The 115343-nt window shown below is 42.6% G+C and carries 102 protein-coding genes (2 of these 102 cut by a window edge); 53 read left to right on the top strand and 49 right to left on the bottom strand.

Going from position 1 to position 115343, the window contains the following annotated elements; genetic code table 11:
• From DIU38_RS17365 to DIU38_RS17335, 7 genes are all read left to right on the top strand, one after another.
• Positions 1-1427, top strand: partial view of a VCBS repeat-containing protein gene (locus DIU38_RS17365; RefSeq protein WP_112652219.1) — the 3' end only. 2188 nt of this gene lie to the left of the window's left edge; 1427 of the gene's 3615 nt are visible here — the last part of the coding sequence; the start codon falls outside the window, past its left edge; its stop codon occupies positions 1425-1427.
• Between the two features lie 10 nt (positions 1428-1437).
• Positions 1438-2760, top strand: a complete 1323-nt coding sequence (locus DIU38_RS17360) for a vanadium-dependent haloperoxidase (protein ID WP_112652220.1) — start codon at positions 1438-1440, stop codon at positions 2758-2760.
• A gap of 15 nt (positions 2761-2775) precedes the next feature.
• Positions 2776-4341, top strand: a complete 1566-nt coding sequence (locus tag DIU38_RS17355; RefSeq protein WP_112652221.1) for an FG-GAP repeat domain-containing protein — start codon at positions 2776-2778, stop codon at positions 4339-4341.
• A gap of 16 nt (positions 4342-4357) precedes the next feature.
• A complete protein-coding gene (locus DIU38_RS17350; protein ID WP_112652222.1) occupies positions 4358-5911 on the top strand; it encodes an FG-GAP repeat domain-containing protein in 1554 nt (517 codons plus the stop codon).
• Positions 5912-6080: 169 nt separating this feature from the next.
• Complete coding sequence (locus DIU38_RS17345; protein ID WP_149354119.1) at positions 6081-7664, top strand: glycoside hydrolase family 2 protein; 1584 nt, start codon at positions 6081-6083, stop codon at positions 7662-7664.
• Between the two features lie 139 nt (positions 7665-7803).
• The gene (locus DIU38_RS17340) at positions 7804-8868 is read left to right on the top strand and encodes a hypothetical protein (protein ID WP_149354118.1); all 1065 of its coding nucleotides are present in this window, start codon (positions 7804-7806) and stop codon (positions 8866-8868) included.
• A 219-nt stretch (positions 8869-9087) separates the two neighbouring features.
• Positions 9088-10398, top strand: a complete 1311-nt coding sequence (locus DIU38_RS17335; RefSeq protein WP_112652224.1) for a flavin monoamine oxidase family protein — start codon at positions 9088-9090, stop codon at positions 10396-10398.
• 28 nt (positions 10399-10426) lie between these two features.
• Here DIU38_RS17335 and DIU38_RS17330 read toward each other — a convergent pair whose 3' ends face one another.
• Complete coding sequence (locus tag DIU38_RS17330) at positions 10427-11677, bottom strand: glycosyl hydrolase family 8 (RefSeq protein WP_112652225.1); 1251 nt, start codon at positions 11675-11677, stop codon at positions 10427-10429.
• Positions 11631-12581 carry a LysR family transcriptional regulator gene (locus tag DIU38_RS17325; RefSeq protein WP_167516216.1) on the bottom strand — a complete coding sequence of 317 codons (951 nt, stop codon included), beginning with the start codon at positions 12579-12581 and terminating at the stop codon, positions 11631-11633. Before DIU38_RS17325 ends, DIU38_RS17330 begins: the two co-directional genes overlap by 47 nt.
• An 89-nt stretch (positions 12582-12670) precedes the next feature.
• On the opposite strand from DIU38_RS17325, the gene DIU38_RS17320 reads away from it, so the two are divergent.
• The 3 genes from DIU38_RS17320 to DIU38_RS17310 are packed head-to-tail and all read left to right on the top strand — an operon-like array spanning position 12671 to position 18458.
• Positions 12671-14074 (top strand): TolC family protein, encoded by a 1404-nt coding sequence (locus DIU38_RS17320; RefSeq protein WP_112652272.1) that lies wholly within the window; start codon positions 12671-12673, stop codon positions 14072-14074.
• Positions 14075-14092: 18 nt separating this feature from the next.
• Complete coding sequence (locus DIU38_RS17315) at positions 14093-17338, top strand: efflux RND transporter permease subunit (RefSeq protein ID WP_112652227.1); 3246 nt, start codon at positions 14093-14095, stop codon at positions 17336-17338.
• A complete protein-coding gene (locus DIU38_RS17310) occupies positions 17331-18458 on the top strand; it encodes an efflux RND transporter periplasmic adaptor subunit (RefSeq protein ID WP_112652228.1) in 1128 nt (375 codons plus the stop codon). The genes DIU38_RS17315 and DIU38_RS17310 overlap by 8 nt, the downstream gene beginning before the upstream one ends.
• Before the next feature lie 224 nt (positions 18459-18682).
• Here DIU38_RS17310 and DIU38_RS17305 read toward each other — a convergent pair whose 3' ends face one another.
• The 8 genes from DIU38_RS17305 to DIU38_RS17270 form a co-directional block, all read right to left on the bottom strand.
• A complete protein-coding gene (locus DIU38_RS17305) occupies positions 18683-20113 on the bottom strand; it encodes a serine hydrolase domain-containing protein (protein WP_112652229.1) in 1431 nt (476 codons plus the stop codon).
• Positions 20114-20197: 84 nt separating this feature from the next.
• Complete coding sequence (locus tag DIU38_RS17300) at positions 20198-20737, bottom strand: hypothetical protein (protein ID WP_112652230.1); 540 nt, start codon at positions 20735-20737, stop codon at positions 20198-20200.
• Positions 20738-20753: 16 nt separating this feature from the next.
• Entirely contained in the window at positions 20754-21686 is a 933-nt protein-coding gene (locus DIU38_RS17295) for an aspartate carbamoyltransferase catalytic subunit (protein ID WP_091163068.1), read from the bottom strand.
• A gap of 147 nt (positions 21687-21833) precedes the next feature.
• A complete protein-coding gene (gene pyrR, locus DIU38_RS17290; RefSeq protein WP_090531558.1) occupies positions 21834-22382 on the bottom strand; it encodes a bifunctional pyr operon transcriptional regulator/uracil phosphoribosyltransferase PyrR in 549 nt (182 codons plus the stop codon).
• A gap of 89 nt (positions 22383-22471) precedes the next feature.
• Complete coding sequence (locus tag DIU38_RS17285) at positions 22472-22867, bottom strand: ACT domain-containing protein (RefSeq protein ID WP_112652231.1); 396 nt, start codon at positions 22865-22867, stop codon at positions 22472-22474.
• Positions 22868-22877: 10 nt separating this feature from the next.
• On the bottom strand, positions 22878-23210 hold the full coding sequence (locus DIU38_RS17280) for a hypothetical protein (protein ID WP_112652232.1): 333 nt from the start codon (positions 23208-23210) through the stop codon (positions 22878-22880).
• A gap of 75 nt (positions 23211-23285) precedes the next feature.
• Entirely contained in the window at positions 23286-25253 is a 1968-nt protein-coding gene (rpsA, locus tag DIU38_RS17275; RefSeq protein WP_091163071.1) for a 30S ribosomal protein S1, read from the bottom strand.
• Between the two features lie 243 nt (positions 25254-25496).
• On the bottom strand, positions 25497-26171 hold the full coding sequence (locus tag DIU38_RS17270; RefSeq protein ID WP_112652233.1) for a hypothetical protein: 675 nt from the start codon (positions 26169-26171) through the stop codon (positions 25497-25499).
• A 245-nt stretch (positions 26172-26416) separates the two neighbouring features.
• On the opposite strand from DIU38_RS17270, the gene tyrS reads away from it, so the two are divergent.
• From tyrS to DIU38_RS17255, 4 genes are all read left to right on the top strand, one after another.
• On the top strand, positions 26417-27700 hold the full coding sequence (gene tyrS, locus DIU38_RS17265; protein ID WP_091163073.1) for a tyrosine--tRNA ligase: 1284 nt from the start codon (positions 26417-26419) through the stop codon (positions 27698-27700).
• A gap of 353 nt (positions 27701-28053) precedes the next feature.
• Positions 28054-28299: a hypothetical protein gene (locus DIU38_RS34105; protein ID WP_243770727.1), complete on the top strand. Its 246-nt coding sequence runs from the start codon at positions 28054-28056 to the stop codon at positions 28297-28299.
• A 2-nt stretch (positions 28300-28301) separates the two neighbouring features.
• Complete coding sequence (parS, locus tag DIU38_RS35070; protein WP_456152473.1) at positions 28302-28586, top strand: type II RES/Xre toxin-antitoxin system antitoxin; 285 nt, start codon at positions 28302-28304, stop codon at positions 28584-28586.
• Complete coding sequence (locus DIU38_RS17255; RefSeq protein ID WP_112652234.1) at positions 28586-28999, top strand: RES family NAD+ phosphorylase; 414 nt, start codon at positions 28586-28588, stop codon at positions 28997-28999. The genes parS and DIU38_RS17255 overlap by 1 nt, the downstream gene beginning before the upstream one ends.
• Before the next feature lie 168 nt (positions 29000-29167).
• On the opposite strand, the gene DIU38_RS17250 is transcribed toward DIU38_RS17255, so the two are convergent.
• Complete coding sequence (locus DIU38_RS17250) at positions 29168-30028, bottom strand: sigma-70 family RNA polymerase sigma factor (protein ID WP_090466905.1); 861 nt, start codon at positions 30026-30028, stop codon at positions 29168-29170.
• A 228-nt stretch (positions 30029-30256) separates the two neighbouring features.
• Here DIU38_RS17250 and DIU38_RS17245 point away from each other — a divergent pair, with 228 nt between their 5' ends.
• A complete protein-coding gene (locus DIU38_RS17245; RefSeq protein WP_112652235.1) occupies positions 30257-30904 on the top strand; it encodes a DUF2975 domain-containing protein in 648 nt (215 codons plus the stop codon).
• Positions 30905-30907: 3 nt separating this feature from the next.
• Entirely contained in the window at positions 30908-31108 is a 201-nt protein-coding gene (locus tag DIU38_RS17240) for a helix-turn-helix domain-containing protein (RefSeq protein WP_091163076.1), read from the top strand.
• 219 nt (positions 31109-31327) lie between these two features.
• On the opposite strand, the gene DIU38_RS17235 is transcribed toward DIU38_RS17240, so the two are convergent.
• On the bottom strand, positions 31328-33571 hold the full coding sequence (locus tag DIU38_RS17235; RefSeq protein ID WP_112652273.1) for a sodium-translocating pyrophosphatase: 2244 nt from the start codon (positions 33569-33571) through the stop codon (positions 31328-31330).
• 154 nt (positions 33572-33725) lie between these two features.
• Between DIU38_RS17235 and DIU38_RS17230 the strand changes: the two genes are divergently transcribed.
• The 4 genes from DIU38_RS17230 to DIU38_RS17215 all read left to right on the top strand — a co-directional run bounded on the left by DIU38_RS17230 (position 33726) and on the right by DIU38_RS17215 (position 37524).
• The gene (locus DIU38_RS17230) at positions 33726-35192 is read left to right on the top strand and encodes an APC family permease (RefSeq protein ID WP_112652236.1); all 1467 of its coding nucleotides are present in this window, start codon (positions 33726-33728) and stop codon (positions 35190-35192) included.
• Complete coding sequence (gene dacB, locus DIU38_RS17225; protein ID WP_112652237.1) at positions 35170-36576, top strand: D-alanyl-D-alanine carboxypeptidase/D-alanyl-D-alanine endopeptidase; 1407 nt, start codon at positions 35170-35172, stop codon at positions 36574-36576. The genes DIU38_RS17230 and dacB overlap by 23 nt, the downstream gene beginning before the upstream one ends.
• Positions 36577-36644: 68 nt before the next feature.
• On the top strand, positions 36645-37100 hold the full coding sequence (locus DIU38_RS17220) for a hypothetical protein (RefSeq protein WP_112652238.1): 456 nt from the start codon (positions 36645-36647) through the stop codon (positions 37098-37100).
• Between the two features lie 25 nt (positions 37101-37125).
• Entirely contained in the window at positions 37126-37524 is a 399-nt protein-coding gene (locus DIU38_RS17215) for a hypothetical protein (protein WP_112652239.1), read from the top strand.
• Between the two features lie 80 nt (positions 37525-37604).
• On the opposite strand, the gene DIU38_RS17210 is transcribed toward DIU38_RS17215, so the two are convergent.
• On the bottom strand, positions 37605-38648 hold the full coding sequence (locus DIU38_RS17210) for a response regulator (protein ID WP_112652240.1): 1044 nt from the start codon (positions 38646-38648) through the stop codon (positions 37605-37607).
• Complete coding sequence (locus DIU38_RS17205) at positions 38645-39832, bottom strand: PAS domain-containing sensor histidine kinase (RefSeq protein WP_112652241.1); 1188 nt, start codon at positions 39830-39832, stop codon at positions 38645-38647. Before DIU38_RS17205 ends, DIU38_RS17210 begins: the two co-directional genes overlap by 4 nt.
• 186 nt (positions 39833-40018) lie before the next feature.
• Between DIU38_RS17205 and DIU38_RS17200 the strand changes: the two genes are divergently transcribed.
• The 5 genes from DIU38_RS17200 to DIU38_RS17180 all read left to right on the top strand — a co-directional run bounded on the left by DIU38_RS17200 (position 40019) and on the right by DIU38_RS17180 (position 48605).
• Positions 40019-41260, top strand: a complete 1242-nt coding sequence (locus tag DIU38_RS17200; RefSeq protein ID WP_112652242.1) for a YdcF family protein — start codon at positions 40019-40021, stop codon at positions 41258-41260.
• A gap of 71 nt (positions 41261-41331) precedes the next feature.
• Complete coding sequence (locus DIU38_RS17195; RefSeq protein WP_112652243.1) at positions 41332-42210, top strand: hypothetical protein; 879 nt, start codon at positions 41332-41334, stop codon at positions 42208-42210.
• Between the two features lie 378 nt (positions 42211-42588).
• Positions 42589-45861 carry a SusC/RagA family TonB-linked outer membrane protein gene (locus DIU38_RS17190; RefSeq protein ID WP_112652244.1) on the top strand — a complete coding sequence of 1091 codons (3273 nt, stop codon included), beginning with the start codon at positions 42589-42591 and terminating at the stop codon, positions 45859-45861.
• A 24-nt stretch (positions 45862-45885) separates the two neighbouring features.
• Complete coding sequence (locus DIU38_RS17185) at positions 45886-47415, top strand: RagB/SusD family nutrient uptake outer membrane protein (protein ID WP_112652245.1); 1530 nt, start codon at positions 45886-45888, stop codon at positions 47413-47415.
• Between the two features lie 248 nt (positions 47416-47663).
• Positions 47664-48605, top strand: a complete 942-nt coding sequence (locus tag DIU38_RS17180; RefSeq protein ID WP_112652246.1) for a helix-turn-helix domain-containing protein — start codon at positions 47664-47666, stop codon at positions 48603-48605.
• A 287-nt stretch (positions 48606-48892) separates the two neighbouring features.
• On the opposite strand, the gene DIU38_RS17175 is transcribed toward DIU38_RS17180, so the two are convergent.
• From DIU38_RS17175 to DIU38_RS17155, 5 genes are all read right to left on the bottom strand, one after another.
• Positions 48893-49588, bottom strand: a complete 696-nt coding sequence (locus DIU38_RS17175) for a Crp/Fnr family transcriptional regulator (RefSeq protein WP_091163089.1) — start codon at positions 49586-49588, stop codon at positions 48893-48895.
• 270 nt (positions 49589-49858) lie between these two features.
• Entirely contained in the window at positions 49859-50506 is a 648-nt protein-coding gene (locus DIU38_RS17170; RefSeq protein ID WP_112652247.1) for a response regulator transcription factor, read from the bottom strand.
• Positions 50507-50531: 25 nt separating this feature from the next.
• Positions 50532-51338: a sensor histidine kinase gene (locus DIU38_RS17165; protein WP_112652248.1), complete on the bottom strand. Its 807-nt coding sequence runs from the start codon at positions 51336-51338 to the stop codon at positions 50532-50534.
• Positions 51322-51987, bottom strand: coding sequence for a hypothetical protein (locus tag DIU38_RS17160; RefSeq protein ID WP_146750329.1), 666 nt, complete (start codon positions 51985-51987; stop codon positions 51322-51324). The genes DIU38_RS17165 and DIU38_RS17160 overlap by 17 nt, the downstream gene beginning before the upstream one ends.
• A gap of 23 nt (positions 51988-52010) precedes the next feature.
• Entirely contained in the window at positions 52011-52559 is a 549-nt protein-coding gene (locus tag DIU38_RS17155) for a hypothetical protein (protein WP_112683086.1), read from the bottom strand.
• 411 nt (positions 52560-52970) lie between these two features.
• On the opposite strand from DIU38_RS17155, the gene DIU38_RS17150 reads away from it, so the two are divergent.
• Positions 52971-53519, top strand: coding sequence for an inclusion body family protein (locus tag DIU38_RS17150; protein WP_091163093.1), 549 nt, complete (start codon positions 52971-52973; stop codon positions 53517-53519).
• Between the two features lie 101 nt (positions 53520-53620).
• On the opposite strand, the gene DIU38_RS17145 is transcribed toward DIU38_RS17150, so the two are convergent.
• A complete protein-coding gene (locus tag DIU38_RS17145) occupies positions 53621-54781 on the bottom strand; it encodes a hypothetical protein (RefSeq protein ID WP_112652251.1) in 1161 nt (386 codons plus the stop codon).
• Between the two features lie 313 nt (positions 54782-55094).
• Between DIU38_RS17145 and DIU38_RS17140 the strand changes: the two genes are divergently transcribed.
• The 3 genes from DIU38_RS17140 (at position 55095) to DIU38_RS17130 (ending at position 59748) form a co-directional block, all read left to right on the top strand.
• Complete coding sequence (locus tag DIU38_RS17140) at positions 55095-57593, top strand: glycoside hydrolase family 9 protein (RefSeq protein WP_112652252.1); 2499 nt, start codon at positions 55095-55097, stop codon at positions 57591-57593.
• A gap of 4 nt (positions 57594-57597) precedes the next feature.
• Positions 57598-59184: an AGE family epimerase/isomerase gene (locus tag DIU38_RS17135; RefSeq protein ID WP_112652253.1), complete on the top strand. Its 1587-nt coding sequence runs from the start codon at positions 57598-57600 to the stop codon at positions 59182-59184.
• A 198-nt stretch (positions 59185-59382) separates the two neighbouring features.
• Entirely contained in the window at positions 59383-59748 is a 366-nt protein-coding gene (locus DIU38_RS17130; protein WP_112652254.1) for a hypothetical protein, read from the top strand.
• 151 nt (positions 59749-59899) lie between these two features.
• Here the strand turns inward: DIU38_RS17130 and DIU38_RS17125 are convergent, their stop codons facing one another.
• Both DIU38_RS17125 and DIU38_RS17120 read right to left on the bottom strand, forming a co-directional pair.
• Entirely contained in the window at positions 59900-60319 is a 420-nt protein-coding gene (locus DIU38_RS17125; RefSeq protein ID WP_090523343.1) for an OsmC family peroxiredoxin, read from the bottom strand.
• A 114-nt stretch (positions 60320-60433) separates the two neighbouring features.
• Complete coding sequence (locus DIU38_RS17120; RefSeq protein ID WP_112652255.1) at positions 60434-61504, bottom strand: NADH:flavin oxidoreductase/NADH oxidase; 1071 nt, start codon at positions 61502-61504, stop codon at positions 60434-60436.
• 204 nt (positions 61505-61708) lie between these two features.
• Between DIU38_RS17120 and DIU38_RS17115 the strand changes: the two genes are divergently transcribed.
• Positions 61709-62245: a GNAT family N-acetyltransferase gene (locus DIU38_RS17115; protein ID WP_112652256.1), complete on the top strand. Its 537-nt coding sequence runs from the start codon at positions 61709-61711 to the stop codon at positions 62243-62245.
• 61 nt (positions 62246-62306) lie between these two features.
• Entirely contained in the window at positions 62307-62876 is a 570-nt protein-coding gene (locus DIU38_RS17110) for a tetratricopeptide repeat protein (RefSeq protein WP_112652257.1), read from the top strand.
• Between the two features lie 575 nt (positions 62877-63451).
• Here DIU38_RS17110 and DIU38_RS17105 read toward each other — a convergent pair.
• The 4 genes from DIU38_RS17105 to DIU38_RS17090 form a co-directional block, all read right to left on the bottom strand.
• Positions 63452-64339 (bottom strand): alpha/beta hydrolase, encoded by an 888-nt coding sequence (locus DIU38_RS17105; protein ID WP_112652258.1) that lies wholly within the window; start codon positions 64337-64339, stop codon positions 63452-63454.
• Positions 64340-64401: 62 nt separating this feature from the next.
• On the bottom strand, positions 64402-65286 hold the full coding sequence (locus DIU38_RS17100) for an alpha/beta hydrolase (RefSeq protein WP_112652259.1): 885 nt from the start codon (positions 65284-65286) through the stop codon (positions 64402-64404).
• A gap of 18 nt (positions 65287-65304) precedes the next feature.
• Positions 65305-66267: an MBL fold metallo-hydrolase gene (locus tag DIU38_RS17095; RefSeq protein WP_112652260.1), complete on the bottom strand. Its 963-nt coding sequence runs from the start codon at positions 66265-66267 to the stop codon at positions 65305-65307.
• 347 nt (positions 66268-66614) lie between these two features.
• Entirely contained in the window at positions 66615-67709 is a 1095-nt protein-coding gene (locus tag DIU38_RS17090) for an AI-2E family transporter (RefSeq protein WP_090523376.1), read from the bottom strand.
• A 327-nt stretch (positions 67710-68036) separates the two neighbouring features.
• Here DIU38_RS17090 and DIU38_RS33135 point away from each other — a divergent pair, with 327 nt between their 5' ends.
• Positions 68037-68213, top strand: a complete 177-nt coding sequence (locus tag DIU38_RS33135; RefSeq protein ID WP_167516215.1) for a DUF6496 domain-containing protein — start codon at positions 68037-68039, stop codon at positions 68211-68213.
• Positions 68214-68303: 90 nt separating this feature from the next.
• On the opposite strand, the gene DIU38_RS17085 is transcribed toward DIU38_RS33135, so the two are convergent.
• From DIU38_RS17085 to DIU38_RS17075, 3 genes are all read right to left on the bottom strand, one after another.
• Entirely contained in the window at positions 68304-69275 is a 972-nt protein-coding gene (locus tag DIU38_RS17085) for a Gfo/Idh/MocA family protein (protein ID WP_112652261.1), read from the bottom strand.
• A gap of 92 nt (positions 69276-69367) precedes the next feature.
• On the bottom strand, positions 69368-70360 hold the full coding sequence (gene mgrA, locus DIU38_RS17080; protein ID WP_112652262.1) for an L-glyceraldehyde 3-phosphate reductase: 993 nt from the start codon (positions 70358-70360) through the stop codon (positions 69368-69370).
• An 80-nt stretch (positions 70361-70440) separates the two neighbouring features.
• Positions 70441-70788 (bottom strand): winged helix-turn-helix transcriptional regulator, encoded by a 348-nt coding sequence (locus DIU38_RS17075; protein ID WP_112652263.1) that lies wholly within the window; start codon positions 70786-70788, stop codon positions 70441-70443.
• A 106-nt stretch (positions 70789-70894) separates the two neighbouring features.
• Between DIU38_RS17075 and DIU38_RS17070 the strand changes: the two genes are divergently transcribed.
• On the top strand, positions 70895-71413 hold the full coding sequence (locus tag DIU38_RS17070) for a lipocalin-like domain-containing protein (protein WP_112652264.1): 519 nt from the start codon (positions 70895-70897) through the stop codon (positions 71411-71413).
• A gap of 98 nt (positions 71414-71511) precedes the next feature.
• On the opposite strand, the gene DIU38_RS17065 is transcribed toward DIU38_RS17070, so the two are convergent.
• The 7 genes from DIU38_RS17065 to DIU38_RS17035 form a co-directional block, all read right to left on the bottom strand.
• Entirely contained in the window at positions 71512-72822 is a 1311-nt protein-coding gene (locus tag DIU38_RS17065) for a bifunctional folylpolyglutamate synthase/dihydrofolate synthase (protein ID WP_112652265.1), read from the bottom strand.
• 145 nt (positions 72823-72967) lie between these two features.
• Positions 72968-73786: an energy transducer TonB gene (locus DIU38_RS17060; RefSeq protein ID WP_090523406.1), complete on the bottom strand. Its 819-nt coding sequence runs from the start codon at positions 73784-73786 to the stop codon at positions 72968-72970.
• 236 nt (positions 73787-74022) lie between these two features.
• The gene (locus DIU38_RS17055) at positions 74023-74424 is read right to left on the bottom strand and encodes an ExbD/TolR family protein (protein ID WP_090523411.1); all 402 of its coding nucleotides are present in this window, start codon (positions 74422-74424) and stop codon (positions 74023-74025) included.
• On the bottom strand, positions 74421-75134 hold the full coding sequence (locus DIU38_RS17050; RefSeq protein ID WP_091163111.1) for a MotA/TolQ/ExbB proton channel family protein: 714 nt from the start codon (positions 75132-75134) through the stop codon (positions 74421-74423). Before DIU38_RS17050 ends, DIU38_RS17055 begins: the two co-directional genes overlap by 4 nt.
• Complete coding sequence (locus DIU38_RS17045; RefSeq protein WP_112652266.1) at positions 75131-76198, bottom strand: HU domain-containing protein; 1068 nt, start codon at positions 76196-76198, stop codon at positions 75131-75133. Before DIU38_RS17045 ends, DIU38_RS17050 begins: the two co-directional genes overlap by 4 nt.
• Before the next feature lie 40 nt (positions 76199-76238).
• Complete coding sequence (locus DIU38_RS17040) at positions 76239-78110, bottom strand: porin family protein (RefSeq protein WP_112652267.1); 1872 nt, start codon at positions 78108-78110, stop codon at positions 76239-76241.
• Between the two features lie 18 nt (positions 78111-78128).
• Entirely contained in the window at positions 78129-81230 is a 3102-nt protein-coding gene (locus DIU38_RS17035) for a tetratricopeptide repeat protein (protein WP_112652274.1), read from the bottom strand.
• 271 nt (positions 81231-81501) lie between these two features.
• Between DIU38_RS17035 and DIU38_RS17030 the strand changes: the two genes are divergently transcribed.
• The 3 genes from DIU38_RS17030 (at position 81502) to DIU38_RS17020 (ending at position 84979) form a co-directional block, all read left to right on the top strand.
• Complete coding sequence (locus tag DIU38_RS17030) at positions 81502-82599, top strand: DUF922 domain-containing protein (protein ID WP_146750328.1); 1098 nt, start codon at positions 81502-81504, stop codon at positions 82597-82599.
• 187 nt (positions 82600-82786) lie between these two features.
• A complete protein-coding gene (locus DIU38_RS17025) occupies positions 82787-83821 on the top strand; it encodes a LacI family DNA-binding transcriptional regulator (protein WP_112652269.1) in 1035 nt (344 codons plus the stop codon).
• A gap of 108 nt (positions 83822-83929) precedes the next feature.
• On the top strand, positions 83930-84979 hold the full coding sequence (locus DIU38_RS17020; protein WP_112652270.1) for a glycoside hydrolase family 43 protein: 1050 nt from the start codon (positions 83930-83932) through the stop codon (positions 84977-84979).
• 135 nt (positions 84980-85114) lie between these two features.
• Here DIU38_RS17020 and DIU38_RS34095 read toward each other — a convergent pair whose 3' ends face one another.
• Genes DIU38_RS34095 through DIU38_RS34085 form a run of 3 tightly spaced genes read right to left on the bottom strand, consistent with a single transcriptional unit; the run spans position 85115 to position 86252 of the window.
• Positions 85115-85498, bottom strand: coding sequence for a hypothetical protein (locus DIU38_RS34095; protein ID WP_244311216.1), 384 nt, complete (start codon positions 85496-85498; stop codon positions 85115-85117).
• The gene (locus tag DIU38_RS34090; RefSeq protein ID WP_244311215.1) at positions 85441-85716 is read right to left on the bottom strand and encodes an IS110 family transposase; all 276 of its coding nucleotides are present in this window, start codon (positions 85714-85716) and stop codon (positions 85441-85443) included. Before DIU38_RS34090 ends, DIU38_RS34095 begins: the two co-directional genes overlap by 58 nt.
• A 26-nt stretch (positions 85717-85742) precedes the next feature.
• Positions 85743-86252 carry an IS110 family transposase gene (locus DIU38_RS34085; protein ID WP_244311214.1) on the bottom strand — a complete coding sequence of 170 codons (510 nt, stop codon included), beginning with the start codon at positions 86250-86252 and terminating at the stop codon, positions 85743-85745.
• 608 nt (positions 86253-86860) lie between these two features.
• On the opposite strand from DIU38_RS34085, the gene DIU38_RS17010 reads away from it, so the two are divergent.
• Both DIU38_RS17010 and DIU38_RS17005 read left to right on the top strand, forming a co-directional pair.
• Positions 86861-87718, top strand: a complete 858-nt coding sequence (locus tag DIU38_RS17010; RefSeq protein WP_091163117.1) for an SDR family oxidoreductase — start codon at positions 86861-86863, stop codon at positions 87716-87718.
• 67 nt (positions 87719-87785) lie between these two features.
• Positions 87786-88367, top strand: a complete 582-nt coding sequence (locus DIU38_RS17005; RefSeq protein ID WP_112658437.1) for a Crp/Fnr family transcriptional regulator — start codon at positions 87786-87788, stop codon at positions 88365-88367.
• On the opposite strand, the gene DIU38_RS17000 is transcribed toward DIU38_RS17005, so the two are convergent.
• The gene (locus DIU38_RS17000; protein WP_112658435.1) at positions 88364-88954 is read right to left on the bottom strand and encodes an HD domain-containing protein; all 591 of its coding nucleotides are present in this window, start codon (positions 88952-88954) and stop codon (positions 88364-88366) included. The two genes, DIU38_RS17005 and DIU38_RS17000, sit on opposite strands and share 4 nt — an antisense overlap.
• A gap of 167 nt (positions 88955-89121) precedes the next feature.
• Between DIU38_RS17000 and DIU38_RS16995 the strand changes: the two genes are divergently transcribed.
• Positions 89122-89562, top strand: a complete 441-nt coding sequence (locus DIU38_RS16995; protein WP_112658433.1) for a DoxX family protein — start codon at positions 89122-89124, stop codon at positions 89560-89562.
• A 23-nt stretch (positions 89563-89585) separates the two neighbouring features.
• Here DIU38_RS16995 and DIU38_RS16990 read toward each other — a convergent pair whose 3' ends face one another.
• From DIU38_RS16990 to DIU38_RS16980, 3 genes are read right to left on the bottom strand one after another with little or no spacing between them, the layout of a single operon-like run.
• Positions 89586-91133, bottom strand: coding sequence for an FAD-dependent monooxygenase (locus tag DIU38_RS16990; protein WP_112658431.1), 1548 nt, complete (start codon positions 91131-91133; stop codon positions 89586-89588).
• Positions 91134-91191: 58 nt separating this feature from the next.
• Entirely contained in the window at positions 91192-91431 is a 240-nt protein-coding gene (locus DIU38_RS16985) for a hexameric tyrosine-coordinated heme protein (protein WP_112658422.1), read from the bottom strand.
• Between the two features lie 52 nt (positions 91432-91483).
• A complete protein-coding gene (locus DIU38_RS16980) occupies positions 91484-92353 on the bottom strand; it encodes an AraC family transcriptional regulator (protein WP_112658420.1) in 870 nt (289 codons plus the stop codon).
• Between the two features lie 908 nt (positions 92354-93261).
• Between DIU38_RS16980 and DIU38_RS16975 the strand changes: the two genes are divergently transcribed.
• The 13 genes from DIU38_RS16975 (at position 93262) to hmpA (ending at position 103097) form a co-directional block, all read left to right on the top strand.
• A complete protein-coding gene (locus tag DIU38_RS16975) occupies positions 93262-93864 on the top strand; it encodes a sensor histidine kinase (protein WP_208809190.1) in 603 nt (200 codons plus the stop codon).
• Between the two features lie 178 nt (positions 93865-94042).
• Positions 94043-94450, top strand: a complete 408-nt coding sequence (locus tag DIU38_RS16970) for a hypothetical protein (protein ID WP_112658416.1) — start codon at positions 94043-94045, stop codon at positions 94448-94450.
• Entirely contained in the window at positions 94450-94794 is a 345-nt protein-coding gene (locus tag DIU38_RS16965) for a hypothetical protein (RefSeq protein WP_112658414.1), read from the top strand. Before DIU38_RS16970 ends, DIU38_RS16965 begins: the two co-directional genes overlap by 1 nt.
• Positions 94795-94816: 22 nt before the next feature.
• Entirely contained in the window at positions 94817-95935 is a 1119-nt protein-coding gene (locus tag DIU38_RS16960) for a PAS domain-containing sensor histidine kinase (RefSeq protein ID WP_112658412.1), read from the top strand.
• 86 nt (positions 95936-96021) lie between these two features.
• Positions 96022-96459, top strand: coding sequence for an RrF2 family transcriptional regulator (locus tag DIU38_RS16955; RefSeq protein WP_091163129.1), 438 nt, complete (start codon positions 96022-96024; stop codon positions 96457-96459).
• Positions 96460-96576: 117 nt separating this feature from the next.
• Positions 96577-98724 (top strand): cbb3-type cytochrome c oxidase subunit I, encoded by a 2148-nt coding sequence (locus tag DIU38_RS16950; protein ID WP_243770730.1) that lies wholly within the window; start codon positions 96577-96579, stop codon positions 98722-98724.
• Between the two features lie 5 nt (positions 98725-98729).
• Positions 98730-99773: a cbb3-type cytochrome c oxidase subunit II gene (locus DIU38_RS16945; protein WP_112658410.1), complete on the top strand. Its 1044-nt coding sequence runs from the start codon at positions 98730-98732 to the stop codon at positions 99771-99773.
• Positions 99774-99790: 17 nt separating this feature from the next.
• Positions 99791-100063 carry a hypothetical protein gene (locus tag DIU38_RS16940; RefSeq protein ID WP_112658408.1) on the top strand — a complete coding sequence of 91 codons (273 nt, stop codon included), beginning with the start codon at positions 99791-99793 and terminating at the stop codon, positions 100061-100063.
• Positions 100060-100467, top strand: a complete 408-nt coding sequence (locus DIU38_RS16935) for a cytochrome C (RefSeq protein WP_112658406.1) — start codon at positions 100060-100062, stop codon at positions 100465-100467. Before DIU38_RS16940 ends, DIU38_RS16935 begins: the two co-directional genes overlap by 4 nt.
• Before the next feature lie 368 nt (positions 100468-100835).
• Positions 100836-101222, top strand: a complete 387-nt coding sequence (locus tag DIU38_RS16930) for a group III truncated hemoglobin (RefSeq protein WP_112658404.1) — start codon at positions 100836-100838, stop codon at positions 101220-101222.
• Between the two features lie 31 nt (positions 101223-101253).
• Positions 101254-101547 carry a cupin domain-containing protein gene (locus DIU38_RS16925; RefSeq protein WP_112658402.1) on the top strand — a complete coding sequence of 98 codons (294 nt, stop codon included), beginning with the start codon at positions 101254-101256 and terminating at the stop codon, positions 101545-101547.
• Position 101548: 1 nt separating this feature from the next.
• Positions 101549-101833 (top strand): cupin domain-containing protein, encoded by a 285-nt coding sequence (locus tag DIU38_RS16920; protein WP_112658400.1) that lies wholly within the window; start codon positions 101549-101551, stop codon positions 101831-101833.
• Between the two features lie 49 nt (positions 101834-101882).
• Positions 101883-103097, top strand: coding sequence for an NO-inducible flavohemoprotein (gene hmpA / locus DIU38_RS16915; RefSeq protein WP_243770731.1), 1215 nt, complete (start codon positions 101883-101885; stop codon positions 103095-103097).
• Between the two features lie 241 nt (positions 103098-103338).
• On the opposite strand, the gene DIU38_RS16910 is transcribed toward hmpA, so the two are convergent.
• A complete protein-coding gene (locus tag DIU38_RS16910; RefSeq protein ID WP_112658398.1) occupies positions 103339-104670 on the bottom strand; it encodes a polysaccharide deacetylase family protein in 1332 nt (443 codons plus the stop codon).
• A gap of 215 nt (positions 104671-104885) precedes the next feature.
• Between DIU38_RS16910 and DIU38_RS16905 the strand changes: the two genes are divergently transcribed.
• The gene (locus tag DIU38_RS16905) at positions 104886-111368 is read left to right on the top strand and encodes an alpha-2-macroglobulin family protein (protein ID WP_167516214.1); all 6483 of its coding nucleotides are present in this window, start codon (positions 104886-104888) and stop codon (positions 111366-111368) included.
• A 485-nt stretch (positions 111369-111853) separates the two neighbouring features.
• On the opposite strand, the gene DIU38_RS16900 is transcribed toward DIU38_RS16905, so the two are convergent.
• The 5 genes from DIU38_RS16900 to DIU38_RS16885 all read right to left on the bottom strand — a co-directional run.
• The gene (locus tag DIU38_RS16900) at positions 111854-112408 is read right to left on the bottom strand and encodes a carboxymuconolactone decarboxylase family protein (protein WP_112658394.1); all 555 of its coding nucleotides are present in this window, start codon (positions 112406-112408) and stop codon (positions 111854-111856) included.
• Between the two features lie 15 nt (positions 112409-112423).
• Positions 112424-112969, bottom strand: coding sequence for a carboxymuconolactone decarboxylase family protein (locus DIU38_RS16895; RefSeq protein WP_112658392.1), 546 nt, complete (start codon positions 112967-112969; stop codon positions 112424-112426).
• A gap of 69 nt (positions 112970-113038) precedes the next feature.
• Positions 113039-114325, bottom strand: coding sequence for an MFS transporter (locus DIU38_RS16890; RefSeq protein ID WP_112658390.1), 1287 nt, complete (start codon positions 114323-114325; stop codon positions 113039-113041).
• A 5-nt stretch (positions 114326-114330) separates the two neighbouring features.
• Complete coding sequence (locus DIU38_RS33570; protein ID WP_208809189.1) at positions 114331-115182, bottom strand: outer membrane beta-barrel protein; 852 nt, start codon at positions 115180-115182, stop codon at positions 114331-114333.
• 14 nt (positions 115183-115196) lie between these two features.
• Positions 115197-115343: the 3' end of a TonB-dependent receptor gene (locus DIU38_RS16885; protein WP_208809188.1), read on the bottom strand. 1755 nt of this gene lie beyond the right edge of the window; only the last 147 of its 1902 coding nucleotides appear in the window; its start codon lies off the right edge, out of view; its stop codon occupies positions 115197-115199.

The following is a 115343-nucleotide window of genomic DNA, read 5'->3' as shown; positions in this document are numbered from 1 at the left end:
TGCTTTTTGATGCCGACGGCGATGGCGACCTTGACCTGTACGTTGCCAGCGGCGGTTATGAAAGCGAGCCCGGTTCATCAAATTACCAGGACAGGCTTTATGTTAACGATGGTAAAGGCAACTTCAAACTGCAACCCGATGCCTTGCCTAAAAACTTTACCAGCAAACTGTGTGTAAAAGCAGCTGATGTAAACCGCGATGGCAAAATGGACTTGTTTATATCCGGTCGTGTGGATCCCTGGAACTATCCTAAGCCGGTTTCAAGTTTTATTTTGCGTAACGATAGCAAGAACGGCGTTATCAAATTTACCGACGTATCCGCATCATCGGCAAAAGAGCTGAATAACATAGGCCTGGTTTGCGACGCCACCTTTACCGATTTTAATAATGACGGATGGCCCGACCTGATTCTTACCGGCGAATGGATGCCGATCACATTCCTTAAAAACGATCATGGCATATACAAAAATGTAACGCAAAGCACCGGTGTTGAAAATAAGCTTGGTTGGTGGAATACAATTGCCTCCGGCGATTTTGACCACGACGGCGATACAGATTACATTGTAGGCAATACCGGTCTCAATACTTTTTATAAAGCAACCGATCAATACCCGATTTATATTACTGCCAAAGATTTTGATAAGAATGGCAGCTACGATGCTTTCCCTTCTGTTTTTCTGAAAGATCAGCAGGGCCAATTGCAGGAATTTCCGGCTTTCGGGCGCGACGATATTGTGAAGCAAATGATCAGCATGCGTATCAGATTCCAGAATTATAGGTCATTTGCAACGGCGACAATGGATTCGGTTATAACCCCAAAAATGCGTGAGGGGGCATTGCGTTTAAAAGTGAACTACCTGCAATCGGTATACTTACGCAATGACGGGGGAGGGAAGTTTACGGCTATTCCACTGCCGGTTGAAGCGCAAATGTCTGAACTATGCGGCATTACTATTGATGATTTTGATGGAGATGGCAACCTTGATGTTGCACTTAACGGCAATGATTACGGCACTGAGGTTGCAACCGGCCGTTACGATGCTTTTAATGGTTTATTACTAAAGGGAGATGGCAAGGGAGGCTTTAAACCGCTCAGCATTATGCAAAGCGGTATTTATATTCCGGGCGATGGCAAGGCTTTGGTGAAGCTTAAAGGAGCCCGTGGTAACTACCTGTTGGCAGCTACTCAAAATCGTGACAGTATGAAATTGTTTGAGCTGAAACGGCCAGTTAAAACCTATAATCTGCAGCCGCTTGATGCATTTGCAACCATAAAATACAAAAATGGTAAAACTGCTAAACAGGAGTTTTATAATGGTAATTCTTTCTTGTCGCAATCGGGCAGATTCATTAATATTGATGATAACATGGCATCGATAACTGTAACCGATAGTTATGGCCATCAACGTAATGTACCAATTAACTAAACTATTATAAATGAGATGCTTTAAAATATTTATAGCCGTTGCGGGTTGTGCCCTTGTTTTAGGTTGCGGTAGTAAGCCTAAAAAGATACCAATGATGAAAGATGCTGATGTTATACATAACAACATTGATCAGCTTACGCAGGTTATTATTTATGATGTTTTTAGCCCTCCCGTAGCAAGCCGTATTTATGGATATACCTCATTGGCTGCTTATGAGGCAATACGTTATTCTAATCCCGGATACAATTCAATTACAGCTCAGCTGCGGGGCTTTGGTAAACCTCCCGAACCAAAGGCAGGGGTAAAGTATAATTATACGCTTGCGGCTACATCAGCGTTTTTTGCAGTAGCTCATAAGGTTACCTTCTCTATCGATTCGCTCAAAAAATATGAGGCCAAGGTTTACGCCATGTATAAAGACAACATGGATGATTCAACCTACGCCCGCTCAATGGCATTTGGCGAAAAAATTGGCAATTACATCTTAAAAAGAGCAGCAGTTGATAATTATCCCCAAACCCGTGGCAAGCCAAGGTTTTTAGGCAACGATAATCCGGGTAACTGGCATCCTACTCCTCCCGATTACCTGGATGGTGTTGAGTTTTGCTGGGGTACTATGCATACTTTCGCCGTTGATACCTCAACCATGTTCCCTTTGCCTCCGCCACCTGCTTTTAGTGAGGATAAAAACAGCGAGTATCTTAGACAAACAATGGAGGTGTATAACCAAAGCAAAAACATTACGCCCGAGCAAAAAACTATTGCCAAGTTTTGGGACGATAATCCTTTTGTTATTGAGCATAATGGCCACATGATGTTTGCCAACAAAAAAATCACCCCGGGGGGGCACTGGATCGGCATAACCGCAATTGCCTGTAAGCAAACCCATGCCGATGTTGTAAAAACTGCGCAGGCTTATGCGCTTACCTCAATAGCTTTGTTTGATGCTTTTATTTGCGGCTGGCAGGTTAAGTATGAAACTAATTATATAAGACCGGTAACCATTATCAATGATAAAATTGACCACGACTGGTTGCCAATGCTGCAAACACCACCATTTCCTGAGTATCCGAGCGGCCACAGCGATATCAGCGGAGCATCGGCGGTTGTGCTAACGCATTTATTTGGCGATAACTTTGCCTATCAGGATACCAGCGATCTGCGTTACATAGGCATGCAGCGCCATTTCGACTCATTTTTGAAAGCTGCCGACGAAACTTCAATAAGCAGGTTTTACGGCGGTATCCACTTCCTCAACAGCGTTAATCAGGGCGCTGTACAAGGAAAACAGGTAGGCGAATACATTTGGAAAAAATTAAAACTTAAAAATTAAGGGCTGAGCTATTTTATGAATTTTAAAAAAAGCTTATTAACCATATCATACCTTTTTTCATTTTCTGCAATATTAGCCGGTTTAACGCTCATTAATAGCTGCAAGCGTAAACCGGCATATCAACCTTATAAATTTACCGGCGATGTGATAGTTGATGGTAAAAACCTGGTACAATTAGAGTGTACCCGCTGCCACTCGTTAGTGCCTGTTGATGCATTACCTAAAGATGTATGGCTTAACCACACGCTGGTTAATATGGCTCCGCTGCTGCATATTTCAACTTATGGCGGTTCGTCATACTATAAGGATAATCCGCTTGATACTGCCGGCGCCACTATTGCCGAATGGACAGCCATTTTGGAATATTATAAAAAAGCTGCACCCGATACATTGCTGCCGGCTAAAAAAACAATCCCATTAATAAATGATTGGGCTGGTTTTACACTTAGAAAGCCTGCACGGGTAGGTTATACCGCTTTTACAACTATGCTTGCTGCCAATGTAGCTACAGGGCGTATGTACAGTGCCGACGCTGTGGATGAAAAATTGTATGCCTGGGACAGTAATTTAAAAATGGACTCCCTCGCCAAATTTCCATCAGCCGCAGTTGGGGTTAGTTTTGATAAGGATAGTGCCGGGAATAATATAGGCTTTTTCGCCTGTATTGGGCGTATGGCACCGGTTGATTTTCCGAATGGTAAAGTAGTTAAAGTGAACCTTGATGCGCAGCACGTTAACAACGAACAAACTTATATTGCATCTGATTTGCCCCGGCCTGTTGGCACAATAACAGGCGATTTTAATAAGGACGGTTTGCAGGATGTTGTAGTTTGCGGTCAAGGCAAGTTTAAAGGAGGTGTTTACGTGCTTAAGCAAAATAAGGATCATACGTATGAACAACAAACCATTTATGACAAGCCGGGCGCTGCACAAGCTTTAGCCGGCGATTTTAACAACGATGGCTGGACAGATGTAATGCTGTTAACCGGGAGCGGCGATGAAGGCCTTTGGTTGTTGTTGAATGATCAAAAAGGAGGATTTACGACCCGGAACCTGCTACATTTTCCGCCGGTTTATGGTTCAAGCAGTTTTCAATTGGTTGATATGGATCATGACGGCAAACTTGACCTGGTACTAACCTGCGGCTACAACTACCGTGATTCGAGGATTCTGAAACCTTACCACGGCTTATACATTTTTACCAATACGGGCGACTGGAACTTTAAACAACGCTGGTTTTACCCTATAAACGGTTGTACAAAAGCCATTGCCGCTGATTTTGATGGTGATGGCGATATCGATATTGCTACGATAGCTTTCTTTGCCGATATGAAAAATACGCCTGCCGAAGAGTTTGTTTACTTTGAACAGGCTAAACCTTTAGATTTTAAACCTCATGCTTTGCCGATTAGCAACCTTGGCCATTGGATGTGTATGGAAATGACCGACCTGAACAAGGACGGCAAACCAGACATTGTATTAGGTAATTATGCAGATGGTTTTATGTTCCAGGATGGTTTTAAACCTAATTGGGATCAGCACCTGCCACTGATAATGCTTGAAAATCACACCAAAAAGTAAAGCGATACCGAACTGTATGAGGAAAGCAGGAGGGGTGAGCATAATAAAACGAAACGTATTGTTGCTGACTATAATATTCACAGCTGTTGTTATTGCCGCATTGAATAGTTGCGGCGATAATGAACCGAGCGACGAAGAGCTTTTGGCCGACGCTAAAAAAACGGCGTTCAAACATTGCGGCAGCTGCCATGAACCGCCCGATGCTTCTTTACTGGATAGTGCCACCTGGGACAAGCACATATTACCAGCTATGGGAGCAAAACTTGGCATGCGCCCTTTTATGGACCAGTATATAGCCGGTCCAGGGGCCGCGCTCTCTCTTGCCGATTGGACAAAGATTGTTGTTTACTATAGGTACGCCTCGCCCAAAAAACTAAAAATTCCCAAACCGGATGCCCTGCTCGATTCGGCTATATTTTCGGTAAAAAGACCTGCTAATGCTGACACAAAATCAGGGGAGGCCATGACCACCATGGTTAAGTTTAATGACGTTGATAAGCACTTTTATACAGGAGATGCCGGCAATAAGCTTTACCGCTGGAGTAGTGACCTTACAGCTACCCTGGTCAAAAAATTCCATTCGCCAATAACCGATGCTACCTTTTATCAATCGGCAACCGAACCTAACAGTGCCGTAGTTACCTGCATCGGGATCCTTCCGCCTAATGATCAACTCAAAGGAACCTTAACACATATTAATCTCGACAAGAAATCAGAAGATACCACCCAAATGGCCGATAGCCTGCCACGCCCCGTTAAAAGTGCTGCGGCTGATTTTAATAAAGATGGATTGATGGATTATGTAAGTTGCGGTTTTGGCCGCGACCGGGGTGGTTTGTTCCTATTACAGCAACAAACTAATCATACATTCAAAAGAAAGATCATCCGTGCAGTTCCTGGTCCTGAAATAGTTTATACCGGCGATTTTAACGGCGATGGCTGGCCTGATATTGCTTGCCTGTTTGCCCAGGCCGATGAAGGGATCTGGCTGTTTCTGAACGACAAAAAGGCAGGATTTACAACCCAAAATGTCATGCGTTTTCCATCTGTATATGGGTCAAGCAGCTTCCAGTTGGTAGATGTTAACAATGACGGCAAACTCGATATTGTATATACCTGCGGTGATAACAATGATTACTCGCCTATATTTAAGCCCTATCATGGAGTTTATATATTTACGAACCAAGGCAATTGGAAATTTACACAAACCTACTTTTACCATATCAACGGTTGCTCCAAAGCTATTGCCGCCGATTTTGATAAGGATGGTGATCTTGATCTGGCAGTGATCGCCTTCTTTCCCGATTATAAATATCATCCTACCGAAGGTTTTACCTATCACGAGCAGGTTAGCCCGGGCAAGTTTAAAGTATACGAGGTTCCCGTTAATTTATTAGGTCGTTGGATTTCGATGGAAGCCGGTGATATTGATGGCGATGGCGATACCGATCTGGTTTTGGGCAATTTTTCGGTAGGAGCGCAGGGCCTCATGAACCAAAAGGATTATAAACCCAACTGGGATATGTATGAGCCAATTATTGTACTGCAGAATAAAACAATCAAGAAGTAGGGTTTCATTAACTGTTTTAATAAGGACAGAGGTTGTCTTGATAAGAAACTGGTAAATTGATTACTAAAGCCCCAAAACGTATCATTTGTACAACAAATTGATAAATAAGTACAGTTGTATCTGCTTGTATGTTAAGTAGTTTTACCATACTTATTTATTGATATATTAAATGAACACAAGTATCCGCTCAGCTTTAAGTGTTATCGCTGCCTTCGTTTTGCCTGCCGTTGTATCGGCACAATCAGGAGTTGTAAAACAAGTTAAATTAAGCAATTTCGATCTGCAATCATCGGCCTTGGTAAGTGCAACAGGCACCGAACTTTCCAGTACACAATACCACTCGCCGGTATACTGGTTTCCTGTAAAAGTACCATCTACAGTACTTACCGGACTGGTGGCCAATCACATTTATCCAGATCCATACCAGGGCCTTAATAATATGCTGATCCCTGATGCCTCCGACCAGTTTAATAAAGAATATAACCTGGAACAATACAGTCATCTGCCCAATGACCCTAACCCATGGAAAAAGCCTTACTGGTACCGTACTACTTTTAAAGTGCCGGCGGCAGATAAAGGCCGTCGTTTCCAATTGATATTTAAGGGGATTAACTACCGCGCTGCCGTATGGCTTAACGGCAAGCAAATTGCCGACAGTACCCAAATGGCCGGTATGTTTGCCGAACATAACCTGGATGTGAGTGGTGCGGTTAAAGCAGGCGCCGAAAACGCACTCGCCGTAAAAATCTATCCGCTCGATTATCCGGGCTATCCTGCAAAGGAACAACTAAAAGCCCTTGGCCCGTTTTATGAAAATGGTGGTCCAACAGGCGATATCGGCAAAAATGTAACCATGCTTTGCTCATCAGGCTGGGACTGGATCCCGCCGGTGCGCGACCGTAACATGGGCATCTGGCAACCGGTTTTTCTGCGTACAAGCGGTGCGGTAACTATCGGCAGGCCAAAACTGGTTACCGATTTACCAAACTTACCCGATACCGGCACGGCCAAGCTTTCATTAAACCTGACATTAACTAACAATACCACTGTAACGCATGGCGGTAAACTCACCATCAGCATAAAGCCCGAAAATTTTGCAGGCACGCCGGTTCTGTTTAGCCAGCCTATAGTGATACCGGTGGGGGAAGAAAAAGCAGTTGAGTTAAATGCCGATAAGATAAGCCAGCTGATAATCTATCAGCCTAAATTATGGTGGCCTAATGGTTATGGTAAAGCAAATCTGTACCGGATCCGAATGCAATACACCGAGGGAAATACAGTAAGTGATGATACCACTTTTGTATTTGGCATCCGCAAGGTGGCTTCAAAAGCCGAAACCACTGCCAATGGCTTTGTGCGCCGTAAGTTTTATGTTAACGGTAGGGAAGTCCATTTAGTAGGTGGTGCCTGGGTGCCGGATATGATGGTGAACCGCGATTCGGCCCGTTATGATTATGAGATGCACCTGTGCCGTAACGCCAATGTAAACCTGGTACGGATCTGGGGTGGCGGCGTTACTGAGCCGGATGCTTTCTGGAATGCTGCCGATAAATATGGACAAATGGTATGGTCGGACTTTTGGATCACCGGCGATACACAGGGCGAATTTAAAGGCTCACCCGATTGGCCGCTGGAAGGCAACGTATTCATCAAAAACGTAGAAAGTACCATCTACCGCATCCGCAACCACCCAAGCTTATTGGTGTGGACAGGAGGAAACGAAGGGCATGCCGTAAAGAGTTATATGATGTAATGCGTAATGATATCATTAATTTAGATGGTACGCGTCCATTCATTCCAAGTTCATCGGGCTTCGCCAAACTACCAGAAGGCTGGAAAGGTTCATGGCCTGATGATATGCCGTCGGGCGTTTATAGTGGTGGCCCTTATGAATGGAAAGACCCAAAGACTATTATAAACTGGCCGATGCTGCTAAAGACTGGGTGTTTAAAGACGAAACTGGCCTGCCGTCACAACCACCGTATACAACGCTGCCAAAGATCATCCCTAATTTGGCTTGGGATACCAATTTGCCATTCCCGCTTAATAATTCATGGGGCTACCATGACGCGGCAACCGGAGCCGGTAAATACGATAAGTATTATGAAGAAATGACCAAAAGGTATGGCAAGCCAAGTAGCATCGTTGATTTTTCGGACAAGATGCAGCTCATGAACGCCTTAGGTTACCAGGGTATTTTTGAAGCTGATGGCCATAAACTGAACGAAACCGGCGGCGTAATGCTCTGGAAGTTAAATGCGGCTTTACCAAGTGTGATATGGCAAATTTACGATTGGTACCTTGAACCTAACGCAGGTTACTACACCATGCAAAATGCCTGTGAACCTATCCACATCCAGTATAATTATGATAATTCATCAATAGCAATCATCAACCGTACACACCATGCCACCGGAAGCTTAACTGCTACGGCCGATATTTATGATATCAACAGCAAGCTGATTAAATCAGAAAAGGTTGGCAATGTAGGATTGGCGCAAACTGGCGTTAAGGAAGTGATTCAGCTCAAAGATGCACTTGCCGCTACCAAAGGCGTAAGTTTTGTAGTGTTGAACCTGACTAATGCGGCAGGTAAAACCGTATCACATAATGTTTACTGGCTATCGGCCACTGATGACTTTAAGTCATTGAACGATATGAAACATGCACAGGTGCAGGGAAAAGTGATCAAAGCTGAAAAAGGATTAAGCGAAAATAAGTGGACTATGCAGTTTACCAATAACTCCAATCAACTGGCATTCTTTGTCCGCCCGCAATTGATGAAAAACGGCGAGGAGGTTATGCCAAGTTATTGGACTGGTAATTACTTTAGCTTGGCACCACATGAAAGTATTATAGTATCGGTAAGTGCCCCGGTAGCCAAATTAGGCGCGGCAAAATCAACCGTATTACTCGAAGGCTGGAATCTGGATAAGCAGGTGATTACATTGCCCTGAAATTTTTAAAACTTAATATGTTCGCAAAGGCGCGAAGACGCAAAGTTTTTTCTTAGCGGCTTCGCGCCTTTTTTGCTATAATATTAATAACAAAACCGTAAGCTTTAAGCTTTGTGCATTCAGCTTTTAACTTTTTTTAAGTTAAATTTTGTTTAAGAATGACTTACCATACAGGTTCTGTTTTGAAAATCTGCTTATCTTGCTCAACGCATTTTACATATGGAAAATACAGATGTAATTATCATAGGAGGGGGAGCCGCGGGTTTGATGGCCGCCCGTACGCTTGCCAAAGCAGGTAAAAATGTTGTGCTGCTTGAAGGCCGAAACCGGCTTGGCGGTCGCATTCACACACTAGAGCATGGCACATCATTAGAGCCTGCTGAACTGGGTGCTGAGTTTATTCATGGCGATTTGCCCATAACCCAAAGCCTGCTTAATGAAGCTGACATTAAATATACCCATGCCTCCGCTTCTATGTGGAAATATGAGGATGGAAAGTTTATAGCCGAAGGGCACGTTATTGAGCATTGGGACGAATTTCTGGAAAGCATCATGCAACTGAAGCATGATATGAGCATTGAAGCGTTCATGCAGCAGGAGTTTTCGGGCGAACGATATGGAGGGCTCCGGGAATCGGTGCGGGGCTATGTATCGGGATATGATAATGCCGATCCTAAAAAAGCGAGTGCCTTTTCTATCCGTAAAGAATGGCAAAATGAGCATGAGGATGCGCAGTATCGTGTAGAAGGAGGTTACTATACGTTAATCACCTATTTGGCAAATGAGTTTAAACAGGCAGGTGGGCATATTTATCTTAATGCTGTTGCAAAAGACATTGACTGGGGCCAACATCATGTTACGGTAAGCACAGACATAGGGATAACCTATCAGGCTCGGCAATTGCTGATTGCCGTACCGCTTGGAATTTTACAGGCTGAGGTCGGGTTGAAGGCTACACTGAGTTTTGACCCCCCGGTTGATTATTATATCAATGCCTTAAAATCGCTTGGCTTTGGAGCGGTGATCAAGGTGTTACTTGAGTTTGACGAAGCATTTTGGTACAGCGACGAAACCCGTAAAATGACCGGTGCCGATCTGGAAGATATGGGTTTCCTGTTTTCAAATGAGGCAATCCCTGTATGGTGGACTCAGATGCCTGTACATCGCCCACTACTTACCGGTTGGCTGGGCGGCCCACCTGCAGCCGCGCGCGTACATACGAGCGACGAGGATGTTTTGATAGAAGCTCTTGGCTCCATATCCAATATTTTTAAAATAGATATCGCGAAGCTGAAGGAAAAGCTCCTCACCTGGAATGTAATCAACTGGACTGTCGATCCGTTTTCGAGAGGTTCATACAGCTATGATACCATAGAAACAGCCGAAGCAAGAAAGATCCTGAGCCATCCTATTGGTGATACCTTATTTTTTGCAGGCGAGTATCTGTATGAAGGAACGGCAATGGGAACTGTTGAGGCGGCTTTGACGAGTGGGTTGAGGGCTGCGGAGATGTTGTTGGACTATGAATAAAATAATGTCAATGACATGATTGTAGATGCTATTGTCCCTTCCAGTAATTCCCACTCACAATAATCATATCCAACATTTTGATAGTATTATCGTAATAATCATAATCCTTCAGTTTAAAGGCTATGAGGTAATCCCAGACTTTATTAAGCCACTGCTGATTACTTTTGTCGACCATGGCCGATACCGTAAATGGCGCTATAAAACTTAAAGCTTCGAAGTATCTGCCTTTAATATCATTACCTTCAAGCGTATATCCTGCCGAAATATTATCCGGATTGCCATCAGTAGTTTGCCTGATCCATTGATTTATTGGACTAACAAAGCCTTTAGCGCGTTTATCGCCATATAATAAATAATCGGTAGCTATGCGCCACGGTACCCTACAAGCATTATAGTTATAATAACCGTCATACTTTGATTCCATATAGTTGGGTTGAGCGGGCCGCGCTTTTGTGTTTATGCGTCTAATAAAATCGGGCACCAGGCCAGCGTCTGGGCTATAGGTTTTCTGCAGATAGTTAAATAAGCGATAGTTGTTATCAATAGCTTTTTGCCATTTACCGGTTTTTGATGCGTTTTCAAATGCTTTGAAGTTGGCAGGCATAAAATCAGATGCGCGCATATCATAATAATCTTCGCTGTCTCCGTCGCTGCCATCGCTTAGTAAAACAGAAAACGTTTTCGGATTAATCTCATAGTGCATAATTGCCGCCATCGCGTTCCTGGCTTCCTGCAGGTAGTTGATTTGGCCTTTGCTTCCCCATTGCTTATCGGCTAACAGCAGGGAGTATGCTATATCTATATCGCCGTCGGTGGCGGCATCCCGGTCGTGGTTTTTACAATTCTTTAGCTGGGCCCAGGCCATTATATAGGGCGATGTTTTAGCGGGATGGGATTTGTAGTAATTATACAAGCCATCGTAAATGTTTTTTGCCTGTTTATCATATCCGGCCATCAACGCTGTGATCACCATGCCGTAGCCTTGTCCTTCGGATACGCATTCTTTACCTGGCTTTTCAAACCAAACATAAAATTGATTTTTATCGCAGCCGGGTTTAATGTACCTGTGTTTCCATTGATCGTAAAAAGAGGTTACCTGTCTATCAAGCTGTTGCTGATTGATGTGATTGGGTTTTATTGTACCGGCAGTATACCGGCTATGTTGCGGAAACGGCCTTAATGCAACCTGTGCATGAAGGCCGTTTAGTATAAATAGCGAAAATAGGAACAGGCTATATCGCACGTAGTTCGGGGTAAGCAGCAACCTCTTCAACATCATTGCACAATAACTCAGTTTTGCAGAAATGGTTCTTAAGGCAGCTCAAAAAGTTCTGAATTGCCGGTGTATCCTTGCAGGTAGCAGCATACCACGTGCGTTTTGCAATACTGTGGTGCAACGGTTTTGTAACAATGTGTTTACCGGGCAGGTACGGCTTCACAATCCAGTCGGCCATAACGCTTATTCCGAGACCTGCATTTACCATCTCAATAGTGGCATCTGTGTAGTGGATGCGGCTCAATGTTTTGGGCTTGACATGCTGTTCCTGGATGAGTGTTTCGATGACCGGAGTTTCCTGGTATGAGGGGTCATAAAGGGCGAGGATCAGCTCCTGATCCTGGAAGTCGCAGATGTCAATAACGGCCTTTTTTGCTAGGGGATGATCGGCCGGTAAAATACATATCAGGCGGTCTTCAAAAATGGGTTCATACACTATCTGAGTATTCACCATTTGGGTGCGCACAATACCCAGGTCAAGGTCGCCCCGCATGAGGTATTCAAGTGGTCGGCGACTGGCATCTGAAACTATATTTATATTAATATCAGGCCATTGGCTTTTGAAATCTTTAATTACGCCGGGTAACCAATGGTATGCAGTATAGCATTGCATACTAATATTAAGCTTGCCGGTTTTGCCATTTTTATAGTTGTTAATATCTTCTTCAAGGGTGCGTATTTCGGCCAATATTTTTTCCGAACTTCGTAGGAAACGATAGCCCACTTCGGTTAGCTGAAGCTTCTTTCCCTGGCGATGGAACACCTCTATGTCCAGTTCTTTTTCCAGTTCTTTTAACTGGTGGCTCAGGGCCGATTGGGTTAGATGTAAAGCACTTGCTGCTTTGGTCAGCGAACCCTCTTTTGAAATGGTATCAATTAACCTGAAATGATGTAATGCAATATTCATTATTAGTTTTGCTAATGATTTACACAAAATTAATTCATTTTTTTCATGAATCATATAGATATACATTTGCTGTGTATAAAATACACCTCATGTTAAACACAACTTCAAAAAAATTACTCCTGTTTTTTTTGAGTGTTTCATATGTCTTACACGTACAAGCTCAGCAAAAAGTCCTTTCCATTAAGGATGCTGAACAAATGGCCCTTGCTAACTATGCTTCTATTAAGTCGAAGGCAAACCAGCTTAACGCCTCTAAGGCATATCTCAAAGAAACAAAAACGGAGTATCTGCCGGATGTAAATTTCTCCGCGCAGCAGGACTACGGAACAGTGAATGGCCAAAACGGACCATCGTATGGTTACCGTGGCTTGTCGGTATCCTCATCGGGGCCAGCTTTGGCCAAACAGAACTGGAATGCCGCTTTTGGTGCCCTCTATCTAACCAACGTTAGCTGGGATTTTTTCGCCTTCGGCAGATCGAAACAAAGGATCGGCGTACAAAAAACCATCGTATCGCGCGATGAAACTGATCTTGCACAGGAGCAATTTCAGCACCAGGTACGCGTTGCAGCCACGTATTTAAATCTACTTGCTGCACAACAGCTTGCCAAGGCGCAGCAGGATAACCTTAACCGTGCTATGGAATTGCAAAAAGTAGTCGTAGCCCGCGTAAAGAACGGCTTAAATCCGGGTGTGGATTCATCCCTGGCCAACGCCGAAGTATCTAACGCCAAGATCGCGCTTACCAATTCGCAGCAAACGGTACAGGATCAAAGTAATCAGCTATCTATTTATTTAGGAATTCCCGCCCAGGAATTTCAATTGGATAGTGCTTTCATTACCAGACAGCCCAATAACCTGGAGACTTTGAGCGCTGTTGCCGCAACCGATCACCCAACTTTGAAGTTCTATCAAAACAGGGTAAACGTGAGCGATCAACAGGCTAAATACCTTCGCACTTTCGCCTTGCCAACCTTTAGCCTTTTTGGTGTTTACCAGGGCAGGGGCTCAGGCTTTAAGCCGGACTACGGCACTAACCAGGATAGCTACACCGGCAGCTACGGCGCAGGTGTTGACCCAGCCCGTTACAACTACCTGTTTGGAATAGGTATGGTATGGAATTTTACCAGCGTTTTCAGGACCCACTATCAGGTACAATCGCAAAAGTTTACCTCAGCGCAATTGAAAAACGATTACGAATTGGTTGATAAGCAACTGGAAGCACAGCGCAGCCTTGCCGAAACACGCATAGGCAACGCTCTTAAAAATGTAAACGAAGTACCGGTTGAAGTTTCGGCCGCTAATAACGCTTACATTCAAAAATATACACTGTATAAAAACGGACTATCAAACATAGTTGATTTTACACAGGCGCTTTATACCCTTAACCGGGCCGAGGTTGACAAATATATAGCATTGAATAACGTATGGCAGGCACTGCTGTTCAAATCAGCAGCTACAGGCGATTTCGGGATATTCATCAATAATTTTTAACAGTTACACACATATACAATGGGAATGATAAAAGGGGCGCTGCAAAAACCAATTACCATATTGGTTATCGTAGCCGGGCTGTTCTTCTTCGGTATAAATGCGGTGCGGACTATCAAGATCGATATATTTCCCGATCTAAACCTGCCGGTTATATATGTATCGCACCCATACGGCGGTTTCACCCCCAACCAAATGGAGGCTTACTTCGGTAAGCAATATGTTAACCTGTTGCTTTTCGTATCGGGTGTAAAAAGCATCGAAACGAAAAACATACAAGGTTTAACGTTAATTAAAGTTACTTTTTACGAGGGCACTAATATGGCCCAGGCCGCGGCGGAGGTCACGAGTTATACCAACCGGGCGCAGGCCAGCTTCCCGCAGGGGTCGCAGCCGCCCTTTATTTTACGCTTTGATGCCTCAACGCTGCCGGTTGGTCAGTTGGTGTTGAGCAGCGCCACTCGTAGCAATAACGAATTGCTCGATTATGCTTTGGTTTATGTGCGTTCGTCATTTACCTCCATCCCGGGCCTTGTTGCGCCTGCACCTTTTGGCGGTAACCAGCGTACTATCCTGATCAAGGTTGATCCTAACCTGTTACGCTCGCACAATTTAACGCCTGATCAAATTGTGGCAGCATTGCGCGAGAATAACCAGAATACTCCCGCAGGTAACGTGCGCATAGGAGATTACAATTACCTTGCACCTTCAAATACCACCATAAAGAAAATCCCGGATTTTGGAGATATTCCGCTTTATAAAAATGGGATCCAAACCGTTTTTATGAAGGATGTTGCCACTATAGAAGATGGCGCCGATATCACCAACGGCTATGCACTTATTAATGGTAAGCGTTCGGTTTACCTGCCAATCACCAAATCGGCCACGGCCTCAACCTGGGAAGTAGTGCAAAACCTGAAAAAAGCATTGCCAAAATTCCAGGCCTTACTACCCGATGATGTGAAGCTGTCGTTCGTGTTTGACCAGTCGGTTTATGTAATTAACGCGGTAAAAAGTTTGGCCGAAGAGGGCGCGATAGGCGCGGTACTGACCGGCTTAATGGTATTGCTGTTTTTAGGTGATAAACGCGGAGCGCTTATCGTGATCCTTACGATACCTACCTGTATTATTTCGGCTATATTCTTCCTGTCGCTGGCGCACCAAACCATCAATATCATGACGCTGAGCGGGCTTTCGCTGGCAATAGGTATTTTGGTGGATGAGTCGACGGTGACAATTGAGAATATTCACCAGCACTTTGACATGGGCAAGCCGAAAGCTTTGGCTATCTGGGATGCCTGTAAGGAGATCGCGTTCCCTAAATTGCTGATCCTGTTCTGTATCCTGGCGGTGTTTGCACCTGCATTTACCATGAACGGGATTCCGGGAGCATTGTTCCTGCCGTTGGCGCTGGCTATCGGTTTCTCGATGATCGTATCTTACTTCCTGGCGCAAACCTTTGTACCAATTATGGCCAACTGGATCATGGTAAACAAACATGAAGACCACAGTCATAAAGATGGTTTTGCACTGGAGGATGAAGGTGAGCCATGGGAACAAAAAGAAAAGGCCATGAAGGCTGCCCTTGAACATACCGGCGACGAGGTAACTCGCTTTGACAAATTCAGGGATAGCTTTATGCGCCTGATGGACCGCATGCTGCCTAACCGCAAGATACTGGTAATAGTGTATGTAATCGTTGCCTTTGGCCTTGCTTTCCTGTTATTCAATATCATAGGCCGTGACGTATTGCCTAAGGTAAACTCAGGTACCTTCCAGGTACGTTTGCGGGCTGCTGATGGTACCCGTTTAGAGCGTACAGAACTAATAGCTGTTAAGGCGCAACACATATTGGGCGATATTGTGGGTAAAAACCATATAGCTATAACTTCGACATTTGTTGGCTCGCACCCTTCATCATTCTCAACTAACCCTATCTATCTGTTTATGGCTGGTCCGCAAGAGTCTGTGATGCAGGTGAGTTTAACGGAGGATTATAAGGTTAATCTTGATGATCTGAAGGAAAAATTCAGGCATGAAATGGCAAAACAGTTACCCAACGTTAAACTATCATTTGAGCCGATTGAATTGACTGATAAGATCCTGAGCCAGGGTTCGCCAACTCCTATTGAAGTAGCCATCACCGGTAAAAACAAAAAGCAAAATGTTGAGTATGCCTTTAAGGTTATCAATAAACTGAAAGATATAAAATACCTGCGCGATGTGCAGATAGGTCAGTCGTTTAATTACCCAACCATCGATATTAATATCGACAGGCAGCGGGCTGCGCAGCTTGGCGTTGGTTTAAATGATATCTCCCGTTCGCTTGTGGCATCAACTTCATCATCAAGATTTACAGAAAAGAACAACTGGATTGATGAAAAATCAAACTTGAGCTACCTTGTGCAGGTACAGGTGCCGGAGTATCAAATGGCCAGCCTAAACGATGTGAAGGAGATTCCTGTGCTGGCAAACCAGGCCCGCCCGGTATTGGGTGATGTAGCTGATGTTAAAACAGGCACCACCTTTGGCGAAAACGATAACGTAGGCGCTGTGCCGACACTATCGGTAACGGCAAACATCAACAAAAAGGATTTGGGTACTGCAACCAATGATGTGCAGAAAGCCATTGACGAATTAGGCAAACCACCGCGCGGTTTAACAGTTGAGATGCATGGCATGAGCCAAACCCTTACCGATACGCTTAATAGCTTACAATCGGGCTTATTGGTAGCCGTATTGGTGATCTTTTTGATGCTGGCTGCAAACTTCCAGTCGTTCAAAATGTCGATGGTGGTATTATCAACTGTGCCGGCTGTTTTGTTTGGTTCATTGCTGCTGGTGAAAATCACCGGCGCTACGCTTAACCTTCAATCATACATGGGTATGATTATGTCGGTGGGTGTATCTATTTCCAACGCAGTGCTACTGATCACCAATGCCGAAGAGTTACGTAAACACAACGGCGATGCATTAAAATCAGCCCGTGAAGCGGTAGCATTACGTCTTCGTCCTATTTTGATGACCAGTTTGGCCATGATTGTGGGTATGATCCCGATGGCATCCGGCTTAGGTGAAGGTGGTGATCAAACCTCACCGCTTGGTCGCGCCGTTATTGGTGGACTTATCGCATCAACTTTTGCTGCGCTGCTGATATTACCATTAGTTTTTGCCTGGGTACAAGGTAATGCCACTACCCAATCTGTTTCATTAGACCCAGAAGATAAAGAAAGTAAATTTTATGTCCCTTTGCACCACCATGAATAAGCTAAAAAATAAATCAATACTGCTGCTTGCCGTTTTAGCAATGGCAATAGGCTCATTGAGTGCCTGCCACTCGGATGATAAAGAAAAGAAAGAACAACAGGAAGAGCAGGAGCAACAGGAAGCTGTTGAAACGCCCACTGTACAAATTGTGCCGGTAACCAAAGGCAGGTTAAGCAGCAACATCACCATACCTGGTGAGCTGATCCCTTACCAACAAGTTGACCTGTATGCCAAAACCAACAGCTATGTTAAAAAGCTTTTGGTTGATATCGGTTCGGAAGTACACCAGGGTCAGTTATTAGCTGTGCTTGAAGCACCGGAAATCAACTCACAATTAGCGGCCGCGCAATCACGCATCAAACAATTTGAGGCGGTTTACTTTGCCAGCAAAGCTACTTATGACAGGCTGGTAAGCACCAGCAAAACCCCGGGTACCGTTTCTCAAAACGACCTGGAGCAGGCTGAAGCTAAAAAGAATGCTGATGAGGCTAATATTGACGCTGCTAAATCCGGCTTAAAAGAAGTATCAGCTAATTTGGCTTACCTTGAGATCCGCGCCCCGTTTGACGGTGTGATCACCAGCCGTAACGTTAACTTGGGTGCCTATGTTGGTCCGGGTGGTAAAAGTACCGATCCGTTGTTTACTATACAGGATCAGGGCCGTTTACGTTTAGTGGTATCGGTGCCCGAAATTTACACAGGTGCATTGAGCAACAAAAGCGAAGTTGGTTTTACTGTTAGGGCATTACCAAGTCAAAAATTTACCGCCCAGGTAAAACGTATCGCAGGCGCACTTGATGAAAAATTACGCGCCGAACGCCTGGAGATGGACGTTTACAATAAAGACAAAAAACTGCTTCCCCACATGTTTGCAGAAGTAAGTGTACCACTGCCTGCCGGCGACAGCACTTATGTGGTGCCTAAAACAGCAGTAGCGACTTCAACCGAAAAGGTTTTTGTAATTAAAGTTGTTGATCACAAAGCCGTTTGGGTTGATGTTAAAAAAGGCCTGAGCAATGGCGATAGCATCGAAATTTTCGGTGGCGACCTGAAACCTGATGATAAGCTGGTAAAAGCAGCATCAGATGAGATCAGGAACGGATCGACCTTGAAATATTAATAAATTGAAGGTCGATTAGATTCGGCCTGATGGATAGTGCGAAGGGATAAAAGAGCCCGAAAACTGAAAAGTTTTCGGGCTCTTTTTATATAAAATTATGTCATTGCGAGGAGCAGAAAGGGAAATGAGCCTGGGTGCGACGCGGCAATCCCGTAGCTATACAGAGCGGAAACGCATTGGTTACAAGATTGTCGCGCTTCGCTCAGCAGTGACATGGTTTTAAATTATTTAACCTCCGCTTGCAACTTCTTAATAATGCCCGTCCCCACAGCATCCGTACTTTCAGCAGCGTTTGATAATACAATCACAGCAAACTTTTTATCGGCATTAAAAGCGAGGAAGCTGCTACTGCCGTAAGTGCCGCCATTATGGAAAATGTATTCTACGCCATCAACCAAGATGATATGCCAGCCAAGGGCTATTTTGGCATCTTTGCTGTAGGTGATCTGGTGTGTTAGTTCAAAAGCCTCTGATAGCTTATCAGTGCCATTAGCCATGTTAGCCTTTGTGTATGTCAGCAGGTCGTTTACTGTTGAATGAAGGGCTCCGCAGGCGGCAAGGGCGTTAAAATCCCAGGCTACTGTTGCATCGCCGTACTGGCTGTATACTTTGGTGAAGTGGGGGAGTTGCAAAGCACTTAAATGCTGTACAGTGTTCTTTATCCCCAATGGGCTACAGATCACTTCCTGCACCATCTGATCAAATGTTTTGCCGCTTACTTGTGACAATATCGTTCCTAATAAACCTACCCCTAAATTGGAGTATGCGTATTGCTCTCCCGGTTTGCTGTTGAGTTTGCAGGTTCTCAGATAACTATACAGCAACCGTTTATTATAACTTTTATAGGGATTTGCTGCGCTGGCCGAATCAAACTGGAGATTTTCGGGGATCCGGGCCAAACCGGATGTATGATTACTCAGGGTTTTCAGCGTAATATCATTCAACGCCCCATTGGTTTTTACGGAATCTGGCAGGTATTTGGTGATAGGGTCTGTTAGTTTTACTTTGCCTTCGTTGGCGTAATATGCCAGCAGGGTAACTGTAAACGTTTTGGTGATGGAACCGATCTCGAACAGCGTATTGGCAGTTGGCAGCTGGTTGTTGCCGCGAGCGGTTTCCCCGTAATTGTAGGTGCTGGTCTGGCCATCTTTTAATATGCCTATACTAAGGCCTACTGTATTTACTTTTTGAATGTAAGGACGGGCAATTTCTTCAACCTGTTTGTCCATAGTGTTGAGTAGTTTGTTGGATGTAGGTACCTGTGTTGTTTTATCGGCATTAATGTCTTTATAAGGCTGGAACAGGAAGAGTTCTATTTTATTACCCGCATCGAGGCTCATAAGCAGTTGTAATGTTGCCGATTGAAATACCAGTTTGTAGGTACTTACCTTATTGTTAACAAAATTGATAACTGACGAACCCCTGATATCATTTAACGGGAAAAGTTGCTGTTCGGTAAGACTGCGGAACTGGCCCGCACTTACGGCATGCCTGAAATTAGGCCCGGTTAAGGTATAAATGGAGTCGGCCTGTTTGGCGTTGAAGAATTTTTTCACAAGCACGAATACCGAATCGGTTTTATACTGCTGATGGCTTTGAGCAAAAGTTATACCCGGAGTGAATAGAAGTAAGATAAAACAGAACCTGAGTTTCATGAAAAGTAATTCGTGTTTAATTAAATATCATTTAGTCTTTAGCCTGAAGAAAAAAAAATAGATTTATGACTAAAGACTACTGACTTAAATATCCTGGTAATCCTTGGCAAAGTAATTATCAGCCAAAGGATCGGTTAGGCGCACAAAACGTTTCTCATTGTATTTCCATTTCATACGGAATATGATAACGGCAATACCTGCCCCGATTATATAATTGTAACCAATAAAAGCAAACATATCGCCGGGTTCGGCAAGTAATGTGTGCATGTCTTTGCCCTTGAAAATTAGCCAGGCTATACTTGTGATAAGGGATATAGCTAACCCGAAAATAAACCCGCCGTCGATGATACAATAGCTCCACATACCGCGTTTGCGTGAGTGCTCCCACTTTTTCACGAAGCTGATGTTGTCGATGTCCTCTTCGGTGAGGCCACGGGCTTTAAGCTTTTCGGTCTGGGTTAATTTATATTGATAGCGATAATAACCCTGTATAAATGAGAACGGGAAAAATAAAAGGAAGATGATATTGTTTTTATCGTAAAAATACAGTGCAACAATAACGGCAAGATAAACCAGTTCGGTTTTGTAAGTATGTTTCAGATATGTTTTAAAATTGAATTTCATACCTGAAACATGCTATTTATATAGTTGGAGTTTGTCCGGCCAGCAGGTAAAGCACTGCCATACGCACGGCAACACCGTTTTCTACCTGGTCGAGAATGATAGACTGTTTGCTGTCGGCCACATCGCTGGTGATCTCCACGCCGCGGTTGATAGGGCCGGGGTGCATTACGGTAATCTCCTTATCCAACGAATCTAAAATGGTTTTATTTAGACCGAACAGCATGGTGTATTCCCTCAAAGAAGGGAAATATTTAATATCCTGACGTTCTAATTGGATGCGGAGCATATTGGCAACATCGCACCAGTTAAGTGCTTTGATGAGGTTGTGCTCAACCTTTACACCCAATGAGCCAATGTATTTTGGAATAAGTGTGGTTGGTCCGCAAACCATTACTTCTGCGCCAAGTTGTTTTAGGCAAAGAATGTTGGAAAGTGCTACACGCGAGTGCAGAATATCGCCCACAATAACTACTTTTTTGCCTGCTACATCGCCGTATTTTTCACGGATAGAGAAAGCATCAAGCAAAGCCTGGGTAGGATGCTCATGTGCGCCGTCGCCAGCATTTACAATTTGTGCTTTTACGTGTTTTGACAGGAAGATACCCGCACCAGCGTAAGGGTGGCGCATTACAACCATATCAACCTTCATGGCCAGGATGTTGTTTACTGTATCAATCAGTGTTTCGCCTTTGCTTACTGATGATGACGATGCCGCGAAGTTGATCACATCAGCCGAAAGTCTTTTTTCGGCCAGCTCAAATGATAAACGGGTACGGGTTGAGTTTTCAAAGAAAATATTGGCAATGGTAACATCCCGTAGCGACGGCACTTTCTTGATCGGCCGGTTTAAAACAGATTTAAAGGTATCAGCAGTTTCAAATATCAACTCAATATCTGCCCGGTTCAAATCTTTTATACCTAATAAGTGTCGTGTGCTCAGTCCTGCCATCTCAGTTATTTTCCTGTTATATTTTAATCCTTGTTGTGTTATTAGTTATGTCATTGCGAGGTACGAAGCAATCGCGAACTACGCGGGTTGCTCTGTATAGTATGCGATTGCCGCGCTATCGCTCGCAATGACATATTATTAATTCTATTACTCCTGTACTTCCGAAACAAGCACTATCTTGTCCTCGCCGTCTGTATCTTTCCAGCTAACCACTACTTTTTGTGACGCGATAGAATCAACCTCAATGCCCACATAATCTGCAGAGACCGGGATGTGGCGCGAGTAACGACGGTCAACCAAAGCCAGTAGCTCTATCTTTTCCGGTCTGCCAAATGCCTGCATGGCATCCATTGCGGCGCGAATGGTACGGCCTGTCCATAGTACATCATCCATCATGATCACTTTTTTACCTTCAATAATAAAATCTATTTTAGTTTGATTAGGCACCAGTTGTGATTCACGGCGGCGGAAATCGTCGCGGTAAAAGGTGATATCGAGATCGCCTTGTAATATGTTTTTATCCGGAAGGATTTTTCTGAGTTCCTCTGCAACGCGTTTGGCTAAATAAATGCCACGCGGCTGAATACCAATTAATACTGTATTTGAAAAGTCGTTATGATTTTCAATTAACTGGCGACATAAACGTTGTATGGTAATTTGAAACTTTTGTCCGTCGAGCAGTGTTAGATTTTGCATCGTATGGGTGGATTTGGGCAAAAGTAATAATTTGTTTTCAAAAGCCCCCTCTAAATCTCCCCCGATAGGGGAGACTTTTTAAAAATCAGTTAATCGGCAAGTTTTCTCAAAGTCGCTATCGCTCTTTCTGCATCTTTCTTCGCCACAAAAATATGGTCATGATAATAGGCTGCTACTACGTTACAGCTGATGTTTTCTTTGGCTAATACGGTTGCAAATGCGGCAGTAAGGCCGATTGCTTCAAGCGATGAATGGATGGTTAAAGTTATCCAGGCTGCAACATAGCTGTATTCAAGATTTAACTTATCGGCTGTTTCTTTTTTTAGGATGAGAGTTACCGCCTCCTGTTCTTTAAAAAAAGCTATGATATCATCGGTATTAATATCGTTTAATGATGCAGTTGTACAATAAACATAATCACCGTCATGAAGTACAGGAGTCATGTTTTTGAGCAGAGCGTTGAGGTTGGTTTCTCCGGTGGCCATATTTATTATATTATCGTGGGTAATTCAAAGCTGGCAAAACCATTCCTACAGCTATGAATACAGAAAATCCAAATAATAGGCTTAGTACCGTAAGATGCATAGAACTATCGTCCATTGGCGATTTTGAAAATGATTCCCTTAAATAAATCATTCTTACTATAAATCCTGTGTAGCCTAAGGTGGCTATTACAAGAGAAAATGAAATAACACTCACATAAATAGCGAAAGAAATCATCATACGATTGAAGTTTAGGCCAAACATGATAAAAATAATAAGTAACGTTAATAAAAGTAAGATACGGGTGATTTTAAACGTAAATGTATCTATGATAAAGGTTTTCATCCTATAAATATAAAACTAATAGAGCAAAAAAAGCCCTCCGGATAACCGGAGGGCTTATATAAGCTTAAGCTAAAATTATGCTTCTTCTTCAGAGCTGTTAGCAGCAGGTGCAGCCTTGCGGGCTTTGTTTTCAGCACCTTCCATTTGCTCTTTTAACTGAGCTAATACGCTAAGATCACCTAAAGTTGATTTTTCAACAGAATCTTTCACTTTTTTCACCGCGTTAGTAGCAGCTTTTGCTTCTTTTTTACGGTTTTCAAATTCCTGTACGCGGGCATCAGCGCGGGCTTCTTCCCAGATACGTGAGTGTGAAATAACGATACGTTTGTTTTCTTTGTTAAATTCAATGATTTTGAATTCAGCAGCTTCTTCAGCTTTTAAGCTCTTACCGTCTTCTTTAACCAGGTGTTTGGTTGGCGCGAAGCCTTCAACACCGTAAGGTAAAGCTACGATAGCACCTTTGTCGGTTACTTTGATAACAGTACCTTCATGGATCGAGTCGATAGTGAAGATAGTTTCAAAAGTATCCCAAGGGTTTTCTTCAAGCTGTTTGTGGCCTAAGCTCAGTTTGCGGTTTTCAACATCAAGTTCAAGTACAACCACGTTTAATTTTTCACCAACTTTAGTGAATTCGTTAGGGTGGTTAACTTTTTTAGACCAAGAAAGGTCAGAGATGTGGATTAAGCCGTCGATGCCGTCTTCCAGTTCAACAAATACACCAAAGTTGGTCATGTTTTTAACTGTAGCTACGTGCTGAGTACCAACTGCGTACCTTTCAGCAGCGTTTTGCCATGGATCAGGAGTTAATTGTTTAACACCTAATGACATTTTACGCTCTTCGCGGTCTAAAGTCAATACTTGAGCTTCGATCTCGTCACCAACTTTCAGGAATTCCTGAGGGTTGCGCAGGTTTTGTGACCATGACATTTCTGATACGTGGATCAAACCTTCAACACCAGGGATGATTTCAAGGAATGCACCGTAATCAGCAACGGTAACGATTTTACCTTTAACTTTTGAACCAACCTGAATGTCTTCAGAAAGGCTTTGCCAAGGGTGAGGCGTTAATTGTTTCAAGCCCAGAGCAATACGTTTTTTCTCGTCATCAAAGTCAAGCACAACAACGTTGATTTTTTGATCTAATGATAAAATTTCGCGTGGGTGCTCAATACGGCCCCATGAAATATCTGTAATGTGCAGTAAGCCGTCAACACCGCCAAGGTCAATGAATACACCAAAGTCGGTAATGTTTTTAACGGTACCTTCCAATACCTGACCTTTTTCAAGGCGAGCAACAATTTCAGTTTTTTGGTTTTCCAGATCGTCTTCGATAAGCACTTTGTGCGATACCACAACGTTCTTGAATTCGTGGTTGATTTTAACAACTTTGAATTCCATAGTTTTACCTACATACACATCGTAATCCCTGATAGGTTTGATATCGATCTGTGAGCCAGGTAAGAAGGCTTCAACGCCCATAATGTCAACAATTAAACCACCTTTAGTACGGCTCTTAACAAAACCGGTGATGATTTCATCGTTATCAAGGGCTGAATTAATGCGCTCCCATGATTTTTGAGTTTTTGCACGTTTGCGTGAAAGTACTAACTGACCGTTAGCATCTTCCTGCGATTCAACAAAAACGTCAACTTTGTCACCGATCTTCAGATCAGGTGTGTCACGGAATTCTGATACTGATACTAAACCGTCTGATTTGAAACCTACGTTAAGTACAACATCTTTGTTGTTAACGTTAACAACAGTACCGGTGATGATTTCGCCTTTGGTGATAGAGCTGAAAGTTCCATCATACAATTTCTCAAATTTCTCACGGTCGTCATCGCTGTAGTTACCAAATTTTTTGTCGTCAGCATCCCAGTCGAAATCTTCGCTTGGTGTAGCTGCAATTTTTGATTTGATCTCTTCGATAGAGATTGAATCAGCTTCTGATTCAATAGTTTCCTTTTCGCCAGACGCGTTCACTGTACCCAGTTCAGCTTCTTTCGCTTTTAATTCTTTTTCTGCTTCTTGTTTTTTTGCCATTAAATAATTTTTCTCCTTTTCCCAATTTGTTAATTGGGACTGCAAAGGTACGGATATATTTTATTGAAAAAAGAAATTTTTTAATGTTAATTGCTTATATTTTAGGTGTTTTTATAGGGTTTTAGGATTGTTGAGCAAGTGAAAGTTAACTTAAGGGGGGATTTTACGTTGAGTAAACCATTTGATAACATCGTTTGGTGTGTTATCTGCGCTATAAATTAATGAGTTATAGCAAGTAAAATTTTACGCCTTATCACTCAATTTACCATCTATCTCTTCAAAAATCTGCATAAAATCATTCAGCATTTCTTCGCGGTAACTGCTCAATATTTCATCCATGATCACCTCTTGCTCTGGTGTGAATGGGTTTTTCCAAACGCGCATACAGATCCGTTTTAACGCGTAGGCAATCTGATGGGTTTCGGCATAGGTATGCAGGTACTGACTTTTTTTAAAGCCTTCGTAAAATTTAAAGAAAACAGCAGTATCCTCAAGCCCGGCAAAGGTTAAAAAGCTTCTTATCTTATCGTCCCGGCAACCTTGTAAATGATCGTAAAATTCGGTGACGCTTATTTTGCCCGTGGTTAAAAGCAGGTTATCAATAATTAGCTCAAGTGCGATGTGCCCTAAAAAAAATGGCTTTACCGGCGAGTTTATCAAGGCGGGGGCCAGTAGCTTTTTAAGCTCATGCGAACGGGTGGTGAAAAAAGCAGATGAGTGAAAATACCGGTCGACATCAAGGTGCTTGTTCCATCCTGCTATGATCGAATTAACCTCGTTATCAGTGTGGTGCAGTTTTTCGGGATGAAGGATGATGTTTTTATCGGCATTTTTCAACAAGTCGGGTAGCACCGTTCCCAGCACGTGATAGCAGTTGGTCGTATCCCTGTCGAAATAAAAATGCGATAAAAAATTCATAAGCCTTGCCTTGCAAAATACCCGGTTTTGCTCAAGATACAAAATATAAGTAATTATTTGAAACAGATTTTACCTGTAGTTAACCTATATAATATAAGCACGAATCTTTTCATGTAATAAGCAATTAAATCGAATTGCACGAATTTGAAATGGATGTCTTTGTAATTCGTGTAATTCGATTCAATTAGTGAAAATTAGTGTATCAATTTCATTTATATTTGCACCTTTTTGAAACAGAACTTGATATGAACTTTGTTGAAGAATTACGCTGGCGCGGCATGCTGCATACCGAAATGCCCGGAACCGAGGATATGTTAAATAAAGGTATGGCTTCGGGGTATATCGGGTTTGATCCAACTGCCGATTCATTGCATGTTGGTCACCTTACCCAGATCATGACCCTGATCCACTTTCAGCGCGCGGGCCATAAACCTTATGCTTTGGTTGGTGGTGCTACCGGTATGGTAGGCGATCCGTCGGGCAAATCGGCCGAGCGTAATTTATTATCAGAAGATGTGCTGCAGCACAACCTGGAAGCTGTAAAAAAGCAGCTCACCCGTTTCCTTGATTTTAATACCGGCGCCAACAGTGCCGAAATGGTAAATAATTACGATTGGTTCAAAAACTTTACTTTTCTTGATTTTATCCGCGATGTAGGTAAACACATTACGGTTAATTATATGATGGCCAAAGATTCGGTGAAGAAACGTTTGGAAGGCGACACCGGTATGTCTTTTACCGAGTTTACTTACCAGTTGGTACAAGGTTATGATTTTTACTACCTGTGGAAGCACCATAACTGCTCATTACAAATGGGTGGCAGCGATCAATGGGGAAACATTGTTACCGGTACTGAGCTAATCCGTCGCAAAGACAGCGGTGAGGCTTTTGCCCTAACTACTAATCTGATCAAAAAAGCCGACGGCACCAAGTTTGGTAAAACAGAAAGCGGGGCAGTGTGGCTTGATGCCGAACGTACCTCGCCTTACCAGTTTTACCAGTTTTGGTTAAACACTACCGATGTTGACGCTAAATCATACATTCGTATTTTTACCTTGCTTGATCGTGAGGTTATTGAAGCGATGGAGGTTGAGCATGATGCGGCGCCGCATACCCGAGTATTGCAGAAAGCACTGGCTAAGGATATCACCATCCGTGTACACGGTGAAGCCGAATATGAAAAGGCGATAAAATCGTCGGAGTTTTTATTTGGGAATATCGGGATTGAGTTTTTGAATGAGCTTAGCGATGCGGAAGTGTTAGACTTATTTGCCGGTGTACCTAATTATAATATAGCGTTGAGTGAACTGGAGCAAGGCATTAATGCTGCTGATCTTTTAGCTGCTAAAACAGCTGTTTTTGCCTCAAAAGGCGAGGCTAAAAAGATGATACAAGGCGGTGGTGTTGCTATCAATAAAGTTAAAATAGGTACTGCCGATGATGTTTATAATGCAGATGCTTTGATTGGCGGTAAATTCATCGTAGCTCAAAAAGGTAAGAAGAACTATTTTTTGATAATAGCAGAATAAACTCTTAACCAGACTTACGAAGTTTCCAAAACTTCGTAAGTCTTAAAATCACAGGTCAATAAATTAATGAACAATGACCCAGTGATAAAAAGCGATAGGCAAAAACTTATCGCTTTTTTGTTGGTTTGATATTTGTAAATGCGACAAATGGTAGTTTTATTTGGATAAATGTCAAAAAAGGTTTTCCATAAACAAGACGCAGCTGAAGCTAAAAATTGGATAAATCTCATATAGATAAGCTTTTCGGCGATTTGGAAATAACGGTAGAGAAAGAAGTTCGAATTGGCAAAAAAGTAGCTGATGAGTCGACATAATCCATTGAAGATCAGCTTCTTAAATCACGAGAGCGTATTATGCGGTTGAAAGACCTCAGTATAAAATTGCGTACCATTAATGCTGAAGAATTACAAGCTGTACCTGCTTATAGATCGAGCAAAATAGACTCTGAGCAAGATGTAGTTGTAAAAAACAAGTCAAATCAATCAAATTCAGATGCTTTGTCTGACATTAATAATTTAAGTGATTTTGATATTATCAGTCTTGCACGTAAAGGGATCGCTAAAAGCGCTTTGCTGTCCTTCGCAAAAAAAAATCCCTAAATATCCAGGAGTTTGCCAATATACTGCATATCTCCGAGCGTACCTTACAGCGCTACGAGGATGATGTTATCATCAAAACCGAATATGCCGAAAAGGCTATTGAGCTTGCACGGCTTTATACCCGTGGTGAGGAGGTTTTTGAATCGATGGATAAATTCAAGATCTGGATTAAAACGCCGTCGGTAGTTTTCAGAGGTGAGGCACCGGTTACTATTCTGGATACATCTGTCGGCTTCGACATGGTTTTCAAGGAGCTTGGCCGTATTGAGCACGGTATTTTTGCCTGATGATACTTTACCGTATTACCAAATGTAATTACGCTGCCCATCTGAGCGGCACCGGAGCACGATTATATGGCGGTCGCTGGAATAGCGAAGGTAAACCGATGCTTTACCTTGCTTCCTCCAGATCATTAGCGGTGCTTGAGGTGTTGGTACATCTAGGTCCACTAATAATTCCAGGAAATTATTGCCTTACTGAAATAGAAGTTTCCGATAGTAAAATAATAACTGTTGAAACTGAGCAGCTACCTGCGGATTGGGGTGATTTATCCGGGCCGTTAATTTTGCGCCAACTTGGCGATGCCTTTCTTAAAAAACAGGAGTATTTATTAATGAAAGTAACATCGTCAATTGTCCCTGCCGAATATAACTATCTGCTTAACCCCTTGCATCCCGATGCTTTTGGAGTGAAACTTTGAAAAAGAGAACCTTTTAGTTTTGACAGGCGGCTTATTTAGCCATTAAGTTATTTTGATAAATTGTCATTAGTCGTTGAGGGCAGTCATTACATCGCAGCTAACCATACCAAAGAAAAAGCCACCGGTTACATAACTGGTGGCTTTTAATATCTCCTTTAAATTTTTTGATTAACCTAAGTATGATTTCAGGATCTTGCTCCTTGAAGTATGGCGCAAGCGTTGCAAGGCTTTGTCTTTGATCTGGCGCACACGCTCGCGGGTTAAATTAAACTTCTCACCAATTTCCTCTAATGAAAGCGGGTGGTTGGTGCCTAAGCCAAAGAACAATACAATGATCTCGCGCTCGCGCTCGGTTAAGGTTGATAGTGAACGTTTGATCTCTTCAGATAATGACTCATTGATCAGGATCGAATCGGTGTTTGGTTCCTGGTTTTCCAGTACATCAAGCAATGTATTCTCTTCACCCTGTACAAACGGTGCATCCATTGATACATGGCGACCAGAGTTACTCAGTGTGTCGGAGATCTTATCAACAGTGGTCTCCAATATATCAGCAAGTTCTTCGGGCGATGGTTCGCGCTCGTACTCCTGTTCAAGCTTTGAAAAAGCCTTGCTGATCTTACTTAATGAACCTACCTGGTTAAGTGGCAAACGCACAATACGCGATTGCTCGGCAATAGCCTGCAATATCGACTGGCGGATCCACCATACAGCATATGATATAAATTTAAAGCCTTTGGTTTCATCAAAACGCTTGGCGGCTTTAATCAGGCCGAGGTTGCCCTCGTTAATTAAATCGCCCAGTGTGAGGCCCTGGTTTTGGTATTGTTTAGCAACAGATACAACAAAGCGAAGGTTAGTTTTAGTTAAACGCTCCAATGCCGCCTGGTCGCCCTCGCGGATCTTTTGCGCTAAAATTACTTCTTCTTCGGCGGTTATTAGGTCTACCTTACCAATCTCGTGCAGATATTTATCAAGCGATTGCGACTCGCGATTGGTAATGGATTGCGTTATTTTGAGTTGTCTCATCTATTTAATAAACCTCTCTATTCGTTATATTCTGAATAGAACGTGCAAAGCTAATATTTTGTTTCTAAAATAAAACATATAAATCAGAAATAGCAATACCAGTGTAAAATTTTATATTCAAAATTTTAAATTTATGTATATCAAATAAAATTTATTGTAAAACAATGAATTTATTTTGTTATTTAATAAATATTGTTTTTATTTGAATTGAATTAATATTGTAGTGTAATGAAAAAGGTACGTGCCCTGCAAATACTTGTTTATATAGTGTTTGGTTTGTTTGTTTTTCAGAATATGGCTGCCGATTTCTGGCAGGGGTTTAAGGATGGATACAATGATGGAATGGGTGCAATAGATGGCGCTAAAAGATACGGGCCAACATTGCAAGCCACTATTGACGGAAGCTTTATTTCGCAAAAAAATAGGGGCGAAATGAAGATAGGTGAAAACTATACTTTAAAGAATATAATTATAAATAGTGATATAGTAGTTAATAATGATAATATATCTGTAAACGGGCCATTAAACGCTACTGAAGCTGGGCTGATACTTATTACAACTCTGATATTAATAAGAATAGCCTATCTTATTAATAAGGTTATTGTAAATATTGTAGAAGGTACTTTATTTGAGCAGCGATGTATTAGGCTGATCAAAAGCACAGGGATGCTGTTATTACTGTTTACATTGACTGATTATATAGGGCAGCAGGTATCCTATCAGGTGTTAATAGCTAAATTGCATATGCCGCTAAAAATCATCAATACATCGGCATTTAATTTTGGCACGCTGGTATTTGCTATCTTGATATTTATCCTGGCCGAAGCATTTAAGCAAGGGGCGAGGCTTAAAGAGGAGCAAGCTTTAACTATTTAAGTCATGCCGATAATAGTAAATCTTGATGTGATGATGGCAAAACGAAAAATGTCATTAAATGAACTGAGCGACAGGGTAGGGATCACCATATCAAACCTTTCTATCCTAAAAACAGGCAAGGCGAAAGCCATCCGTTTTGAAACACTCGAAGCCATATGTAAGGCGCTTGACTGCCAGCCGGGGGATATTCTGGAATACAAGTGAAAGGGGAAAGGGGAAAGGGGAAAGGGGAAAGGGGAAAGGGGAAAGGGGAAAGGGATTATGTTAAATAGAGGTTCTCAAATCTCACGATCAAATCTCATGTCCATGTTCTCCGCGGCCCGTTCTTATTAATAAACCGATAAGCCGGCAAATCGTATAACTCCTGGTTCAGAAAAAAAGCCGCCCTCAACAGGCGGCTCTCTTCATTAACTATTAAAGCTATTAAACGCTTTTCTCTGCTTTAACAATCATATGAATGCTCATAGGTTGTTTATTCATCTCTTTTTGAATCCTGGCGCTGGTTGCAGCAGGATGGCTGTTCAGGTGCGGGGCAATAACCAGTGAAACTATCGACATTAATTTAATAAGGATGTTCATGGATGGGCCTGAAGTATCTTTAAACGGGTCACCTACAGTATCACCGGTTACTGACGCTTTGTGCGGTTCTGATTTTTTGTAGAAGATCTCGCCGTTGATATCGCAGCCTTTCTCAAATGATTTTTTAGCATTGTCCCATGCACCACCTGCATTGCTTTGGAAAATCCCCATCAATACACCCGATACGGTAACACCAGCCAGCAAGCCGCCTAACACTTCGGGACCAAAGGCAAAACCGATGATGATAGGGGTGATCAGCGCGATTAAACCGGGGGCAACCATTTCGCGGATCGACGCTTTGGTGGAGATAGCCACGCATTTTTCGTATTCTGGTTTACCCTCGTAAGTCATGATACCCGGAATTTCGCGGAACTGGCGCCTAACTTCTTCTACCATGGCCATGGCGGCCCTGCCCACGGCTGCTATCGCCAAGGCAGAAAAAATGAATGGAATCATTCCGCCAACAAACAGACCTGCCAATACATTGGCTTTATAAATATCAATATGTTCAATGCCTGCAACGCCCACAAAAGCCGCAAATAAGGCTAATGAAGTTAATGCTGCTGAAGCAATGGCAAAACCTTTACCTGTAGCAGCTGTAGTGTTACCAACAGCGTCCAGGTTATCGGTACGGTGGCGTACTTCTTCGGGCAGGCGGCTCATTTCGGCAATACCGCCGGCATTATCCGCAATAGGCCCAAAAGCATCTATCGCCAGCTGCATGGCCGTTGTTGCCATCATACCGGCGGCGGCGATAGCTACACCATATAAACCGGCAAAGTAATATGACCCGTAAATACCCGATGCCAAAACAAGGATAGGCAGTACAGTTGATTCCATACCTACAGATAAACCGCCGATGATATTGGTAGCGTGACCGGTTGACGACTGCCTGATAATGCTCAATACCGGACGTTTACCCATGGCGGTGTAGTACTCGGTTATAATCGACATTAAAGTACCTACCACCAGGCCAACCAATATCGATCCAAAAACACCGTTTTTTGTAAAAGGTATCACGTCAGTTTTTACCACCCCGTTAACTTCATCACGCACCATGTGAAATTCGCCCGAAGGCAACATCCATTGTACAACAAAATATGTAGCTATAGCAGTTAGTATAATTGATGCCCAGTTACCTATATTCAATGCTTTTTGCACACTGTCGGTTTCTGATTTGATTTTCACCATAGCCGCGCCCACTATTGAAAATATCAAGCCAAGGCCGGCAATTACCATTGGCAGCAATACGGGGGCAATACCACCAAAATTATCGTGCGATACAATCTCGCGTCCCAATACCATGGTAGCAAGCATGGTGGCTACATATGAGCCAAAAAGGTCGGCACCCATACCGGCAACATCGCCTACGTTATCACCTACGTTATCTGCAATGGTGGCCGGGTTACGCACGTCATCCTCGGGGATACCGGCTTCAACTTTACCAACAAGGTCGGCACCTACGTCGGCCGCTTTTGTGTAAATGCCGCCGCCAACACGGGCAAACAGCGCTATGGATTCTGCACCTAATGAAAAACCGGCTAAAACGTCAAGCGCTTTTGCCATGGCTTCGCCGTTAACACTGCTGCCTGCTACTTTAACAACATAAAACTGATAAAAAACAATAAAAAGCGATCCTAAACCAATAATAGCCAAACCGGCCACACCCAGGCCCATTACGGTTCCGCCGGTAAACGATACTTTTAAAGCTTGTGCCAAACTGGTCCGTGCGGCCTGTGTGGTTCGTACGTTAGCTTTGGTAGCAATACGCATCCCCAGATAACCTGCAAAGGCAGATAGAAACGCGCCTATCAGAAATGATATGGCAATAACAGGACTTGAAGTAGCAACCGTTGTGCCCGACCATGCCAGCAAAATACCGGCAACCACAACAAATCCGCCTAATATTTTCCATTCGGCACGTAAAAAGGCCATAGCGCCATCTGCAATGTAACCGGCAAGTATGACCATGTCGCCGTCACCGGCGTTTTGTTTGGTAACCCAGGCGGCTTTAATAGCCATAACAAGGATCCCGATAAGCCCCAAAACAGGAATTAAATAAATTAAATAATTGTTCAGAAAATCCATATCAAAAATTTGGTTTAATAAAGTAGTACTGCTTGGTTTAACAGTGTTTAATAACAATTGGTGATTGCAAAATAGTAATTTTATTTATTTACTATAGTGATCGTTAATATTAAAGTTTTTGAATAGTTTAGAGATTTAAACCCTAAAACAATATATGGCGAAAAACTCATCGCAACCAAAAATGAAACATGAGCTGAGCTTGCTGGACGGTACCATGCTGGTATCAGGATCCATGATAGGCTCAGGTATTTTTATTGTTAGCGCAGATATTACCCGTAATGTTGGTTCTGCCGGCTGGCTGATAGCTATCTGGGTTATCACCGGTTTCATGACCCTTACCGCGGCCCTAAGTTATGGCGAATTGAGCGGTATGTTTCCCAAAGCTGGTGGCCAATATGTATATTTAAAGGAGGCTTACAACAAGCTCGTCGCTTTTTTATATGGTTGGAGCTTTTTTGCAGTGATCCAAACGGGCACTATCGCGGCGGTGGGGGTGGCTTTCAGTAAATTCACCGCCTATTTAATACCTGCTTTTAGCGAGGATAATATATTATGGAAGTTGCAAACCGGGGCAACATCAACGGGTGATGCGAAGTTTTTTGCTATAAGTGCCGCCCAGGTGGTATCTATTATATTGATCATTATCCTTACTTATGTAAATACCCGCGGGGTAAAGGGCGGAAAGGTTATTCAAACCGTTTTTACTTTAACCAAGCTTATCAGTCTTTTTGGTCTTATAATTTTTGGCCTTTTTGCTTTTAAAGCAGATATATGGCATGCCAACTGGACAAACGCGTGGGATTTGCATAACCTAAATAAAGACGGCAGCATTACTACCCTCACCACAGGTACAGCACTTGGCGCTATTGCCGCGGCTATGGTGGGTTCGATTTTTAGCAGTGATGCCTGGAATAGCGTAACTTTCGTTGCCGGTGAAATGAAAAATCCAAAACGAGACGTTGCTTTAAGTATGATGTGGGGAACTATTATTGTAACCTTCATCTATGTGATGGCCAATGTTGTTTATACTGGTGTGCTTTCTTTACATGAAATTACTGTCGCGGACAAAGATAGGGTAGCAGTGGCTGCCTCACACGTTATTTTTGGTAACGTAGGTACTTATATAATCGCTCTCATGATTATGGTATCTACATTTGGTTGTAACAATGGCTTGATTCTTTCTGGTGCAAGGGTGTATTATACTATGGCTAAAGATGGCTTGTTTTTTAAACAAACCGGTACTCTGAATAAATTCGGTGTACCTCAGTTTGGTTTATGGATACAATGTGTTGTGGCTTCTTTGCTGTGTCTCAGCGGCCGCTATGGCGATTTGCTGGATATGATTTCATTTGTGGTAGTGGTATTTTATGTACTGACTATATTGGGCATTTTTATTTTACGTGCTAAACTCCCTGATGCCGAACGTCCTTATAAAGCTATAGGTTATCCGGTCTTACCCGCACTTTATATTATCATGGGGATTACATTTTGTATTTTGCTGCTGGTTTATAAACAAAGCTTTACGCTTATCGGGCTCGGAATTGTGCTTATAGGTTTACCCATATATTATATTTCGCAACGGAACGTTAAAAAACAGGATGAGGCGCTTACTGGTAATTAGTTTTTTATTTATAGGAGGATCTGCCGGAGCGCAAACGCTCCAGCAAAAAATATCAAATGCTTTTGGCAGGTTGCAGGCGGATAGCCAGTGCAATTATGCTTCAGTATCACTAACCGTACTTGATGCCAAAACCGGGGAGCAGGTATTTAGCGGTAACCCTAACATGGGTTTGGCTACCGCTTCAACGCTTAAAACCATTACCAGTATTACGGCTTTTAATATTTTAGGTCCCGATTTTCAATATCAAACGCAATTAGGTTATACCGGCGAGATTGGGGCCGATGGCACCCTGACCGGCGATATCATCATTAAAGGTGCCGGCGATCCAACCCTGGGCAGCTGGCGTTATGAGCAAACCAAAGAGGGGCATGTATTAGCGGTTATGGCCAATGCCTTGCAAAAGGCCGGCGTCAAAAAAGTTAATGGCCGCATCATTGGCGATGACAGCATCTTCGGTACACAATCCATCCCCGAAGGCTGGATCTGGCAGGACATCGGCAACTATTACGGAGCTGGCACATCGGGCCTTTGCTGGCGCGAAAATCAGTTTGATATAAAGCTGCGTACTGGTGCGGTTGGTAGCCCGGTTGGCATATCCCGTACTGTTCCGCTGATGCCATATCTTTCATTCAAAAGCGAGTTGGCAAATGGTTCCGCCGGATCAGGCGATAATGCTTATGCTTTTTTACCGGTTGGCAGTAAAGTAATATATCTGCGCGGAACTTATGCTATTGATCAGGATAAAAAAAGTATTTCGGCCGCTATCCCCGATGCTGCTTATGATGCTGCGTTGCGGCTTAATGATACGCTGAGGAGTTTAGGTATCATTATCGGTAATGAGCCGGAATCAGCCACTACTTTGAGTGCTAAAAATCTGCCATTGCCCATAATTGCTAAAAATCTGGTAACTATATCATCACCAACTTTAAGCAAAATAGTTTACTGGCTTAACCAGAAAAGTATTAACCTTTACGCTGAGCAGTTACTCAAAACAATAGCCTGGAAACAGGGCCGCAAGCCTACAACGGCAAATGGTGTGGATGAGGTACAAAAGTTTTGGCTGGCCAAAGGGATAGATCCCCGTAGCATGAATATTTACGACGGCAGCGGCCTTTCGCCAGGTGATAGGGTAACTACGTTAACGCTGGCCCGCATCCTGCAATCGGCAAAGAAGGAAAGCTGGTTTGCTGATTTTTATACAAGTCTGCCGGTTTATAATGATATGAAAATGAAAAGCGGTAGCATCAACAATGTGTTGTGCTATGCCGGTTATCAAACCAAAAACGGGCGAGAGCTTTGTTTTTCTATCATGGTTAATAATTTCAGCGGCCCGAGCCGTGGTATAAAGGAGAAAATGTTCAGAGTGTTGGATGAATTGAAGTAGTAAGAGTTTACAGGAATAATTTTGATGATTTGACGTTATATAGTGAACTTAATACTATAAACCTCATCATGAAAATATTAACCTTAGCTCCCCGCAAACCTATTACCTACGCTCCTGGATTAATTAGCCTGGTTTTATTTCCTGTGCTTTGCGTGCTTTACTTTCACCAGCATAAAGTGTTTACACAGCGGAACTGCATTGATTTGGTGATGTTTGATCCTTCGTGGCCCAAACTGACGCCTGCGGAACATAAGGTTAGCTTTCCGCCCGATAGAAGTTATATCGATGTTAACCTCAATGGAGATCCTGCGAGTGACAGGTCATTGCTTGATTTTGCCCGTATGGAAATCCGTACCATGCTAAAAACCAGGAATACTACGCTTGGCATACGCTTTCATTTTGGCAATAAATCGCAATATTGGACATATGTGAATGCCCTTGATATTTGTTATACTGAAAAGGTGCAGTCATGGATGGCTTATCAGGATTATATTTACGTTGTATACGTAAAACCCCGATATTAGTACAAGTTGAAGAACATATAAACCAATGAAAAAACTTAATATCCTTTTGTTATTTGCGATAGCATCATTCGTTGCCTGCAAAAGCAAATCCGGCTCAAATAATGACGTGCAATCCATCAAATTTAAGTTCACCGAGCTTGGCCGCGAAACGCAGTTCAGGATCACCTGTGATAAGTTTGATTATTACTTCCCCGAAGGGAAAGAAAAAAACTTTAACAAAAAGCCGGGAATTGATAGTGTTATGCAATTGCTAACCGGTATGAAGATGGTGAGTGACGGTACAGAACCGGACGTGCGCGGGAAGATCTATATTACACACACCACTAAAGCCGTTGATACCGTATGCGTTGGCGCTAAAGCACTCAGCTATAAAGGTACAACTTATGAAACGCCACAGGAGCTGTTGGTGTTGATACAAAAATAGGTTGCACAGGGGTGCAAATGGTTTGTTGTAATCAAGCCATTGTTCAGAGAATGAGCAGGATCATCTAAAAATGACAGCGGTCAGTTTTTCATTTTAGCCAGCCGTTCGGGCGAAAGCACGGTGATCTGGCTTCCTTTTTTATCGATTAGGTTTTCATCTTTAAAATCGGTAAGGGTACGGCTCACAGTTTCAGTTGCCACACCGGCCATAGCAGCAAGGTCTTCCCGCGAAATTTTGAAATCCCCACCCTGCTGTTTATGCAGTCGCACCAGGGTATCGGCCATCCTTTTTCGTACTGAGTTATACGCAAGCTGCAATAATTGCTCTTCCCGGTCGCGGATATGATTAGAAAGCAGTTTGATAAACTCACGCGCAATATCTGGGTATAAATTGAGCAGGTTATCCAGTTGGTCTTTCGGGATCAGGCACAGCTGGCTATCCTCCAGGGTGGTTGCTGTATCTGTGTAAGCCTCGTTCGAGAGCATGGCATTTACCCCAATGTATTCCTCGGCAGAGTGGATGGCTGTCATCAGCTCACGGCCATCGTTTGCCAGTTTAACGGTTTTAACTCTGCCTTTCAATATCAGGTACAAGCCATTCCCCTTATCACCATCATAATAAATTACCTGGTCTTTTTTAAACAGGCGCACCTTGCGTTCGCTAATAATACGTTTAAGTTCAGTGAGACCGCTATTCTTCGATACAATTGAGTTTAGGTTTTCGAGCGATTGACTATAAAAGCTTTGCTGGGCAGTTTTTTTCCTGAGCCTGCTTTCAATGGCGTTCAGCAGTTCAATATCATCAAAAGGCTTGGTTAAGTAATCATCCGCACCCATTTCCATGCCTTTACGTTGGTCAATCCGTTCGGCCTTTGCGGTTAAAAATATAAAAGGTATGGCGGCGGTTTCGGGGTTTTTATTCAGCATAAATAAAACGCCATAACCATCAAGCTCGGGCATCATGATATCGCAAAGTATTACATCGGGCAGGTTGTTAACGGCCAGTTCAATACCGGTTTTACCATTATCGGCTTCAAATACCGTGTAACCGGCCAACCCCAGTATTTCTACCACGTTTTCGCGGATATCGTTGTTATCTTCGATGATCAGAATTTTTTGGTTCATGATGCGGAAAATGAAATGGTGAATGAAGTACCCTCGTTTACGTTACTTTGAAAATCAACCCTGCCGTTCATAAGGGCAGTATACCGGGCCACAATATTAAGGCCCAAACCGGTGCCGGGGATATTGCCTGTATTGTGCGCTCTGAAAAATGCCTCAAATAAATGCTTCTGGTCACTTTCAGGAATGCCTATGCCATTATCTTTTACGGTAATGGAACAGCCGGAAGCATTTATTTCAGTACTAAATTCAATAAAGCTGTCTTCGCCCGAATATTTGATGGCGTTTGTGATGAGGTTGATGATGCAGTTTTTGAGCAGGTTAATATCGAGGTAAGCCATACTATCCGTACCTGTATGCTGATAAAGGATATTTTGATTTTGCTTGGCCATAATCTGCATTTCTTCAGTTAGCTCTTCGGCCAGCTTGACCAGGTCAAACCTGGTGTATGAAGGTTCAATACGCCCGGCTTCCAGTTTTTCGAGCGAGAGAAAATCATTCAGAATGGTAGTGAGGTTGCCAACGGCATTTTTAATTTTATTAACATGCTTGCTGATCTGCGGGCTGTGCAAAGGCTCGGCATATTTATCGATGAGCGAGGCTGATAATTGAACAGCGCTTAGCGGCGTACGAAACTCATGCGATGCCATGGATACAAAACGGCTTTTCAATTGCCCCAGCTCTTTCTCTTTTTCGAGGGACTGGCTTACTTCCTCCTTGGTTTTTTGCAGTTCAAGAACAAATTGTTTTAAGGAGAGGGTGCGTTCCTCTACCACCTCCTCCAGGTGTGATGTGTATTCCTTCAGCTTATCTTCAGCTTCCTTCTCACGGCTAAGGTCGTGTATAAAGCCGGCATATATTTTACGGCCCGAAAAATTTACGTCGCTAACCCCAAGTCTGAACGGGAATTGGGTGCCGTCTTTACGCAAGCCTGTTACTTCACGACCTATACCAATGATATGCGGTTTACCGGTAGTTTGATATCGATTGATATAATGATCATGCTCCTGCCTGTAAGGCTGGGGCATCAGCATCGATACATTTTTTCCGATAACTTCATGAGGTTCATATTGAAATAACTTGCAGGCCGATGGGTTAATAGATTCGACTATCCCCCGTTCATCGATAGTAATAATGCCATCGATAGCATTTTCAATAATGGCTTTTAATAAGGCAGCATTTTCCATAGATGAAGTTTGAAAGATTTATCAGCTTTTGCAAATATCAAATTTGATATGGATTTTTTACACCCAAAGATGGTATATCTTAATTTAAATCAAAATTTGGCCTGTTTTGTAAGAGGAAAGTTACCGGTAGTTAACTTTGAGTTTATGTGCTTAGGCGTTATTTGCGCCTTGTTAAAAAACAGCTAAATGAAAAAACTCCTGCTACTAACTATGCTTGGATTAGGCGGTATAAGTGTCTTAGCGCAAACCCTGGCCCCTGTTAAAAATGCCCCGACAGATTATGTAAAGATTAAAAACTACGGCCTGCTGACTTTATTTGAGCAGGATGCCGAAGTAAGCAATTTACTTAAAAACGATCCTGAACTGGTACAACTCACTCAGAAAAAGCTAAGCGCCCTTAGCACTTCTCTTACTGATTGTAAAGACGCGGCGTGCTTAGTAACTGCTGTAAAACTGACTGATGATGACATCAAAACCGTAAGCAACCGGCTTGAAGTGTTATATAAAACAGCCAATGCGCTTAACAGGATGGTTAAATCGAAACTGCTCCCATCAGGCTTTTATAGCTTGTATAAAAAACTATCGCCAGAGCAATTGCTTATAAAAGCATGGGAGCAGGACGCAGGTAGCATCAATTATACTATTGGCGTTTATGCTGAAGGCAAAAAGCCTAATTATCCGCAAATAGACTCTATCAGCTACAATATTAAATCGAGGGCATACTTCACGCTGATGTATGATGCCTCCGCTACATTGTTAGGTGATATTAAAGGAACAAAGCTGTTTTTTGAACCCGCTATGCAAGCAGCACTGCTTTATCTGCAGATCAACGAAAGGCATGATCCTGCCAATTACGAGCCAATGGAGCTAAACGCAAACAAGGCCGCGGTAACACGTGTACAAACCATTAAATGGGCCGATTATCCTTATTCAAATATTCTTGTACCCGGTGCTGGTCCGGATAATTTGACATCGCCATTGAGCGGGGAGGGGATGCTGCGTTGCAGGCTGGCGGTACAGGAATATAAGGCCGGCAAAGCCCCGTTTATCATTGTATCGGGCGGCAATGTGCATCCATATAAAACAAAGTATAATGAAGCTGGGGAAATGAAGGTTTATTTAATGAAAACCCTTCACATTCCTGAAAATGTGATCATCATTGAACCTCATGCACGTCATACTACAACAAATATGCGTAACAGTGCCAGGCTTATTTATAAATATGGCATCCCTGCCGATAAGCCCGGCATTGTAGTAACCGATAAATCACAAACCGATTTTATAATGAATATGGATGCCCGCTGCCAAAAGGAATTGAATTATGTGCCATACAAATTGGCCAAGCGTAACTCCGAAACCGAAGTTGAATATTACCCGGTAGAAGAAGCCAAACAAATTGATCCTGACGAACCACTTGACCCCCGTTAGGAGCTGAAGACAGAACGCGAAAAGCTTAAAGTTATCGTCTGATCACTAATGTAATTACTTTATTTAAACTTATGCAAAAGCTTACTTTAACTATAATAGCTGTTGTTTTAGGTGTTGGCAGCATCACCACCGGCACGATTGATCATAAACTTAACCGTGCCATAACTATCGACTCGTTGGGCGCCTGCCAGGGCATTTCATACCAAAATGGTCGCATATTTTTATATGGCGACAGGGAAGTAGGAGTGATCCGGGAGTTTAAGCTGGAAAATGACAGCCTGGTATATCAGCATAAGGAATATAAGCTAACCCAAAACGGGCAGGATATTATTAACCACCCAACCGGTATAGCTTATAACAATGATAAGGGCCCGACATTTATAGGTAATTCCATCCGCCTTAATGCAGCGGGCAGCCAATGGAGGGCGGTAATTTATAATGTAAACTGGAAAGGATTACTTAAAACCGGCACGCTTGATGGTAACTTAATTAATACCATTGAGGATGATGCCTGTATCCAGGGCACCCGTCCGGAATATGTAAAATATAATAATAAGTGGTATGTAGCCACTGCCGATTATGGCGATCATGGCAACGAGGTGCGTTTATACGACCCCGAAAAACTGGCTAAAGCCAAAAGCACGAAGGAACCCGGTGTGCTCTACAAAAAATTTACATGTACACCCTGGGTACAAAACCTGTTTTGGAAGGCTGATAAAGGCATTTTAGTGTTGATCCAGAATAAACTTGAAGGCAGGCAATGGCGGTTTACTTATGTTGATCTTAAGAAATCAATAGAAGCTGGTAAGCAGGTGGTGCTAAGCCAGGTTGATGGTATTGACAGGGGCGATGAGCTGGAAGGCTTTTCCTTGCTTGGCGGTGATGAGAAGGGGATAGCTGTAACGTCATCACGGAAAAATAACGTGAATTTTACCACTACTTCATGGTAGTATTGAACAACTGACTAAAGTAAAAATGCCTGCAAAGAGGCAGGCATTTTTCTATTTTTTGTTTAATGTAAATTTAACACTAAGGTATCCTTTGGTTAAGATAACAGGTTTAGCTTTGCTGTCATTATTACAATATTAATAACTCTATATTAATATTATTTAATGATAACGCAATAATAATTATTAAATTATTAATCTTTTGCTCATGTCTTTAAAAATATCGCCTATGTAACATAACTTCAACTTAACATCGGGCCCGGCGATAAAACTAAGAACCGGTGAATGCGCTAACACTCACCTGGTCCGGGATAATTGTCAAATAACTCAAAAGCGGTCCAAGGCTTTAAGTCATTTCTTTCAACAATCAATTTTAAAAATATGAATAAAAAGATTAATCCAAATCTTTTGAGCAGGTTTTTTTTAATTCCTGTATTGTTTTTACTGGTTTTGCTAAAACCTTTTATCTCAGGCGCTTCGGCAAAAAATATAGTATATAACGCAACCCAAATCACCGGTATTGTTACCGACGAAACTAATCTTCCGTTACCCGGCGTATCAGTTCGGATCAAAGGGACTGATAAGGGTACCGCAACTAACACAAACGGTAAATATACCATCTCGGCCGATGAAGGCGCCGTGCTGGTTTTTAACTTTATTGGTTATGAGCAACAGGAAATAGCTGTTGGCGGTTCATCAACCATTAACGTTAAGATGAAACCAAAGTCAAACATGCTTAACGAGGTAGTAGCCATCGGTTACCAGTCTATTCGTAAAAGTGATGTTACCGGCTCTATTGCCAGCGTTAAAGCCAGTGACCTTAATCTCTCCGCTCCTTCGTTAGGACAGGCCCTTGCCGGTAAAGTATCAGGTGTACAAGTATCTCAAACCAGCGGTGCACCATATACAAGCACTAAAATCAGGGTAAGGGGCGTTGGCTCATTCAATGCCAGCTCTGATCCCCTATATGTAATTGACGGTTACCCGGCCGGTAATGATATCTTCATTAACCCCGATGACATCGAAAGCATCGACATTTTGAAAGATGCTGCATCTGCTGCTATCTACGGTTCACGTGCATCGGGCGGTGTGGTATTGATCACTACCAAAAAAGGTAAAGAAGGTAAAGGCCGCTTTGAATATGATGTGCAAACAGGCGTTGATCAGCTTGCCCATAAAGTGAAATTGCTTGATGCCGATCAGGCAGCACTGCTGGTTATCGACGGTCGCAACAACGCTTATCATGACCTTTGGGTAAACTCAGGCCATACCTGGAACGACGCCATGTACTCTGATAACAACGCAACCCGCGTTACTAACGTTGGTAATTCAGGCAGTGTAAGTATTCCGAATGGCTTGTATGATTTTGCTTCGCAAACCCCTATTAAACAAACAGTACATACTGATTGGCAGGACGAGCTGTACCGCAACACGTTTTTCCAGAAACATACCTTGTCTTTTTCCGGAGCGTCGAATGGTATTCGTTATTATGTAAGCGGCGCGTATCAAAACCAGCCAGGTATTATTCAATCAACAGGTCAGCAACGTGTTAACTTTCGTACAAATATTGATGGTGATGTCAGCAAACGTATCCATATTGGTGCAAATATAGCTTATACTCAAAATACCAACCAGGAAACACAGGAAGGCCGCTTTGATCATAGCCCAATCCTTGGCGCCCTGATTTATATGCCTTACCTGCCTGCTTATAATGCTGATGGTTCTTTACAAACAAACGTTGAAGCTGCCGGTTCATCACAATACGGCTATCAGAGCATCGAAAATCCTGTGGCACTTGCCGAGCGTATTAAAATTAATAGAAAGGGTTACCGTAGTACTTATAATGCAAACGTTACTTATAATATTTTGCCTGGTTTTAATTTTAAAACCAACCTTGGTACACAAACCTATACCGAAAAATACGATTACTACTACCCAACCACGATAAGCAGTGGCGCGTTCCCTCCGGGATCTCAGCAGTCAATACTGGCGGCCAACGCACAGGCATCAAACCTTGTTAACGTTGACAGGCTGGCTGAGTTTACGTTGAATTATACCAAACAATTTGGTAAACACCACTTTGATGCGTTAGCCGGTTACACTGCGCAAAAAACAACCAGCGATTACATCAGTGTAAAAGCAAACGGTTTTCAGAGTGATTATGTACCAGAACTTTCAGGTAAAGGTGCCGATGCAGCCTTCTTTAGTTTAAACTCGGCTTCTAAAAGTACTTATACATTATTGTCATATCTTGGTCGTGCAAACTACAACTATGCGGGTAAATATTTCTTAACCGCATCGTTTCGTGCCGATGGTTCTTCTCGTTTCGGACCTGCAAATAAATACGGTTATTTCCCTTCTGTGGCCGCAGGCTGGAACCTTTCTGACGAGTCTTTCTATCACAATTTCCTTGGCGAACAGTCAACAGTTAAGATTCGTGCAAGCTGGGGTAAAAGTGGTAACTTCAATATCCCTAACTACGCTATCGCACAAACCCTGGCCAGCCCGGTTGGTGCAGTGTTAAACGGTGGTATTGCTACTGCTACATACGCCGGCGGTTTAAAGGATCCTAAGCTAAGCTGGGAAACAACCTCACAATATAACTTTGGTGCCGATATTGGTTTACTTAACGGCCGTTTACAGGTTATCGCCAACTATTATTTAAGTTATTCATATAACCTTTTGTACAATCAGCCAATTTCGGCAATATCCGGCAGTACTACTATCTTAACTAATCTGCACGACTCAAGGATCCGTAATACCGGTTTTGACTTGCAGTTAGATGGTAAGATAATTAATACAAAGGATTTTACATTTGGCGCGAGCGGTAATATTTCATTAAACCGCAACAAAGTAGTTAAACTGCCTGCTCAAAATACCCTCATCATCAACGGTGCCGAGCGTTCATACCTTACCAGTATAACTACCCAGGGCCAGCCTATCGGTATGTTCTACGGTTTCCAGGTTGGTGGTATAATCAACGCTTCTAACTATGGTAAAACTGCTCCATCAGCTTCTCAAACCAACCCTGCCAAAATTGGCGACCTTTGGTTTGTTGATACCAATAAAGACGGTGTTGTGAATGATGCTGATAAAACCATTATCGGTTCACCATATGCTAAATTTACTTACGGCTTCGCCCTTAACAGCACTTACAAACGTTTTGACTTCGGTGCTTCATTCAACGGTTCTTATGGTAATAAGATACTTGACGGCCAGGATTATTATTTGTACAATGGGGAGGGTTCTGGTAATCAGTATGCTAATGTTGCACAACGTTATCGTAACGAAGCTGAACCAGGGGACGGTTCATTTTACCGTGCTTCACGTGCCGGTACGCAAAGTAACAGTACCCGTTTATCAACTTTTTACCTGCAAAGCGGCTCATATCTGCGTTGTACCAACCTTACTTTAGGTTATACCTTGCCTGCCTTCCTGCAGCAAACTTTAGGCCTGAGCAAAGCACGCGTTTTTGCCAGCGTTGTGAACGCATTTACCATCACCAAGTATAAAGGTTATAACCCCGATGTGGATTATAACTATTCAGGCGCTGCTTCAAACAATACTCAGCCTGCCAATCTGGCCCCAGGTATCGATTATGGTACTTACCCGCTGGTTAGATCTTATAACTTAGGTGTTAATGTTACTTTTTAATGAATTTTTTAAAGAGATATTGAGATGAATAAAAAATTTGTAGCCATTGCCTGCCTTGCAGTTGCAGTGGCGATAAGCCCGTCTTGTAAAAAAGACTTTTTAAATGAGAGTGACCCCAACGCTATAACGGTTGATGCCAGCTATAAAACCCCTAATGATGTGTTACTGGCTGTAAACGGTATTTATCAATCGTTACGCAGTGGTAATAACGTTGGCGAAAGCAGCGACTTGTGGACCGATCAACGGTCTGACGATACAGGTACTCAGGATAACCAGTCAAACGCAGGCGAACCTTTTCAGTTTGGTAATTTTTCGATACTGCCAAGCAATACCTATCTTAAAAGTCATTGGGTATCGCTTTATGGTACTGTTACACGTGCTAATGTGGTATTGTCGCATATTGATGCTGTGCCGTTTCCGGATAATAGTGTAAAGTTGCAATACATGGCCGAAGCCAAATTTTTGCGTGCATTTACTTATTTTGAATTGGTGCGCCTTTGGGGGGATGTACCGTTGGTTACTAAGCAATTATCTTATGCTGAATTGCCTACAGCTACTTTCCGCGAAAAGCAAGCCGTTGTTTACCAACAGATAGTAGCCGATCTGACAGACGTTATCAATAACAGCCCGCTCCCTAACCTGCAAGCTTCTACCGGCAGAACCTCAAAAGCGGCTGCTAATTTCCTGTTGGGTCAGGTGTATCTTACTATGGCAACTACCCAGGATCAGGCTAACCGTACAACTAACCTTACCAATGCCAAAACATATCTAATGAATGCTTATAATATGCGTACTTTTGGCACGCTAAACAGCATCCCTTATACTGATGTTTTTGATGTCGCAAAAAAAACAACATGTCCGGAGTTAATCTTCCAGATAGTAAATATTCAGGGTGATGTTAATTATAGCTCTTCAATTGCGGCTAATTTCCAGGCGAAGGGTGAGACTATCAACTCGCAAAAAAAATCATCAGGTGCTGGTTATAATGTTACTCATGATTTGATTAATGAGTATGAAACCAACGATCCCCGCATGACTTTCTCTGTTAAATATGCCAATGATCCTATTGTGAAAGATTGGTTTGTTACTAAATTCAGGGATGTGAGCACCAGTGCCGGCGTAAATGGCTACGGCGGTAACGACTGGATCCTGATGCGCTATGCTGATGTGATCCTTTCCCTGGCCGAAGTTAATAACTACCTTGGCGATCAGGCTGCTGCTATCGGCTTCCTTGACCAGGTACGCACACGTGCAGGTATGCCAACTTATGCGGCATCTATGACTAACAGTGATTATGCTGCCAAATACCCAACATTAAAGCTGGCTATTTTGCATGAGCGCCGTGTTGAGCTTGCTTTTGAGCATCACCGCTGGTATGATCTGTTGCGTACCTTTAACGATGCAGATCTGGTAGCTTACTTCAAAGCAAAAAAACAAACTGATTTTGGTTTGGCTTCATTGGCAAACTTTACCACTAAAGATCGTTATTACCCAATTCCTTTTGATGAGTACAAACTTGACCCTGTTAAGATGTACCAAAACCCGGGTTATTAATACTGGTGTTATATAGAAGGAAGCCGCCTCGTAAGTCAATTATGAGGCGGCTTCTTTTATCATCTGTTAATGGGTATTTATCAAATTCAAATAACATTTCTGTTATGTATTAAGTTTGTTTTGCCTCCGGAAAATATAAAGTGTTGATCTACTGCAAACTTTTGTTTGAGTTTTGTAAGAACTGATTTACCTGAAGCAAATAGTGATGTAGTTATCATTAAGTTTGTGTAGCTCATCAAAGCAAAAAAATGAAAACGGTAACAGTAGAAGATTTTTATAAAAACGCCGCCGAGCGTACCAACAGCACGGTGGGAGACCTGCTTCCGACTGATATCAACAAGGAGATAGGGCATTTTAATGTATTTAACCTTAGCGACATCATCGCTATAGTAAAAAAAGACCCAACCCATGTGCCTTACAATCGCAGGCTATATTACAAGATAAACCTGGTAAGGGGCCGAAACATAGCTGAGTATGCTGATAAGGTGATCAATATTGAAAAAAATGCGCTGGTATTTGGTACCCCAAAAATCCCTTACAGTTGGAAACCACAGGATATGGAACAGTCTGGCTATTTTTGTATTTTTACTGATGAATTTTTGGTGCAATCAAAAAGTGGGGTAATATTGGATTCATTGCCTATTTTCAGTCCCGGAGGGTGCCCTGTGTTTATGCTTACTGATGAACAAGCAGAGGAGATCACACTTGTTTTTGGGAAGATGCAGCAGGAAATAGCATCAGACTATCTGTACAAGTATGATCTGATCAGAAATTATGTGCTGGAATTGATTCACTATGGCCAAAAATTGCAGCCATTTACCAATTATAATAACAGTCATAATGCATCTGCAAGGGTATCATCCCTGTTTATTGAGCTGCTTGAAAGGCAATTTCCAATAGCGTCACCCGATCAAAAGGTGATCCTGCGTACTGCTAAAGACTATGCCGACAGGCTCGCTGTTCATAGTAACCATCTCAATAAGGTATTAAAAGAAAGCACTGGAAAAACAACCACCGAACATATAGCCAACAGGCTCATCCAGGAGGCCCGCATCCTGCTTAAACAAACCGACTGGAATATTTCGGAAATAGCCTATAGCCTGGGCTTCGGGCAATTATCACATTTTTCAAACTTCTTTAAAAAGCAAACATCGTTATCGCCGGTTGAAGTGCGGAATTTGGTTGGGTGAGGGCTGGCTGCCGATAATTATCTAAATGTTAAAAATGATTGTCGTTAATTGAAAGAGAAACTGAGTCTATATAAAAAAACGTTGGTCATTTGAACGACAGATTAAATGAATTTACCTTGAATAATGGGTATAGGTTTGACAGGGGTGAAGCTAATGATTATGAATAATATCGCAATTGATGCCAATATTCTGCTTTACGCCTCAGATGATTTTTATCACAAAAAAGCAAAAAATAATAACCCCATTTAAGGCAAAAGGATAATAATATTTCGAGGTAATTATCCTATTTACAACTCATCATCCTGAGTTAAAAGAAAAAGTTTATCATGATTGATAATACTGATCTTTTTGCCATTTGTGCTAATCAGTTTTTCCTGTAACAACTCGTTAACTACCCTGAAAACGGTTTCGTAAGTGGCGCCGGCGTATGAGGCCAGGTCCTGCCGGGTAAGTTCTACATCAATATGGCCTTCCGGGTTTGTACCAAACTGATTTTTGAGGCTTATGAGTGCCTGGGCAACGCGGCCCTTTACCGGCATATGCGCGAGATTACGCATTTTGCGTTCAGCCTCCTGCAGTTCGTCGGCAAAAAATAACATTAGCTGGTAGGTAAACTGAGGGTTTACTTTTAAAGTAGCTTCAAAAAACTCCATATCAATGTAGCATATAATACCTGCTTCCAACGCTGTTGCCGAAATAGGGTAGTGGGTGGCATGTTTACCCAACACACGGTGACCAAAAATGGCACCCTTATTGGCAAAGCGAATAATAAGTTCTTTATCCGGCCCCCATTTTTTATGAACTTTTACATTGCCTTCATAAACAAAGTAAATTCCTTTCACCGGGTCGCCTTCACTGAAAATAACCTGTCCTTTTTTTACATTAAAGTTTTTTTTGTTGGCTGCAATTGCAGGCAGCCACTCTTTTATACAGCCTTTACATAAAAGACAGGTTTGATTATCGCACTGGATATTTCTTTTCATTCAAATCTTGATCAATCAGTCAACGTTTTGTTGTAAAAATATCAATGAAAATTGTATTTTTTATCAAAACAATGAATTTTAATCGATGAATTTTTCTATAATTATTGATTTATATGATTTTAACAATGATAAATCATGTTTTTTGTTAAGTGAAAAGATTAATTATGCTTTTTAAGGTTTGTTTTAAGCGTTTATTTTGTGTGTTTATTAATAAACGGAATCTTGTTTTAAGAGGATGTGCAAAATGAGACGGTTCATTTTAAAAAAGCCTCATATTATCCCATTTTTTACAGCAAACATTACCAGCCCGGCGGTATTGCGTACGCCCACCTTATCTATCAGGCGCTGCCTGATCCCTTCAACCGAGCGTGGGCTAAGGAACAGTTGTTGGCCCATCTCATTGGCTGTTTTTTCGGCACAAATCAGTTTCAGTACATCCTGTTCCCGCTCGGTAAGTTCAACACCTTCTTTAAAAGATGGCTTGATATTGCCTTTTATCACCAATTTCTTTAAAAGTGCGTTGCTTACTATATTGTTAAAGTAATAGCCTGTTTCGTGTACCGAATATATCGCTTTCCTGATTTCTTCAGCTTCTGCGTTTTTTAGCAGATATCCGTTGGCGCCAATCTCCATTAAATGAATTACGAACTTTTCGTCATCGTACATCGTCACCACTAAAATTTTCATATCAGGATACTTCTTTTTAATGTGTTTGGTAGCTTCCATGCCATCCATAACAGGCATTTTAAGGTCCATGATAATTACATCGGGCATATTGGTTTCAATGCCTTTTATCAGGTCTTCACCATCGCCGGCCTCAAGCATTACTTCCAGGTTCTCATCCTGGGTAAGTCCAATTTTGAGGCCGTCCCTGTATATGGTATAATCATCGGCTATGGCAATTTTAATAGGTTTCATCGCCTTATTTTGATTGTTATAATGGTTAAATAGTAATTGTTCGGGGGATGCTGATATTAATGTAGTATCCCTCGGGCTTGTGATTGAATGATACCTTGCCTTTCAGCAAAATGATGCGGGTTTGGATAGCTTTGAGGCCAAGGCCCTGTTTATTAAACTTCAGTTCTTCATATTGTGCATGGCTAAGCCCCTTCCCATTATGAAAAATACTAATGTTTAAAGCATCGTGGTTATAAGTTGATGTGATATGTATTTTTTTAGGTCTGGCATGTTTAAGTATATTGTTCATTAACTCCTGCACCATGCGGTATATGCTAATATCATTTTCATTAGCCTGGGTTGTATATGAATCATCAAGATCGGTGGTAATAAATATCAGGTCGTTATTTGTTATTTTCTCAACAAAATGCCTGATTGCTTCATTTAACCCGAACTCTTTCAGAATACTGGAGTGCAAATTGTGCGAAATACCACGCACCTGTTTAATGGCCATGTCAAGCAGCTCCTGTCCTTTTTCATACCTCGGCTCATTGTTTTTATCAATAACGTTGATCTTTACTCCTTGTAGATGCAGCTTTGATGCCGATAAAATGGCGCCCACTTCATCATGTAGCTCTTCGGCAATACGATGACGTTCAGTTTCTTCACTGCGCACAGCTGCTTCTATCAACTGGTTTTGCTGGGTTTGATGCAGCCTTTGTATTTTTTGCTGATACTGGTATTTCTTACGCTGAAAAAATATAAAAATGAGCAATATGCTCGCGAATAAGGAAAGCATAACCGCAATGCCCATAAAGAGCAGGAGCCTGATATCATCATTCGTTTGTTTCATATAAACCTTTCGCTATAAATACACATAAAATAGTATACGTGAAATTGTGGATATTCCACAGGTTTATGGCAAAATTGTGCAGGCGTATTGTGAGTTCATTGTATAACAAAAAAATAAAAAAATTTACAGTGTAGTAAATACCCAGGCCGGTTACTATCCAAAAGTCGGGCTGTTTCTTACCGGGTTCTTCATCGTCGGTTATTTTAAACAGGTAATACTGCATACAATAAAACATCATAATTACCGCCTCAAATGATAGTAATCTGCTGCTCAATTGTCCGTAATCAAAAAAATTTTGATAAAAGCTGAAATTGATAAGTACAAACCCTAAAAAAATATACGGCGCTATCCTTTTTGTTTTGGACAAAAACTGCTGGTTTAACTTTATAAAAAAAGAGCTGAATAATAACACCCTGATTATGGAGTGTATATTATACAGATAATTATTGGTGTTGTATGGATGCGGTAAAATTGTTTTAAGCTTCCATATGACATCAATAGTTACATTAATTGCCAGCGCTGTCCATAAATATATAACAACAGGTTTGTTAAAAACAGGTTGTTTTTTCTTCAAACAAAGAATGGCCAGGGGAATGAGCAACGCCCAAACCTCCGACCAGTCAGATATACCTTTTATTAGCTGTTCCACTTTGCAGCAGTTTTGTAACACTATTACATTTTTGCCGGAGGTGATGGATTTGAATCAACATCCCCGGTGTCTGAGTCGCGGTAATCAATAGGTACACCGTTTTTTATAAGGCTGATGGCGTATACAAGGTGCTGGTTGGAAGCTATGATCTTAGGAGTAAAAACCAGGAAGTCATAATCACGTTTTTTTCCGCTATCGGTTGAGATAATCGCCATAATAGCTTTTTTGGTTAGATACGTATTGCCTAAAACCACCGGGCCGGTTAAGTTAACCAGTGTATCTTTTGTAATAGCCAGTGTATCGGGATGCATCGGGTTAAGATAGCCTCCGGCTGTATCCAGAATATATGATACAAGCTGATATGGCTTTTTAACGTCATCGATCTGGGGGCTGTAAAACTGAAAAACAAAGTTGTCAGTTTTGGCCGAGTCGAGCCAGTGATTAACCTGTGTAGCGGTGTACTTTACCTGGGCAAATTTGGTAGCCTGCCTGCATGAAGTCATGGCAAAAAACAAGCAAATAATAATCGCGGCAGCGATCGGTCTGAATAAGTTAAAAGGTCGTTTTTTCATGATATAATAGGTTTAATATGCAGGTAATATAGTTGTATTATTTGTATTTTATGTTGGTAATAATAAATTATATAAGTGAGAAATTATTTATACTACTGTGAAAAAATTTCTCACTAATTATTTATTGTTCGCTTCGTTTTCTGCTGATTTTCCTATACCGCAAAGTTAGTAGGTGTGAAATAGTGTGAAAGGGTGTTTTTATGGTTTGTATACGTATAAATACTTATTTTTTTTATTCGGTATTTTTTCTCTAATAAGCCTGTTTAAATAAGCGGAGGTTTGTATTGTGATAAGCGAATAAGAAAAACCGGTTAAGAAGCGCTTCGGTTCTGTTCGCTCTGATCAAAGGAGCTAACCCGAAAATCCTTTAAAGAGTAGGGACATTTATTTATCCTAATAACCTTTTTAGTCATGGCAATTAACAGTGAATTTGTCTCCACCTCGCAGGAGATCATCAACATCCAGGTAGTTATCGATACCGATGCAATTACTACCGATTATCCAAACCCAAGTCAGGATCCTAACAATCCAACAGGTTTGCCGCATAACTATATGTATATGGTTGCTACCCGCGGTAATACCATGACCGGATCTGGCGGCGCCGACCTTAACATCAAAGCTGATGTAGGTGATGTTATACGCTGGTATGCAGTATCAGAGTACGGTAACTTTGATTCGGCTGTAGTTATTTACAAGTTAGCATGGTATGCGCAGGATGTAGTATTTGATGGTGAAACTTTCAATGTATATACGCGCACAGGCATTTTGCCAATTAATGGTACCGCTATTCCGGTTGGCTTTTCTACTCAAAATTTTTGGTTTAACCAGGCTACTGTAATTAGCAAAGGTACCGAGCAATACAACGTGCAGTTTGCACTTTATGTGCGCCAGCGGGGCGTTGATAATCCGGTATTATTTGGTTACTATTACTGGGACCCAACCGTTACCGTACAAAGCTAATCCAGCTTAAACCCGAATTAAAAGAACAGGCACAAGCCCGGTTTATCATCAAATGATACCGGACTTGTGCCTGATTTCCATTAAACGGCTTTAAAGCTTTTTTATTTGGTTTTACCACTACCTCCTTTACTGTCAACTCCCTCGGGTTGGTCGGTTGGTTTTTCATTTCCAACGGTAGTTGAATCATGTTGCTCTGTTGGCTGGTCTTTGGTTGGTTCGGTAGCCTTTAACCCGGCATAAGTGCCAGCACTGATACCCATCATCAGCAATATATTGTTATCAAAATCGGGAAGCAGGTTTGATGATACGGTTTTTTGTATAAAAATTAGCCCGAACAGGATATTGAACAGCACGTTTTGAAGGCGCTGGATATTGATGCTGGTCCTGTCTGATAGGATATCGTGAAAAAAGCCTTCACTATGTGCTTTAGGATCAATCTCCGTTTTGGTTTTTTGGTCATTTTCGATAACCTTGCCCGTAGCCATAGTTGCAGCGCTAATGCCCAGGATAGCCAGCAGTGAGCCTGGGATATCAGGAAGTGCCCCCGTTTCATTACATATATACAGGTAGGTGACCGAAAAAATGACCGTCCAATAAAGAAGTTGCGTGCGGCTCAGACTGTAGTATAAATTGCTGTCATCTTTTAAAATATTGTTTTTTAAGCCCATAGCCAGGAAGCCGGCCATAATAGCGGCCATTATCCATACCCAAACCCGGTTTATTTTCTGTTTAACCTCAAGTTGTGTTTTTATTAATCCTTTGGTTATGTAGCCACCTGAATAGCCCACCGAAAAATAAACCGGGATGCGGGCTTTATCGATGGATTTGCTGGCTAAAAACTGCACGGCCAGGTTCTGTACCGACTCATCTATTTTGAAATACACGATCTTTTCGTAGTCATTATTACTCCAAAAAGCAGTTTCTCCTACTTTGATATCGTCAACATACAGGGTTTTGAACGAATCGATTGGGAGTGTAGTTTTGAGCCTGATAGCGATGATCTCATTTAACCTGGCCGAATCTTTTCTTCCACTTAGGTTGTAAATATTTAATATAGAATCAGGAAGAAGGGCTTTAGTTACTGAATCTTTTTTAACCCTGTTATTTTTTACACTATCGGGGTTTGCGGGCTGAGCGTGAACTGTTACAGAGAAAGTAAGAATAAAAAAAACAGCTGTAAATAGTTTAAAAACTTGTTTTTTTAAACAGGGGTTCAGTAACAGCAGTGAAGCTATTACAGCTAAGCATAACAGGAAGGCCATCGGTTTAATAATTGTTGCCTACTCTTTGATCCCTTTTTCGGCACACAGGTATTACTGGTAATCAAATTTAAATTAAATACTGAACAAAATGAATACCTAATATCAGGTATTTTATTTTTAATTAATTGGTAATAAGTTGATTGCGGTGTTATTGGCTGGTTTTTTTTAATAGTGATTTTTAATGTAAAATCCCCGTTATTGTATAAAATCGGCAACAAAAGGTTAATATATCATTATACTGAGCCCTTGTCACAGAGGTATTTTTAGCCGTGCAAATATCTTGTTGCATATTACCGGTTAATCCATTATCCTGATGAGATCTAAATTTACCTTCAGCGCGATTATTGCTGCCTGTTGTTTACTGCCCTGTTTTTTGTATGCACAGGTTAAACCTGCTGCTAACTTAATGAAGCTTAACGCGCAGGAATATCTTGAATATAAGGGCGTAAATGTAATGCTTGCACATGATTTTTACCCCGAGGGGCACCAGGGTGGGGTAGGCATTATTCAAAACGGACAGCGTGTAGCTACCAATGGTGATATCAGGCTGGAGCCTACGCCGGGTCAATGGTCGCCTATACCCAAAGTAGGTAAGCGTGTGGTTAATAAAGCTACCGGCGAAGTAAGCGTACGCATGGAGTTCCCCAACCCGGATATGAACCGCCATGGTTTTAACCCTATTATCTATCCGGATCTGAATTTTGCTTATAATATTCGGGTGATCCCTGCGGGAAAGGCGTTCAGGATCATTATTGATTTGGACAAACCATTGCCCGATAATTGGATAGGTAAAGTTGGTTTTAACCTGGAGTTATTCCCGGGGATTTTGTTTGGCAAATCTTATTACATGGATAAGCAATTTGGCGTATTCCCTCAACAGGCCGACGGACAAACTTATATCGACAAAGAAGGTGAAACCCAGGTTATGCCCATGGCCGAAGGCAGAAAGCTCACTATTACGCCCGAAACCGATTTGCAGCGCATGACTATCGAAAACCTTTTGGGCGGCAGCCTGCAATTGTTAGATGGCCGGGCCAAGCATAACAATGGCTGGTTTGTAGTACGTTCGTTAGTGGCTAAAGGCGTGTCAAAAGATGCTGTAGAATGGCTGATAACTCCAAATGCTGTAGAGGGCTGGCAATCGCAACCGGTAGTTCAGGTATCGCAGGTAGGCTATCATCCCGCGCAGCAAAAAATTGCGGTAATTGAACTGGATAAAAATGATAAAAGAGTATTGCCGGTTTCGCTGATGAGGATAAATGAAAACGGCGGACTAATAACCGCTTTGAAAGCTACACCCACCATTTGGGGAGATTTTTTAAGGTATCATTACCTGCAATTTGATTTTACAAAGATCACCACACCGGGTATGTACTTGGTGAAATATGGCAATTATCAAACTGAGCCATTCCAGATCAGCACTGATGTATTTAGAAACGATGTATGGCAGCCAACGCTTTCATATTTCCTGCCTACACAGATGTGCCATATGCGGGTTAACGAAAAATACCGAGTATGGCATGGCTTATGCCATATGGATGATGCCCGAATGGCACCGGTTGATTCCAACCATTTCGACGGCTATATTCAGGGGCATAGTACACTCAATAAATATAAACCGGGCGATAACGTGCCATTTCTCGACCGCGGTGCATGGCATGATGCCGGGGATTTTGACCTGCGGGTTGAATCGCAGGCAGAAACGGTACATGGGCTTACATTAGCTTATGAGGCTTTCGATGTAAAATATGATAACACAACTATCGACCAAAAGAACCACATCGTTGAAATTCACCAGCCCGATGGCAAGCCGGATATGCTGCAACAGATTGAGCACGGTTTATTAGCCATTACAGGAGGCTACCAGGCCTTGGGACGTTTTTACCGTGGAGTTATTGAGCCAACCATCAGGCAGTACACCATTTTGGGTGATGCCGCCAATATCACCGATAACACACCTTTTGTAACCAATGCTTCAAATATTAACCCTGTATTGAAAACTCCCGCGGCGGCTGATGACCGCTGGGTGTTTACGGAGGAAAACCCTGGCCGTTCGTTAGAAACAGCCGCCGCCCTGGCTGCTGCAAGCCGTGTAATGAAGGGATATAATGATACACTTGCTACGCAATGCCTGCAAATAGCACAGGAAGTTTGGAAAAACACACCTGACCAGACTTTGCGCCATCGGGTTGCTTTGGCGGTAGAATTATTCATCGCCACAAAAGATAAAACCTATGCCGATTACCTGGTAAACAATACCGATGCGATAGCCAATAGTATTGATAATACCGGCTGGCTGGTTGGCCGCACCATGGGGTTGATCAATGATGCAAATTATCATGATAAAATAACCGAAGCAGTAAAAAAACTATATGCTCAAATTCAGCTGCAGGGAAGTAAAACCCCTTATGGAGTTCCGTATGAACCCAATATTTGGGGAGCGGGGTGGGGTATCCAGAATTTTGGTTATAAACTATACTTTTTATACTCCGGTTTTCCGTCTGTTTTTAGCGACACCTATATGCTGCACGCCATTGATTTTGTGCTGGGCTGCCATCCAGGTTCTAATACGGCTTCGTTTGTATCGGGCGTAGGTTCAAAATCAATGACAACAGCCTACGGCTTTAACCGGGCCGACCGCTCATATATTCCCGGTGGTATTACCTCCGGCACGGCGCTTATCCGGCCTGATTTTCCGGAACTGCTTAACTGGCCTTACCTATGGCAACAGGGCGAATACGTTTTGGGCGGTGGCACAACCGACTACCTGTTTTTAGTTTTAGCGGCCGATCATGTTTTAAATAAAAAGTAAGCTTATGAAATTGAAGATCACTTTGCTATCGGCTTTAACCAGCGCCGTGTCGATTGTATTTGCCCAAAATAATCAGGGCGAAAAGCAAAAGATAGCCCATGAAATGCAAATCTCCATGGTTGATGAACTGCTTAAGCCCTGGTACCCGGCCGCTATTGATACTGCCGATGGTGGCTTTTTAAGTGCTTTCACCTATGATTTCAAGCCAACAGGTAACCAGGATAAAATGATAGTGACCCAGGCACGCCACGTTTGGAGCAACAGCAAAGCCGCTGAACTTTTCCCCGCAAAAAAATATTATATAGAGGGGGCCCGCCATGGCTATGAGTTTTTGCGTGATAAATTGTGGGATAAGCAATACGGGGGCTTTTACATTTTTACGGATAGACAAGGCAACCCCAAACAGGGTGGTTTTGCTCCTAAAGAAGCTTATGGTAATTCTTTTGCAATTTACGCGCTTGCAGCATATTACCAGGCCTCGGGCGATACCAGCGCATTAAATTTGGCTAAGCAATGTTTTTGGTGGTTGGAAAAACACGCTCACGATCCGGTTTATAAGGGTTACTATCAGCACATGCAGCGTGATGGAACACCAATTGTGAGGGATGCAACCATAAAATCTACTGCCGAAACGGGTTATAAAGATCAAAACTCATCCATCCATCTGCTGGAGGCGTTTACCGAATTATACAGCGTGTGGCCGGATGAATTGCTTAAAACCCGCCTGAAAGAAATGTTAATGCTGGTGCGTGATAATATCACTAATGATAAGGGAAATCTTATCCTGTTTTTTCAACCCGATTGGACACCGGTATCTTACCACGATTCTACCCTTGCCGTTTATAAGCAGCATCATAGCCTTGACCATATTTCGTACGGACATAATGTAGAAACGGCTTATCTGATGCTCGAAGCTTCACATGCTTTAGGTATTGAAGGGGATGTCAAAACCTTGCAGGTGGGCAAAAAAATGGTTGATGATGCGTTGGATAATGGCTGGGATAATAAAGTGGGCGGTTTTTACGATGAGGGCTATTACTTTAAAGATAAGCCCGGACTTACCATTACTGAGGATACCAAGAACTGGTGGGCGCAGGCAGAAGGGCTCAACACGCTGCTCATTATGGCTGCCAGGTATCTGCAGGATAAGCACCAGTACTTTGAAAAGTTTAAAACCCTGTGGCAATACACGCAAACCTACCTCATTGACCATGAACATGGCGACTGGTACCAGGGCGGCATAGATAAACAACCACAGTATAAAACAGCTCTCAAAGGCCAGGTTTGGAAGGGAACTTACCATACTTTCCGCGCGCTGATGAACTGTGTGATGCAACTTGACCCGGATAAAATACCACCCACCGCGCCAAAGCAGGTAATACTGGTTAAAGCTACCGGTACCTTAAAATGGCAGGCATCTAAGGATAATAAGCGGGTGTTGGGTTATAATATTTACAATAATGGCAAACGGATAGGTTTTACGCCGTTAAATTATTTTGTGGTGGATAGGAGTGCGGCGGGTAAAGGCAAGTTAACAGTGAGAGCGGTTGATTTAGAGGGTAATCAGTCTTCTTTGAATAAAGCTTTTTAATTTAGTGATCAATAGCTTATGGTAATGCTATTGTGAGTTGGTTAATGTTCAAATGTCTTAACCCGGTTTTTATTAGGGTGCATTTTGCTCTCAGCTTTCAGCCTTTTAAAAGTGACCACGATCATTTTTTTAACGCACTATGGTCATGTTACAGGTAAGCGGTACCAGCCATCTTTGTATCATTAAAAGATAACAATCATGGCAACTTTAAAAATAAATGCTCCTGAATGGACCGCTGAAAATACCAATACCGTTAACACCGCCAATACTCAAGCCGGCAACAATACCTGGAATAAGTTAATGGCCTTTGCCGATAGCCAGGCCCCTAATAAAACAGTTTGGTTCATGTTTTCACTTGTTTCACAAGGTGTGCTCTTTTTACCTGTACCTGCTTTCCTGCTGTATTATTACAATGCTCCGATAGCAGTACTGGTAGTAACTCTTGTGTTATTCTTTGCCAACGTTATAGCCGGCATGGGCGGCTCGGGTATCCGTACATTGCTTGGCGTTTTTGCATTTAGCGTTTTGGTACATATTACCATGTTGCTTGTATTTATGCTGTAATATAGCTATTGACCCCCTAATTTAATATGTGCTGAAAAGTCGCCGGTTTGCTGGCGGCTTTGTTGTTTTAAAAAGGAGTGGATAGGGGATGAGTCAACAAAAGGGGGATTGTGCACAGCACAATCCCCCTTTTGTATTTTATAAAATGTAATTAAGCGTAAGTAACACTCAAAGTAATTGGTACGCTCAGTGCTTTTGAAATAATGCAGTTAGCTTTGGCGCCTTCGGCAATTTCTTTGAATTGTTCTTCAGAAACACCATCAATTGCTGATCCTTTTATTTCTAAATGGATGCCTGTAACTTCTAAAGCCTGCATATCAAGGTCAAGAATTGCATCGGTAGTTAAATCATTAGGAGTAAAGCCTGCCTGGGTTAAAGCAGCGCCAACGGCCATAGTAAAGCAGCCTGCATGAGCGGCAGCTAATAACTCTTCGGGGTTAGTACCGATGCCATCGGCAAAGCGGGTTTTAAATGAATACTGGGTTTTGTTTAATACAGTGCTCTGGGTAGTGATCTCTCCCTGGCCTGCCTGTAATGTACCGTTCCAATGGGCGTTTGCTGTACGTTTCATAGCGTGTGGTTTTTATATTAGTTCATAGTTTATGGTTCATTGTTCATGGTTGGATTAGTTTAAGAAATAGTTTCGGGTACTGCTATGAACCATAAACTATTAGCCATTAACCAATCAATGCCATTTAGCGCGTTCATACTGAACAGGCCATTTTATTTCCTCGCCAAGCTCATGTGCCGCGCGCAGGGCAAAATGTGGATCACGAAGCATTTCCCTTGCAAAAAACACAAGATCGGCACGTTCGCTTTCTATAATTTCGTTAGCCTGATCCGATTTGGTGATCAAACCTACCGTACCTGTAAGTATACCGCTTTCTTTTTTAACTTTTTCGGCAAATTCAACTTGATAACCCGGCGTTAATGGAATTTTAACATTTGGTATGTTACCGCCTGTTGAGCAGTCAATCAGGTCAACGCCTCTGCCTTTCAAAATATTAGCTAATGCAACAGAATCTCCGACCGCCCATCCGCCTTCTACCCATTCGGTTGCCGAAATCCGTACAAACAGCAGGTTCTCTTCAGGCCAAACTTCCTTAACACTTTCAATTATTTCGAGGAGTAAACGAATGCGGTTTTCAAAACTTCCGCCATATTCGTCTGTACGTTGGTTACTGAACGGTGAAAGAAATTGATTGATCAGGTATCCGTGTGCACCATGCAATTCTATCACTTGAAAACCGGCATCAACAGCCCGTTTAGCAGCGGCTTTAAAATCGGCTTTTACTTTTTCAATACCTGCTTTATCTAAAGCTATGGGTGGTTCTTCATTTTCAAAAAAGGAAATGGCACTTGCCGAAACACTTTGCCAGCCGTTTGGCTGATTGGCAGGGATCTGTTTACCGCCGTTCCACGGTTCCTGGTGACTTGCCTTACGCCCTGCATGGGCCAGCTGTGTGCCCGGAACAGCCCCCTGAGCCTTTATAAAATCAGTGATCTGTTTTAGTTTTTCAACATGTTCGTCTTTATATAAACCCAGGTCGGCGAAGGTAATGCGGCCTTCGGGTGATACTGCGGCGGCTTCGGTGATGATTAACCCTGCACCGCCTGTAGCAAAGCTGCCAAGGTGTACCAGGTGCCAGTCGTTGGCAAAACCATCCTGGCTTGAATACTCGCACATAGGCGATACTACGATGCGGTTTTTTAGTTCAATGTTTTTTATTTTAAGGGGAGAGAATAGTGTAGACATGTTTTTTGTTTTTGCAAATATGCGTACTAACAAGCAGTGTGTATGTACTGTTTTTGTAAAATGATATTGCAGTGAGAGGAAAGAAGCGTTTTGCGCCTGGAGGAATTGTCCGGATCAGAATTACAGAATTATTTAATTTTCAGAATAAGGTAATTCTTTAACAGTGCAGGTTGTGCTATTTACTAAAACGCTACATTTACCACCATGTCTGCCATTACAGCCCGCTTAGCAACTTTTAATGATATCCCCGAATTGCAGGGGCTAATCGCTCTTTCTGTCCGCGGATTAAGCACTAATTATTATAATCAGCAGCAAATTGAAAGTGCTATTAAGTACATTTTTGGAGTGGATACCCAATTGGTTACCGATGGTACTTATTATGTAGCCGAAGTAAACAGCGTTACCGTAGGCTGTGGCGGCTGGAGCAAACGCAATACTCTTTACGGTGGCGATCAGCTTAAAGAAATTGAAGACCCATTGCTTGATCCCAATCATGATGCTGCCAGGATCAGGGCTTTCTTTGTTCATCCGGATTATGCCCGGAGGGGTATAGGTAGTTATATCATAAAGGTTTGCGAAACTGCTGCACAAAACAACGGCTTTAAAAGCCTGCAATTAGGAGCTACACTACCCGGCGTGCCGCTTTACGAAGCTATGGGGTACAAAGCCACGGAAAATATTGATCAGCCGATGCCTGACGGGGTAATATTGCCTTTGGTTAAGATGTTTAAGGTTTTATAGTTATGGGTTTCATATTAAACCCTCCGTTTCAGCGTTATAGCTTAGAACCAAGCCCGCAATCATGCCCAGGAAAATACTGACGGTAGTAATCTTATTAATGGCGGTTACCTTAACACAGGCTCAAACTGCTGAAGATACCTACAACAAATACCTCGACTTTAATTTGGCGCGTTTACAGGGTGAACAGGATAAGGCAATGGACCTATCCCGGCAAATTATGCAGGATACAGCCAAGCTATCGGCCAAAGTAAAGATCAATTTTTTCAATTCACTGGCCAGGCTTTATGAAGATGATAATCAAAGTGTAAATGCGATACCCTTATATGAGCGCGTTGTTGCTGCCGAACCTGATTATTATGTGGCCCACCGGGCTTTAGGATACTTGTATCTCAAAAATATCCCCGATGCTGATAAACCTTTAAATAATCCATCTACAGATGCCGAATACGTTAAGGCTGTAAAAAAAGCCCTGCCTCAATTGGAGAAGGCACAGGCTTGCGATGCTGACGACAATACTTTAGCCCTGATCAAAACGCTTTATAAAAACATAGGTGATGATGCCGGGTTGACTGGACTGAATAACCGGTTAAAGATTTTGAAAGGAAAGTGTGAGGATATTTTGAGTGATTAGCGCTAAATTACTCCTTCCGGAGTCATGCTGAGTGATTAAAACCCGTTGGATTCTGAAGGGGAAATGACATCTCTACCACGTCATTGCGAGGCACGAAGCAATCTCCGACAGGCAGGTAAAAGTCTTTTTTCTAAGAACTTACATCGTCGCGCTCTTGGCCGCGCGGAGCCAGTTACTTTTTTCTTGATAAAAAAGTAACCAAAAAATCAAGTCAGCAGGGAGGCTTCTTTGCGCTCTCCCCGCCCAGATACCCACAGCCCGGCCTTTGCCCTGCAAACGGTCAAAACCACGGGCTGCAATTATTTTGCCCCGCTTCGCCCCGCATGCCCAATGCTTCTGCAAAAACTTGCTATGCCCTTTCCTTCGCTCAGAGCCACCATTGTTCTGCCCGTTTTCGTCCGAAGCTTACCTGCTGACGAAGATCTTGCTTTAAACATGTCATGGGTAACTTGTTTCAGCACCCCCACACGTTACGTCTCCGCATGCTAATCAAAGCGTTGACTTGACCTGTGGGAGCCCGAAACAATCTTCAGAAGTCTCCGGATTTAATAGCTATTTTATTATACTCCTGCGTCCTACTTTTGCCTAAAGCTATCACCAATAAACGCCAGAGCATCGGTGATGCCGGTGCGCCAGTAGGTCCAGTTGTGGGCTCCGTCGCGGATGCGGAATTTATGTGGCACTTTCTTTTCTGTAAGGGCTATATGCAGCAGGCTGTTCCCTTTGCTCAGCGCGTCATCATCACCGCAATCTATCCAGTAGCGCACATTTTTCAGATCATCGGTTGTTTTGCTTTGTACCAATCCCAGTATGGAGTTAGCCTGCCAGGTAGCATTAAGGCGTTCTTTTCCTTTAAGATCGGGGCCAAATACCTTGCTATATACATCCTTCCAGCGCTCGTCGGGTATCGCCATAAAATCATCATCGCTACGTACCGCAGCACTCAAAGCCGCCGCTGCTGAGAACATATCGGGATGTTTAAGGCTATATACCAGTGTGCCAAAGCCTCCCATGGATAAGCCCGCCACGCCGCGGTATTGTTTAGTACCTTTTATACGGTATTCTTTTTCGATAGATGGTATAAACTCCTTGAAAAAGAAGTCCTCATAGTTTAGTTTGCCCTTGTATGCATTGATAAAGAAGCTTGTGCCCCCGTCGGGCATTACAATGATCATCGGTGGAATGGTACCATCGGCAATAGCTTTATCGGCATAGCGGTTAACTTCACCAAATTGCAGCCAGCCGGTATGGTCATCCCCATAACCATGCAGCAGGTATACTACGGGGTAGGTCCGGTTTGATGTTTCATAATCAGCAGGGAGGTATACTGCGTATTTTACATTATGATTTAAAATATCGCTTTTTATATATTGCTCTTCAATCACCTTGCCGGTAGTTTGCGCAAATACATTTGCCGAAATCAGCAATAAACAAACCAGCAAAATCCTTTTTATAATACTCATATTCTAAATTGATTCAATTAATCGTCATTTACACATCCGCATATATGAAAACAGCGCATCTGCTACTTTTGCCTGAAACTATCACCAATAAATTGCAGTGCGTTGGTGATCCCTGTACGCCAGTAGGTCCAGGTGTGGGCGCCATCGCGCATGCGAAATTCATGCGGTACATTTTTTTCGGTAAGGGCAATATGCAACAGGCAGTTGCCTTTGCTCAGAAAGTCGTCGTCGCCGCAATCTATCCAGTACCTTACGGATTTTAGCTCATCGGTAGTTTTGGTTTGCACCAGGTTTAAAACCGAATTACTTTGCCATGCATTGTTAACCCTGTCTCTTCCCTCTAAACCGCGGCCATAAAGCTGTGCAAATATTTTTTCATAAGTATCATCAGGAGTGCTTACAAGCTGATCGTCGGGAAATACAGCGGCGCTTAAGGCTGCACCGGCTGCAAACAGATCGGGGTGTTTAAGCGTATAGATCAGCGTTCCATAACCGCCCATTGAAAGGCCTGCAATGCCCCGATATTTTTTTTCGGCCTTGATGCGCAATGCCTTTTCAATATAAGGCATAAACTCTTTGATGAAAAAGTCTTCATATTTTTCCTTACTGTCATAAGAGTTGATGTACCAGCTCGAATCGGCATTTGGCATTACAATGATCATGGGCGGGATAGTGCCATCGCTAATAGCTTTATCCGCATAGCGGTTAACCTCGCCAAATTGCAGCCAGCCGGTATGGTCATCGGTATAGCCGTGCAGGAGATAAACTACAGGGTAGGTGCGGTTAGCCGTTTCATAATCCGGAGGTAGATAAACCGCGTAATTTACATTGCGCTTTAAAATTTTGCTTTTGAGGCTTTGCTCTTCAAGTACCTTACCCTGCTGTGCAAATAAATTGAAGCCGCTTACCAGCAACAGGAATAAAAAAACAGGCTTAAGTATTTTCATGGTATGGATGTTTCAGGGTTAAAAATTAAGGGCCTTCCCCTGTTGCGGATATACCAGGTTTAGCTGTAATTTATTGGCAGCTTTTAACTGAGTTTTGATTTTGCTGATGCTGGTCATTGGCGGCTTTAAATGAGTTATTACAATGTTTAAGCCTTTTATAGCATCTGTGCCGGTAAACGAAGCCAGTTTATCCATCTCGGCCATTAACCATTTTGGCGTAAGGTGACCAAACAATGTTTTATCCGGCTGCTCATTAGGGAAAGATACCTCTATTAAAATAGCCTTTAATTTTTTGCTTTTTATCAGCGGAGCAGCAGCCTGCCACAGGTTTTGCATGTTGTTGCTTTTTTCTATCTCGTCGGGGCCTGTATCACCTAAATAAAGCAAATAATTGTTATTGCTATTAACCAAAAAAGCAGTACTGGTTAAATTGGAATGACTGAGCGGGAAAGCCCGGACCTTAAGCTCGGTATTTTCGATAGCTGTTTCGGTACCGGGTTCCAGTACTTTATAGTGATATTTTTTCAGTGCCGGTGTTTCACCCTGGTCGGCAAAATTGGCCCAGCTTTTCCATGTAAAATAGTGCGTCTTTATCGTTTCAATACAATCATTAAGTGCATAGATGTTTTTGGTGCTGTCCTCGGGCGAATTAATAATGAGCCCGGCAATATGGTCAAGATGTGGATGGGATATAAAATAGCCTTTAATATACTGCCTGAGCACAGCATTGCCGGGTACATTAAAGCTTTTACACGTTACAGCTTTTTCAATGCCATAATGGATTGTGCCTGCATCAAGGCAGATGTAATTATTGCTGCCTTTGGGTGCAAGCATATAAGCCGATAAGTTACTTTCATCAATACCCCCCAGCACACCTAAAGGTACCAGCCTGAAAGTTGAGGTCTTTGGAGTTTGAGCAACCAAAATTACAGGGAAAAGGAAAATATATAAAAATGGCAGTAATTTATACTTGAGGTTCATTTCAGGCAGATTTAGCTTTAGTATGCTACGCTACTAAATTAAGGATATGCATAAATAATTAAAGTAAAATGCCGCCTGTTTTTATGAACAGTCACATTACATAACGCGTTTTAAGGCATCGTTCACAAAAAAATTTGCGAACAGGAAGCCAAAACAGGGTGATTTTTAATAACAGGCCGCGCTTACGCCTGGTTTTTAAAGGCTCATTACATTTTTTACACCTGTAAATAGTGCGTGGCGTATCTCTTACAATTTCCATTGTTAGGGGGAGCAACAGTTTCTGCAAAATTAAAGTTCAGTGTATTTAAACGAAAGGTTACAGGTTTGGGTTTGCCTTTTTTGAGAATTTATTCTGTTTTCATGGCCTTCGCAGCAGGTTTTTTATATTCATAATCGCCACCTAACAGATACCCCCACGGTTTAAGTGTTTCAATGCGGTCAAATATGATCTTGAATATGGCAATAACAGGAATAGAAAGGAACATACCCGAAAGGCCCCAGATCATTTCGCCTAAAATAATGCCTATAAAAGAGATGAGGGCATTGAGCCTAACCTTTGAACCAACTATAGTAGGCAGCAAAAAATTGGCATCAACTGCGTGAATACCTATAACACTAACAGCCACCGCTACAGTATTGCTGATACTGCCTGTAGCAAAGGTTATAACAGTACTTAAAAGCAAGGCAGTGAAGATCCCGATGTATGGAATAATATTGAAAAGACCGACTATAATGCCCAGCAAAGCGGCATATTTTATACCAATCATCCAAAAAACGGTAATGGCTACTCCGGCCACTATTACCATTTCTAACAGTAACCCCAATATATACTGCCTCAAAATACTTTGAATATTTTCAACAATATCCATTACCACGTGCTCATTTTCATCTCTGAAAACCCATACCATAAAACGGATGAGCAAACGCCTGTATAGCAGTATAAAAAAGGTGAAGATCAGGATGAACACATAAAACAGCATGATCGATGAGATGGCCCCAAAAGTAGTGCCCAGTACATCAGTGCCCGACTCCATGAGTTTTTTGGCGGTGTCATCAACATAAGCCATTTGCTTGGCAGCGTTAACATGAAACGCGTGTTGAATCCATTCCTGCAGGTCCCGTATGGATTGCGTAACTTGTTTTTTAAGCATCGGCCAGTCGTTAGCCATGTTTGAGATCTGTGACCCTACCAGGTAGAGGATTCCCCCAACAACACCAACCAATAATAATATAGAAACCAGCGATGCCATACTGCGGGGTAATCTCAGCTTATTTTCCAGAAAATTACAAACGGGAAGCAACAGTATGGCGAAAATAAAACCAAAGATCATGGGATCAAGCAGATCCTTGCCCATAATAATCAGGTAACCAAGGGCCATAAAACCAATAAGTACTAAAGCAAGACGTTCGTAAAATGGAGCGATGAGTTTTTTTGTTGGCATATGGGGCAAATGTAGGGGGATTTATGATGGCTTAACACGTAATTACTTCAGAAGTTTGAAGATAAGTAATAATCGGGAACAGACGGGATGAAAAATGCGAAAGGTTTAAATCATGCCGGATTGAGCAGCAGTTGTAGTTTTAAGTAGCAACAGGAACAGTTGGTGTACTTGCTATTATAGTCGTTAAAGCTGTTACTATATGCTGCAACTGCCGCTCAGTAACCGCTACTAAAATTGTCGCTGCTACTATTAAAAAACTACTACTGATTTTATGTTTTGGCAAATATTTTGCATTGTAATATTATCATTTACTTAAAAAGTAACATTATGGCAAAGTATTCAGAAAAAGCCGGAGAGAAGGTTGAGAAAACCATGCACGAAATGAAGGAAGGCAAGCTGAAAAGCGGCAGCGGCAAAAAAGTAACCAGCAAAAAGCAGGCAGTAGCTATAGGCCTTTCAGAAGCGCGAAAAGAAGGTGCCAAAGTGCCGAAGAAGAAAAGTTAATGGTTAGTTATAAACCGGAAAGAATTTCGGCACCTGTCGAAGTTTGATGAATTTAAACACCATACTTCGACAGGTTTTGGCCTGATTTTTTTACTTCTTTAATGTAAACGCGTCGATGATATCCATCAGCGTTACAGCTTCATCAATGGAGCAGGGGTTAGGCCCTTCGCCATTAAAGTAAGCTACTATTTTGGTTATGAAAGGCTGCTGGATATGTTCGGGATGAGTGAAAGTTATGGTGTCTTCTTCACTATCAGTTTTCCAATTGATGTAATTGCCAAAAAACGGGAAGGTGATTTTTCCTTTTGTGCCGATGATCTCGCAGGTATCGGTGGTTTCACTTTCGGCTACATTAAAACACCACGAACCGTTAACCACTACTTTATTTTTAAATAAGATCTGCCCGCAAACATGATCGTCGGCAGGTGTTGAGTTTGATTGATTGAGCGAAAAACCATGATACATTTCAGGCTCGCCGAAATAATACAGCATCAAATCGAGCTGATGCGGGGCAAGATCATGGAAGTAGCCGCCGCCTGATAATTCGGGCTGTACACGCCAGTTGGTTTCCACATCGGCAATCAAAGTTGGTTTGCGGCTTTGCCACATCCTGATCTGTACAGTACGGATCTCACCAATTAGCTGGTTGTCAATCAATTCTTTAACCTTTAAAAACATAGGTAAAGCCCGGCGATAATGGGCAACTGTAAGTTTTGAATTGCTTTCCTTTACTGCCGCTGCCATAGCCCTTGCTTCGGCCGAATTACGGGTTACCGGTTTCTCGACATAAACGTTTAACCCTTTTTTTAATGCGGTAAGTGCATAATCGAGATGGGATGCGGGAGGGGTGGCTATGTAGATTGCGTTTAGTTCCTGGTCGTTCAGTAATTCACCAGCATCGCTGTACCATTTGCCTACAACATGGCGTGCAGCATAATCAGCCGCTTTTTCTGCATCGCGCCGCATAACGGCCACAAGATTACTTCCCGCCACTTTTTTAAATGCAGGCCCGCTCTTTTTTTCAGTTACGTTGCCGCAGCCTATAATACCCCAGTTTATCATTGTTAGCCCCTCTAAATCTCCCCTGAAGGGAGACTTTAAAATAATTAATTTTTACAATTATAAAGCCCGTCATAGTTCCTCCTTTTAGAGGGTTAGGGGGCCAAAATTTCTTCTATCCTTGCTAACTCCTCTGCCGAAAACTGGAGGTTATCCAAAGCTTTTAATGAATCGGATAATTGTTCGGGCCTGCTTGCGCCTATCAATACAGATGTTACGCGCTCATCTTTCAGGATCCAGGCCAGTGCCATTTGGGCCAGGGACTGTCCGCGTTGCACAGCCAAACTGTTCAACTCCCTGATTTGCCTCAGGCGTTCGTCGGTGATGTGACTTTTTTGAAGGAAACCGGTTGGTCGCGCAGCCCTTGAATCTTCGGGGATGCCATGAAGGTATTTATCCGTCAATAAACCTTGCGCCAATGGTGAAAAGGGGATACAGCCTACGCCTTCGTTACCTAAAACATTCAGCAGACCGCCTTCAACCCAACGTTCAAACATGGAGTATTTGGGCTGATGAATAAGGCACGGTGTGCCAAGCTCTTTGAGTATTTTGATAGCTTTCGAGGCCAGTTCGGCAGGGTAGTTGGAAACACCAACATACAAAGCTTTTCCCTGGCGAACAATGAGATCCAACGCAGCCATGCTTTCCTCAAGCGGCGTGTTTGGATCGGGGCGATGGTGGTAAAAGATATCCACATAATCAAGCCCCATGCGTTTAAGGCTTTGATCAAGGCTGGCTACCAGGTATTTCTTCGAGCCCCAGTCACCATATGGACCCGGCCACATGGTGTAACCGGCTTTGCTTGATATAATAAGTTCGTCGCGGTAATCGCGGAAATCTTCTTTCAGGATCTTTCCAAAATTCTCTTCGGCCGAGCCGGGAGGCGGGCCATAATTGTTGGCCAGGTCAAAATGGGTGATGCCGCTGTCGAAAGCGAGATGTAATATTTTGCGGTAATTATCGGCAACGTCAACATGACCGAAATTATGCCAAAGACCTAATGAAATAGCCGGAAGTTTGATGCCACTGTTACCGCAGCGGCGATATTGCATTGTTTGATACCTATCGGCAGATGCTATATATGTCATATTTCAGGTAAGGATTGGGCCGTAAAAATAGAATTTTATGTAGATTAATAATGGTGTTTTTGACTTTACTGAAATTAAAATTATGGCATGGCCACTATATCATTAACCTGCATCTGATGTTTGGCCCAATCGCGGAGTAATTGTAAAAAAGGGAGTAATTCCCGGCCTGTATCGGTAAGGGTATATTCAACTCTTGGAGGTACTTCAACATGCACCTGCCGAAGGATGAGGCAATCATCTTCCAGCTCACGCAGGGCCTGGGTAAGCATTTTAGAGGTTACGCCTGTTACAGTGCGCCTTAACTCGCCATAACGCATGGTGCCATTGCGTAAACGCCACAGTATGCGACCTTTATATTTGCCGCCTATCCGCTGAAAAGCGTAGTCGATACCACATCTTGGAGCCTCGTGTTTTGATTTTTTATCCATCAATTAAAAATAATATAACTGATTTACAGCATGGTAACTTTTTAGTAATCAGGCTACTTTTTTGTGCCTTATTGCTAATAGAATATAGCAAATATAACTTTGCTGCATGAAATATAAATTGCTTTTCATTCTAATATTGTTCACTACGTGTGCAGCATCCGCACAGAACAAACCCTCTGTTCATAATTTGACCGGAACCTATGAATTGGTAACAGTTGATAATATTGCCGCCGACGGCAGCCGCACCCATCTTTACGGGGATTCGCCGAAGGGGACCCTTGTAATTGACGCTATCGGGCATTATGCTTTACAGATCTACAGTGAAGCCCGGCTAAAATTTGCATCGGGTGATAAAGCTAAGGGTACCGACCAGGAGAACAAAGTGGCGATAAAAGGGTGTAACGCTCATTATGGTACCTATAAAGTTGAAGGGAATAATATCATTTTCAATATAGAACATGCATCATTCCCAAACTGGGAGGGCACACAGCAAAAACGCCCTTTTACTATTTCGGGCGATATTTTTAAGTACACTGTACCTGCGCCAACTACCGGTGGAGCGATAACAGGGGAGGTGGTTTGGAAGAAACTGTCTGAATCAGAATTTACAGGATTTAAGAATTAACAGAATGTTTTACTTCAAGCCCAGATTTAAAGAGTTTGAAGTAACAGGAAACCTCGCCTATTTCTACATCAAAATTTTGAAAATCTTAAAATTCTGATTCAGACAACCTCAGCCACCACAAAAGTGCTGCCGCCTACAAAAACAAGATCATCATTAGCTGCATTTTTTTGTGCTGATAGCAATGCCTCTTTTACAGAAAGGTAGGCTTCACCAATTAAACCATGAGCCCCCCCCTGTGCTTTCATGCTTTCAGCGTCCAGGCCTCTTGGAATGTCTGGTTTGCAGAAATAATAAGTAGCATCTTTAGGCAGCAGTGATAACACTTTGCCGGTATCTTTATCATTTACCATCCCGATAACCATATGCAGATGATTATATTTAACAGATGCAATATTTTTCATCACTTCCTCAATGCCATCGGGGTTATGCCCTGTATCGCAAATGGTAAGCGGGTTATGGCTTAAGGTTTCCCAGCGGCCATGTAAGCCGGTGAGGTTTTTGACCTGCCTTAAGGCTGTTTTGAGGTGCTCACCGGTAATTACAAAACCCCGCTCGCGTAATTCATCAACGGCAGATAAAACGGTTTTTACATTTTTAAGCTGATAGGTACCGGGGAGATCAAGTGCTAAGTCGTAACCCTTAAATTCAAAGTCCTTACTTTGGATGCGCAGTTCCAATAATTCGGCATCACCTTTCACCTTTTGCCTTTCACCTTTCACTTTTTCAACAACCCAATCTTCTGATGCAAACCGAATGTTGCTGTTAGTTTGCGCAGCTTTATCGATAAACACGTTTGATACCTCCGGTTGTTGTTCACCAATTATCACCGGGATGCCCGGTTTGATGATGCCTGCCTTTTCGCCGGCTATTAGTTGCAGGGTATTACCCAGCATATTCATGTGGTCCCAACCTATGTTGGTAATTACCGAGAGGAGGGGAGTGATCACATTTGTTGAATCCAGCCGACCGCCTAAACCTACCTCAATAACGGCGATATCCACCTTTTCTTTGGCGAAAACATCAAAGGCAAGAGCAACGGTCATCTCAAAAAAGGAGGGGGCTATTTCATCAAAATCGGCCCTGTGATCCTCAACAAAATCAACTACGGTTTGCTCGCTGATCATTTGTCCGTTAATGCGGATTCGCTCGCGAAAATCTTTGAGATGGGGTGAAGTATAAAGCCCTGTTTTGTAACCCGCTGTTTGTAAAATGGCCGCCAGCATGTGCGATGTTGATCCTTTGCCATTAGTACCGCCTACGTGCACACTTCTAAATTTATGCTGGGGATTATCTAACCGCCTGCAAAGCTCGAGCGTATTGGTAAGGTCTTTCTTAAATGCCGAAGCCCCGTCCCGTGTAAACATGGGAAGCTGGGTATAGAGGTATTGTAGGGATTGTTCGTAGTTCATGGTTCATGGTTCATGGTTCATGGTTTGAACCACTACTTTACGAGGCAAAAATAGTACTGAAGCTTACTAAAAGACAACTGACAATTGTAATATTATTTCGACATCGCTATGAACCATGAACTATGATCCATTCGCTTTCCCCGAATTAATTTACTTTAAACACAAAAACAACGGTACCCTGTTGCTGATCGGGGGCATTATCAAGCGGGTTAAGTTTGGAATTTTTTACAGCATCTTCGCATTTTTGAAGCAAGCCGGCATCTGATATCGTGGTACCACGGGCCCCGGCACGGGCATAAGTAACGTTGCCATCTTTATCAACCCTGATATCAACTACAATTTTACCACTTTGGCGGTTGTCGTCACTTACAGAGGGGCGGCTTACAAAGTTACGCTGTGCCATATTCAGGCTGCCGCCATTGCCGGATCCTGTTCCGTTATAGTTATTGGTAAGCGTTGTACCTGTGGTTTTACCCTGGTTGCCCGGAGTTTTGCCTGTGCCATCACCCTCGCCTGTGCCCGTCGATGCTTTGCCTTTATATAAAGCATTTTGGTTAACGGTAGGTTTTGCCGGCGGTGTTTTTACCGGTGGAGTAGGGGCAACATTTTGACTTGGCTTTTTAGTAGGCGCGGCCACTTCTGGGGCATCCTCGTTATTTTGGGTAACTACCGTTTTTTCGCTGCTTTCGGGCGTTGGTTTTTCTTCGGTGGGTTTACTTTCGGTAACTTTATCCGGTTTAGTATGGTTGGCTTTTTCTGCTACCGAAGGTTCTTCGGTGCTCATGTAATCATCGCCCATACCTTCATCAACCGTACCGTAGTTTACCAATATGCCGCCTGTTCCGTTCTCTTCAACCGGCGGATTTTTGAATACGATAAAATAACATGCCGCTATCAGCACAGCCATAATAATGCCTGTTGCTATAAATGCTTTCGGATAGTTATTTTCTTCCCTGTACTCCATTTTTATAATTAGTGCAATTTTTTAATTAGCAGTATTTTCTTAGCTGCAGTTCTTAGTTGCAGTGACAGTAGCGAGTAGCACTTTTTTATTGTTATCAGTAATCTGTTAAAACTACTGCTAAAAACTGCAACTGTTACTTAAAGAACAACTGCTACTAAAAAGAGTGGCAGTTTGTTTAAAAGATTACGGTAACTTACTGCAATAATCTACTATAAACTTTAAACTCACTGCCACGGTTATCCTTTAGGTTCTGTCGCCAAAACCAGTTTAATGTTCAACTTTTGTGCTACGTCCATTACCTGTACCACATCCTGTATGGCTACAGTTTTATCAACATATAAAACTATGGTAAGTTCGGTAGCCAGGGTTTTGTAACCCGCCAGTGTAGTTTGCAGGGCATCCACCGGGATCTCCTTTTTATCTACGTAGTACTTCAGGTCTTTGGTTACGGAAACAGTTATGGTTTTTTTAGATACCGACTGCCCTGTTGATGACTTAGGAAGCACCAACTTAATAACGTTAGGGTTGGTAACTGTTGATGCTATAAGGAAAAACAGCAGCAGAAAAAACATAATATCGTTCATTGCCGACGTATGTACTTCTGCCGATGCGCCCCTGTGTCGTTTTCTTAAATTCATTTGCTCGGCTCCTCTAACAGGTCAATAAATTCAATAGCATCGGTTTCCAGCTTTAGGATCACCTTATCAACCATCATATTTAAAACGTGGTAGCACACATAAGCTACGATACCTACAAACAAACCTGCGGCTGATGTTACCATTTTTACGTATAAACCGCCAGAGATTACACCCATGCTGATGTTATCGGTTTTTGAGATATCATAAAAGATCTTGATTACACCGGCAATAGTACCAAGGAAACCAAACATCGGTGCTATACCGGCTACGATACCTAAAATACCAATGTTTTTTTCCAGTTTCGATACCTCAAGCTTACCAACGTTTTCAATAGCCCCTTCGATATCTTTTATAGGGCGACCAATGCGCAATAAGCCTTTTTGCAGCATGCGCCCAAGTGGTGTGTTGTTGTTACGGCAAATAGCAATGGCCGATTCCAAATTGCCCGAGTGGATACTTGAACGTACCTGTACCATCAGGTTTGATTCATCACGAGATGCTTTACGGATAGTAAAGTAACGTTCAAAAAATATTACCAGCCCCAGTACAGCTAAAATACCTATCGGGATCATTACCCAGCCACCCTTGATCAACAGGTCGCCAAAGCGAAGTTCTTCAGTTGGCAGTGCTGCGGTTGTTACGGCGTGGTTTGCGGTATCTGCCAGGTGTTTGGCGGTATCTGTAATTTGCTGAATTAATAATAAAGTCATTTCGTGGAATCAGTAATTTGTTTTGAGTATGTGTCTTTAGTTATTTTTCCTTGTGATATGAGTTTTTTTCTCACGGCTTCTGCTTCCCCAGATGAGGAAAACCCTCCAATTATGATCTTGATCCGCGGACCGGTTCCGGGGCCTTTCAGCAGGCGGGCGTCAATTCCCTTGCTTTTATAATCTTTAACGGCCTCATTGCTTTTGGTTACCGTTTTAAACGATCCTAAAAATATGGCAAACTCCGGCTGTGCTACGGTATCTGTTTTAGCTGCCGGTTTATTTAACGCTTCAACAGGTTTAGAAATTGTCTTTGTCGTATCAGCAACCGTTGGAGTGGAATCCTTTTGGATACTATCAGGCTTAATTACGGGAGCAGCTTTGGGCTTTTCAACCTTTGGTTGTTCTTCAGGGCTGCCATTGTTAAGACGTAATAGTGCGGGGTTATATTTATATACGCCAAAAGCTGCTGCGGCAAGTATAACCACTGCAATTGCTATTATAACCCAAATGCTGATACCCCGCTTAACTTCGGGTTCATCATCAATATACTCAGGCTGCTCAACAAATGTTGCGGCTGTCGGCGGCGGTGTATAGCTTTGCTGTAAAGGGATGGCCGTAGGCAAAGGCGGCGGCGGTGGTGGCGGGGGCACATAGTTAACATTGTTAATGGTTACCGGGGTAAGGCCAAAAAACAAAGGATCGCTGCCCGGTGCCTGTTCCTGCGGTCTGAAAGCAATTTTGCCTTCCTGCATATAAAACCAACCCAATTGGGCAAAAGGTACTTCATGCAACACCAGTTCCTGCTTAAGGCTGTTAATGTATTTTTCGGTGAAATATTTGGATGATGCCAGGGAGATCTTTTTCTTTTCGGCAATATGACGTGTCAATATCTCATCGTCTTTAGCCTCCTGATCAAAATGCAGCTTATGATCGGGCGGATAAAAAGTTGCCTGTACATCATCATAATAGCCATTTACGCGCAGGCGCGAAAAGCAGCCCAAGCCAGGTACACTTATTTCGGTGTACCGGCCGAGTAGTTCGCTTAAATAATTGGCTATATCCATCCGGTAAAAATACGGTTAATTTTAAAACATCAAACAGGGCTTAAAACGAGTACCCTACCCCGCCAAAGATATTAAATCCGTAGTTAGGGTAGTATAACCAATTTTGATAGGAACTACTCAGGATATTATTAGCCTGCGCAAATACCGAAAACCTGCTGTTTATCCTGTATTCTACACTGCCGCTCAGGTCGCCAAAGCCCTTAATAGGCTGTTTAATCTGGTTGTAAACCGGGCTTCCCGGGGTAGAAGTTGGTGCCAATACCAATAACCTGTCGGTTGTTGAGCCGCGGATAAGCAACGAACCTGTAACAGTCAATTTGCTGTCGATATGTATTGCAGTACCTGCAGTTAATAAAAATTTAGGCAAATTCCATGGCTCACTTTCTTTAGCCATTTGATAGTCTTTTATTTCAACGCGGCCGAAAATGTTAAAATCGTCTGTTGCTTTAAAATCCAGCTCGCCATTAAAGCCGTTTACGCGGGCTTTGCCATCATCATAAATAACAGCGAATTTGTTGCCTTCGGCGTTGAAGTTACTCACCATTAAAGGCATGTTTTTAATGCTGTTGCGGTACACGGAAGCTTTGAAGCTTAAGCCGGGGGCCAGGGTGCCTTTTAAACCGGCACTGATATCCAGCTGATCAACCGAGTTTTTGATGTTGATGTTTTGGCCGATGAAGGGATTGATCATGGCAAAATCGTGCAGTGAAGAGCGGTTTACGTCGCCCTTAGCTTCAACAAAAAGGCGTACATATTTAGGGATTACCTGTACCTCCAATTTAGCGGCTGGGAAAATGTAAAACTTACCAAAATCGCCAAACTCTTTTACGATGTTAACGCCTGCATCTATTTTATAGTTATCGCCCTGAAATTTAATATAAGGGTTGACACGTGCAATGTTATTACCAAGACTGTAAAGGCTGTCTTTCTGGCTGGCCAGATCCAACGATCCGCTTAAGCCTGCATAAAACTGCTTAACCGTTTGATTTAAAAATCCCGATATAACGACATTGTTTTCACGAGCCTGGTAAGCATTGCTAAATGCGTATCCTTTTAACTTTACAGCATAGGTAAAGTCGTTTTCAACGTCTTTGTAATTCTTTGCCAGTTCAACCTCGCCGCTTATGGTATTGAAGTGCTGTTTTGTCGGTACAAAGTTGTTGTCGGGAGCATCCTGGTTGTAACCGTAAAAATAGGTGCCTAAACGATTGTAGTTGATGCGGCCTGAGATATTGTTATCGCCAATGATACTTTTACCAAAAACACCAACGTCATCGCGGCTTTGGGTTTGTTTTTGCAGTGAGCCAGATTGCGACAAATGTTTTATGAAACCGCCAAATTGTAAAGCCTCATCCCGACCGTTGGCAAAATAGCCTTCGCCATAAATGGTTTTCAGGTTGCCAAAACCAACTTTAGCAAAGTTGTTGGTTAAAACAGAATCCTGTTCTGCCGGCCTTTTCATTGGGTCAAGCTGCCTGATCTCGGAGTTTTGCTCCTGGCGTTTATCAAGCGGGGCATAGGTTAAAGGTGCTTTAAAGGGCACTTTATCTTCCAAATCAGGGTTGCGACGGATCTTTACCGCATCGGCCAACACCGGTTTGTAGGCAGTGGTCACTACAATTTCTTCTGATAAGCTACCGCCATTGGCAGCGTTATTGGGATTATTGCCGCCTCCCTTTTTAGTAGTATCCTGCGCTGTTTTTGCAGCAGCATCGCCCAAGCTTTTGCTGTCTGTAGCTTTTTTAGCTATAGGTTTTGGCGCGGCCTTTTTAGGTGCCGGTTTAACGGCAGTTTTTTTTGTCGCAGTTTTTACTGTTGTTTTTTTGGTAGATTTCTTTGTTTGTGCCTGGGCAGGAACAAAGTATAATGCTATTATTAAGGTAAGCAGCGTATATGTGTATCTTGAGTTCATTGCTTGTCTTTTTTTATATTACTCTTTGTTACTGTTTTTAGTTGTATCGGGCTGGGCAGTTTCTTTTGTGCCTGCGGCAGGGGCTTTGGTTTTGCGGCCGCTTAATTTATCCAGCTTTTCTTTAGCAGTAGGTAATATGTCGTCATCGGCTTTGTAGTTATCAATGATACTTTGCAAGGTTGCTTTTGCCTGAAAGGTATCTTTTAAGCCCACATAGGTGTCAGATAACAAAATGTATGTTTTGGCTACCCAGTAATCGTAGTTTGGCATTTCCTTGGCCAGGTCAAAACACATTTTTTGCGCTGTTTTATAACGGCCTTTTTCATACTCAATAAGGGCAAGGTTGTAACGGGCTTCGGCAGCAGCAACGGTTTTAGTGTTGGTTGCAGTATAAGTGAACTGCTTAACAGCAATGGCGGTATCGCCGGTTGCGAGGTAAGCTTTACCTTCGTAAAGACCGGTTTTAAATTTATCTTCCTGCGATGTTTTATCATTGGTTTTAACAAGCTCTGCGTATTTGATAGCATCGTCGGTCATTAACATTTCCGAGTAGCAGTACATCAGGTTGGTGATGGCAAAAGTATAGTCGGCCTTATATTCGGAGTTGGTTTCCAGGCGTTTCAGGAACACTACGGCTTCGTTATATTTCTTTTGCTGCATGTATAATTTAGCCATGCTGATCAATGCTTTTTCGCTGTAGGCGCTGGTCCAGTCATTAAGGATCACATTGTAGTCAACAACGGCTTCGTCTGTGCGGCCTAATGCAGCTAAACCTTGCGCGCGGATAAAGCGTGCCTGTTTTTCGTAGATCTGTTTGCCTGGGAACTTATCGAAATAAGCGTTTACCGCGCTTACAGTACCCTGCCAGTCGCCTTTAAGGTAAAGGTTGTTGGCTGCGGTTATCATTATGCTTTCCTGGTCGGATGTGGTATAGTTACCAATAGGGGTGGTACCAGCATAATTGATGAATGTTTGGGCATCGCCTTTATCGGTATAGATTTTTTCAATCTGTTTTAAAGATTGTTTTGCCTCATCGGTTGATGAGTAATCCTGTACTACTTTTTTAAATGATTCAACAGCAAGGTCATCATTGCCTGCGTTATAATCTATCAAACCAATGGTAACCAGCGCACGCGGTACATAACTGCTGCGCGGATATTTCTGGATCATGGCATTCAGATCGGTTTTAGCTTTATCTCCGTCTGTTTTCAGGAAATAGGTGTAGGCAATTTCAAACGATGCATCATCGGCATAATCTGAGTTAGGGAACTTGTTCAGCACATCATTAAGGGTACTGATCTTAGTATCTAACGAGCCTTGTAACCCCTGGATCATACCACGCTGAAATAAGGCGTAATCTTCGCCCTGGTTGTGCATGGCTATAATGCGGTTGTAGTAGTTCATGGCATTGCCGTAGCTTTTCATTACAAAGTAGCTATCGGCCAGGCGGGTGATGGCATCATTTTGGGTATTAACGTCTTTAACATCACCCTGTAAAAACTTCTCAAAGTAGTTGGCTGCTTTTTTATACTGCTCATCGCCAAAAGCTGCATAAGCTAAAGCATAGTTGGCGTAGTTAGAAACATCAGTTTCCTTAGCTTCAGGCATGCTCAGGAATTTCTCAAAATTCTCTACCGATTCGCCGTATTTACGAACCTCGAACATGGCCTCGGCCATCCAGTAGGTAGTTAAGGCTTCAGTTTTGCTATCAACCGGATCTTTTAATGAACGAAGGAAAATACCTATGGCATTTTCAAAAGCACGCTCATTATAAAACTCCAGGCCGCGGTAGTAAGTAACTTTTTGATAAGCTAAACGTGCACTCTGGCTTTTATTAGGGATGGGCTCCAGGATCTCCACAGCTTCTTTATAGCTGCGTGAGTTTAGTAATTCTTCACCCAATAATACCTTAACCTCGTCAATACGTTTTGAACGTGGGTATGTAGCCAGGTATAACCTTGTGGCACCTAAAGCCTGCAGGTTAAAATCGAGCTCGTATGATAGTTTGGCATACTCATAAAGGGCATCTTCCTGCAATTGCTTATCATAATCAAGCTTGGAGGCGTTGAGGAACGCATTACGTGCGCTCTGTTTGTTGTTCATTTTCAGGAACACATCGCCCAGGGTATAGTTACCGCTTTGACTGTAAACATCGTGTTGTTCAACCAGTTTTTCCAGTTCGTTGGCAGCTTTGGCGTAGTTGCCTACTTTATAATAGGTATAACCCATTTGGTAGCTGTCCTGCGTGTTTTGGGTACGGCCCTGATCCCGGTCTTCAAAACGGCCATAATACTTCACCGCGTTGTCATAATCAGCCTTGGCAAAGTACGATGCGGCGATGATACGCAGCATTTCAGTTTCGTTTTGCTGATGTGTGCTGTTTACAATAGGAACGGCGTAGTTGAGCACATCGTCATAACGCTTATCTAAAAAGTAAACTGCCGAGATATAGTACGGATAGCTGTTTTCGTATTTCTTTGAGTTTTTAAGCTTTTCAAAGTTTACCAGGGCAAGATGATAATCCTTGTTCAGGTAAGCGATGTAGGCAAAATAATAAGTAGCATCTTCGGTAAACTCGGTGCGTTTGTTTTTAACCTCGCCAAAAAGCAATTGGGCATTTTTGTAGTCTTTTAACTCAAAATAGGCATAACCCTTACGGAACTTATACTCGGTATTGTCATGGCCGTTCAGCTCTCCTGCCTCAACCTTGTTAAACCAGCGGATAGCATCTTCATATTTACCTTGTTTAAAATACGATTTACCAATCTGGAAAAAAGCCTGTTTGGTAAGCGGATTTTCAGGGTGTTCTTTTATAAACCGGAGAAACATGCTTTCGGCATCATCATTACCCAGGTTAAGGGCGCAGAATGCTTCATAATACTGGCAGTTTTCTTTAGTGAGCGATAGCTCGGTTTCAAACTGTGGCTGGGTGCTTGTTTTAATTTTGTAAGCCTCAACCAGGCGAAATTGTTCGGCCGCCGAAGCAAACTTTCCTTTGTCCATCAAATCAATAGCCGCATGATAAGTGCGGTAAATTTGAGTGGAAGGATTTTGCTGGGCTCGTGCTGTTGTAACTAAAAATACGGGAATGAGCAGGGTGATGTATCTTGTTTTGATCATAAAGCGCATACTAACGATAGTGCGAAAATAGCTAAACCAAAAAGAGGCTTTTCACATTAGAAATTAACAATTGTGGATAACACTTCTTTTAACGAAGGTAATACTTAAGATAATATCCATGTGGAAAACTTTAAAATTGTTGAGTACTGCCGTGGTACCGGCTATGGATAATCAAAAGTAATAATTACACGTTAAACAGTGCAATTTATTTGTATTTTGAGCATTATAATACCCTGGGGACGGCGTGTCCCATCCATTATTTTTACCAATTATGAATAGCGTTCTTAACAGAGGGGGATTGTGGTTGCCGGTTATTTTGTACATGTTGGTGTTTTGTCCGTTAAATTCAAAAGCACAAAAAACAAATGCCGAAATTGTTTTAACAAACAGGCAGTTAAATGAAAAATCGAACGAATTTTATATCGCAAATGTTACTGATGAACGGCCCGATCGGAGTGCCGTCGCCTGGTTATTATCGGCCACAGGTAATTTGCCTGTAGTAAAACATGAAGTTGATTTACAGGGAGGTACAGCAACAGCTGTTAAACAATTTGCTGATAATGCTATCCCTGTTAATAAGATGTTACGCCCGGTGGTCATCCGCATTAAGAAGTTAAAGCTTACTGAAACGGCAATGGCCGATGGCAGGATAGAAGGCCGGCTGGATATACAATTGTGGTTTGAATTGAAAAAAGCTGAGGACAATGTGCATTTGATTGATTACCCGGCAGCTACAACATACTATCGCGGCGCAGGGCAACAGTACGATACCGGGGCGCTGATAAGCCGGGCCCTTGAAGCCGGCCTGGTGTATTTTAACAGATGGATGAATCGTGAAGCGGGCACTAACATCAAACTGGCTAAGGGAGTAAAATTAATCTTTACCGATTATTCAGAACTGCCGGAAGGCGATACCATCTACTACTCGGCCAGGCGGCCTTTAACCTGGAATGACTTTCAGGATAAAGCCCGGGGCGAAAAGTATGTTGCCGAGGTGCAGCCAAGTTTTGGTTACACAGAACAGGTAGAAGTAGTGAAGTCGATAGTGGTAGTGAAGATAAGTATGCGCGTGTTTTTGCCTAAAAGTGCCGCCTGGGTAAAACCGGAGGGGCGTACAGACTATGCTCTAAATCATGAGCAGCGGCATTTTGATATCGTAGCGGTAATAGCCCGGCATTTCAAGAGGGCCCTTATGACTATGAAACTCCCGGTTGATAACTACGATGGCTATATTAATGTACAATACCTTGACTCGTACCGTGAAATGAACCAGCTACAAGATCAGTATGATAACGAAACCAGTCACGGTACAAACCAATACTACCAACAGGAATGGAATATGAAGATAGATGGATTTTTAAGAGATTAAGACAGGAGACTCAACACGCCCGAGCCCGGGGGATAAATAGCACATATATGAATTTAAATTCGTGGATGTCAGCATAATGTTACATGGCATAACACATCCTTATGCTGTGCAGGACTTATTTTTCTTATGTTTACTCTCCTTTATATAATTGGATTGTTAATTTTAGGATAATAAGCAAGGGGGCGAAATGAATTTTGGCGGAGTTACCATAAAGGATATTGCTAAAGAGTTAGGGATCTCACCGTCAGCGGTTTCCAAGGCGCTTAAAGACAGTCATGAAATTGGCGAAAAAACTAAGGCGCTTGTACTGGAGTGTGCTAAAAGGCTTAACTATCAGCCCAATCTTAACGCCCAAAGCCTTAAACGGGGCAACAGCAAATCTATCGGCATTGTGGTTTCAACTATTGAGAACCAGTTTTTTTCGCAGGTGATCAATGGCATCGAATCAGTAGCACACAGTAAGGGATATAATGTGTTTATTACACAAACCCATGAGTCGTATGAGCTTGAAATGCAAAATGTACGTCACCTGACTTTTCGCTCCATTGATGGTTTGCTGATCTCCCTCTCAACCGAAACCCAAAATATTGATCACCTGAAAAACCTGCATGAAAAAGGTTTGCCTATCGTTTTCTTTGATAGGGTAAGCGATGAAATTGATACGCATAAAGTAGTGGCCGATAATTTTGCCGGGGCATATAAAGCCACAAGACAATTGCTTGAGGCAGGATACCGTAAAATAGCTCATATTACCAGTTCGGTAAACGTGTCCATTACCGCCGAACGCTTGAGGGGATACAGGGATGCACTTGAACAACATGGTATAATACCTGATGAAAAACTGATCAAGTACTGCCCGCATGGTGGTAAAGACCTTGCCGAGATCGAAAACGCGCTAAGTGAATTGTTTTCTGAAAGTAAACCCGATGCCATCTTTACAGCCTCCGACAGGATCACGACTACTACCTTGTCCCTTCTTCATAAATTAGGCTTCCGGATCCCTGCTGATATTGCTTTGCTCGGCTTCACCAATACCCAACTGGCCGAAGTTTTAAACCCACCGCTAAGTGCTGTTTATCAGCCCGGTTTTGAAATGGGAAAAAAGGCAACCGAAATGCTGATCAGCATTATCGAGAGCAAGCGGCCTGTTACAGAGTTTGAAACTACCGTATTGCCTACCCGGGTTTTTATCCGCAGTTCCTCTCAACCGGTAAAAGCTTAATATTAAACACCTGATTGGTAATAAATGTATGCTTAACATTTGTTGTTTTTGTGAAAACTTTTACAGATTTTTAGCGCATTATAAACCACGCTAAAACCTTTCAGCCCTATGAAAAAAATGGTCACTGCCTGTTTGCTGCTGCTTTTATTTTACAGCGCGGCAATTGCACAAAATACCGGCGATAAAACTTTTACCAACCCGTTGTTGCCATCAGGCGCCGATCCCTGGGTGATCTGTAAAGATGGGTTTTACTATTATACCAATTCAACAGGGGGCAATATTGTTATTTGGAAAACAAAAGATATTACCAAGTTGAGTACTGCACCTAAGAAAGCTGTTTGGGCGCCGCCGCCTGGTACAGCTTATTCCAAAGACCTATGGGCGCCCGAACTCCATTTTATAAATGGCAAATGGTATGTATATTTTGCCGCGGATAATGGCGATAACAATAACCATCGCATATATGTACTGGAAAATAGCTCGGCCGATCCAATGGAAGGTACCTGGGAGTTTAAAGGAAAAATATCAGATAGCACCGATAAATGGGCTATTGACGCTTCGGTATTTGAAAATAACGGTGGTTGGTATATGATTTGGTCGGGCTGGGAAGGAGACCATAACGGTCAACAGAATATTTACATCGCTAAAATGAAAGACGCTATAACCATCGGCAGCGAACGCGTGAAAATATCGAGTCCGGCTTATCAATGGGAAACCAATGGCGATCTGCATGATGCCGGTAACCCGGCACATGTAAGCGTAAATGAAGGACCGGAAATTTTGAAACATAAAGATAAGTTATTCCTGATCTATTCGGCCAGTGGCTGCTGGACTGACTTTTATGCATTGGGCATGCTTACCGCTTCTAAAAATAGTGATCTGTTGAACCCTGCCTCATGGATCAAAACAGAGGAGCCGGTATTTAAGCAATCTCCTGAAAGCAGCGTTTACGCCCCCGGTCATAACTCATTCTTTAAATCGCCAGATGGAAGGGAAGACTGGATCCTGTACCATGCCAACTCAAACCCTAACGAAGGCTGCGGTAATAAACGTTCGCCGCGTGCGCAAAAATTTACCTGGAATAAAGATGGTTCGCCAAATTTTGATATGCCAATGAAAGATGGGCAGTCGTTGACTGTGCCGTCTGGAACTAAGTAAAGGGAGACTGCTTTAAGACACAGTTAAAAAAATCGTCATTGCGAGGAACGAAGCAATCCCCGATAGGCGGAGTCGTTCTGTATAGTTCGCGATTGCTTCGTTCCTTATAATGACGTGCCTGTAAGACATTCATAATCAAGCTGCATTTTGGAGAGTAAGACCAAGTTTTTGAGCTTCTTTTTGCAGACGGCTGATCTTTCTTGCCTTTTGTAATTCGATATCCTGCTGAACTTTACTGCTATCGTAAGCCTGTTGTTTGAGTATCATATTATAGAATATCACGGCTATTTTCCTGGCCACTGCTTTAATAGCTTTAGCCTTTCCTTTGGTTGCAGCTAATTTTCGGTATTGCTGTCCTAACGGGCCCTTGCTTTGCCATAGGCAGTTTGCCGCAAGCCTGAAAGCCTGGGTAGCCGGGTTGTGTGTGATCCGTTTTTCATAGCCTACCAGCTTGCCTCCTGTTATTTTAGGACGGGCGACAGGTTTAACCAGCTTGTAAAATGGCCTGCGGTAGGCCATTTGCTCATATCGGGCCCTGTTACTGCCAGTATCGTTAGCAGGCCGATCTCATCCAGGCCTTCCACGGCTGTCAGGTCTACGCCTAATATGGCTATTAGGTAATCTTTTAAGTTGATATGATATTGATTCTTGCGGACCATGCTCTGCTTCTTTGAGCTTTTTATCTCCGGTGCCAATAGTTTAAGCGTTTGTTCGATGTGCTGCTCATAATAAAGCATCTGCTCTTTAAAAAAGTCGTATGCCTTTAGGCTGCCCCTGAGTGTATTGATCCGGCTGTCCGGTAGTCTCCTTCAAGAGAATGGAGCAATTCCTGCTGACTTGCTTTTAGCCGTTTATGATCGATGCTACAAAGCAGTTTTTCGGGATCTGAGGCCCCTGAGCAGATCATCCGCAAAAGCTTCATGCCGCATACACCTTCAATATCGCTGATCAGGTGCTGGAACTTGATATTCATTTTGGTCAGGGTGTTTTGGATACGGTTGAGTGTATCGCTTTTCTGGTCCTGGCAGATCTGCCTTTCATGGATATATTGCCGCAGGTCCTGGTAAAAGGCCGGCGCAATATGTGATTCGCGTAAAAGGCCATGGGTAAGCAGCTTATGCAACCACTGCGCATCATTAATATCCGTTTTTCGTGCCGATACATTCCGATAATGGCTTGGGTTGATCATCACCACCTTTATGCCCCGGGACTCAAGGATACTATGCAGGGGCATCCAATAGTTGGCGGTTGATTCCATCGTTACGATCTCCACCTTTTCCCCTGTAACAAGTCGGCCAGTTTATTAAGACTGGAGGTAAAACTGTCAAACTGTTTCAGGTGGATCTGATCCCTGGAATCAGTGTAAGATACGACCATGAGCATACTCCCTACATCGATCCCGGCTGATCTGGGGTAAAGAATCCCAAATCGTTCCATCTTTTTTGAACCTGCAGGAGTTCCTGCCCCTTCTTCTTTTTGTTTTGTTTAGCTTTGCCCATATTTTTAAAAAACAGGGCAAACTCTGCCGCTTTAAAAAGTCTAAGCTTAAAAGCGCGGTAAACCACCAGTTGGTCAGAACTGGTGGTTCCCTATAATGTTTTTTGCAAAAAGCGACAGTCCCAAACTCGCAAGCGGGCTCTTAAAGGCCCCAAGGGTTATACGGGGTGTGTAGTTTGCCCGATGTTCAAGACAAATATCTTACTTCTCATCGCAATGCATGTCATTTCATTTTTTTTCAGGGCACCCTGATGGGTACTCGCAATGACGTTCTTGTTATAAGCACACAATTTTCTTGACAAATGTCAATTTCCTTCTTATCAAATGTCAATGTACAGGTTATAGTGTCGCGGTAAATTTGTATCAACAAAAGAACGATACAAAATGTCAAAAACAATTTTTATAACCGGAACAAGCACAGGATTTGGTAAATTAACCACTATAACCCTTGCAAATGCAGGCCATACCGTAATAGCAGGTATGCGCGGAATAAATGGCAAAAATGAAACTGTAGCCAAAGAGCTTTCAGCCTTGCCAAATGTTGAAGTAGTTGAGGTAGATATTACTGATGATAATTCAGTTAAAGCTGCTTTTGAATATACATTAACCAAATACGGCCATATTGATGTGTTGGTGAACAATGCCGCAGTTTCAGGCTTTGGCGTACTGGAGGCTTACTCGCTCGATCAGATCAGGCAGATGTTTGAAGTGAATTTTTATGGAACCCTGCGCACCATCTTTGCTGTTTTGCCGGGGATGCGTAAAGCTAAAAATGGCCTTATCATCAACATTACATCGGGTGCAAGTGGTCATACCCTGCCGTTCATGATTCCTTATCTTGCATCAAAATTTGGGGTAGAAAGCATTACCGAAGGTTTAAAGGATGAGCTTGCGCAGTTCAACATCGAGAGCGTTAGTATCCAGCCGGGCGTATATCCAACCGAAATGAATAATGGCAGCAAAACAGGTATCCATGCCGATAAACCGGAAGTTATAGCCGAATACGGCGAGGCCTCAGCACAGCAATTTAACGCTATGGGCACCGCGCTTTTCAGCAAAATGGCCGAGTTTAACATGGACCCGCAAACTATTGCCGATGGTATATTGAGGCTGGTTGAAATGGAAAAGGGTACCCGCCCGCTGCGTTATCCGCTTGATGCGGTAGCGCAGGGTACCGACCAGGAATTTATTGATGCCCGCGCTGCTATCAAAACAAAATGGTTAAGTAAATACACCGCATAACCTAATTATAAAAATATGACCCGAACAAAAGCAAATATCCCCGGATAAAGGAGATATTTGCTTTTATATGTTTGAGCAATTTAAAGAGTACATTGGCCAGAAAGCAACACTCACCGAAGCCGACTATGCTAAAATTGAAGCAGTTTGTATTTTTAAAAAACTCCGTAAAAAGCAGTATTTATTGCAGGAAGGCGATGTTTGGAAGTATAACGCTTTTATAACCAAAGGTTTGGTTCGGTTTTACAGCGTTGATGAAAATGGCCGCGAAAACATAGTAAGCTTTGCCAAAGAAAACTGGTGGACCGGCGACCGTGCCAGCCTGCTTACCGGCGAGCCTTCTAAAAATAATATTGATGCTATTGAGGATACAGAACTGATACTGATTACCAAAGCCAACTTCGACAGGCTTTGCCGTGATATACCGGCTTTTAACGATATGGTTAATGCCATTCTGAACAAAAGTTTCATCACCAGTCAAAACCGCATTCACTCGGCCATTGCCTTTACTGCCGAGCAAAAATATCTTGATTTTGTGCAGAAATATCCCGATCTGTCGCTAAGGGTGCCACAGGCGATGATTGCATCTTACTTAGGCATTACACCCGAAACCTTAAGCCGTGTACGAAAAGAAACTTTAAAGAAACATTAATTCTGAAACTTCATCAGTTCAATGTTTTTCTTTTTCATGGCTTGCAATACCGTTTTACCGTATTCCGTAAAATATTGGTGCCGTTGTAACAGGCTTAAATTAAGAGCATGCCATTCTTTGTCGCTATACTGCCTATCCAAATGTACTTCCCATTCCTGTTTTAAATCATGGGCAAAATCCAGGTAGTTTACAGATGCCAGGTGGTGCATATCGGCATCGCAAATAATTTGCTGGATAAGGTTTTGGGGCGATTGCGGTACTTTGGTGGCTTCAATACAATCCCATACCTGTTGTATAAAATCATTATTATAGTGGTGCTGCATTAAAAAAGTACCGGCAATGATCATGCTGGTGTCTTCATGGCCGTTATAATGATAGAGGTAGCCTGTATCATGAAACCAGGCAGCTATTGTTAAAATAGTTAGTTCCTGCTTTTTTAATTTGCAGTGTGCTGCAATTTCTGTTGCTGCGTTAACAACGCCCAATGTATGTTTAAGGTTATGAAAGTACATGGTTGATGGTAGGTTTTCTTCCATCAGCGACGTGACATAGGCAGCAGCCCTTTTTACTATACTTATTGCAGGCATAAGATAGTTGCGATACTACCCTCACATTCTGTAGGAATTCTGGATAAATATTAACCGGCCAAACTCTCAACAAAAAGATGACACTTTTATCTTATTTGTGTAAACATGGATTTTGCGTTTTTAAGCGGGATTTTAAACCTGTATTTTAGATGCATAAATGTTGATAGATGAAAAATACAGTTCAAATAGCACAACTTTACTTGCGCTTTGCTTTAGCTATTGGTTTTTCGTTGCCGGTGGCAGATCGCTTGGGCTTCATGGGGCCGGCAGGGCAAAATTCCGTAAGCTGGGGTAGTTGGGATAATTTTGTGGTTTATACCAATACATTGATGCCATATTTGAGCCGGTGGATGGCAGGCGTTATGGGTTTTTTAGCAACAGTGGCCGAGGTTTCAATAGCCATCATGTTTATTGTAGGTTTTAAGATTCGTACGGCAGCTTATGCAAGTTTTGCCCTTACGCTTACTTTTGCCCTTTGCATGACCATATTTTCAGGAATCAAGGCTCCTTTTAACTATTCGGTTTGGGCCGATAGCGCAGGTAGTTTATTACTGGCAAGTATGGCCACTTATCGCTGGAGCATTGATTTTATATATGATGAAGCTTAATGCATGTTAAGGCTTTTTAGTATTCAGTTACCTTTGAAGGTATCAAAATAACCGCTTATCAAACCTGGGCTTATTTCATCACTAAGCAGGCCTATATAATTGTCGGGCCGTATTAGCAGGTATAAACCCGATTGTACCCCTAATTTTTGCCAGCTTTCATTAAGGGGTAAATTAACTACTTTGATGTAATTTATTAAGTGAACAGGAATTAGGCTGTCGTACCCAATGCTGCCAATACATAACAGGTGAAATTTGGGTTCCATGAGCAAATGATAGATGCTTTGTAGTTTGCCGTCAATAGCGGTCATAACGTAGGGGCACCTGTCGCCGGCACTAAATTTTAGCTTCTGTTTAATAAACTGCAGGGAAAGCCGGCTTTTTCTGTACGAATACCAAATTTGGGACAAGATCCTGAAAATCCGTTTTGAGATCCATTGGGTTGACAGTACGAGGCGTAAAATATTGGGCATAACGTAGGTGCGTAACTGATATAAGAACCAGTTACAGCTTGTCATGAAAGCAAATATTTTATCGGTAAATTTCATGAGCCATTGGGCAAAAGGGTACCGTTCGTCATGATATGTATTAATAAGTTTATCGTCAGCAACACCTTGCAGCACCAGGGCCAGTTTCCAGGCCAGGTTATGTGCATCCTGCAATCCGGTATTCATGCCCTGTCCACCTGCGGGACTATGAATATGTGCGGCATCGCCCAATAAAAAACATCGGTTTATCCTGAACCTGTTAACACAGCGGTGATGTAGTTTATAAACTGAAAACCAGTTTAATTTTTCTACGTTCAGCGGCAGCTTAATATTGGCCGTGATCACATCTTTAAGATCATCAAAACTAACATTTTCTTTGCCTTCAAAACCTTCGGGCAGGGTACCTAAAATGCGGTAATTACCATTGCCATACATTGGGAAAAAGGCGCAGAAATTAACACGCGACAGTGATGCGATGAGCTTGTTTGCGGGTTGCAGCCAGCTAAGCTTTACATCGGCAACAAAAAATTTATTTTGGTAGGTGCCTCCCTCAAAATTTAATTCCAGTTGCTGCCTTACCAGGCTCGATGAACCGTCGCAAGCCAGCAAGTAGGAGGCTTTAATACTTATTTTGCTGAACGGATCACTTTTATCGTAAAGGCTGGCCACGACGTGATCATCATGCTGTTCAAAACTAACCAAACTGGTTCGCCACAAAACGTCACGGCCTGTAGCTTTCAATTCCTCGTAAAGCAGTTCCTCGTTTTTAAACTGTTCAAATGCCTGCAGGTTGGGGAAATCGGTGAGTCCGTTACCTGCGTTGGTTGTTTCGAGTGTTGCTTTTTCCCGGCCATTCATATAAATGGCGAATTTTCCAATCACCTGTCCCTGTTGCAAAACTGTATCAGCCAAGCCCATTTGCTGATAAATTTCCATGCTGCGGGCTGTAACCAACATAGCCCGCGACTCATGAGTAGGTGCGGGCTTGGTATCGATAATAATAAACTCAACGTTAAAGCGGGCCAGCTGGCAGGCGGCCATTAAACCGGTTGGCCCGGCACCGATAATAATTACTTGTGTATGCACGATGTATTACCGGGCTTAAAAATATGAAATTAATTGGCAAAGCGCAGGCATTATTGCACTATCGCCAGTAATTATTAGCTGCAGCTATGGTGGCAAATTCGATTGCAACTGTTTGTCCTACGGCAATGAGCATCGCTGGGTCTTCGGCATAAACACCTCTTAGCTTACCACGAATTTCGGCGTCGGGCTGGGTTACCTTGATGATGAGCCGGGCCATTTTAATTGCAAGTTCACGGCCTTCCTGTGGTGTTGCTGTAATTAGTGAGTCGCCTGGGATTAGTTGTACTGTTTCTGACATGGTGATAAATTTAATTAGTTATAAAGCTGATTAATAGGTTTTTGATGCGTTGTTAAAAAACAGGCTGTAATACTGTGCCTCTTTTCTTAAAATCCGAAAAGCTGATCCCGGTAGTGTTTTTAAAAAACTTACTGAAATGTGCCAGGTCACAAAAGCCCAGATCGTATGCAATTTTTTTCATGCAGCTATCAGGGTGTATGGCCTGCCGTTTTGCCTCGGCGGCAACCCTTTGCCTGATGTGATGACCGGCCGGCTGGCCTGTTAGCTTTTTGACCACCTCGTTGAGATAATTGGGGGTTACCGCTAACCTGCTGGCATAATCGGCAACCATTTTATTCTCCCTGAAGTTTTTATCAAGCAAGGTCATGAAGTTTTGCAGGATGGCAGTATTTCGCGATTGCTTTGGCGCTTGCTCCGAGTCCAGCTGGCGTGAAAGATAAATTAGGAAAATCTTGAAATAACGCTTCAATATCTCAGATCGGTAAAGGTTATGCCTACTGCATTCTTTAAGCATTATTTCGCTGATATCAATCATGTCTTTGGCCAGTTCACTGCTTATGGTGATGATCTGCGTTTGGTTAAACACTTGATAAATGGGGCTGTATACAGGCTCTCTGCCGTAATCTTCTATATCTAAAAACGAATCGGTGAACGAGATGACATACCCTTGCAAGCTGCTGCTAAATTTAAGATTATGCAGCCGGCCGGGTTTGATCAATAGTAATTGATTGGGGGTAACAGCCTCTTTTTGCAAATTGAGCCTGTAGTAACCGTTACCGGCTGTTATCCAAATCAGCATAAAATAATCGTTAGGAAGGTCAATGCCGTTTTCTTTGATCCACTCAATGGCATGGATCTTAAAAGGAAAGCAGCAGGATGCTTTGTCAAAGTGTAGCGGAGCAAAATTGTTAGCTTGTTTCATGGGTACTTAGTTTAAAGCTTGTAATACATGTACCGCAACTCTAATTTCGTGCCGTTGTGTTTATTTTATTGATATTCAGTTATTTGTTGTTTTTCTGAGCGTCGCTTCTTAACGAAATATCATTATATTACTGATGGGAAAGCGAAATATCGTCCTTATATATACTTAACCGCCTAAGCCGTGTACTGTCACCGGCAAAAGGGGGCGCGCCGATATGCTCAAGCTAAATAACAGCTATTGAAAAAACATTTATTATTCGGGAGAAGGGATGCCGATATTTTGGTTCTGCTTCAGTCATCCTACATTCACGAATAAAAGAGCTCGAAACTGGTAAGTCTGATGCTTAGTATTTGATTATTAATCATATAGATTAATATTTGCTTTTATTGCAAGGTGGTAATACAATACATAATTTATACATCAAAATCCATATTTAATACATTGATAAGGTTTGGGCAGCATATTATTTTTATAAGTTGAATTTGAGGACATGCCTATTTATGTATAGGCATGCATTGTGAACAGGATTTTTGGTTTAGGCCGGTAATAAAAATAATACCAAGTGAATATCAATATAAGCTTATCCCGGTTTTATTGCAAGCTGACGTTAACAGGCTTTTTGCTTTTGATATCCACAAACTCGCCGGCGCAGCGTTACGATCATATCTCCCAGGGTGTTTTATGGGCAAAAAGTAATTCGTTTTTTATGAGATGGGACCTTATAATTGTCGGCATTGTTGCGTTGCTTTTCGTTTTGGGGGTGCTTGTGTTGGTTATTGGCAAAAGCAAATAAACGGTAAACGGTTGCAGCTAAAGGAGAAGGAAATCAGCGAGCAAAATCAAATGCTGCAGCATTTAACCGCGGATAAAATCGTCTGCTTGATGAAAAGGACTGGTTACTGAAAGAGGTGCATCACCGGGTAAAAAATAACCTGCAAATAGTGATGAGCCTGCTTAATACCCAATCGGCATTTTTAAAAAATAACGCAGCGCTTGCCGCCATCCGTGAAAGCCAGAACCGCGTACAGGCTATAGCGCTCATCCATCAAAAATTATATAGCAGTTCAAACGTAGCCTTTATTGATATTGCTGTTTACATCAGCGAACTGGTTAATTATCTTGCCGATTGTTACGACGCTCATGAACGGGGAATCAGGTTTGAACAGCAAATTGAACGTGTTAAAATAGATGTTGCCCAGGCCGTACCTGTTGGCCTTATGCTCAATGAAGCTATTACCAACGCTATTAAGTATGCTTTTCCACACAAGCGTGGTTATATAAACATCTCGCTTGGTACACTTGATGATAATAATATCATGTTGAGCATTGCCGATAATGGTATTGGCCTGCCACAGGGTTTTGATATTAAAGAAGCGTCGTCATTGGGTATGGAAATGATGAAGGCCCTGAGCAAGCAGCTTGGCGGGAATTTTAAAATGGAAAATAGCGAAGGCGTGGCAATAACCCTGGTTTTCCGTGCCGAAAAGAATTTCGGGAATATCGAAAATTAATACTATCCTATATAGTATTAACGTCCCATTTGTATTGGGCCATATGTAATTTGTACTACTGAAACCATAATTAGTACATTGATTTCGGGTATCTCCGGCCCGAACTTTACATTGTTAAATAACAGTTAATAATTAAGCATTAATTAATTGTGCGATAAACGTGTAAAGCCCTCATGCTATGAAAAAGTTTGTTTGTTTGGCAGTTGCCTTCTTTACAAGTGTGTTGATGTTTATAGCAGCAGGCTTATTTATTAAGCTTAGCACAAGTTTGATGGAACCCCTGGTGCCTGCCAGGTTTTTCATAATCGTGCTTTATAGTATATGTTCATTAAAATTTGCTTTGCTGGTTATTATGCTTATGCCAGACAAACCTGTGCTTAAGCAAATAAGCATCGGTTTTATATCGGCCGATATGTTTTTAGTGCTGCCGGGCAGCGTCAACGGGCTGGCAATAAGCGTGCCTTTGCCGCTTATTGCAATACAGGCATTAATCCTGCTTTTTTACATGGCTTTGCAAGGTCGTTTGTGGCTTTATAAGGTCAATGCAAATACTATTGAAAATGAATTGATGGCATCACCTATTTAATGAATGACAATATGCATCACTATGATGAACAATTGATTAATCTCATTATTGATCTGCAGGATCGGGGCTTTAATCACGATTTTGTAATTGAGAAAGAATATATCAGGTGCTTACAATACAACGAGCTGATTTCGCCCGATGATTTTGATATCCTGGAAACCTATCACTGCAAATCATCGGGAAAGAATAATGATTGCAGTTTGGTGTATGCCATTCGGTTAATTAACCATGACATGAAGGGCATATTAATGAGCGATTACGGGGTGTACATTAAAGGGATGTCATTAAGCTTATGGTCAAAATTTAATAATGTAATCAGGTTAAATCTATCAGTAATAAAATAAAATTTAAGAAAAACATATCCAAATGAACAGGGAAATCAGAAATATGGAAAGCCGGACGGGGCTAATGCCTGAACACCCCATAGGAGCAGCATACATAGGCAATTGGAAAATTCAGCTCCGGTCAAATAAGGTATCCTTTTGCCCGCGGATGCGCAAAATGCTTGAGCTATCAAAGGGATATGATGAAAATATCGAAGAACTTTTTGGGCTTGTTAAACCCGGGCAGTTGAGCGGACTTATCCATGAGTTTAAGGTTGCCTCCTTTAATGGAACCAAATTTGAAAAGCAGGTGCAAATTGTAACCCCATCCGGTACCGAAAAATGGATCCGGCTTACAGGTGTTTTATACTCACGCCGGTGGGGTACTGCCGAGCAAATGATTGGTACCATTGAAGATGTTACCCAGAAAGTTAACGAGGACTGCCTGAGCATGGCTATTGTAAATCATGAACTGCGTGCGCCGTTAACTATTATAAAGCTCAATACCCAGTTTTTAATTAACCATCTTGCACTCAGCATCAATAAACAACCAGTGAGGTTGCTGAACATGGTTGATCAGCATATTAACGGGATGACCAAACTGATTGATGAATATTTATCACCATCAACCGGCGAGGACAGATCAGCACAGCTCAATTATAGCCTGTTTGATATTAACGACCTGGTTGATACTGTACTTGGTGAAATGAGGATCCTTTATCCCGCCCACCGCTTTTGTAAATATCCCACTGCCGATAGCATTTTGGTTAGGGGAGATAAATACAAGATTATCCAGGTGCTGATCAATTATTTAACTAACGCCGCCAAATTTTCGCCGCCATGCTCACACATTAACATTAATATAGACTGTACCGAAAATGATGTTGAAGTATCGGTGCATGATGAGGGGGTAGGGATTAATGAGGAAAGCAGCCAGGCGCTGTTCCAGAAGTTTTACCAGTGCAATCAAAAATCGATAAGGCAAAAAAACAGCAAAGGCCTGGGTTTGTATATTGTGAAAAGCATTATCCAAAAACATGGCGGTACAGTGAAGGCCGAAAACGGAAAGGATGGAGGTGCTGTATTTTCTTTTAGCTTGCCGCTTAACCAGCAAAATAAATTTAACAGCACCAGCCAGGAAGCAATAAAACTAATGGCATAAACTGTCAGATTTAAGTAAACGAAACAATAAAAGATATTTATATCTTTTATTGTTGATTTAAATAATTACTTTTGCTTTATAAAGCAATGGGAATATTTTCAAAAACATGTGAGTATGCGGTAAGGGCGGTATTTTTTATAGCCCAGCGCACCGCCGACGGCAGTAGGGTTGGCATAAAGGAAATAGCCGTAAACATTGATTCGCCCGAGCATTTCCTGGCTAAAATACTTCAGGATTTAAGTAGAAGAGGTATTATTCAATCGGTAAAAGGGCCCAACGGCGGTTTTTATCTTGATGCACAAAGCCTGGCCCGCCCGCTATCAGATGTAATAGAAGCAGTTGACGGCGGAGGCATATTCAGGGATTGTGGTTTAGGATTGAAAGAGTGTTCATCAAAAAATCCATGCCCCTTACACCATGATTTTTTAGATGTAAGGAACCGTTTACAAAACATGCTTGAATCTATCACCATAAGCCAGTTCAACGAAGACCTGAACCTGGGAATTGTAGTACTGAAAAAATAAACCGGCCCGCCAAAAAGGTTACAGGCGGAGGCAAAATCAATCAAGTTTTTAACGAATAAAATTATAGGCGTATCTAAATAAATAATTAAAATATAAAAAGGTATTAATATATTTTATATGAAATTCAAAATCTACTTAACCCTCAGCCTTATCGGCATGCTGTCGATCCCCGGCACAGCTACCTATGCAGCCGATGTATTGAAGCCCGATCCAGCTTTTAATACCGGTGCCTGCATCATGATTGCAGTTACCATTTTCTTTTTGTTGTTACTGTTGCTTTGGCTTATCCGTTTGGCCCGTAGCCTCAAATATGATGAAGCCGCACAAGAAAAACACGGCGATAAATGGATTTTCAGGCAAATAAACAGCCTGGATGCTCGCCAGCTTGATCTGTTAATAAGCCGCAGAAACCATCGTAAAAAAGCTATTAACAAAGCAAAGGGGGATAATAATGGCTTTACAGCTGTTATGGCATTATTGCTTGTACTTTCAGCATTATCCACCCAGGCACAAACACCGGCCGAAAGCAAAAATGTATTAACCAGTCCCGGTATGATCATTATGCTTACGTTGATCTTTATTCCGCTGGTGGTGACAGTTTTTTTAGTGGCTTTAAAGATCCGCAACCTGGCTGCCAAAACCCGCTACAGCCGTGTAAAAAAGGAAACCAGTGAATTGGCTGATGTTGTTGATAATGACGATACTGTATATGAAGAACTTATTAAACGCAAGCACGCGCTTAACTATCGTTTAACCAACAATGAACTTGCCGGTACAATTGGGCCGGAAGACTCTAAAGGTATCCTGCTGAATGTTGATGAAGTTCATGGCCCGCGTTTTTTTGCATCCAAGCGCAAAGCAGCACCCAAGCACCAAACCGATCCTAAACTGGTAAAGTTGATTATGTGGTACCTTGGAACCGCTACGTTGTGGTTGGTGCTGGGTACTTCCGTAGGTGAGTATATCGGTATCAAATTTGTATCGCCCGATGCAGATCATATCAGCTGGTTAAGTTTTGGCCGGTTAAGGCCTGTACATACCAATATGGTTTTCTGGGGCTGGTCGTCAATGGCCATGCTGGGCCTTGGATATTACGTGGTTAGCACGGTTAGTAATACGGTAGTTTATAGCATCAAACGAGGATATTATTCGCTCATACTCATGAATGCTGCTATTATCATAGGCAGCGGTATGCTCATGGCCGGTATTAACAACGGCGGTGGCGAATACCGCGAATATATATGGCCGGTTATGGCGCTTTTTGCCGGTGGTATTGTAGTAAGCCTCGCTAATTACATCCAAACTATAGCACAGCGCAAAACTAAAGAGATCTATATCTCCAACTGGTATATCGTTTCGGCTATGATGTTTTTAACGGTGATTGTAACGGTAGGCTATCTGCCCTTTTACCAGGACGGCCTCGGCGAAACCATTGTGCAGGGGTATTATATGCACCAGGCCGTAGGCATGTGGTTTATGTTTTTTAACCTCGGATTGGTTTACTACTTTTTACCACAGCAGTTAAATACGCCTATTTACTCTTACAGTTTAGGAATATTGGCCTTTTGGTCGCAGATTTTATTTTATACGCTGATAGGTACACATCACTTTATTTTTAGCTCAATACCATGGTGGCTGCAAACCGTAGCTATTGTAGGCAGTATGGGGATGTTGATCCCGGTATTTTCTGGTACCACCAATTTTATCATGACCTTCAGGGGCAATTTTAACAAGATTGGCAGGAGTTACACACTGCCATTTTATATCGTTGGGATCCTGTTTTACTTCACCGGTTCCACACAGGGGACAGCAGAAGCATTCAGGGAAACCAACCTTATCTGGCACTTTACCGATTTTACCACAGCACACTCGCACCTTACCATGTACGGTATTATTGCCTTTATGCTTTGGGCCTGTATTTATACGATAGTACCAAGACTTACAGGTAACGAGCCTAAACAGGGCTTAGTTGGTGCACATTTCTGGCTGGCTTTGATTGGTTTATTGTTTTACACCATTCCGCTCATGATAGGCGGCACACTGAAAGGTATAGCCTGGCGCGATGGGAAACCATTTATTGATAGTGTAGTGCTTATGGCACCTTACTGGCTATGGCGTGCCATTGGTGGTTCACTGATGTGGGCATCGCACCTGGTTTTTGCCTGGAACATTTATGTGATGTTTTCGGGGGATAAAAGCGATCCCGATATCAGGAAGGAAGTTTTTGAGAAGCTAAATACTATACCCGCTAACGCTGAAATCTGATAGCCATGGAAATCTATAACAATCATAAAAAGCTTTTTACTGCCGCGTTATGCTTCTTTGTGTTGCTTACATTTTTTGTAGCGATAGGGCCGGCATTCACCAGTCAAAATAATAATGCGCCATTACCTGGCAGTAAGCCGCTAAACCGGCTTGAAACGGAGGGTAAGGCAGTATTTATTGCTGAGGGATGCGTGGCCTGTCATACCCAGCAGGTACGTAATGTGGATATGGACAAAGTGTGGGGTGCACGCCCCAACATTGCTGCCGATTACGCCAACATTACCCGTACTGATGTTTGGCGCAATACGGCAACCCTCATGGGCTCCGAACGTACCGGCCCCGATTTAACCAACGTAGGCACCCGCCAGCCAAGTAACGATTGGCATTACCTGCATTTGTTTAACCCGAGGTCGGTAGTGGCAGAGTCAGTTATGCCATCATATGAGTGGCTGTTTGATATAAAGGATTACGCATGGCCAAATGATGTAATTGTTAACGTGCCCGATGATTTTAAAAAGGGTATAACCGGCAAAATTGTGGCCACTCATAAAGCTGTGGCACTTGTGGCCTACCTGCGATCGTTAAAAGAAATTACCCTGCCCGATGGTAAACCTGTACCGATATTCCTGTATGGAAAAAGTGATGCTGAAAAAGCTGCCGCTACAACTCCCGGCAAAGGTGTAACCGCCAAACCCGAGTTTGATGGTGCTGCTCTTTACGCTACCAATTGCCAGTCGTGCCACCAGGGAAATGGCGAAGGGCTGGTCGGTGCTTTTCCGGCGCTTAAAGGCAGCAAGGTAGTGCTTGATGATAACCCAGAGGTGCAGGTAACCATTATCATGAAAGGCTATAACGGTCGTGTAAGCGAGGGCTACGGAATAATGCCTGCCGTGGGTACCAATAACAACCTTAAGCCCGAGGAAGTGGCGGCCATTGTAAATCATGAACGCAGCAACTGGGGCAATAACTCCAAAAAAGTAACGGTTGATGACGTGAAAAAGATCATAGCCACATTTGGCAAACCCGAAACCGTAATTGCTAAAAAGTAAAAACAGACTCACACAAAATGAAAAAGTATATCATACTCATACTCATGCTCATGCTCATCCTTAAGCTGGATGCCATAGCCTGCGAAGCCTGTAAAAAGCAACAGCCCGGCGGTTTCGGCGGTACAACCCATGGTGCAGGCCCAGATAGTAATTGGGACTATGTTATAGTTTTTGTAATGGTAGTAATTACGCTGTACGTGCTGGTAGCGACCATCAAATGCTTTATAAAGCCCGGCGAAAAGAACGAAGAACACATTAAACGGATGATTTTAAACGACCTTAAACCATGAGAGAGCAAAGTTTAGTAACCCTGTTTATTGATGAGGACCCGAAGCCGATAGGAGAATTTCCTGCGCCTGTAACCTTTGACCTTGATACCCGAAAATTAACCGATGGTAATCATGTGTTAAAAGTAGTAAGCAAAGATCACCAGGGTAAGGAAGGGATAAAGCTGATTCCCTTTGTGGTGCGTAACGGCCCGGCGATAGCCATTGAAGGTTTAAAGAAAGATGAAATTGTAGAAGGCGTATTGCCGCTGATGATCAACGCTTATGGCAAAGGCGATCAGAAAACCTTTATGCTGCAGGGCAGCGAAACCCCGCAAAGCATCCCATGGTGGCTCGTAGTAGGAATTATTCTGTTTGTGGCCTGGACGGGGTATTTTATTATCACATCGCTGGCGGTGAAGCTGTAGTGGAGGGATTAGTGGTTGGTGATTAGAGGTTGGGTGAGTTGAATAAATCTTAAAGTGAACTAATCTCTGATCTCAAATCTCTATACCCGGCGTTAGGGATAGTAGCGGATACCGGCCTGTGAATAAGGCCTGTGCAGTATGAGCGGATAGCCCGGGCCGCAGGTAACGCCCCGTGATTTTGGATATTAGATTTTGGATTTTTTGATTTATTGTATTGTAAATCAGTAGTATTTGAAATAGGAATAATAAACGCGACGTCATCCCGAACTTGTTTCGGGATTCCATAACGCAGGTGACATATAGCAGGTGAGGTGCCGAAACAAGTTCGGCACGACGGAGGTAGAAATAAAACAGATAAATACACACTAATGAACGATATACAAGACATAACATCAATCAAGCAACTGGTTGATGAATTTTATACCAGGGTGCGGCTTGACGGATTATTGGGGCCCATTTTTGCCGAAGTTATAAAAGACGACTGGCAGCCGCACCTTGATAAAATGTACGCCTTCTGGAATGCCGCTTTGTTTGGTGTTCCGGGGTTTAAAGGTAATCCTTTTGCCAGGCATGCGCCGCTACCTATCGGTAATGCTCATTTTGATCGCTGGCTGGATCTGTTTAAAGAAACTGTTGACGCGCACTTTGCCGGTCCTATGGCCAATGATGCCAAGAACAGGGCGGGCTTAATGGCGGTAATGTTCATGAGTAAGCTGGCCAATATGAAGGGTGGATCAGGAAGGGTTATTATGTAGCCGATATTTCCAGATATAAAAATCAAATGTTATGAAACAACTTGAAGTAAACGAACACTTCCAGGTGGTTAAGGTTGAGCTTACCGCAGGTGCAAATATGAAAAGGCACATAGCTACTTCAGATGCCTGCCTGATTGTAGAGGAGGGGAACGCCCTGCTCATCTACGCTGGCGAAACCTATGAACTTGGCAAAGGCGAAACTTTTCTGATCCCTGCCAATGAGCAGCATATGCTTAAAATAATCAATGATTTTAAGGCCTGGATTGTACTGGCTAATGGCGCGCAGATCAAATACCTGGAAGCTGATAACATTCACATTAATTAATATGATCATAGAACAAGTGCGGGAGCAAATTCCATCGGCAACAGGGCCGGTAGTAAAAATACTAAAACAGGGCAATGGCTATAAAGTAATAGTAATCGGCCTTAAAAAAGGAACGGTTTTAAAGGAGCACAAAACCGTGATACCCGCCACGCTGATAGTAACCGAAGGAAGCGTGTTGTATAAAGAACATAAGCGCTCGGTTGATTTGATGCGCGATACTGATTTCGAAATACCAATAAATTGCTGCACAGTCTGCTGGCCCTTGAGGATAGTATTTGCCTTTTGATACAGGGTTAAGCAGGCACAGCAATTAATTATAAATATATACTGTTAAAATGATGATTACTAAAGAACAAAAAGAGCTGGTTAAAGCCACAGTGCCTGTATTGAAAGAGCATGGAGTATTATTAACAACTCATTTTTACAACCGGATGTTTACTCATAACCCCGAACTTAAAAATGTGTTTAACATGGGCAATCAGCAAAACAGCAAACAACAAACCGCTCTTGCCATGGCTGTACTGGCTTATGCCGAGCATATAGAAAATCCGGGCGTGTTAATGCCCGTACTTGATGGCATTGGTCAAAAACATACAAGTCTTGATATTAGGCCCGAGCATTATGCTATTGTTGGCGGTCACCTGATTGCCTCAATCAGCGAAGTATTGGGCGATGCCGCTACACCCGAGCTGCTCGAAGCATGGACTGTTGCTTACAATCAGCTGGCGGCTATTATGACTGGCCATGAACAAAACCTTTACAGTAAACAAGTGGCTAAAAAAGGTGGCTGGACAGGCTGGAGACCATTTGTGGTAAAACAGAAAGTAAAAGAATCGGCAGAGATCACTTCCTTTTACCTTTATCCTACGCACGGTGGAGCGGTACCGGATTTTACGCCCGGTCAGTTTTTAAGCGTGCGTTTGTTTTTGCCCGAGCTTAACCTGTTACAACCCCGTCAGTACAGTATTTCAAGTGCGCCTAATGGTGAGTATTACCGGATTTCGGTTAAACGCGAAGCTGGAACTGAATTGCTTGCCGATGGCATGATCAGCAACCGCCTGCATAATTTTGTTAATGAAGGTGATATCATCGAGGTATCTGCGCCGGCAGGTGGTTTTGTATTAAATGGCGATGGTGACCACCCGATAGTTTTCATAAGTGGCGGCGTTGGCCAAACCCCGTTAATGAGCATGATGGAAAGTCTGATAAAAAGCGGCAGTAAACGACCTAAAACCTGGGTTCACGGTTGCCGTGATAAAAATGTACATGCCTTTAAAGAAGTTATTGAACATTGGGAAGGTAAAAACGAAGAGGTTAAAAAGCACATTTTCTATAACGATATTGAGGAAGCAACACCTGATAATTTTTATGAAGGCTGGGTTGACCTTAACCAACTGGGCGACGAGATCTTTGAGCCAAACACCGAATACTACATTTGCGGCCCCGCAGGTTTTATCGAACTGCATTACCGCGAACTGGTTAAAAAAGGAATCGATAAACAGCTGATCCATTTTGAAGAGTTTGGCCCTCAAACTTTGCAGCTGAATTAAAACACTATTTAAAAATGAAAGGAAATATTTTTGTAGAGACGCATAATTGCGTCTCCCGGAGGACATGCCAATTTCAAAAGCTTATCAGGTATCGTAAATTGCAAGCGGGAGACGCAATTATGCGTCTCTACATTCAAAAACTATTGTTTTTTTAACAGCCTCTAAATGTTGTGGTTATTCGTGCTGAAATAAAATGTCTTGTACATTGGCTATTTCAGCACGAAATAACTAGCTAAATTAATTATCCTTTCTTTAGCGTCACTACCGCCTCATTTGGTTGTGCCTGATACAGTACATAAGTGCCTTGCCGATCTTTAGCTGTATTAATCTTTTTGCTTTTTGAACCCTGTGTCACTGTCGCGTTTGTCCAGCCTGGTGGTACGTAGGTTTTGAGCGTTAATGGCAGATAATACATTTTGCCGTCAAGGTTATGGCTTACTTTTACCTGTATTATGCTTCCTTCCGTTGAAGCATTAGTCTTGCCGTGCTCACGTTCGCGCATGTAGCGGGTTACATCGCCAAAGGTGGCTACCCAAAGTTTATCGTTCTTGCTTTTGATGTACTGGAAATATTCATCAAGCAGGGTGCTCGGCAAGGCTTCGTAACCCATACCGTCAATACCATGGAAAACCAGTACCAGCCAGGTATTGGTGTGATTAAGCGTAGTATCAACCCAAAGTTTCATCATAGGTAGCGGTGTTTTGGTAGTTGCCCCGCGCTGCCATTGAATATAATCTTTATCCGTTGAGCCGGGTGTTTGTTTGCTGGCGCGGTCAATTTCCTTTAGCCATGGCTCGGGCATGCGGTTACGCAATGCCGGATATATTTTAAGGGCATAGCTCATTACGCGGTCGTTTTCAAAGCCGTAAGGGCACTCTGCCGAGAATGTATGTTTAGGGCCAAGCTGGGCCAGAATATCTGCCTTGCTTTTTTCCAGTTCCCAAAGCAGGTTCTGCTCATCAAGCCCGGGCATGCTGGGGTGGGTAATGGAATGACTGGCAAACTCATATCCTTTGGCTGCATCTTTTCTGAAATCATCCCAGGTTGAACCTACGGATTGTTTAAACTCATCGTTGGGTTCATAGCCGGGTTTTAATTCGCCATTGCAGGCTTTGGCATAAATATCATCAAGTACTTTAAACGCTTTTTCTTTTTTACCGCTATCGTACAAACTTCCGGCCTGCGTATGTGAAGCGATGGTACCCTTGTAACCTAAATACCCTGTGGCAGAGCACCGCTCAAAAAAGTTCTGATCGTTGGTTGGTACGGTTGCCGATTCTTTGATGATCTCTTTTACCGGGCGACCAATAAATCTCCCATGGTATTTGGATCCGGGAATGGAACCCGTAATGATGAAAAATGTGGCCGGCATTTTAAGTCGTTCCATTACAGGAAGGGCTTTCCTGAACTGGTTCATGGAGCCGTCATCATAAGTAAGGGAAACAGCACCGGTTTTGCCGTATTGCCATTTAGTTATTTCGGTTGTGCCCGGTTTGGTTTGGGCGTTGCTTTGCAAGGCAACAAGCGCTGTGAGCAGCAGGGTTTTAATTGGTTTATGATTGATGGTAAGCATTAATTAAAATTAACTTTTTAAATTAATTTACAAAGTAATATTGCTGTTTCAATTGGCTGGATAGGAAGGTCTGAAAACTATTTATGGAAAAAGGTTTGTCATTGCATCTTAAGGGTAGAGTGATTGATCAACAGTTAAAAAATGCTAAATTTTACCTTATGGATATTTTATATCTTGTTTCGCCGTTTAAACATCAACCCAAACCACTATCCAGCATGTTACCAAAACTTGCCAAAACCTTAGCCTGCCTGCTTGTCTTAAGCTTAAGTATTTTCGTTAACCCGGTATCGGCACAAACTAAATATGACATGCTCAATTTTCGGATCGATTCGTTGGCTGCAGTAGGCTTGCCTAAATCAGCATTGAAGGAGGTTGATAAACTCGACAAGCTGGCCCACGATGAAAGTAATGCGCCGCAGCAGGTACACGCAGTAATTTACCGGATGACTTTTCAATCATACATTGAGGAAGACGCATTGGTGTCTATTATTGCCCGATTAAAAGCTGATATTGATAAGACGAAATTCCCCGTAAAACCGGTACTGCAATCAATGCTGGCCGAAATGTATTGGAATTATTACAAGGACAATCGTTACAATTACAGCCAGCGAAGTCGCCTCGAAACACCCGGCGCTGATTACACTAAGTGGGACCTGCAAACCATCATTTCAGAAACAGCAAAACAATACCGGCTCTCGCTTGCAGATACAAAACAGTTACAGGCCACGCCAATCGGCACTCTTGATGGTGTCTTAAAGGGCGATAAAAGCATCCGCTATTTACGGCCCACACTTTATGACCTGTTGGTACAGCGGGCTTTTGAATTCTTTTTGGCTGACGAACCGGAAATCATCAAACCTAAAATGGCCTTCTCGGTGAACGATCCTGCCTTTTTTGGAGATGCCCGTTCATTTGTTAAGTTGAACATCAATAGTGTCGACACCGCTTCATCCTGGTATCAGGGAATTAAGTTGTTGCAGCAGGTTACAGCATTTCATCTGCACGAAAACAATACAGAAGCCCTCGCTGATCTGGAACTGCAACGTCTTAAATTTCTGCATAAAAAATCTACTTTAAGCATTGCCGACTCGTTGTATCTGGCGAGCTTAAAACGTACAACAGCCAATTATGCTGCTAAACCGATAAGTGCCGAGGCTTTGGTACAAATGGGGCTTTACTATAAAAATATTGATAGCCTGGTTACAGCGCATAGTTATTATGAAAAAGCTAAAGAGTTATTTCCGAACAGTATAAGCGGAAAAAATGCGGCCGCCTATATTCGTGAGTTGGAAAAACAAGCCCTATCAGCCCAAGTTGAAGAGGTATATGCTCCCGGCAAACCACTATTAGCAAGCTTGCAGTATGCTAATATTAAACAGGCAAAGTTTGCCATTTATAGTGTTACCGATGCGCAGATAAATCAGCTGAAAAAAGGCAATAACCAGGATGAAGAATGGGAGTTAAACATCAGCAAAAAGGTGTATGATTTTGTAACCAAATTAAAGCCCGCGGAAACCGGCGAACTTTTGCTGCCTGATATGCACGACTATAAAAACCACCATGCCGAATTTAAAATAGCACCGTTGCAGCCAGGCAATTATTTTATTGTAGTTGATGATGCTTTGCAAAATAAGCCTGAATTAACCGGTTTGGCGCGTTTTAGGGTAAGTGGTTTAGCCTACGTTACACGGCAACGGCCCAACGGAGTAAAAGAGATCAGGGTACTTGATCGTGATAGCGGAAATCCGCTTAAGGGTGTAAAGGTTGATGTATACAATACCTATAACGGTAAAGACAAAATGTTAAGGAACCCTATCAGTAAAGGCAACTCCGATGCTGACGGGGTATTCACTTTTACATGTAGAGGCAATTACTATAATGCGGATCTTTCAACTGACAATGATCGACTAACCGGCAGTCAAAACTATGTTTATGGTGTCATAGAGACATCGCAACCTTCTGCCACGACCATTGAACAAACAATTTTATTTACCGACAGGCAAATCTATCGCCCAGGCCAAACGGTTTATTTTAAAGGTTTGCAAATAAGTACCTTGAACAATAAAAGTAGTATTGTACCCAATGAGCAGGTTATTGTTAGTTTATTTGATGCCAACAGGCAAAAGCAAGGTATCCTGAACCTCAAAACCAATGAGCACGGTACGGTAACAGGCTCATTTATTATACCTCAGCAAACGCTGGGTGGTATGATGTCTGTAACTACCGATCATGGTTCGGCTTTGATCAGGGTTGAGGAATACAAGCGGCCAACCTTCCAGGTAACATTTTCGCCGGTTAAGGAAACTTATAAGTTCAATGACTCTGTACGTATAAAAGGTAAAGTTACCGCATTTTCTGGTTACGGTCTTTCAGGGGCTAAGGTAGCTTATCATGTTAAACGTATTGCTGCGTATCGACCTTATTATTTAAAGATGATGGGGGATAGTTTTGAGGATGCCAATAATGTTGAAATAGCATCAGACACCATCAAAGCAAATGATAATGGCGAATTTAACTTTGCTTTTAGAGCTTCGGCAAGCGATGGGAAACTTCCGGATATGTATAATTACAATATCACCGCCGATGTAACTGACGGAAGCGGTGAAACGCAATCGGCAAGTACTGGAGTTAAAGTAAGCAATAACGTACTTGACCTGGACATATCGGTACCCGAACAATTATCGGCGAAAGATAAAACTACCATACCTGTAAAGCTTAACAACATAAATGGCCAACCCCAAAACGGTATGCTGAATGTGAAGGTGTATTCGTTAAGACAACCAGAAAGCGTGTTCAAAAAACGGTTATGGGAAGCGCCTGATCAACACCTGATGGATGCCGGTGAGTTTAAAAAGTTGTTTCCGGGCTATGCCTATAAAAAGGAGGACAAGCAGGAAACCTGGCAAACAGATAAAACTATTATCGACGATCGCATAACTGTTGCAGACAGTACCTATAGCCAACTTGATCTGGCGGCAATGAAACAACAGCCAACCGGCGTTTATAAATTGGTTATAAATGCCAGGAGCAGTAAGGGCGATACTACATCGCAAACATATTTTTTCAAAGTTCATGCTGAGGCTGGTAAGGCACCAGATATGGATAGCTGGGCAACTGTCATTAATGATAAAATAGATAAGGCCGGGCAAACTGCCGAATTTTGGTTGGGTACAAGCAGGGAAACCCATATCCTGGTTGAAAAATATGAGGGGCCTAAAATGCTGTCGTCAGAGTGGCTTACCGTTGGAGGCGATCATCAACAGAGTTTAAAAATCCCTGTGCCGGCAACCGCCAAAAATAATTTTGCGGTTCAGTTTTTAATGCTGAACGATAACCGCTTGTATCGTAGCTATACACATATTAAAATAAAAGATACTGCATCGGCATTAAAGATCCGCTTGCTTACTTTCAGAAATAAGTTACAGCCCGGCGAAAAAGAACAATGGAAAGTACAGGTATCGGCGCCTGGTAAAGAAAAGGAGCAAGCCGAATTATTGGCCGGTATGTATGATGCCTCGCTTGATGACGTTGCAATTCCGCAAACCTGGGATAAGCAATTACCAACATATGACGGCAACAATATCTATTATTTCAGTTGGGAAAATTATGATCAATTTGTAGAGTTAATTAGCACTGCGCCCTTTGATTATTCCCGATACTATCAAACACCCATTGTTGCAAGTTTTAATTATGAAACGTTGGATTGGGCGGACTACAATTACTTTGGCGGTTATAACTATGGTTACAATAACTATCTCGCATCTGTATCAAATTATAAAAATGGTTCTGCTAAAGACAGGCAGATAGAGGCTTTGTTCATCAAAAACTCAGCCCTTGTAAAAAACGGCTCAATAGTAAGCGGCCGGGTGCTTAACCTGTTTAAAATGCCAATAGCAGATGTTAAGATCGCAATCAAAGGCACAAATATTAGTACAACATCCAGTTCATTAGGTTTTTATAAGATTAAAGTACCCAAAAATGCTACACTGGTGTTTAGCGGAAAGTACCTGGCTACGTTATATATGAACCCGCCGGTAAATGGGCATGTGCGGATGGGTTTGAAAAATGCCGCTCGTGTAAGATTTAACGGAAAGGATTATCTGAAGAAAATGTCTGCGGATACGGATGGATACATGGCAGTTAGTGAGCCGGTTGGCAATAGTGATATGACAGGAGTTGTCGAAAGTGAACCTAACGCAATGTACGCGTTGGCGGGAAGAGCGCCCGGGCTACAGGTTGCTTACGATGTAGCATCGGTAAATCAATATGCTAACAATAAAGTAGTTTTGCGGGAAATAGCCGTAAAGCCTGTTGGGAAATTTGATACAGAATTATTATCTGTTGGTTATGGTGCACTTAAACCTATCGCCACCCGCAAAAACTTTAATGAAACAGCTTTCTTTTACCCGCAGCTCCGTACAAATGAAAAGGGAGAGGTATTGATTGAGTTCACCATGCCCGAGGCACTCACCAAATGGAAATTCAGGGCTTTTGCACACAATAAACAATTACAGCTTGGCTATACCGAAGCTGAGGTTGTTACACAAAAGCAATTGAGTATAAATGCCAATATGCCCCGCTTTTTACGTGAAGGCGATACGGTAACCGTATCGGCCCGATTGGCTAATCTGGAAGCTGAGCCTTTGAAGGGAAAGGTTGAGTTGCGACTGTTCAACGGCATTAATATGCAGCCTGTATCATTATTTGTGAACAATGATGACGCACAACAAAAGTTTGAGATTGATGGCTCTGCAACCAAATCTGTTTCTTTCAAACTTGCAATCTCTTCCGGATTGGACGCCCTAACTTATCGTTTAACAGCGGATGCCGGTAAATACAGCGATGGCGAAGAAAATACAATCCCGGTATTGCCAAACCGCATGTTGGTTACCGAAAGTATGCCGATGATGGTGCGGGCTGGTCAAAGCAAAACGTTCAACTTTGATAAGCTGATCAATAACAGCAGCACTACGTTAAAAAGTAAAATCCTCACGCTGGAATACAGTCAAAATCCGGCCTGGAATGCAGTGCAGGCCATTCCTTACATGATAGAGTTTCCGTATGAGTGTTCGGAACAATTGTTTAGCCGTTATTATGCCAATAGCTTGTCGACAGATTTGATCAGTAAAATGCCGCTGATCAAGCAGGTATTTGATCAGTGGAAAAGTGGTGACAGTAAAGAATTGCTCTCCAATCTCGAAAAGAACCAGGAATTAAAAACCACACTGCTCGAAGAAACGCCATGGCTGCAGGATGCCCTTATTGAGTCGGAGCAAAAGAAAAGGATAGCCCAGCTTTTTGATCTCAATAAAATGAGCTACGAAATGAAGGCTAACCTGGATAAACTGAAACAAAAGCAATTACCGAACGGCGCTTTCCCCTGGTTTGGGGGCAATTATGCCGATGATTACATCACCCGCCATGTTTTGGAAGGAATAGGACAGCTTTATCATCTGAAGGTAGCCACAGCTGATAATAAAATATTAAAAGAGATTGCCGGCAAAGCGCTTGGGTATATGGATGCCGGGCTGATAAAACAGGATAAAGAAGAGAAGAAACAAAAAGACTATCAAAAAAGAGAGATTGGTTACGATGAAGCCCATGCGTGGTACGTGCGGAGTTACTACACTGATAAGCAAATGGAACCGGCGTTAAAATCTATCTTCAATAATTATCTGAAACGAGCCGAAGATCAATGGGTAACGCGAAGCATCTATGAGCAGGGGATGATAGCCCTTACCATGGTGCGTAACGGCAAACCATTGGTTACAAAGGCCATCATTAAATCATTGATGGAAACGGCACAAACTTCCGACGAAATGGGTATGTACTGGGGAAAAAACATGGTGGGTTATTACTGGTACCAGTCGCCAATTGAAACGCAAAGTTTAATGATAGAGTTGTTCACTGAGGCTGGTAATAACGCAAAAGCGGTTGAGGAAATGAAAATATGGCTTATGCGCAACAAGCAAACCAATAACTGGAAAACCACCAAAGCAACTGCCGCTGCCGTGTATGCACTGCTATTAAAACAGGAAGACTGGCTGCAAGGTGGCGCTGCATCTGAAATTAAGCTGGATAATAAACCGCTCGCCGAATTAAAACCGGATGTTAAAGCTGATGCGGGTATTGGCTACATAAAAACCAGCTGGATTGATGAGCAGGTAAAACCAGCATTGGGCAAGGTGGAGGTCAAAAATAACGGAAAATCCATCAGCTATGGTGCTATGTACTGGCAGTACCTGGAGCAAATGGATAAGATCAACCCGTCGCAAACGGATATCCATTTGGAGCGTAAGTACTTCATCAAAAAACAAACAGATGCAGGCCCCGTATTGCAGGAGGTTGATGCAGCGCATCAGCCTAAAACCGGAGATTTGCTCAAAGTGGTGATGTATGTAAAAGCCGGTCGTGATTATGAATATGTGCAGCTTAAGGATCTTCGCCCGGCAGGTACGGAGCCTGTAACGGCTTTATCGGAATATAAATACCAGGATGGTTTATCATATTATCAGGTAACTAAAGATGTTGCTACCAACTTTTTCATCAGCAATTTAAATAAAGGCAGCTATGTGTTTGAATACGAATTGCGGGTAGCACAGCCTGGCAATTTCTCAACCGGTATTACCAGTATTCAATGCATGTACGCGCCTGAATTTAATGCACATAGTGAGGGGAGCAGGGTGGTGTTTAAATAGAGGTTTTTTTAAGCTTTTTGTCATTTGGAGCCGGGCAGGTATGTGTTTCCGGGCGAAAGAGAAACCTTGTACGCTCTGCAGAGCGGTTTTGCAAAGTCCGCTTAGCAGGGTGTATAATTTCTTCCTGCGGTTGATGACAAGGGATACGTCAAAAAACAGTTGGATGAATTGAAAATTAGCCGGTAATATTTATACAAAAAGGGGTTAACACATTTTTTGCATAAAAAACAATTAATTATTTGATTGTTAGGTATTTATGAAAATGTTAACCCTGAATTCTGTTAACCCTGTTAATCCCCTTTGTTAGTAAATCCAACTTAAACTATATATCACTTATTAACTGAATAAGAAAAAAATGAGGCTAATCCTGATTTGTGGTACAGCTTCATAGTATATTCGATTCAAAGGATAGAGCAGCGTTTAATAACAAAAAAGCAGCCCGAAGTTAAAAACTCCGGGCTGTGGGCGTGATAAAGCAGTAGGTATTAAGCTTTTTTAAAAATGCTTGATGTATAACCAACTTCGGCACGTTCAGGTGCCCGGTCGATATAGATCTGCCGGTCTTGCGGTGCCCAGGTTCCCAATCCATCAACATAGCGGTTGAACATACAAAATGCAGCCGCAATCAATACCGTATCGTGGATCTCCTTATCATCAGCACCTTCTGCACGGGCGGCTTCAATTTGTTCATTTGTTACATGTTTTCCACCTTTTTGTACACTGCCGGCAATAGCCAACAGCGCTTTGATCTTGGGCGAAAGATCAGCCGTAGAAAAATTAGCTTTGATAGCATCTATCTCATCAATAGTGCAGCCAAGGTAATGCCCGGCTACGGCGCCGTGTACATTCTGGCAAAAGAAACAATCGTTAAGGTAGGATACATAGGTTGCTATCAGTTCCCTTTCGCCACGTGATAAGGAATTGTTATCATCGCGGAGCAGTTGTTCGGCAAGGGCATTTAACGGAGCCTCTGTTTCCGGACTATAAAACATCAACCCACGGATGCCGGGCAGATCGTTATTTAATTCTATATGTGCCATATCTGTTAGGTTAAATTAATGTTGAGGTTGTGGTAATACATAACCCTTTGCCATACGTTTACCCATTTCGGCATAAACTTCGGGATCGGTAGGGGTAAGGCTGGCAAGGCCATCAACATAGCGGTTAAACATGCTGAACGCGGCTGCTATCAATACCGCGTCGTGAATTTCACGGTCGGTAGCTCCTTCTGCGCGTGCGGCGTCAACGTCTTCCTGTTTTACTTCTTTACCAAGGATCTGCACTTTACCGGCAATATTCAGCAAAGCTTTTAGTTTGGTGCTGATGGGGGCTTCGGTCATATCGCGTAAAACCTCATCTACAATAAGCGCATCGTCTTCATATAAACAACGGGCTGCAGCGGCATGACTGCTGTAGCAGAATGTGCAGTTGTTACGGTATGATACATAGGTGGCTATGAGCTCACGGTCGGCCGGACTTAAGGTTGATTCTCCTCGTAATAACACTTCGGCCAGTTCATATAGATACTGACCGGTTTCGGGCCTGAACATTACCAGCGAACGGATGCCCGGAACGCCTTCGGGTACATTGATGTGTGCCATATTTTTAATTAGTGAATTAGTGAGTTATTGAATTAGTGATTTTTTTAATTTTCTTCTAAGCTTTCGGCTTTAAGCCTTCAGCTTTTTGCTTTTTCCTTTTTCCTCGCCTTCGGCTTTCTCCCGTACAAATAATACTACCAGTAAGCCAATTATAAATACCAGTGAAAAGATGAATAAAGCGTTACCGTAGCCACCCAGGGTTGATACCAGTACCCCTACAAATAAAACCGCAGTAGCTGTAAATATTCGCCCGATGTTGAAGCAAAAGCCAGTTGCAGTTGCTTTGATGCCGGTTGAAAATAATTGTGGAATATAGGCTGACAACACGCCTTGGCTCGCCCCAAAGAATAAGGCCAGTATTATTATCTCGATATAAACTGCTGTGCTGAATATAGTATTAGTTTTAAACAGGATAAATGACATACCTGCGCAAACCGCGAAACAGATTATCATGGAGCGCCTGATGGATAACAGGTTAACCAGCCATCCTGAAAAGAAACCACCGGTTAAACCACCCATGCCCATACACATCATGCTCAAGCCGCGTTCTTTTGCGGCATCATGGTCGGTAATCAGGCTTTGCACCCAGGTAGGCAGCCATGAAAATATGGCCCATAAACCTATCAGCATTGTACCAAAGGTTAAGGAGCCTACAATAAGCTCGCGGCGATGGCTTTTAGAGAGGAGCTTGTTCAAGGGATTTTCACGGTTGGCGATATCGTTACGGTAGTTGAGCCAGTTTTCAGATTCATTCAAAACAAGAGCGCCTATCAATGCCAATGCGAGAGGGATCACCCCGACTAAAAAGCCCGACCGCCATGATGATACAATAAAGTTGATTAGCCCTGCAGAGAAAATACCTACCGGGAAAGCTATGGAAAGAATGCCTATGATCACTGCTTTGCTTTTGGCCGGCCAGACTTCGCTCACCAGCGTTATGGATGTTACCAAAACGCCGCCTACGCCAAAACCGCTGAAAAAGCGGCAACACAGCACGCCCCACCAGGTTGGCATTAACCCGGTTAAAATGGTAAATACGCCATAGCTGCCAATGGCGAGCAGCAGGGTCTTTTTCCGACCCATTTTATCGCTGATTACCCCCCAGGTAAAACCACCAAAGGCCCAGCCGAATATAAAAATGGCATTGATATACCCGCTGATGGCGTTGATCTCATCAGCAGGCACAGTTCCCTGCAAGTCCTTTACCACAACGGGCAGGTAAACCGACATCAATGTTGAAACCGAGCCGCCTAAAGCAGTACTAAAAAAACAGATCGCAAACAGCACGACCCTATAGGCGGCGCTGAGGTTTGTTTGAGGTTTTACAACCTGCTCATCAATTGTTAAAGTGCTCATGTTGGTTATTTTAAAAGGTCATCAAATACTATTGAAACATAATAAATGGCGCCAATTGCCGGCGAACCATATGATTGGTAAATGCGGTTGTTGAAGATATTGCTGCCTCCCAGTTTAACGGTTGATTTAAGTTTTGGCAGTTTTTTGCTGAACTGCAGATCGACAACTGAATAGGCATCTACACGGCCCGGACGGGTACCATTAAATGTACCGTACCAATCATAAGCCGTTTGCCAGTGCCATGCCGCGTTAAAACCGAAATCATTGATTACGTTACTGTTGCCAAATGTTGCATTAGTGCTCCATTTTGGTGTATTGAAAGCCGCAATATTGTTAGGATTAGCGTTGCGAAGGTTAAATACTGATAAAGTTGCGTTACCACCCAAAGCGTAACCGCCGTTAAGCAGGTATGTTAAACCGGCGCTTGCTCCCTGGGCTGATACTTTATCCGGTGCGTTGGTATACAACTGAAATGCGTGTACTTTACCATTGGGAATATCAGTTGCCGAAGCCGTGGTAACCTGGCCATCAGAACCAAGAATTGGATTGCTGGGTTGAATAACCACGGTATTCAGAATAAAGTTGGTGTAGCTGCTGTAATAGTAGTTTACGTCAATCAGTAATTTATCCATCATCAAGCCTTTATAGCCCACTTCAAATGCTTTTTGCTGCTCTGGTTTAATGTAGGCTACGCTTGCTTTTTGGAGCAGCCCTTTGTTTTGTTCGATAGCCTGAGGGAACGGCGTGCCGCTTTGCACCGCCTTGCCAAACGCTGCACCAAAGGCACTTACCGATGATGAAGTGAATGAGTTTTCATAAACATTTAAACCCTTGCTGTTATTAGGCGCACCACCCAAAATAGTGATAGGGCCTACGTTAAGGTGGATGAACTGATCAACAGGGTTGGATTCCTGAAACCGGTTTGGTATGATGCCCTAAAGTTTGAGGTTTTATCAACCGTATAAACTGCCGAAACACGAGGAGTGAAGCTGCCTTTAAAGTTTTCGTTTTTATCATA

Origin of the sequence: Mucilaginibacter metallidurans (assembly GCF_003286435.2) — a bacterium.
Taxonomy (GTDB): Bacteria; Bacteroidota; Bacteroidia; order Sphingobacteriales; family Sphingobacteriaceae; genus Mucilaginibacter; species Mucilaginibacter gossypii.
This window is presented reverse-complemented; position numbering and strand designations above follow the sequence as displayed.

Bases quoted from the DNA above. Each gene is read 5' to 3' on its own strand.
- DIU38_RS17360 (WP_112652220.1), top strand. From the start codon at position 1,438: ATGAGATGCTTTAAAATATTTATAGCCGTTGCGGGTTGTGCCCTTGTT.
- DIU38_RS17355 (WP_112652221.1), top strand. From the start codon at position 2,776: ATGAATTTTAAAAAAAGCTTATTAACCATATCATACCTTTTTTCATTT.
- DIU38_RS17350 (WP_112652222.1), top strand. From the start codon at position 4,358: ATGAGGAAAGCAGGAGGGGTGAGCATAATAAAACGAAACGTATTGTTG.
- DIU38_RS17345 (WP_149354119.1), top strand. From the start codon at position 6,081: ATGAACACAAGTATCCGCTCAGCTTTAAGTGTTATCGCTGCCTTCGTT.
- DIU38_RS17340 (WP_149354118.1), top strand. From the start codon at position 7,804: ATGGAAAGACCCAAAGACTATTATAAACTGGCCGATGCTGCTAAAGAC.
- DIU38_RS17335 (WP_112652224.1), top strand. From the start codon at position 9,088: ATGGAAAATACAGATGTAATTATCATAGGAGGGGGAGCCGCGGGTTTG.
- DIU38_RS17330 (WP_112652225.1), bottom strand. From the start codon at position 11,677: ATGATGTTGAAGAGGTTGCTGCTTACCCCGAACTACGTGCGATATAGC.
- DIU38_RS17325 (WP_167516216.1), bottom strand. From the start codon at position 12,581: ATGAATATTGCATTACATCATTTCAGGTTAATTGATACCATTTCAAAA.
- DIU38_RS17320 (WP_112652272.1), top strand. From the start codon at position 12,671: ATGTTAAACACAACTTCAAAAAAATTACTCCTGTTTTTTTTGAGTGTT.
- DIU38_RS17315 (WP_112652227.1), top strand. From the start codon at position 14,093: ATGGGAATGATAAAAGGGGCGCTGCAAAAACCAATTACCATATTGGTT.
- DIU38_RS17310 (WP_112652228.1), top strand. From the start codon at position 17,331: ATGAATAAGCTAAAAAATAAATCAATACTGCTGCTTGCCGTTTTAGCA.
- DIU38_RS17305 (WP_112652229.1), bottom strand. From the start codon at position 20,113: ATGAAACTCAGGTTCTGTTTTATCTTACTTCTATTCACTCCGGGTATA.
- DIU38_RS17300 (WP_112652230.1), bottom strand. From the start codon at position 20,737: ATGAAATTCAATTTTAAAACATATCTGAAACATACTTACAAAACCGAA.
- DIU38_RS17295 (WP_091163068.1), bottom strand. From the start codon at position 21,686: ATGGCAGGACTGAGCACACGACACTTATTAGGTATAAAAGATTTGAAC.
- pyrR (WP_090531558.1), bottom strand. From the start codon at position 22,382: ATGCAAAATCTAACACTGCTCGACGGACAAAAGTTTCAAATTACCATA.
- DIU38_RS17285 (WP_112652231.1), bottom strand. From the start codon at position 22,867: ATGGCCACCGGAGAAACCAACCTCAACGCTCTGCTCAAAAACATGACT.
- DIU38_RS17280 (WP_112652232.1), bottom strand. From the start codon at position 23,210: ATGAAAACCTTTATCATAGATACATTTACGTTTAAAATCACCCGTATC.
- rpsA (WP_091163071.1), bottom strand. From the start codon at position 25,253: ATGGCAAAAAAACAAGAAGCAGAAAAAGAATTAAAAGCGAAAGAAGCT.
- DIU38_RS17270 (WP_112652233.1), bottom strand. From the start codon at position 26,171: ATGAATTTTTTATCGCATTTTTATTTCGACAGGGATACGACCAACTGC.
- tyrS (WP_091163073.1), top strand. From the start codon at position 26,417: ATGAACTTTGTTGAAGAATTACGCTGGCGCGGCATGCTGCATACCGAA.
- DIU38_RS34105 (WP_243770727.1), top strand. From the start codon at position 28,054: ATGCGGTTGAAAGACCTCAGTATAAAATTGCGTACCATTAATGCTGAA.
- DIU38_RS17255 (WP_112652234.1), top strand. From the start codon at position 28,586: ATGATACTTTACCGTATTACCAAATGTAATTACGCTGCCCATCTGAGC.
- DIU38_RS17250 (WP_090466905.1), bottom strand. From the start codon at position 30,028: ATGAGACAACTCAAAATAACGCAATCCATTACCAATCGCGAGTCGCAA.
- DIU38_RS17245 (WP_112652235.1), top strand. From the start codon at position 30,257: ATGAAAAAGGTACGTGCCCTGCAAATACTTGTTTATATAGTGTTTGGT.
- DIU38_RS17240 (WP_091163076.1), top strand. From the start codon at position 30,908: ATGCCGATAATAGTAAATCTTGATGTGATGATGGCAAAACGAAAAATG.
- DIU38_RS17235 (WP_112652273.1), bottom strand. From the start codon at position 33,571: ATGGATTTTCTGAACAATTATTTAATTTATTTAATTCCTGTTTTGGGG.
- DIU38_RS17230 (WP_112652236.1), top strand. From the start codon at position 33,726: ATGGCGAAAAACTCATCGCAACCAAAAATGAAACATGAGCTGAGCTTG.
- dacB (WP_112652237.1), top strand. From the start codon at position 35,170: ATGAGGCGCTTACTGGTAATTAGTTTTTTATTTATAGGAGGATCTGCC.
- DIU38_RS17220 (WP_112652238.1), top strand. From the start codon at position 36,645: ATGAAAATATTAACCTTAGCTCCCCGCAAACCTATTACCTACGCTCCT.
- DIU38_RS17215 (WP_112652239.1), top strand. From the start codon at position 37,126: ATGAAAAAACTTAATATCCTTTTGTTATTTGCGATAGCATCATTCGTT.
- DIU38_RS17210 (WP_112652240.1), bottom strand. From the start codon at position 38,648: ATGAACCAAAAAATTCTGATCATCGAAGATAACAACGATATCCGCGAA.
- DIU38_RS17205 (WP_112652241.1), bottom strand. From the start codon at position 39,832: ATGGAAAATGCTGCCTTATTAAAAGCCATTATTGAAAATGCTATCGAT.
- DIU38_RS17200 (WP_112652242.1), top strand. From the start codon at position 40,019: ATGAAAAAACTCCTGCTACTAACTATGCTTGGATTAGGCGGTATAAGT.
- DIU38_RS17195 (WP_112652243.1), top strand. From the start codon at position 41,332: ATGCAAAAGCTTACTTTAACTATAATAGCTGTTGTTTTAGGTGTTGGC.
- DIU38_RS17190 (WP_112652244.1), top strand. From the start codon at position 42,589: ATGAATAAAAAGATTAATCCAAATCTTTTGAGCAGGTTTTTTTTAATT.
- DIU38_RS17185 (WP_112652245.1), top strand. From the start codon at position 45,886: ATGAATAAAAAATTTGTAGCCATTGCCTGCCTTGCAGTTGCAGTGGCG.
- DIU38_RS17180 (WP_112652246.1), top strand. From the start codon at position 47,664: ATGAAAACGGTAACAGTAGAAGATTTTTATAAAAACGCCGCCGAGCGT.
- DIU38_RS17175 (WP_091163089.1), bottom strand. From the start codon at position 49,588: ATGAAAAGAAATATCCAGTGCGATAATCAAACCTGTCTTTTATGTAAA.
- DIU38_RS17170 (WP_112652247.1), bottom strand. From the start codon at position 50,506: ATGAAACCTATTAAAATTGCCATAGCCGATGATTATACCATATACAGG.
- DIU38_RS17165 (WP_112652248.1), bottom strand. From the start codon at position 51,338: ATGAAACAAACGAATGATGATATCAGGCTCCTGCTCTTTATGGGCATT.
- DIU38_RS17155 (WP_112683086.1), bottom strand. From the start codon at position 52,559: ATGAAAAAACGACCTTTTAACTTATTCAGACCGATCGCTGCCGCGATT.
- DIU38_RS17150 (WP_091163093.1), top strand. From the start codon at position 52,971: ATGGCAATTAACAGTGAATTTGTCTCCACCTCGCAGGAGATCATCAAC.
- DIU38_RS17145 (WP_112652251.1), bottom strand. From the start codon at position 54,781: ATGGCCTTCCTGTTATGCTTAGCTGTAATAGCTTCACTGCTGTTACTG.
- DIU38_RS17140 (WP_112652252.1), top strand. From the start codon at position 55,095: ATGAGATCTAAATTTACCTTCAGCGCGATTATTGCTGCCTGTTGTTTA.
- DIU38_RS17135 (WP_112652253.1), top strand. From the start codon at position 57,598: ATGAAATTGAAGATCACTTTGCTATCGGCTTTAACCAGCGCCGTGTCG.
- DIU38_RS17130 (WP_112652254.1), top strand. From the start codon at position 59,383: ATGGCAACTTTAAAAATAAATGCTCCTGAATGGACCGCTGAAAATACC.
- DIU38_RS17125 (WP_090523343.1), bottom strand. From the start codon at position 60,319: ATGAAACGTACAGCAAACGCCCATTGGAACGGTACATTACAGGCAGGC.
- DIU38_RS17120 (WP_112652255.1), bottom strand. From the start codon at position 61,504: ATGTCTACACTATTCTCTCCCCTTAAAATAAAAAACATTGAACTAAAA.
- DIU38_RS17115 (WP_112652256.1), top strand. From the start codon at position 61,709: ATGTCTGCCATTACAGCCCGCTTAGCAACTTTTAATGATATCCCCGAA.
- DIU38_RS17110 (WP_112652257.1), top strand. From the start codon at position 62,307: ATGCCCAGGAAAATACTGACGGTAGTAATCTTATTAATGGCGGTTACC.
- DIU38_RS17105 (WP_112652258.1), bottom strand. From the start codon at position 64,339: ATGAGTATTATAAAAAGGATTTTGCTGGTTTGTTTATTGCTGATTTCG.
- DIU38_RS17100 (WP_112652259.1), bottom strand. From the start codon at position 65,286: ATGAAAATACTTAAGCCTGTTTTTTTATTCCTGTTGCTGGTAAGCGGC.
- DIU38_RS17095 (WP_112652260.1), bottom strand. From the start codon at position 66,267: ATGAACCTCAAGTATAAATTACTGCCATTTTTATATATTTTCCTTTTC.
- DIU38_RS17090 (WP_090523376.1), bottom strand. From the start codon at position 67,709: ATGCCAACAAAAAAACTCATCGCTCCATTTTACGAACGTCTTGCTTTA.
- DIU38_RS33135 (WP_167516215.1), top strand. From the start codon at position 68,037: ATGGCAAAGTATTCAGAAAAAGCCGGAGAGAAGGTTGAGAAAACCATG.
- DIU38_RS17085 (WP_112652261.1), bottom strand. From the start codon at position 69,275: ATGATAAACTGGGGTATTATAGGCTGCGGCAACGTAACTGAAAAAAAG.
- mgrA (WP_112652262.1), bottom strand. From the start codon at position 70,360: ATGACATATATAGCATCTGCCGATAGGTATCAAACAATGCAATATCGC.
- DIU38_RS17075 (WP_112652263.1), bottom strand. From the start codon at position 70,788: ATGGATAAAAAATCAAAACACGAGGCTCCAAGATGTGGTATCGACTAC.
- DIU38_RS17070 (WP_112652264.1), top strand. From the start codon at position 70,895: ATGAAATATAAATTGCTTTTCATTCTAATATTGTTCACTACGTGTGCA.
- DIU38_RS17065 (WP_112652265.1), bottom strand. From the start codon at position 72,822: ATGAACTACGAACAATCCCTACAATACCTCTATACCCAGCTTCCCATG.
- DIU38_RS17060 (WP_090523406.1), bottom strand. From the start codon at position 73,786: ATGGAGTACAGGGAAGAAAATAACTATCCGAAAGCATTTATAGCAACA.
- DIU38_RS17055 (WP_090523411.1), bottom strand. From the start codon at position 74,424: ATGAATTTAAGAAAACGACACAGGGGCGCATCGGCAGAAGTACATACG.
- DIU38_RS17050 (WP_091163111.1), bottom strand. From the start codon at position 75,134: ATGACTTTATTATTAATTCAGCAAATTACAGATACCGCCAAACACCTG.
- DIU38_RS17045 (WP_112652266.1), bottom strand. From the start codon at position 76,198: ATGGATATAGCCAATTATTTAAGCGAACTACTCGGCCGGTACACCGAA.
- DIU38_RS17040 (WP_112652267.1), bottom strand. From the start codon at position 78,110: ATGAACTCAAGATACACATATACGCTGCTTACCTTAATAATAGCATTA.
- DIU38_RS17035 (WP_112652274.1), bottom strand. From the start codon at position 81,230: ATGATCAAAACAAGATACATCACCCTGCTCATTCCCGTATTTTTAGTT.
- DIU38_RS17030 (WP_146750328.1), top strand. From the start codon at position 81,502: ATGAATAGCGTTCTTAACAGAGGGGGATTGTGGTTGCCGGTTATTTTG.
- DIU38_RS17025 (WP_112652269.1), top strand. From the start codon at position 82,787: ATGAATTTTGGCGGAGTTACCATAAAGGATATTGCTAAAGAGTTAGGG.
- DIU38_RS17020 (WP_112652270.1), top strand. From the start codon at position 83,930: ATGAAAAAAATGGTCACTGCCTGTTTGCTGCTGCTTTTATTTTACAGC.
- DIU38_RS34095 (WP_244311216.1), bottom strand. From the start codon at position 85,498: ATGGCCTACCGCAGGCCATTTTACAAGCTGGTTAAACCTGTCGCCCGT.
- DIU38_RS34090 (WP_244311215.1), bottom strand. From the start codon at position 85,716: ATGCTTTATTATGAGCAGCACATCGAACAAACGCTTAAACTATTGGCA.
- DIU38_RS17010 (WP_091163117.1), top strand. From the start codon at position 86,861: ATGTCAAAAACAATTTTTATAACCGGAACAAGCACAGGATTTGGTAAA.
- DIU38_RS17005 (WP_112658437.1), top strand. From the start codon at position 87,786: ATGTTTGAGCAATTTAAAGAGTACATTGGCCAGAAAGCAACACTCACC.
- DIU38_RS17000 (WP_112658435.1), bottom strand. From the start codon at position 88,954: ATGCCTGCAATAAGTATAGTAAAAAGGGCTGCTGCCTATGTCACGTCG.
- DIU38_RS16995 (WP_112658433.1), top strand. From the start codon at position 89,122: ATGAAAAATACAGTTCAAATAGCACAACTTTACTTGCGCTTTGCTTTA.
- DIU38_RS16985 (WP_112658422.1), bottom strand. From the start codon at position 91,431: ATGTCAGAAACAGTACAACTAATCCCAGGCGACTCACTAATTACAGCA.
- DIU38_RS16980 (WP_112658420.1), bottom strand. From the start codon at position 92,353: ATGAAACAAGCTAACAATTTTGCTCCGCTACACTTTGACAAAGCATCC.
- DIU38_RS16970 (WP_112658416.1), top strand. From the start codon at position 94,043: ATGAAAAAGTTTGTTTGTTTGGCAGTTGCCTTCTTTACAAGTGTGTTG.
- DIU38_RS16965 (WP_112658414.1), top strand. From the start codon at position 94,450: ATGAATGACAATATGCATCACTATGATGAACAATTGATTAATCTCATT.
- DIU38_RS16960 (WP_112658412.1), top strand. From the start codon at position 94,817: ATGAACAGGGAAATCAGAAATATGGAAAGCCGGACGGGGCTAATGCCT.
- DIU38_RS16955 (WP_091163129.1), top strand. From the start codon at position 96,022: ATGGGAATATTTTCAAAAACATGTGAGTATGCGGTAAGGGCGGTATTT.
- DIU38_RS16950 (WP_243770730.1), top strand. From the start codon at position 96,577: ATGAAATTCAAAATCTACTTAACCCTCAGCCTTATCGGCATGCTGTCG.
- DIU38_RS16945 (WP_112658410.1), top strand. From the start codon at position 98,730: ATGGAAATCTATAACAATCATAAAAAGCTTTTTACTGCCGCGTTATGC.
- DIU38_RS16940 (WP_112658408.1), top strand. From the start codon at position 99,791: ATGAAAAAGTATATCATACTCATACTCATGCTCATGCTCATCCTTAAG.
- DIU38_RS16935 (WP_112658406.1), top strand. From the start codon at position 100,060: ATGAGAGAGCAAAGTTTAGTAACCCTGTTTATTGATGAGGACCCGAAG.
- DIU38_RS16930 (WP_112658404.1), top strand. From the start codon at position 100,836: ATGAACGATATACAAGACATAACATCAATCAAGCAACTGGTTGATGAA.
- DIU38_RS16925 (WP_112658402.1), top strand. From the start codon at position 101,254: ATGAAACAACTTGAAGTAAACGAACACTTCCAGGTGGTTAAGGTTGAG.
- DIU38_RS16920 (WP_112658400.1), top strand. From the start codon at position 101,549: ATGATCATAGAACAAGTGCGGGAGCAAATTCCATCGGCAACAGGGCCG.
- hmpA (WP_243770731.1), top strand. From the start codon at position 101,883: ATGATGATTACTAAAGAACAAAAAGAGCTGGTTAAAGCCACAGTGCCT.
- DIU38_RS16910 (WP_112658398.1), bottom strand. From the start codon at position 104,670: ATGCTTACCATCAATCATAAACCAATTAAAACCCTGCTGCTCACAGCG.
- DIU38_RS16905 (WP_167516214.1), top strand. From the start codon at position 104,886: ATGTTACCAAAACTTGCCAAAACCTTAGCCTGCCTGCTTGTCTTAAGC.
- DIU38_RS16900 (WP_112658394.1), bottom strand. From the start codon at position 112,408: ATGGCACATATAGAATTAAATAACGATCTGCCCGGCATCCGTGGGTTG.
- DIU38_RS16895 (WP_112658392.1), bottom strand. From the start codon at position 112,969: ATGGCACACATCAATGTACCCGAAGGCGTTCCGGGCATCCGTTCGCTG.
- DIU38_RS16890 (WP_112658390.1), bottom strand. From the start codon at position 114,325: ATGAGCACTTTAACAATTGATGAGCAGGTTGTAAAACCTCAAACAAAC.